This is a genomic window from Phyllobacterium brassicacearum (assembly GCF_003010955.1).
GTDB lineage: Bacteria > Pseudomonadota > Alphaproteobacteria > Rhizobiales > Rhizobiaceae > Phyllobacterium > Phyllobacterium brassicacearum.
On the sequence record NZ_PGGO01000002.1, the window covers coordinates 342,265 to 453,279 of the forward strand.

At 57.2% G+C, this 111,015-nt stretch carries 108 protein-coding genes, 1 tRNA gene, 6 pseudogenes and 1 riboswitch (1 of these 116 only partly in view); of the genes and pseudogenes, 56 read left to right on the forward strand and 59 right to left on the reverse strand.

Annotated elements, in window-relative coordinates; all coding sequences use genetic code 11:
* Positions 1 to 487, reverse strand: the 5' portion of a protein-coding gene (locus CU102_RS04560) for a LysR substrate-binding domain-containing protein (RefSeq protein WP_106709965.1). It extends 431 nt beyond the left edge of the window; only the first 487 of its 918 coding nucleotides appear in the window; the start codon lies at positions 485 to 487; the stop codon falls past the left edge of the window.
* A 177-nt stretch (positions 488 to 664) separates the two neighbouring features.
* On the opposite strand from CU102_RS04560, the gene argH reads away from it, so the two are divergent.
* The 13 genes from argH (at position 665) to CU102_RS04625 (ending at position 16,004) form a co-directional block, all read left to right on the forward strand.
* A complete protein-coding gene (gene argH, locus CU102_RS04565; RefSeq protein ID WP_106709808.1) occupies positions 665 to 2,119 on the forward strand; it encodes an argininosuccinate lyase in 1,455 nt (484 codons plus the stop codon).
* Positions 2,116 to 2,991, forward strand: a complete 876-nt coding sequence (locus CU102_RS04570) for an amino acid ABC transporter permease (RefSeq protein WP_106709809.1) — start codon at positions 2,116 to 2,118, stop codon at positions 2,989 to 2,991. The genes argH and CU102_RS04570 overlap by 4 nt, the downstream gene beginning before the upstream one ends.
* A gap of 11 nt (positions 2,992 to 3,002) precedes the next feature.
* Complete coding sequence (locus tag CU102_RS04575) at positions 3,003 to 3,773, forward strand: amino acid ABC transporter ATP-binding protein (protein WP_106709810.1); 771 nt, start codon at positions 3,003 to 3,005, stop codon at positions 3,771 to 3,773.
* Between the two features lie 65 nt (positions 3,774 to 3,838).
* Positions 3,839 to 4,669: an ABC transporter substrate-binding protein gene (locus CU102_RS04580; RefSeq protein ID WP_106709812.1), complete on the forward strand. Its 831-nt coding sequence runs from the start codon at positions 3,839 to 3,841 to the stop codon at positions 4,667 to 4,669.
* A gap of 76 nt (positions 4,670 to 4,745) precedes the next feature.
* A complete protein-coding gene (locus CU102_RS04585) occupies positions 4,746 to 6,140 on the forward strand; it encodes an MmgE/PrpD family protein (RefSeq protein WP_106709813.1) in 1,395 nt (464 codons plus the stop codon).
* An 11-nt stretch (positions 6,141 to 6,151) separates the two neighbouring features.
* Positions 6,152 to 7,027 (forward strand): polysaccharide deacetylase family protein, encoded by an 876-nt coding sequence (locus CU102_RS04590; RefSeq protein WP_106709815.1) that lies wholly within the window; start codon positions 6,152 to 6,154, stop codon positions 7,025 to 7,027.
* A gap of 292 nt (positions 7,028 to 7,319) precedes the next feature.
* Entirely contained in the window at positions 7,320 to 8,354 is a 1,035-nt protein-coding gene (locus CU102_RS04595; protein ID WP_106709816.1) for a LacI family DNA-binding transcriptional regulator, read from the forward strand.
* Positions 8,355 to 8,369: 15 nt separating this feature from the next.
* The gene (locus tag CU102_RS04600) at positions 8,370 to 9,647 is read left to right on the forward strand and encodes an ABC transporter substrate-binding protein (RefSeq protein ID WP_106709818.1); all 1,278 of its coding nucleotides are present in this window, start codon (positions 8,370 to 8,372) and stop codon (positions 9,645 to 9,647) included.
* A 62-nt stretch (positions 9,648 to 9,709) separates the two neighbouring features.
* Positions 9,710 to 10,564: a carbohydrate ABC transporter permease gene (locus CU102_RS04605; protein WP_106709820.1), complete on the forward strand. Its 855-nt coding sequence runs from the start codon at positions 9,710 to 9,712 to the stop codon at positions 10,562 to 10,564.
* A complete protein-coding gene (locus CU102_RS04610) occupies positions 10,561 to 11,391 on the forward strand; it encodes a carbohydrate ABC transporter permease (RefSeq protein ID WP_106709826.1) in 831 nt (276 codons plus the stop codon). Before CU102_RS04605 ends, CU102_RS04610 begins: the two co-directional genes overlap by 4 nt.
* An 11-nt stretch (positions 11,392 to 11,402) precedes the next feature.
* The gene (locus CU102_RS04615) at positions 11,403 to 12,461 is read left to right on the forward strand and encodes an ABC transporter ATP-binding protein (RefSeq protein ID WP_106709828.1); all 1,059 of its coding nucleotides are present in this window, start codon (positions 11,403 to 11,405) and stop codon (positions 12,459 to 12,461) included.
* Between the two features lie 23 nt (positions 12,462 to 12,484).
* Positions 12,485 to 13,771, forward strand: a complete 1,287-nt coding sequence (locus CU102_RS04620; RefSeq protein ID WP_106709829.1) for an MGH1-like glycoside hydrolase domain-containing protein — start codon at positions 12,485 to 12,487, stop codon at positions 13,769 to 13,771.
* Between the two features lie 376 nt (positions 13,772 to 14,147).
* Positions 14,148 to 16,004, forward strand: coding sequence for a patatin-like phospholipase family protein (locus CU102_RS04625; RefSeq protein ID WP_166648463.1), 1,857 nt, complete (start codon positions 14,148 to 14,150; stop codon positions 16,002 to 16,004).
* A 191-nt stretch (positions 16,005 to 16,195) separates the two neighbouring features.
* On the opposite strand, the gene CU102_RS04630 is transcribed toward CU102_RS04625, so the two are convergent.
* From CU102_RS04630 to fdnG, 9 genes and pseudogenes are all read right to left on the reverse strand, one after another.
* Positions 16,196 to 16,690: a hypothetical protein gene (locus CU102_RS04630; RefSeq protein ID WP_106709833.1), complete on the reverse strand. Its 495-nt coding sequence runs from the start codon at positions 16,688 to 16,690 to the stop codon at positions 16,196 to 16,198.
* Between the two features lie 32 nt (positions 16,691 to 16,722).
* Positions 16,723 to 16,818 (reverse strand) — tRNA-Sec (locus tag CU102_RS04635).
* Between the two features lie 81 nt (positions 16,819 to 16,899).
* Positions 16,900 to 18,777: pseudogene (gene selB, locus CU102_RS04640) on the reverse strand (selenocysteine-specific translation elongation factor); the annotation flags it as partial.
* Positions 18,774 to 19,517, reverse strand: coding sequence for a tetratricopeptide repeat protein (locus tag CU102_RS04645; protein WP_425351520.1), 744 nt, complete (start codon positions 19,515 to 19,517; stop codon positions 18,774 to 18,776). The pseudogene selB and the gene CU102_RS04645, both read right to left, overlap by 4 nt.
* 49 nt (positions 19,518 to 19,566) lie before the next feature.
* Positions 19,567 to 20,991 (reverse strand): L-seryl-tRNA(Sec) selenium transferase, encoded by a 1,425-nt coding sequence (gene selA / locus CU102_RS04650; RefSeq protein ID WP_106709837.1) that lies wholly within the window; start codon positions 20,989 to 20,991, stop codon positions 19,567 to 19,569.
* Between the two features lie 9 nt (positions 20,992 to 21,000).
* Positions 21,001 to 21,918 carry a formate dehydrogenase accessory protein FdhE gene (gene fdhE / locus CU102_RS04655; RefSeq protein ID WP_106709839.1) on the reverse strand — a complete coding sequence of 306 codons (918 nt, stop codon included), beginning with the start codon at positions 21,916 to 21,918 and terminating at the stop codon, positions 21,001 to 21,003.
* Positions 21,919 to 21,979: 61 nt separating this feature from the next.
* The gene (locus CU102_RS04660; protein ID WP_106709840.1) at positions 21,980 to 22,681 is read right to left on the reverse strand and encodes a formate dehydrogenase subunit gamma; all 702 of its coding nucleotides are present in this window, start codon (positions 22,679 to 22,681) and stop codon (positions 21,980 to 21,982) included.
* Positions 22,678 to 23,622 (reverse strand): formate dehydrogenase subunit beta, encoded by a 945-nt coding sequence (gene fdxH / locus CU102_RS04665; protein WP_106709842.1) that lies wholly within the window; start codon positions 23,620 to 23,622, stop codon positions 22,678 to 22,680. The genes CU102_RS04660 and fdxH overlap by 4 nt, the downstream gene beginning before the upstream one ends.
* Before the next feature lie 12 nt (positions 23,623 to 23,634).
* On the reverse strand, positions 23,635 to 26,721 hold the full coding sequence (gene fdnG, locus CU102_RS04670; RefSeq protein ID WP_106709844.1) for a formate dehydrogenase-N subunit alpha: 3,087 nt from the start codon (positions 26,719 to 26,721) through the stop codon (positions 23,635 to 23,637).
* Positions 26,722 to 27,336: 615 nt separating this feature from the next.
* On the opposite strand from fdnG, the gene selD reads away from it, so the two are divergent.
* From selD to CU102_RS29375, 5 genes are all read left to right on the forward strand, one after another.
* A complete protein-coding gene (gene selD / locus CU102_RS04680) occupies positions 27,337 to 28,413 on the forward strand; it encodes a selenide, water dikinase SelD (protein ID WP_106709966.1) in 1,077 nt (358 codons plus the stop codon).
* 381 nt (positions 28,414 to 28,794) lie between these two features.
* The gene (locus tag CU102_RS04690) at positions 28,795 to 29,877 is read left to right on the forward strand and encodes a substrate-binding domain-containing protein (protein ID WP_106709850.1); all 1,083 of its coding nucleotides are present in this window, start codon (positions 28,795 to 28,797) and stop codon (positions 29,875 to 29,877) included.
* An 85-nt stretch (positions 29,878 to 29,962) separates the two neighbouring features.
* Positions 29,963 to 32,218: an ABC transporter permease gene (locus CU102_RS04695; protein ID WP_106709851.1), complete on the forward strand. Its 2,256-nt coding sequence runs from the start codon at positions 29,963 to 29,965 to the stop codon at positions 32,216 to 32,218.
* Complete coding sequence (locus tag CU102_RS04700; protein ID WP_106709852.1) at positions 32,211 to 32,993, forward strand: ATP-binding cassette domain-containing protein; 783 nt, start codon at positions 32,211 to 32,213, stop codon at positions 32,991 to 32,993. Before CU102_RS04695 ends, CU102_RS04700 begins: the two co-directional genes overlap by 8 nt.
* A gap of 257 nt (positions 32,994 to 33,250) precedes the next feature.
* A complete protein-coding gene (locus CU102_RS29375) occupies positions 33,251 to 33,529 on the forward strand; it encodes a hypothetical protein (protein WP_133624574.1) in 279 nt (92 codons plus the stop codon).
* A 93-nt stretch (positions 33,530 to 33,622) separates the two neighbouring features.
* Here the strand turns inward: CU102_RS29375 and CU102_RS04705 are convergent, their stop codons facing one another.
* A complete protein-coding gene (locus CU102_RS04705) occupies positions 33,623 to 34,555 on the reverse strand; it encodes a complex I NDUFA9 subunit family protein (RefSeq protein WP_106709967.1) in 933 nt (310 codons plus the stop codon).
* 354 nt (positions 34,556 to 34,909) lie between these two features.
* On the opposite strand from CU102_RS04705, the gene CU102_RS04710 reads away from it, so the two are divergent.
* Positions 34,910 to 35,311 carry a hypothetical protein gene (locus CU102_RS04710; RefSeq protein ID WP_106709853.1) on the forward strand — a complete coding sequence of 134 codons (402 nt, stop codon included), beginning with the start codon at positions 34,910 to 34,912 and terminating at the stop codon, positions 35,309 to 35,311.
* Here the strand turns inward: CU102_RS04710 and CU102_RS04715 are convergent.
* Positions 35,259 to 35,726 (reverse strand): SRPBCC family protein, encoded by a 468-nt coding sequence (locus tag CU102_RS04715; RefSeq protein WP_106709854.1) that lies wholly within the window; start codon positions 35,724 to 35,726, stop codon positions 35,259 to 35,261. The genes CU102_RS04710 and CU102_RS04715 overlap by 53 nt on opposite strands.
* A 409-nt stretch (positions 35,727 to 36,135) precedes the next feature.
* Between CU102_RS04715 and CU102_RS04720 the strand changes: the two genes are divergently transcribed.
* The 3 genes from CU102_RS04720 to CU102_RS04730 all read left to right on the forward strand — a co-directional run bounded on the left by CU102_RS04720 (position 36,136) and on the right by CU102_RS04730 (position 39,126).
* Entirely contained in the window at positions 36,136 to 36,570 is a 435-nt protein-coding gene (locus tag CU102_RS04720; RefSeq protein WP_106709855.1) for an OsmC family protein, read from the forward strand.
* Positions 36,571 to 36,899: 329 nt separating this feature from the next.
* A complete protein-coding gene (locus CU102_RS04725) occupies positions 36,900 to 38,480 on the forward strand; it encodes a S10 family peptidase (protein ID WP_425351521.1) in 1,581 nt (526 codons plus the stop codon).
* A 310-nt stretch (positions 38,481 to 38,790) separates the two neighbouring features.
* Positions 38,791 to 39,126, forward strand: a complete 336-nt coding sequence (locus tag CU102_RS04730) for a helix-turn-helix domain-containing protein (RefSeq protein WP_106709856.1) — start codon at positions 38,791 to 38,793, stop codon at positions 39,124 to 39,126.
* 6 nt (positions 39,127 to 39,132) lie between these two features.
* On the opposite strand, the gene CU102_RS29695 is transcribed toward CU102_RS04730, so the two are convergent.
* The 4 genes from CU102_RS29695 to CU102_RS04745 all read right to left on the reverse strand — a co-directional run bounded on the left by CU102_RS29695 (position 39,133) and on the right by CU102_RS04745 (position 42,283).
* Positions 39,133 to 40,143: a sensor histidine kinase gene (locus CU102_RS29695; protein WP_166648462.1), complete on the reverse strand. Its 1,011-nt coding sequence runs from the start codon at positions 40,141 to 40,143 to the stop codon at positions 39,133 to 39,135.
* Between the two features lie 244 nt (positions 40,144 to 40,387).
* A complete protein-coding gene (locus CU102_RS29700; RefSeq protein ID WP_166648461.1) occupies positions 40,388 to 40,936 on the reverse strand; it encodes a putative pterin-binding protein in 549 nt (182 codons plus the stop codon).
* The gene (locus CU102_RS04740) at positions 40,923 to 41,633 is read right to left on the reverse strand and encodes an FkbM family methyltransferase (RefSeq protein WP_106709858.1); all 711 of its coding nucleotides are present in this window, start codon (positions 41,631 to 41,633) and stop codon (positions 40,923 to 40,925) included. Before CU102_RS04740 ends, CU102_RS29700 begins: the two co-directional genes overlap by 14 nt.
* Positions 41,633 to 42,283, reverse strand: coding sequence for a response regulator transcription factor (locus tag CU102_RS04745; protein WP_106709859.1), 651 nt, complete (start codon positions 42,281 to 42,283; stop codon positions 41,633 to 41,635). The genes CU102_RS04740 and CU102_RS04745 overlap by 1 nt, the downstream gene beginning before the upstream one ends.
* A gap of 165 nt (positions 42,284 to 42,448) precedes the next feature.
* On the opposite strand from CU102_RS04745, the gene CU102_RS04750 reads away from it, so the two are divergent.
* Positions 42,449 to 42,826, forward strand: a complete 378-nt coding sequence (locus CU102_RS04750) for a hypothetical protein (protein WP_133624572.1) — start codon at positions 42,449 to 42,451, stop codon at positions 42,824 to 42,826.
* 9 nt (positions 42,827 to 42,835) lie between these two features.
* Positions 42,836 to 43,261, forward strand: a complete 426-nt coding sequence (locus CU102_RS04755; RefSeq protein WP_133624570.1) for a hypothetical protein — start codon at positions 42,836 to 42,838, stop codon at positions 43,259 to 43,261.
* A gap of 91 nt (positions 43,262 to 43,352) precedes the next feature.
* On the opposite strand, the gene CU102_RS04760 is transcribed toward CU102_RS04755, so the two are convergent.
* Together CU102_RS04760 and CU102_RS29380 are read right to left on the reverse strand one after the other, a co-directional pair.
* A complete protein-coding gene (locus tag CU102_RS04760) occupies positions 43,353 to 43,838 on the reverse strand; it encodes a 6-pyruvoyl trahydropterin synthase family protein (RefSeq protein ID WP_106709862.1) in 486 nt (161 codons plus the stop codon).
* 498 nt (positions 43,839 to 44,336) lie between these two features.
* On the reverse strand, positions 44,337 to 44,717 hold the full coding sequence (locus CU102_RS29380; protein ID WP_133624568.1) for a hypothetical protein: 381 nt from the start codon (positions 44,715 to 44,717) through the stop codon (positions 44,337 to 44,339).
* Between the two features lie 187 nt (positions 44,718 to 44,904).
* Here CU102_RS29380 and CU102_RS04775 point away from each other — a divergent pair, with 187 nt between their 5' ends.
* The 3 genes from CU102_RS04775 (at position 44,905) to CU102_RS04785 (ending at position 47,205) form a co-directional block, all read left to right on the forward strand.
* The gene (locus CU102_RS04775; RefSeq protein ID WP_106709865.1) at positions 44,905 to 45,162 is read left to right on the forward strand and encodes a helix-turn-helix domain-containing protein; all 258 of its coding nucleotides are present in this window, start codon (positions 44,905 to 44,907) and stop codon (positions 45,160 to 45,162) included.
* Positions 45,162 to 46,442: a type II toxin-antitoxin system HipA family toxin gene (locus CU102_RS04780; RefSeq protein WP_425351515.1), complete on the forward strand. Its 1,281-nt coding sequence runs from the start codon at positions 45,162 to 45,164 to the stop codon at positions 46,440 to 46,442. The genes CU102_RS04775 and CU102_RS04780 overlap by 1 nt, the downstream gene beginning before the upstream one ends.
* 442 nt (positions 46,443 to 46,884) lie before the next feature.
* On the forward strand, positions 46,885 to 47,205 hold the full coding sequence (locus tag CU102_RS04785) for a hypothetical protein (protein WP_106709866.1): 321 nt from the start codon (positions 46,885 to 46,887) through the stop codon (positions 47,203 to 47,205).
* A 291-nt stretch (positions 47,206 to 47,496) separates the two neighbouring features.
* Here the strand turns inward: CU102_RS04785 and CU102_RS04795 are convergent, their stop codons facing one another.
* The 5 genes from CU102_RS04795 to CU102_RS04815 form a co-directional block, all read right to left on the reverse strand.
* A complete protein-coding gene (locus CU102_RS04795; RefSeq protein ID WP_106709867.1) occupies positions 47,497 to 47,685 on the reverse strand; it encodes a hypothetical protein in 189 nt (62 codons plus the stop codon).
* A 71-nt stretch (positions 47,686 to 47,756) separates the two neighbouring features.
* Positions 47,757 to 48,020, reverse strand: coding sequence for a cell division topological specificity factor MinE (minE, locus tag CU102_RS04800; RefSeq protein ID WP_106709868.1), 264 nt, complete (start codon positions 48,018 to 48,020; stop codon positions 47,757 to 47,759).
* Positions 48,017 to 48,832, reverse strand: a complete 816-nt coding sequence (gene minD, locus CU102_RS04805; RefSeq protein ID WP_106709869.1) for a septum site-determining protein MinD — start codon at positions 48,830 to 48,832, stop codon at positions 48,017 to 48,019. The genes minE and minD overlap by 4 nt, the downstream gene beginning before the upstream one ends.
* Positions 48,833 to 48,863: 31 nt before the next feature.
* A complete protein-coding gene (minC, locus tag CU102_RS04810; RefSeq protein WP_106709870.1) occupies positions 48,864 to 49,616 on the reverse strand; it encodes a septum site-determining protein MinC in 753 nt (250 codons plus the stop codon).
* Positions 49,617 to 49,634: 18 nt separating this feature from the next.
* The gene (locus tag CU102_RS04815; RefSeq protein ID WP_166648455.1) at positions 49,635 to 50,024 is read right to left on the reverse strand and encodes a hypothetical protein; all 390 of its coding nucleotides are present in this window, start codon (positions 50,022 to 50,024) and stop codon (positions 49,635 to 49,637) included.
* Between the two features lie 349 nt (positions 50,025 to 50,373).
* Here CU102_RS04815 and CU102_RS04820 point away from each other — a divergent pair, with 349 nt between their 5' ends.
* The 8 genes and pseudogenes from CU102_RS04820 to CU102_RS04855 all read left to right on the forward strand — a co-directional run bounded on the left by CU102_RS04820 (position 50,374) and on the right by CU102_RS04855 (position 59,380).
* Entirely contained in the window at positions 50,374 to 51,114 is a 741-nt protein-coding gene (locus CU102_RS04820; protein WP_106709872.1) for a Tll0287-like domain-containing protein, read from the forward strand.
* Positions 51,111 to 53,822 carry a response regulator gene (locus tag CU102_RS04825; protein ID WP_106709873.1) on the forward strand — a complete coding sequence of 904 codons (2,712 nt, stop codon included), beginning with the start codon at positions 51,111 to 51,113 and terminating at the stop codon, positions 53,820 to 53,822. Before CU102_RS04820 ends, CU102_RS04825 begins: the two co-directional genes overlap by 4 nt.
* Before the next feature lie 14 nt (positions 53,823 to 53,836).
* On the forward strand, positions 53,837 to 54,202 hold the full coding sequence (locus CU102_RS04830) for a response regulator (RefSeq protein ID WP_106709874.1): 366 nt from the start codon (positions 53,837 to 53,839) through the stop codon (positions 54,200 to 54,202).
* A gap of 161 nt (positions 54,203 to 54,363) precedes the next feature.
* Positions 54,364 to 55,761, forward strand: coding sequence for an adenylate/guanylate cyclase domain-containing protein (locus CU102_RS04835; RefSeq protein WP_245425180.1), 1,398 nt, complete (start codon positions 54,364 to 54,366; stop codon positions 55,759 to 55,761).
* Positions 55,762 to 55,871: 110 nt separating this feature from the next.
* Positions 55,872 to 56,552, forward strand: coding sequence for a superoxide dismutase (locus CU102_RS04840; protein ID WP_106709876.1), 681 nt, complete (start codon positions 55,872 to 55,874; stop codon positions 56,550 to 56,552).
* Between the two features lie 220 nt (positions 56,553 to 56,772).
* Complete coding sequence (locus CU102_RS31095) at positions 56,773 to 57,117, forward strand: EAL domain-containing protein (RefSeq protein ID WP_166648460.1); 345 nt, start codon at positions 56,773 to 56,775, stop codon at positions 57,115 to 57,117.
* A gap of 83 nt (positions 57,118 to 57,200) precedes the next feature.
* Positions 57,201 to 58,226, forward strand: a pseudogene (gene ftsZ / locus CU102_RS04850) (cell division protein FtsZ); the annotation flags it as partial.
* A 353-nt stretch (positions 58,227 to 58,579) separates the two neighbouring features.
* Positions 58,580 to 59,380 (forward strand): alpha/beta hydrolase, encoded by an 801-nt coding sequence (locus tag CU102_RS04855; RefSeq protein WP_166648459.1) that lies wholly within the window; start codon positions 58,580 to 58,582, stop codon positions 59,378 to 59,380.
* A 152-nt stretch (positions 59,381 to 59,532) separates the two neighbouring features.
* Positions 59,533 to 59,742: riboswitch (cobalamin riboswitch) on the reverse strand.
* Between the two features lie 390 nt (positions 59,743 to 60,132).
* Here the strand turns inward: CU102_RS04855 and CU102_RS04860 are convergent.
* From CU102_RS04860 to CU102_RS04885, 5 genes are all read right to left on the reverse strand, one after another.
* Positions 60,133 to 60,342, reverse strand: a complete 210-nt coding sequence (locus CU102_RS04860; protein WP_106709878.1) for a cold-shock protein — start codon at positions 60,340 to 60,342, stop codon at positions 60,133 to 60,135.
* Positions 60,343 to 60,720: 378 nt separating this feature from the next.
* The gene (locus CU102_RS04870) at positions 60,721 to 61,107 is read right to left on the reverse strand and encodes an FMN-binding protein (RefSeq protein WP_208113839.1); all 387 of its coding nucleotides are present in this window, start codon (positions 61,105 to 61,107) and stop codon (positions 60,721 to 60,723) included.
* Positions 61,108 to 61,120: 13 nt separating this feature from the next.
* Entirely contained in the window at positions 61,121 to 61,999 is an 879-nt protein-coding gene (locus CU102_RS04875; RefSeq protein WP_106709880.1) for an FAD:protein FMN transferase, read from the reverse strand.
* A 13-nt stretch (positions 62,000 to 62,012) separates the two neighbouring features.
* Positions 62,013 to 63,005, reverse strand: coding sequence for an aldo/keto reductase (locus CU102_RS04880; RefSeq protein WP_106709972.1), 993 nt, complete (start codon positions 63,003 to 63,005; stop codon positions 62,013 to 62,015).
* A gap of 35 nt (positions 63,006 to 63,040) precedes the next feature.
* Positions 63,041 to 64,465 (reverse strand): MFS transporter, encoded by a 1,425-nt coding sequence (locus CU102_RS04885; RefSeq protein ID WP_106709881.1) that lies wholly within the window; start codon positions 64,463 to 64,465, stop codon positions 63,041 to 63,043.
* Positions 64,466 to 64,592: 127 nt separating this feature from the next.
* Here CU102_RS04885 and CU102_RS04890 point away from each other — a divergent pair, with 127 nt between their 5' ends.
* From CU102_RS04890 to CU102_RS04920, 7 genes are all read left to right on the forward strand, one after another.
* Positions 64,593 to 65,486, forward strand: a complete 894-nt coding sequence (locus CU102_RS04890; RefSeq protein WP_106709882.1) for a LysR family transcriptional regulator — start codon at positions 64,593 to 64,595, stop codon at positions 65,484 to 65,486.
* 157 nt (positions 65,487 to 65,643) lie between these two features.
* A complete protein-coding gene (locus tag CU102_RS04895; RefSeq protein WP_106709973.1) occupies positions 65,644 to 66,690 on the forward strand; it encodes an alpha/beta hydrolase in 1,047 nt (348 codons plus the stop codon).
* Between the two features lie 88 nt (positions 66,691 to 66,778).
* Entirely contained in the window at positions 66,779 to 67,855 is a 1,077-nt protein-coding gene (locus CU102_RS04900) for an alpha/beta hydrolase (RefSeq protein WP_106709883.1), read from the forward strand.
* Between the two features lie 23 nt (positions 67,856 to 67,878).
* Positions 67,879 to 68,265, forward strand: coding sequence for a carboxymuconolactone decarboxylase family protein (locus CU102_RS04905; protein WP_245425200.1), 387 nt, complete (start codon positions 67,879 to 67,881; stop codon positions 68,263 to 68,265).
* A gap of 36 nt (positions 68,266 to 68,301) precedes the next feature.
* Entirely contained in the window at positions 68,302 to 68,772 is a 471-nt protein-coding gene (locus CU102_RS04910; RefSeq protein WP_106709885.1) for a (R)-mandelonitrile lyase, read from the forward strand.
* Between the two features lie 53 nt (positions 68,773 to 68,825).
* Positions 68,826 to 69,299 carry a cytochrome P460 family protein gene (locus CU102_RS04915; protein WP_106709886.1) on the forward strand — a complete coding sequence of 158 codons (474 nt, stop codon included), beginning with the start codon at positions 68,826 to 68,828 and terminating at the stop codon, positions 69,297 to 69,299.
* A 58-nt stretch (positions 69,300 to 69,357) separates the two neighbouring features.
* The gene (locus CU102_RS04920) at positions 69,358 to 70,059 is read left to right on the forward strand and encodes a DUF4405 domain-containing protein (protein WP_106709974.1); all 702 of its coding nucleotides are present in this window, start codon (positions 69,358 to 69,360) and stop codon (positions 70,057 to 70,059) included.
* A 592-nt stretch (positions 70,060 to 70,651) separates the two neighbouring features.
* Here CU102_RS04920 and CU102_RS04925 read toward each other — a convergent pair.
* From CU102_RS04925 to CU102_RS05000, 16 genes are all read right to left on the reverse strand, one after another.
* Positions 70,652 to 70,912 carry a DUF982 domain-containing protein gene (locus tag CU102_RS04925; protein ID WP_106709887.1) on the reverse strand — a complete coding sequence of 87 codons (261 nt, stop codon included), beginning with the start codon at positions 70,910 to 70,912 and terminating at the stop codon, positions 70,652 to 70,654.
* A gap of 193 nt (positions 70,913 to 71,105) precedes the next feature.
* Positions 71,106 to 72,152: a glutathione synthetase gene (locus CU102_RS04930; protein ID WP_106709888.1), complete on the reverse strand. Its 1,047-nt coding sequence runs from the start codon at positions 72,150 to 72,152 to the stop codon at positions 71,106 to 71,108.
* Between the two features lie 9 nt (positions 72,153 to 72,161).
* The gene (locus CU102_RS04935) at positions 72,162 to 74,066 is read right to left on the reverse strand and encodes a flavohemoglobin expression-modulating QEGLA motif protein (protein ID WP_106709889.1); all 1,905 of its coding nucleotides are present in this window, start codon (positions 74,064 to 74,066) and stop codon (positions 72,162 to 72,164) included.
* Positions 74,063 to 74,866 (reverse strand): N-formylglutamate amidohydrolase, encoded by an 804-nt coding sequence (locus CU102_RS04940; RefSeq protein ID WP_106709890.1) that lies wholly within the window; start codon positions 74,864 to 74,866, stop codon positions 74,063 to 74,065. Before CU102_RS04940 ends, CU102_RS04935 begins: the two co-directional genes overlap by 4 nt.
* A gap of 361 nt (positions 74,867 to 75,227) precedes the next feature.
* Positions 75,228 to 75,461 carry a c-type cytochrome gene (locus tag CU102_RS04945; RefSeq protein WP_245425184.1) on the reverse strand — a complete coding sequence of 78 codons (234 nt, stop codon included), beginning with the start codon at positions 75,459 to 75,461 and terminating at the stop codon, positions 75,228 to 75,230.
* 74 nt (positions 75,462 to 75,535) lie between these two features.
* Positions 75,536 to 76,525, reverse strand: a complete 990-nt coding sequence (locus CU102_RS04950; protein ID WP_106709891.1) for a GlxA family transcriptional regulator — start codon at positions 76,523 to 76,525, stop codon at positions 75,536 to 75,538.
* Positions 76,526 to 76,528: 3 nt separating this feature from the next.
* The gene (locus CU102_RS04955) at positions 76,529 to 77,329 is read right to left on the reverse strand and encodes a pyrroline-5-carboxylate reductase family protein (protein ID WP_106709892.1); all 801 of its coding nucleotides are present in this window, start codon (positions 77,327 to 77,329) and stop codon (positions 76,529 to 76,531) included.
* 13 nt (positions 77,330 to 77,342) lie between these two features.
* On the reverse strand, positions 77,343 to 78,341 hold the full coding sequence (locus tag CU102_RS04960; RefSeq protein WP_106709975.1) for a 4-hydroxyproline epimerase: 999 nt from the start codon (positions 78,339 to 78,341) through the stop codon (positions 77,343 to 77,345).
* A gap of 14 nt (positions 78,342 to 78,355) precedes the next feature.
* Positions 78,356 to 79,213 carry an ABC transporter permease gene (locus CU102_RS04965; RefSeq protein WP_106709893.1) on the reverse strand — a complete coding sequence of 286 codons (858 nt, stop codon included), beginning with the start codon at positions 79,211 to 79,213 and terminating at the stop codon, positions 78,356 to 78,358.
* Positions 79,210 to 80,058, reverse strand: coding sequence for an ABC transporter permease (locus CU102_RS04970; protein WP_106709894.1), 849 nt, complete (start codon positions 80,056 to 80,058; stop codon positions 79,210 to 79,212). Before CU102_RS04970 ends, CU102_RS04965 begins: the two co-directional genes overlap by 4 nt.
* Positions 80,059 to 80,070: 12 nt before the next feature.
* Positions 80,071 to 81,159, reverse strand: a complete 1,089-nt coding sequence (locus CU102_RS04975; protein WP_106709976.1) for a quaternary amine ABC transporter ATP-binding protein — start codon at positions 81,157 to 81,159, stop codon at positions 80,071 to 80,073.
* Positions 81,160 to 81,245: 86 nt separating this feature from the next.
* Positions 81,246 to 82,097 carry a glycine betaine ABC transporter substrate-binding protein gene (locus CU102_RS04980; RefSeq protein ID WP_166648457.1) on the reverse strand — a complete coding sequence of 284 codons (852 nt, stop codon included), beginning with the start codon at positions 82,095 to 82,097 and terminating at the stop codon, positions 81,246 to 81,248.
* Positions 82,098 to 82,175: 78 nt separating this feature from the next.
* Positions 82,176 to 83,522, reverse strand: coding sequence for an NAD(P)/FAD-dependent oxidoreductase (locus CU102_RS04985; protein WP_106709896.1), 1,347 nt, complete (start codon positions 83,520 to 83,522; stop codon positions 82,176 to 82,178).
* The gene (locus CU102_RS04990) at positions 83,519 to 85,036 is read right to left on the reverse strand and encodes an aldehyde dehydrogenase (RefSeq protein ID WP_106709897.1); all 1,518 of its coding nucleotides are present in this window, start codon (positions 85,034 to 85,036) and stop codon (positions 83,519 to 83,521) included. The genes CU102_RS04985 and CU102_RS04990 overlap by 4 nt, the downstream gene beginning before the upstream one ends.
* Entirely contained in the window at positions 85,029 to 85,940 is a 912-nt protein-coding gene (locus CU102_RS04995) for a dihydrodipicolinate synthase family protein (RefSeq protein ID WP_106709898.1), read from the reverse strand. Before CU102_RS04995 ends, CU102_RS04990 begins: the two co-directional genes overlap by 8 nt.
* On the reverse strand, positions 85,937 to 86,647 hold the full coding sequence (locus tag CU102_RS05000) for a GntR family transcriptional regulator (protein ID WP_106709899.1): 711 nt from the start codon (positions 86,645 to 86,647) through the stop codon (positions 85,937 to 85,939). Before CU102_RS05000 ends, CU102_RS04995 begins: the two co-directional genes overlap by 4 nt.
* Positions 86,648 to 86,830: 183 nt before the next feature.
* On the opposite strand from CU102_RS05000, the pseudogene CU102_RS05005 reads away from it, so the two are divergent.
* From CU102_RS05005 to melA, 4 genes and pseudogenes are all read left to right on the forward strand, one after another.
* Positions 86,831 to 87,125 (forward strand): annotated as a pseudogene (locus CU102_RS05005) (aspartate/glutamate racemase family protein); the annotation flags it as partial.
* 9 nt (positions 87,126 to 87,134) lie between these two features.
* The gene (locus tag CU102_RS29705; protein WP_166648454.1) at positions 87,135 to 87,290 is read left to right on the forward strand and encodes a hypothetical protein; all 156 of its coding nucleotides are present in this window, start codon (positions 87,135 to 87,137) and stop codon (positions 87,288 to 87,290) included.
* Positions 87,287 to 87,421: pseudogene (locus CU102_RS05010) on the forward strand (aldo/keto reductase); the annotation flags it as partial. The gene CU102_RS29705 and the pseudogene CU102_RS05010, both read left to right, overlap by 4 nt.
* A 203-nt stretch (positions 87,422 to 87,624) precedes the next feature.
* Complete coding sequence (gene melA, locus CU102_RS05015) at positions 87,625 to 88,983, forward strand: alpha-glucosidase/alpha-galactosidase (RefSeq protein ID WP_106709900.1); 1,359 nt, start codon at positions 87,625 to 87,627, stop codon at positions 88,981 to 88,983.
* Between the two features lie 108 nt (positions 88,984 to 89,091).
* Here melA and CU102_RS05020 read toward each other — a convergent pair.
* Both CU102_RS05020 and CU102_RS30265 read right to left on the reverse strand, forming a co-directional pair.
* Positions 89,092 to 89,256, reverse strand: a pseudogene (locus tag CU102_RS05020) ((2Fe-2S)-binding protein); the annotation flags it as partial.
* A 49-nt stretch (positions 89,257 to 89,305) separates the two neighbouring features.
* Positions 89,306 to 89,428, reverse strand: a pseudogene (locus tag CU102_RS30265) (MBL fold metallo-hydrolase); the annotation flags it as partial.
* 662 nt (positions 89,429 to 90,090) lie between these two features.
* On the opposite strand from CU102_RS30265, the gene CU102_RS05030 reads away from it, so the two are divergent.
* The 3 genes from CU102_RS05030 to CU102_RS05035 all read left to right on the forward strand — a co-directional run bounded on the left by CU102_RS05030 (position 90,091) and on the right by CU102_RS05035 (position 91,655).
* On the forward strand, positions 90,091 to 90,876 hold the full coding sequence (locus CU102_RS05030) for an SDR family NAD(P)-dependent oxidoreductase (protein ID WP_106709901.1): 786 nt from the start codon (positions 90,091 to 90,093) through the stop codon (positions 90,874 to 90,876).
* A gap of 72 nt (positions 90,877 to 90,948) precedes the next feature.
* Complete coding sequence (locus tag CU102_RS30270; RefSeq protein WP_245425206.1) at positions 90,949 to 91,197, forward strand: FAD-dependent oxidoreductase; 249 nt, start codon at positions 90,949 to 90,951, stop codon at positions 91,195 to 91,197.
* Positions 91,089 to 91,655: an FAD-dependent oxidoreductase gene (locus CU102_RS05035; RefSeq protein WP_245425208.1), complete on the forward strand. Its 567-nt coding sequence runs from the start codon at positions 91,089 to 91,091 to the stop codon at positions 91,653 to 91,655. The genes CU102_RS30270 and CU102_RS05035 overlap by 109 nt, the downstream gene beginning before the upstream one ends.
* Before the next feature lie 85 nt (positions 91,656 to 91,740).
* Here CU102_RS05035 and CU102_RS05040 read toward each other — a convergent pair whose 3' ends face one another.
* Genes CU102_RS05040 through CU102_RS05050 form a run of 3 tightly spaced genes read right to left on the reverse strand, consistent with a single transcriptional unit; the run spans position 91,741 to position 94,140 of the window.
* Complete coding sequence (locus CU102_RS05040; RefSeq protein WP_106709902.1) at positions 91,741 to 92,076, reverse strand: hypothetical protein; 336 nt, start codon at positions 92,074 to 92,076, stop codon at positions 91,741 to 91,743.
* Positions 92,076 to 92,939: a DUF6772 family protein gene (locus CU102_RS05045; RefSeq protein ID WP_106709977.1), complete on the reverse strand. Its 864-nt coding sequence runs from the start codon at positions 92,937 to 92,939 to the stop codon at positions 92,076 to 92,078. Before CU102_RS05045 ends, CU102_RS05040 begins: the two co-directional genes overlap by 1 nt.
* Before the next feature lie 55 nt (positions 92,940 to 92,994).
* Positions 92,995 to 94,140, reverse strand: coding sequence for a mandelate racemase/muconate lactonizing enzyme family protein (locus tag CU102_RS05050; RefSeq protein ID WP_106709903.1), 1,146 nt, complete (start codon positions 94,138 to 94,140; stop codon positions 92,995 to 92,997).
* A gap of 137 nt (positions 94,141 to 94,277) precedes the next feature.
* Here CU102_RS05050 and CU102_RS05055 point away from each other — a divergent pair, with 137 nt between their 5' ends.
* The 6 genes from CU102_RS05055 to CU102_RS05080 all read left to right on the forward strand — a co-directional run bounded on the left by CU102_RS05055 (position 94,278) and on the right by CU102_RS05080 (position 99,929).
* Positions 94,278 to 95,036 carry a FadR/GntR family transcriptional regulator gene (locus CU102_RS05055; RefSeq protein WP_106709978.1) on the forward strand — a complete coding sequence of 253 codons (759 nt, stop codon included), beginning with the start codon at positions 94,278 to 94,280 and terminating at the stop codon, positions 95,034 to 95,036.
* On the forward strand, positions 95,033 to 95,824 hold the full coding sequence (locus CU102_RS05060) for an SDR family NAD(P)-dependent oxidoreductase (RefSeq protein WP_106709904.1): 792 nt from the start codon (positions 95,033 to 95,035) through the stop codon (positions 95,822 to 95,824). Before CU102_RS05055 ends, CU102_RS05060 begins: the two co-directional genes overlap by 4 nt.
* A gap of 78 nt (positions 95,825 to 95,902) precedes the next feature.
* Entirely contained in the window at positions 95,903 to 97,114 is a 1,212-nt protein-coding gene (locus CU102_RS05065) for an ABC transporter substrate-binding protein (protein WP_425351522.1), read from the forward strand.
* A gap of 12 nt (positions 97,115 to 97,126) precedes the next feature.
* Positions 97,127 to 98,053, forward strand: a complete 927-nt coding sequence (locus tag CU102_RS05070; protein WP_106709906.1) for a carbohydrate ABC transporter permease — start codon at positions 97,127 to 97,129, stop codon at positions 98,051 to 98,053.
* Complete coding sequence (locus CU102_RS05075; RefSeq protein WP_106709907.1) at positions 98,050 to 98,892, forward strand: carbohydrate ABC transporter permease; 843 nt, start codon at positions 98,050 to 98,052, stop codon at positions 98,890 to 98,892. The genes CU102_RS05070 and CU102_RS05075 overlap by 4 nt, the downstream gene beginning before the upstream one ends.
* A gap of 11 nt (positions 98,893 to 98,903) precedes the next feature.
* A complete protein-coding gene (locus tag CU102_RS05080; protein ID WP_106709908.1) occupies positions 98,904 to 99,929 on the forward strand; it encodes an ABC transporter ATP-binding protein in 1,026 nt (341 codons plus the stop codon).
* A 251-nt stretch (positions 99,930 to 100,180) separates the two neighbouring features.
* On the opposite strand, the gene CU102_RS05085 is transcribed toward CU102_RS05080, so the two are convergent.
* The 9 genes from CU102_RS05085 to CU102_RS05125 form a co-directional block, all read right to left on the reverse strand.
* Complete coding sequence (locus CU102_RS05085; RefSeq protein WP_106709909.1) at positions 100,181 to 100,963, reverse strand: alpha/beta fold hydrolase; 783 nt, start codon at positions 100,961 to 100,963, stop codon at positions 100,181 to 100,183.
* 4 nt (positions 100,964 to 100,967) lie between these two features.
* Positions 100,968 to 102,311 (reverse strand): MFS transporter, encoded by a 1,344-nt coding sequence (locus tag CU102_RS05090; protein ID WP_106709910.1) that lies wholly within the window; start codon positions 102,309 to 102,311, stop codon positions 100,968 to 100,970.
* A 73-nt stretch (positions 102,312 to 102,384) separates the two neighbouring features.
* The gene (benD, locus tag CU102_RS05095) at positions 102,385 to 103,167 is read right to left on the reverse strand and encodes a benzoate diol dehydrogenase BenD (RefSeq protein ID WP_106709911.1); all 783 of its coding nucleotides are present in this window, start codon (positions 103,165 to 103,167) and stop codon (positions 102,385 to 102,387) included.
* A complete protein-coding gene (benC, locus tag CU102_RS05100) occupies positions 103,164 to 104,180 on the reverse strand; it encodes a benzoate 1,2-dioxygenase electron transfer component BenC (RefSeq protein ID WP_106709912.1) in 1,017 nt (338 codons plus the stop codon). Before benC ends, benD begins: the two co-directional genes overlap by 4 nt.
* 19 nt (positions 104,181 to 104,199) lie before the next feature.
* The gene (gene benB / locus CU102_RS05105; protein WP_106709913.1) at positions 104,200 to 104,691 is read right to left on the reverse strand and encodes a benzoate 1,2-dioxygenase small subunit; all 492 of its coding nucleotides are present in this window, start codon (positions 104,689 to 104,691) and stop codon (positions 104,200 to 104,202) included.
* Between the two features lie 91 nt (positions 104,692 to 104,782).
* The gene (gene benA / locus CU102_RS05110; protein WP_106709914.1) at positions 104,783 to 106,153 is read right to left on the reverse strand and encodes a benzoate 1,2-dioxygenase large subunit; all 1,371 of its coding nucleotides are present in this window, start codon (positions 106,151 to 106,153) and stop codon (positions 104,783 to 104,785) included.
* A gap of 59 nt (positions 106,154 to 106,212) precedes the next feature.
* On the reverse strand, positions 106,213 to 107,139 hold the full coding sequence (catA, locus tag CU102_RS05115) for a catechol 1,2-dioxygenase (RefSeq protein WP_106709915.1): 927 nt from the start codon (positions 107,137 to 107,139) through the stop codon (positions 106,213 to 106,215).
* Positions 107,140 to 107,232: 93 nt separating this feature from the next.
* On the reverse strand, positions 107,233 to 107,523 hold the full coding sequence (gene catC / locus CU102_RS05120; protein ID WP_106709916.1) for a muconolactone Delta-isomerase: 291 nt from the start codon (positions 107,521 to 107,523) through the stop codon (positions 107,233 to 107,235).
* 5 nt (positions 107,524 to 107,528) lie between these two features.
* Positions 107,529 to 108,680 carry a muconate/chloromuconate family cycloisomerase gene (locus tag CU102_RS05125; RefSeq protein ID WP_106709917.1) on the reverse strand — a complete coding sequence of 384 codons (1,152 nt, stop codon included), beginning with the start codon at positions 108,678 to 108,680 and terminating at the stop codon, positions 107,529 to 107,531.
* Between the two features lie 99 nt (positions 108,681 to 108,779).
* Between CU102_RS05125 and CU102_RS05130 the strand changes: the two genes are divergently transcribed.
* Entirely contained in the window at positions 108,780 to 109,709 is a 930-nt protein-coding gene (locus CU102_RS05130) for a LysR family transcriptional regulator (protein WP_106709918.1), read from the forward strand.
* A gap of 188 nt (positions 109,710 to 109,897) precedes the next feature.
* Here the strand turns inward: CU102_RS05130 and CU102_RS05135 are convergent.
* Positions 109,898 to 111,015, reverse strand: a 1,118-nt coding sequence (locus tag CU102_RS05135; RefSeq protein WP_210204788.1) for a 4-hydroxyphenylpyruvate dioxygenase family protein, incomplete at its 5' end; no start/stop codon positions are given.

Sequence of the window (111,015 nt, forward strand, 5' to 3'; positions counted from 1 at the left end):
ACAAATATACCGAATCCTCACCCGTAAGCGGACCGCGGACAAACCGGAAGATGCCGTCAGGCTCCTCCGTCTGTGTGGACGAAACGAAGGTGGTGAACTGTACATCTATCTCGGGATGTTTCTCCGCAAATCCGGCGAAACGAGGCAAAAGCCACCGGTCTCCAAAAATTGGAAGAACCTGCAACCGTAGAACATGCGGGTCTGGTCTCAACCGTGCAACCTGAAGTGATGCATCCTCCATCGCCTTCAGAGCCGTCCTGGCATGCTCGATATAAATAAGTCCAGCCTTTGTCGGAAGCATCCCTCTAGCAGTCCGCTGGAAAGCAGGGCTGCCTATTAGCCCCTCCAGCGCGAGTAATTGCTTGCTGACGGCGCTTTGAGAAAGCGAGGTGCTCTCGGCAGCTGCGCTCGTGGAGCCCCGCTCCGCAATGGCGATCAGAACCTGAAGGGCGGTCGTCGATGGCAGTCTGGGCCGACTTGACGTCATGCGATTATCTGTTCCCTGGCGCACTTTGACCGACGCCTTGGAGTGAATGTATCAAATCACGATTGCGAATTCACCTAGTCGTTTTCGTCATATCGCAAGGAAATAACTTCGCTTGCCGGAAAAAACGGCATGTGGAAACCTGCTCAAGAAATACACAGGACACTTCAGGAGACAGTGATGACTGAGCCGACGAAATTGTGGGGCGGACGTTTCAAGGCTGGGCCGTCCGAAGCGTTATTGACACTCTCCCGCGCTCCACAGTCGTATTTCCGGCTCTATGCTGAAGACCTCGCCGGTTCTCGAGCCCATGCCTCTGAGCTGCGACGCGCTGGCGTGCTCGATGATGCAGAGTTCTCCGCCATCCGCCAGGCGCTCGATGCGATCGAGCGGGATGTCGCGAACAAGCGTGAGGTACCGGTCGACGGTGATGAGGATGTGCACACGTTTCTGGAACGGTTACTGATTGCCCGGCTGGGCACGCTTGGCGGCAAGTTGCGTGCCGGTCGCTCACGCAACGACCAGACGTCGAACAACACACGCCTTTACTTGCGCCGGACAGTTAGAAAGTTGATGGCCGGAGTGATTTCCGTGGAAGAGGCGCTTGTCGATCAGGCATGCCGCCACGTTGACACTGTAATGCCGGGCTTTACGCACCTTCAGCCTGCACAGCCGATCATTCTTGGTCACCACCTCATGGCGCACGCCCAAGCATTGCTCCGCGATATCGAGCGCTTTCGCGATTGGGACCGCCGGTTCGACCGGTCTCCACTCGGTGCCGCCGCCCTTGCCGGCTCCGCAATCGCCCGTCGGCCCGATTTATCGGCAATCGAACTCGGTTATGCCGGTGCATGCGAGAATTCCATAGATGCGGTCGCAAGCCGCGACCATGTTGCCGAATTTCTCTTTATTTGTGGCATGGTCGCGGTCAATCTCTCCCGCCTTGCCGAAGAAATTTGCATCTGGAGCTCAAAACAGTTCAGCTGGGTAACGCTGCACGATTCCTATTCCACCGGTTCTTCGATCATGCCGCAGAAAAAGAACCCGGACATTGCCGAACTGACACGCGGCATGTCCGGCAGCCTCATCGGCAACATTGCGGGCTTTCTGGCCACCATGAAGGGTATGCCGCTCGCCTATAATCGGGACCTTGCTGAAGACAAGCGGGCAATGTTCGAAAGCATCGATATTCTTGATACAGTCCTGCCGGCTTTTGCGGGAATGGTAGCGACGCTTGATTTCGACATAGTCAGGCTGCGTGAAGAAGCACCACGCGGCTTCACCCTCGCAACCGAAGTTGCCGATTGGCTTGTCGGTCAGAACATTCCTTTTGCTGAAGCACATGAAATCACAGGCTCCGTCGTTCAATACTGCGAAGATCGCGGGCATGACCTCGCTGGTTTGACGGCGATCGATCTTGCAGCGATCGACGCAAGGTTAAAGCCGGAAATGCTGACGGCGATCGAACTCGATCGTGCAGTAGCAAGTCGCACCGGCTATGGGGCTACGGCGCCGGTTCGGGTTCGAGAGCAGATCGAACGATTTCGCGCGGCACTCGCCGACAGCCACGCCTTTGCCATGGCCGCTCCTGCCAGCGCCAAAATTTCCCGGCAAACCAATGAGGTCAAGGGATGACAACAGCGACCACAGCCCTTCCAATCGCCGTCGATCAACAATATGAGATCGCGCATCTAAAACTTGTTCCGAAGCGGCATGTCGGACGGATGATTGCGGCCACCGTGGTGCTGGCCCTGCTTGCGGCGCTGGTCCGGGCATTCTCCGTAGGGCAGATCGAGTGGAGTTACGTCTCCCAGTTCCTGTTCTCACCCGCCATATTGGCGGGCCTTTACAATACGCTTGTCATGACTGTAGCTGCCATGACGCTTGGCATCGTCCTGGGCGTGGTTATCGCAATCATGCGGATCTCCGGTAATCCGGTTCTGTCATCCATCGCCATCGGATATGTCTGGGTCTTTCGCGGAGCGCCAGCCCTGCTGCAGCTCATGCTGTGGTTCAACCTGGCGCTCATTTTTCCCACCATGGGCATCCCCGGTCTCTTCGAATTCAGGACCGTAGACATCATGACACCGTTTGTGGCGGCCGTGCTCGGTCTCGGTATCTCGCAGGGGGCTTATACGTCCGAAGTCGTGCGAAGCGGATTGCTGTCAGTCGACAGCGGCCAATATGAGGCAGCCCGTACGATCGGCATGACGCAGATGAAGATGCTGCGCCGCATCGTTCTTCCCCAGGCCATGCGTGTCATGGTGCCACCGATTGGCAACGAAGTGATCGGAATGGTGAAGCTGACCTCGCTTGCCAGCGTCATCCAATATTCGGAAATCCTGCATAATGCCCAGATCATCTACTTCGCCAACACACGTGTGCTTGAACTGCTTTTGGTCGCGAGTTTCTGGTACCTGTTTGTAGTGTCACTCCTTTCTGTCGGCCAACATTACATCGAGCGTTATTTCGGGCGCGGTTCCAAGTCGATCCGTTCAGCGGTGTGAAGGAGCGAGACATGAGCAAGAACATTCTCGTGAAGGCAATCGACGTCACCAAGAACTACGGTCACTTCTGCGCGCTTGACAAGGTCAGTCTGGAGGTCACCCGCGGGGAAGTATGCTGCATCATCGGACCCTCCGGATCGGGCAAAAGCACGCTTCTGCGATGCATCAACCTTCTGGAGCGAATGGATGGCGGGGGCATCTGGGTCAATGACGAACTGGTTGGATATCGCCGCGAAGGCGACAACCTCTATCAGATCAGCGATGTCGAAATTTCACGCCAGCGTAGACGCATCGGCATGGTGTTTCAACGGTTCAACCTCTTCCCCCACATGACCGCACTTGAAAACGTCATCGAAGGTCCGGTGCATGTTCTTGGCGAACAGGTCAAGGACGCCGAGGAACGCGGCAGAACCTTGCTGGAGAGGGTTGGACTGGCGGAAAAGGCCAACCATTACCCCTCCGAGCTCTCCGGCGGGCAGCAGCAGCGCGTCGCGATTGCGCGAGCCATGGGAATGCGCCCCAACCTTATCCTCTTTGACGAACCGACATCGGCACTTGATCCGGAACTGGTCTCGGAAGTGCTTGACGTCATGAAGGATCTCGCCGCCTCCGGCATGACGATGATCGTTGTGACACATGAACTCGGATTCGCACGCAACGTCGCCAACACGGTCGCCTTCATGGAGGCCGGGAAGATGGTGGAATTCGGATTGGCATCGGAAGTTCTCAGCGCTCCGAAGAGTGCCAGAACGGCAGAATTCATCAAGGCCGTTCACAGCTGAACATAGAGCGGCTCCTCAGCGAGCATTGGATTCATTCACAACGATCGATCAAACAAGGGGAAATTATGAAGAAGCATCTCGCAATACTCACGCTCACATGCCTCGCAGCGACCGCCGTCCACGCTCAAGGTTTGCCGGAACGAATAAAGACGGCAGGTAAGGTCACTGTTGCCAATCAGCCGAACTATCCGCCTATGGAATACAAGGATCCGGCCACGAATACGCTCACCGGCGTTGATATTGACCTTGGCCTTGCTCTTGCCAAGCAGCTCGGAACAACGGTCGAATGGGCCGATATCGGTTTCGAGCAGATGATTTCATCTCTTACCACCGGCCGTGTCGATTTGATTCATAGTGGCATGAGCGATCTGCCCAAGCGCCGCGATACACTTGACTTCGTCGACTATATGAAGTCGGGAGCCCAGTTCTACACCTCATTCGCCCGCAAGGACGAATTCAAGACGCTTGCCGATTTCTGCGGCAAGACGATCGGCATGAGCCGGCGCACGTCCTTCCCCGATGAAACCGCCAAGTGGAGCGCCGCCAATTGCGAGGCCGCTGGCAAGCCGGCGATCGTCGTCGTGGGAACCGAAGGTTCCGCGGATGCCCGTGCCCAGCTCAAGCAAGGGCGCCTCGACGCAGCTGTACAAGGTTCAGAAACGCTTCCCTACCTGATGACGTTGGAAAAGGATACGTACGCTGTTATCGGCGAGCCCTTCACTGCCGTCTATCAGGGCATCGCTTTTGCAAAGAAGGACACGGAGTTGCGCGATGCCTATGCCACCGCATTGCAAGCGCTGATGGCATCTGGCGAATACAAGGCAATCTTCGCCAGGTACGGCCTCGAGGGCACGTTGTTGGACGGCATCTACATCAACGGTGAAGCTGTGAAGTAGCGTAAATCATCGCTATCCCGGCGGCCGTGTCGCCGGGATCGTCGCTTCGTTCCTTCCCCGCAAAAAAGATCGTTCCATGTACATTGCCAAGACACACGATACGCCGATCGAACGCCTTGCAGCCTTTGTTGCAGGCCTTCGTTTTGAAGACATTCCAACGGATATCGTTGCCAAGGCGAAAATCCACATCGCGGATACAATGGGAGCGGCACTAGCCGGAGCGCGGTCGACGGAGTTCGGTCTGGCGCGCAAAATTGCGGGTCGAAAAGGCGAAACCCGTCTCTGGGGCACGCAAGCCTTTGCGCCCGCGCGAGACGCGGCGCTGGTCAATGGTGTTGCGGCCCACGCTTTTGAACTCGACGATGCTGGCGGGTGCGATCATTCGGGTGCGGTGGTCATGCCCGCCGTTTTGGCGGCCGTGTCCAGATCGGAACAGGCAGTCAGCGGCCAGCAGCTGATCGCAAGCGTCGTCGCTGGTTACGATGTCGGGCGCCGCATACTCGAAGCTGCTGGCGGATATGACAGCCATAATAGTCTTGGTTGGCATTCTACAGGCACCTGCGGCACGCTGGCCGCAGCGGCTGCCGTGGCGAATCTGCAAGGTCTGCCAGGCCAGGGATGCCTTGATGCCATGACGCTGGCGACAAGTTTTTCTTCGGGGTTGTGGGCGTTCATCCACGATGGCTCCCAAGCCAAGAAAATTCACGCCGGGCGTGCCGCGGAGGGTGGATTGTTGGCCGCCACGCTGGCCGCTGAAGGATTTGCAGGCCCGTCGAGGGTGTTTGATAATGTCTGGGGTGGCTTTTTCCGCTCTTTCAACAAATCATCGGGCGAGCCGGAACAGCTTTCGGCGGCGCTCGGGGAGAGCTGGAAAGTCGACCGGGCCGTGTTGAAGCCATACGCCTCCTGCCGTGGCGCTCACTCGGCCGTCGATGCCCTGGAAGATCTGCTCCACGAAACGGAACGACGGCCTGATGAGATCGTATCCATGCATTTGCAGCTGAGCGAAATGCTGATGGGCATGTGTGGTCACAAAGCCAGCAGTTCCATGGCGGGAACACAGATGAGTCTACCATACGCAATCGCCGCCCGTTGTGTTTTCGGTACTGCCGGACTCGACGCTTATTCCGCTCACCGCCGGTCGGATCCGCGGATCGGGGCTGTCATGCAACAGATGGAGCTTGAAGTCGACCGGGCCATGCAGCCACTCGACGAACCGGTCCTGACGCTGACATTTTCTGACGGATCCCGTGCCTCACGCATGGTCCCGCGTGCGACCGGTTCATCTGAGCGGCCAATGCAGCGCGCGGCAATCGACGACAAGTTCCGCTACCTTGCCGGCATGAGCCTGGAGGACAGTCAGGTGTCAAACCTATTTGATATGCTCGATAAGCTTGAACATCTCAATGATTGCCGCCGGTTCGAGACACTGCTTGCCGGTAACGCCGACAACCGGCCAACCTTCTGCTGAAGGATTCTAGCATGACTTATGATCTTTCTCCGCGCCCTCTGAATCCAGCGTTTGAGGCGCCGCCGATCACATGGCCAAACGGCGCGAAAAGCGCGCTTTTCATTGGCTTTGACGTTGACGCGGAAACCGCGTGGATTGGCAACAATCCGTCGAACATCGACCGCATGGTTACAACGTCGCATGGCGGCTACGACGCACGCGTCGGCATTGCCAAAATACTCGAACTCATGAAGGAATTGGGCCTCAAGGCAACGTTCTTCGTTCCGGGCTGGACCGCGCTGGCACATCCGGCTGCATGTGAACCCATCGTGCAGGCGGGTCATGAGATCGGCCATCATGGCTATCTGCATAAGATGCCAGACCGGGAAAAGCTTGAAGATGCATTTGAGGAAATAGATCGGGGGTTCGAAGCCCTGGAACAGGCTCTGGGCGTCACGCCGATTGGCTATCGCGCGCCGTCGGGCGAAAATTTCCCAGAACTTCTTGCTTACCTGGCGAAGTCGGGCGTCCGTTACTCGAGTTCGTTTCGGGACGACATACTGCCATACCGTCATAGGCTCGCGGACGGCAGGCCCGGACTGGTGGAAATCCCGGTCAATTTTGCTTTCGATGACTGGAACTTCGGCATGTCAAGCAGGACGAGTCCACGCCCGCTGTTCGGACGCGACGCAGTCCTTCCGTTATGGATCGATGAGTTTGAAGCCACGCATGCCTGGGGCGGAATAACAACACTTGTCCTGCACCCGCAAGTCTCAGGGAGGCCAATGCGTTGGCACATCCTGAGGGAATTTCTGCTGCACGTTCAGGCAAAGGGCGACGTCTGGATCGCGACTGGCGCCGAAATTACCGGTCATTTTGAACATCTCGAAGGTGATCAGGATAGGTGAGTGCTACCAGCCAAGCAATTTGTTCGCCAAAAGTAGCCATTTCCCGGTGAAGACAAGAGCAGTCGACATGATGACCGCCTTGAGCGGAATTGAACCGCACCCGACTACCTCGCTCGTCGCGCCGACAATCGCGAGACCGGGTCACGCGAGTTTGGTGAGCCTGAACTCAGATGTGACCAGTAAACGAACATAGCCGCTATGATCAACGAGCGTGCACAGCGTGAGCGGCAGTGTCGCCAGTTGACCTCCAAAACGTTTTGGAGAATTATGCAAGCGCACTCCGGGAGGAAGTATGTCCAACTTGAGACAGCTTGCGCAATCGCTTGGCCTATCAATTACGACCGTTTCACGGGCGCTGGATGGCTATTCCGATGTCTCGGCCAAGACACGCCAGAGGGTTGTGGATGCTGCGGCCCGCGCGGGATATCAACCCAATGCCTCGGCCCGGCGCCTTCGTCGTCGACGTGCGGAACTTGTTGCCGTGACGCTTCCCGCAGCACCCGGTCATATCGGCCCGCCTCACTTTCTCGATATTCTGTCAGCATGTGCCGAACAACTCGCGCTATCAGGCCTCAATCTGGTCATCGCGCCTGTTCCCCGCGGCCAAAGTGAACTGGAAATGTGCCGACGCTTTGTCAGTGGGCAGCGCGTCGACGCAATGCTTCTCGTACGTACCAAACGCCGTGATGAACGAGTCGAACTTCTTCAGTCGTGCGGCATTCCTTTTGTCACGCATGGGCGCACGGAATCGGCGCAACCGCACGCTTTTCTTGATGGGGACGGTTTTTCCGGCTTCCGCGATGCAACCGAGCGTTTCATTGCTGATGGCCATACCCTTATTGGCCATATCGCCGGACCACAGGAATTTTCATTCGCCCATCATCGACGACTGGGTTGGGAAGATGCACTGAACCGATTCAAGCTGACATCCGAACTCATAGTCGAGGGCGACCCCACCGAACACGGCGGATACGCTGCAGCCAAAGCGCTGATGAGCGCAACGATCAAGCCGACGGCAATCCTGTGTGCAACCGATGAAATGGCCGTCGGTGCATTGCGTGCATTGAGGGAGGTTCCAGACGGAAACCTGGTCAGCATTGTTGGTCATGATGATCTGCCTATGAGCGCATTCACTGATCCACCGCTTTCGACCATGCGAATGAATGGTGAGGATATCGGCGTACGCATCGCAACCCTGCTGCTGCGAGCAATCAATGGTGAAGCACCTGAATTGCTGCAGGAGATCCACCCTCTCGAATTTTTGCCACGTGCCAGCCATCACCGATCACAACAACTGGCTGTCAACGACGCCGATACTTACGAATGAAATGGAGGAGATGCAATGAAACGATCCCTGTTCATCGGGCTATTGACAGCCTCGAGCCTTTTCGCGGGTACGTTGGCCCGAGCGGAGACGATTTTTCTCTCAACTCAGCTACGCCCCATCGAAGAAGCGACCGCTGTGCGCAATGTCATCCTTAAGGACCTTCCTGCGCCCGTCGAGTATGTCGTCGAGGAGCCGCCGCAATTTGCCGTGCGCATGGAAGCGGAACGCCAGGCCGGCAAACATACAATCAGCTTGGTTGGCGCACTTCACGGCGAACTGTCACCGATCGCGGCAAAAGACGGCTTTGTTCCGCTCGATGATCTTGCCGAAAAGCTGCAAGGCAAGGGTATGCCCAAGGCGCTTCTCGATCTCGGCAAGCTTGGAAAGGACAAGCAGCAATATATCCCGTGGATGCAGGCAACCTATGTGATGGCCGCCAACAAACAGGCGCTGCAATACCTGCCGCAAGGCGCTGATATCGACAAGCTCACCTACGATCAGCTGATTGAATGGGGTCGCAAGATGCAGGAAGAGACCGGTCAGCCGCGCATTGGTTTCCCTGCCGGGCCAAAGGGGCTGATGGCCCGTTACTTCCAGGGTTACTTTTATCCATCTTTCACCGGCGGTGTCGTGCGTCCCTTCAAGTCGCTGGATGCCGCAAAGGGCTGGGAAAGTTTCAAGCAACTTTGGGCTGTCGTCAATCCGAACTCAACTAATTACAATTTCATGCAGGAACCGCTGTTGGCCGATGAAGTCTGGGTGGCATGGGATCACATTGCGCGGCTGAAGGAAGCAGTTACCGCGCAACCCGATCAGTATGTCATCTTTCCAGCGCCAGCAGGTCCAAAGGGCCGTGGCTACATGCCGGTCGTGGCGGGCCTTGCCATCCCGCAAGGAGCACCTGACGAACCCGGGGCCAAGACCGTAATCGAACATCTGACCAGGCCGGAGACCCAAATTCTCACCGCACAGAATGTCGGTTTCTTCCCGACTGTCGACGCAAAACTTCCTAGCGATATCGACCCTGGAATTGCCATGCTTGCGGCCGGTGTGGATGCCACGCAGCATGCACAGGACGCGGTCATCTCGCTGCTGCCTGTCGGCCTCGGTGACCGCGGCGGCGAATTCAACAAGGTCTATATGGATACATTTCAGCGCGTCGTCATACGTGGCGAGCCGGTTGCTGACGTTTTGAACGAACAAGCGGCCGCTTTGAGCAAACTGATGGGCGATGCGAAAGCGCCTTGCTGGGCACCGGATGCAGCGAGCCAAGGCGCCTGCCCCGTCGAGTAATACGGTCAACAGATTGGTCCCAGGAGTGATCCCGGGACTGACCCGAACTCCGGACGACGCCAATGCAGAACATTAAAAAAACGTGGATACCCTATCTACTGATCGCTCCCTCAGTGATCTTCCTTGCGTTGCTGTTTCTGTTGCCGCTCATCCAGACCATCTGGCTTGCGGTTTCTGAAGGCGGCGCGCCATCGTTGGCTAATCTTCGGACCATGGCGGGGGATCTGAATTTCCGTCTTGCCATCCGCAACACATTCCTGCTGGCGCTTGCCGTCGTCCCAGTTCAGATCGTCATCGCGCTGGCCATGGGATCTATGGTGGCCAAGGTCGACGGTGGCCGTGAGACGATCCTCTGGGTTTGGACCATCCCGCTTGGCATCTCCGATTTGGCAGCTGGCCTCCTCTGGCTGTCGATCCTGCAGAATAGCGGCTATCTTAACAGTCTGCTCTTCAGCTTTGGACTAATTGAACGGCAAGCGAACTGGTTATCCTATCAGACGCCGATCGCCTTGTTCTTCGCCATTGCTGTCGCTGAAATCTGGCGCGGCACTGCCATCGTGATGGTCATTATCGTTGCCGGCCTCAACCAGGTTCCGAAGGAATTTCGCGAGGCTGCCGAAGTGTTCGGTGCCGGACCCTGGACCCGCTTCTTTCGCATCACCTTGCCCTTGATAAAGCCGGCATTGCAATCAGCATTGATCCTGCGCACCGTCCTCGCCTTTGAGGTCTTCGCGGTGGTCTATGCGCTGGGCGGCACCAACATGCCTGTGCTCGTCGGCGAGGCCTATACCTGGCAGAACCAAAATCAGAATTATGGAGTTGCGGCCGCCTATGCGGTGCTGATCATGGTCATCTCTTTGGCAGCAACGCTGGTCTATCTCAAGGCCGTCAGGGTCGATCCGGAGCGCTTGCCATGACTGCTGCACAGCCCTCGAACTTTGGCTCCGCCCGCAAAATGCTGCTGTGGAGCGGTATTGCCGCGCTCTGCGCCTGGGTTCTCGTTCCGATCTATTTGGTGGCGCTTGGTGCTTTTGGTGGCCGCTCCGGCGTCTATCAATGGCCCAAATCCATCCTGCCGACCGGTATTTCCCTTGAACCTTTCCTGCTCTTTTTGAGAACAGAGGGTGTTGCCGGCGCTTTTCTAAATTCGCTGGGGGCCGCCGCCGTGACCGTTGTCCTGTCCGTGCTCATCGGCGCGCCGGCAGGGTATGCGTTGGCGCGTTATGACTTCAGGGGCAAGGACAGCTTCCGGCTGCTCGTACTCCTGACGCGCGCTTTTCCCCTGGCTATCCTGGCTTTGCCGCTAACAGTCTCGTTTATCCGCATCGGACTCTATGACACGGTGATAGGTGTCGGACTGGTCCATACCATTCTGGCATTGCCATTTGCGGCTCTGGTTACGCAGGGTATTTTCATGGGCGTTCCGCGTGAACTGGAAGAGGCGGCCTGGGTATTCGGCTGTTCACGTCCGCAAGCCTTCTTCCGGATTGTCGCCCCGCTGGCTCTTCCCGGCCTTGCGGCAACGGCCGTCTTTGCCTTCGTCATCTCCTGGAACGAGGTTTTCGCGGCCTCCGTGCTGACCGTGCGCAACCGAACGCTGACTGCCTACCTTTTGACTGTTCTCTCCGAAAGCCCGCTGCACTATCGATTTGCCGGTGGTCTCCTCCTGATCCTTCCCTCCGTCATCTTCATATTTGCGGTCCGACGCTACCTGTTCGCGATATGGGGCATTTCCAGCAAATAAGGGGACCAACCATGGCCAATATTGTCATTGACAAAATCAAGAAAACATTCGGTAGCTTCGAGGCCCTGAAGGAAATCTCTCTGGAAGTAGGTGACGGCGAATTCGTCTCACTTCTCGGTCCCTCCGGCTGTGGCAAAACCACATTGCTGCGGATCATCGCCGGGCTGGAAACCGAAACATCCGGGCAAATCCTGATCGGCGGGACACCAGTGAACGGGCTTGCACCGAAGGACCGTGGTCTCGCTATGGTCTTCCAGAACTATGCGGTTTTCCCGCACATGACCGTATTCGAGAACGTCGCCTTCGGACTGCGCATGAAAAAAGCAGATCAGAACCGTGTTAAAAGCCAAGTCGACAAGGCAGCAGCGCTCCTGCATATCGAACCCTACCTGGATCGTTATCCAAACAAGCTCTCTGGCGGTCAGCGGCAAAGGGTTGCAGTCGCGCGTGCCCTGGCCGTAGAGCCTAAAGTACTGCTGATGGATGAACCACTGTCGAACCTCGATGCACTCCTGCGGCTTGAAATGCGAACCGAGCTGAAAGCCGTACTGCAAGCTTCCGGTACCACGACGATCTATGTGACGCACGATCAGACGGAAGCCATGGGCCTCTCCGATCGTATCGCAGTCATGTACGATGGCCGGATCGAACAGATTGGCGCGCCAGTCGATATTTACAGTCATCCCGCCAGCCGCTTTGTGGGCGGTTTCATGGGCAGTCCGCCGATGAACTTCATCCGCCTGCCGGTCACAAACGGCACTGTGAAGCTTGGCAATATGAACCATGCGGTGCCGGCCAGTGTTGAGCGTGAAATCGTACTCGGTCTTCGCGGCGAAAATGTCTCTCTGGCACCGCTTGCCGAAGGGTTGCGCCTGGACGTGCGCGTTGCGGAGCCAATGGGATCACACCTTTTGCTCACGGGGACAATCGCCAACCAGCCTGTCCGGGTTATCCTGCCACCGGGCGAATCCGTCAAGGCAGGCGAAGCTATAGGCTTGAAACTTGCGGCCGATCGGCTGACGTGGCTTTCGCCAGAGACCGGTCTCGCACTCAATCATCCTTCCAGATAACGCTTTCTCCCAACAGGAACGACATGACTGACTTTCTTGAAGACGCCCGCCGGGTTCTGGCCGCCAATGACCGCGGTGGATACACGGTACCTACCGACCGGCTCTACCCCTTCCAGTGGAACTGGGATTCCGCCTTCGTCGCGATGGGGTTTGCCACCTATGACGTACCGCGTGCCTATCGCGAGCTGGAGCGCCTGATCGAAGGTCAATGGGCAGACGGCATGATCCCGCATATCGTCTTCCACGCGCCGAGCGACACTTATTTCCCCGGCGCGGATGTCTGGCGTACCAGTCACGACATTCCAACGTCCGGCATCACCCAACCACCTGTGTTCGGCATGGCTTTGAAAAAAGTGCATGACGCTGCGATCAATTCGGGGCTAGAAGACGCGCGAGGGCGAAGCCTTGTACTCTATGAGGCTGCGTTACGCTGGCATCGCTGGTGGTATGCCGCCCGCGATCCGAACGCTACTGGCCTCGTCGCGTTACTGCACCCCTGGGAAAGCGGCAGTGACAATTCCCCAGCCTGGGACATTGCCCTTGCCCGCGTCCCCACGACAACAGAAACAATCGTCATGCGCAAAGACATTGGCCATGTTCATGCGGCCATGCGTCCGCGGGATGTAGACTACCATCGCTTCATCCATCTTGTTGACGTCTACGCCACCTGCGAATGGAATCCGGCACGGCAATGGTCAGCCGCTCCGTTCAAGGTTGCGGAAGCGCAAACCACATCGATCCTTCTGAAATCGGGTGAAGCGCTTCTCGATCTTGCGCACCAGTTTGGCCGGACATCCGATGCCAAGGAGCTTGAGGCGTTCAATAGGCGGTCGCGTCGCGCCCTGCTCGCACAATGGCGCCCGCACCTGCGCCGGTTTGTTTCTCGCGACCTCATTTCTGGCACCGATATTGATGCGCCAACGCAAGCCTGTTTCTGTCCTCTCCTGGCTCTCGATCTGCAACCAGCAATTCGCGAAGCTGCAATTGAAGAGATGGAATTGTGGTCCGAAGGGCTTACCGTGCTCTTTCCATCGACCCAGCCAAATTATCCGGGGTTTGAGGCAAAACGCTATTGGCGCGGACCGGTCTGGGCGATCGTCAACTGGTTGCTGATCGATGGGTTGCGCCGAAACGGCGCGATCGAGATGGCTGAAAAGTTGCGGCATTCAGCGGTAGAGGCCATCGAAAGGAATGGCTTTGCCGAATATTTCGATCCACTAACAGGCGAGGGCTGCGGCGGTTTGGGTTTTTCGTGGACGGCCGCGTCTTACATTGTTCTTTCGAACAGCGGAGAGTGGCCAACAGTGTGATAGCGCTCGACGGTCTACAGAATCCGTGCGCTGACACAGAGGGGTTCTTCTCTATTCATCGGGCAGGAACCGGCCCTGTTCTGGGCGCTGACCGTGGCGTTCACGCACAAGAGTGGTGCGCGCAGCATGTGACCTTTCCATCCGCATCGTCATGGGCATTGGCGGAACGCAGCGATGGTACGAACACAAGCAGCGCTCATGCGGATCACTGCCTGTGGATTCGCCCTCCAGGCGGCTTTGCCATGCCTTCAGGCTCCCCTCGATACCAACCTCGGTCACAATGCCCCGCGGAATTTGCTGTTTGGCGGATTTTCAGTGCTCCTTATTTGAGTATTCACAGATTACAATCAGACCGGAGCTCCAGGAGGTGGTTCAGATGTCCTCCGTCGATTCTCTCGCGGCGAGATTGCTGTCCGCTACATTGATGTTCGATCAGGCGTCGTTGGCGGCACTTGAGGCTTTGGCAGCCGAATCCGACCGTCGGCTCTTACGACGCGGTGAGGTTTTGGTTCGCGAAGGCGATCCATCTGACAGATTTTTCATCGTGCTGTCCGGTCGTTTCACGGTACACAAAGGAGGTTCGGCTGGCCCGGTCGCCGAGATCGGCCAGGGAGAGCTGGTCGGCGAGGTCGGCTTCTTCGCAGGACTGCCCCGTATGGCCACCGTCTTTGCGGCGCGTGATTCTATCGTCCTCGAAATCCGCGGGGACCACTTCGAGAAGGCGGCTGAGTTCTTGCCTAGCCTGCGACAGGCAGTCACCGTATTTCTGGCGCGCCGGTTTGCCATGCAATCTGCCAGTTCATCTCGTCTCAAGGAAGCTCCCAGGATCCGAACGCTTGCCATCGTTCCAGCCGGCGGAAGTCGCATTTCACCGGTTTTTATCCGGCACCTGCAGCAAGCGTTCGACGCGGGCACGCGCGCGCAGTTTGTCGCCCGTGCAGACATTTACGGGCGTTTTGCCGGCCTTCGGGTCGATGACCAGCCGGTCCTTAACTGGTTGAACGAGCTGGAGGCGGAAGCCGAAATCATCGTCTACGTCGCCGATGAAGAACCTAGTGAATGGACCCGGGTCTGTATTCGTCAGGCGGATGCCGTCCTGTTGACTGCCAGCGCGTCCTGTTCGCCACGCCTGAACTCGTCCGAGGAACTGGCGCTGTCGACCCATCCAACATCTACCGCCCGCCTCGTTCTGATTCACGAGAATCGCTCGGCGGCGGTCTCTGGTACATCGGCATGGCTTGATGAGCGTCCTCACGTTCGCCATCATCATCATGTTGCGCTGGAGGATGGGGCCGACATCCAACGTCTCGTCCGGTTCATTTCGGGCAAGGCACGGGGCTTTGTCGCGGCGGGAGGCGGGTCCCTCGGCAGCGCCCATCTGGGCGTCTACAAGGCTTTCACCGAGGCGGGAGCTTGCTTTGACTGTTTCGGCGGCACGAGCTCCGGAGCGGCGATGGTGGCCGGCTTTGCAAAGGGGTTGGATGCGGAGCAGATCGACAGGGGTACGCACAACATATTCGTCAGGAACCGGGCTTTTCGTCGCCCTACCTTGCCGCATTTCGCCCTTCTGGATCACAAAGTGCTTGATCGCACCCTTCGGGCTGAATACAGCGATGTTCTGATCGAGGATCTTTGGGTTCCATTCTTTGCGCTTTCTACCAATCTGAGCAGCCGTGAGCCTCATGTCCACCGTCGTGGAAAGCTCTGGCAGGCAGTTCGGGCATCCGGCTCGATCCCAGGTGTTCTGCCGCCGTTCTTTACGGCTGAGGGCGATATGCTGGTGGACGGTAGCATTATGAACAATCTACCGTTGGAACAGATGAAGGACCTCAAGATGGGTCCCAATGTCGTTGTGAGCCTTGGGTCGAGTGGTCCGCAGAAACACCACATCGACTATGATCGGATCCCCGGTGCCTCCGAGCTGACCGTCGCCCTACTAAACCCTTTCGGTCGCGCCCGCTTGCCACAAGTCCCCAGCATACTTCAGGTTATCGTCGCAAGCATGCTGGCACATCGGCCGCAGGATATTGCCACCGACGAAGACGATGTATTGGTCAGTCCGCAGATTTCAAACCCGATCGGATTCATGGATTGGAGTCGCCATTCCGAGTTGTTTTCCGATGCCTACGACTGGACGAGCCGATGGATCGAAGAACGTCTCCGCCAGAATGACCCGGGGCTACGAGCAGTTCTCGGCACCTCAGATAGTTATGAGCCTGACCCAAAAACGTAGCATCGCCATGGCAACGACCTGGGCGGTACTTTTTCGACAACCATCGCAGCCGTTCACAACTTCTAACGGACCTCTTCAACACCTGAAATTCGTTTGTATTTGCCTTCATCCCGGCGAGCGCCTGATTCTCAAGCATGTCGACCCCGTTCGCGCAGTTCACCGACTTGCGGCTCAATTTGCCGTTCATATGCTCAGAAATCGACGCGTGGGGTGTCCGGAATGGGATTCTCAAAGAGCATCCAGAACGAAACGCCGTAAGCCTTCTCGTACCAATCCTCAAAGTGACCAAGGGCGGTGCCAATGTCCGGAATGCCGTCCGGCGTTATTTGATCATCGCCGTTCGACCCACGATATAGTGCAACGACCACAGGTGTGAAGTTCATAAGCGTTGCGTCTCGCGTTTCACCGTCAGACGACCAGCCAAGTTTTATCCGCAACAGGGCAAGCGCGCTGGCAACAGCGATTTCCTCACCGTTTCGTTCGCCGACATCACTACCTTCATCCGTTCTCGCCGTGACAGCTTCGACAAGCGAACGCATCAAATTCATCCGGCGAAAGGCGAACGCTCGTTGCCGTTCGAGTAGTGCTATCTGAACCGCGGCCTCCTGCCGGTAAGCGACTTCCAACGATTGCGCTTTGTCGGCTATTTGCTGCAATCCCTCAATGTAATTGGTTGCACTCGTCATCGAGAGTTCCCTGTACCGGATTGGCCAGATGATGGCGGAAGAGAGTGGGAGTCGAACCCACCAAAGACCGTTTCTCGGCCCCTCCCGGATTTGAAGTCCGGACGCCCCACCGGGGACGAATCTCCTCCAGAAGTAACTCTTGTTCTCAAAGTGTCTTCCTTCACATTGGTGAAGAAATCCAGGCGATTCCAGTTGACACGACGAAGATCGCCACGACGCGTAGTAACGCTGTGGCGATCCAGGAAATCAAGGACGTGGATTGCCACCTTGCGGCCATTTTGGACGCGGTCACGAAACTGCGCGGCACTAAACCAGCCATTCTCTGCGGCCGCACTGATCTCGGCGATGATTGTAACCATAGTTGCAATCGTGTCTCGCAGGAAGAAATGGTCGTGCGCCACTTCATGTACCTGGCCGAGCCGGCTAGCCAGCTTCAGCAGCCTCCGCACTTGTGGCTCGGGGACCGCGAGCAACTCGGCGATGTCGCGGACACGCGGCGGACGGAACCGCCCCGCCCCGTCCAGTAACGGCTTGATCTCATCCCAGATCCGCTCGTCGGCCGGAGCCATCGTTACTTCGTGACCGGCCAGGCGGACCCACGCTCCGTCAAGCGCAATCTCTCCTGCACCGACAAGATTTTGCAGCGCCGCGCGAAACGCAGGCAGCGCGAGGCGCGGTTCAAGCTGTGTCCGCAGGCGCTCGATACCGATTCCCAATAGATCCGGATTATCGGCATGGAACGCTTCGAGCCGATCCAGAATATCTTGCCGGAATTTGCCCCATTGCCCGGACGACATCGCCAGAACAAAAGTCTCCAGGGGCAACTGCACCGCACCCAACGCCTCGGTCGATGCCGTGACATCGGCCATCGCCAGAGCCCTGTCGCGGGCAAAGGCGGTGATATCGAGGTGGAATGGCGGCGTTGCGAGCAATGCCTCGATTGCACGTACCGGATCCACAACGGCATGTGCATCGAGCTGCGCCCATCGCTCGGGGGTACGGCGTTTACGTGCCGGGGCGCGCAAATCCAGAAACCGCCCGCCTCCGATAGTGCGCCGGGCGGAGGTATCACGAACGACATAACGATCCCCTACGGCTGCAGCGATCGGCCGGTCCAGCACAAGCTGTATGCGGCTTCGCGTTCCGGGCGCGACCGGTTCGTCGCTCAGCAGCACGATGCGGGCCCCGAGCTCGGCCGATGCATGATGAAGCCGCACGGGAAACCAGTGGCTGATAGGCTTTCGTTCGGACCCAAGTAAGCGCAGCGTCGCATCAATGCGGTTCGTTGGTGCATGCAAGCTTCGCTCAATGATCATGTCACCGCGGTTGATGGCTGCCTTGGTCACGCCATCGCCGGCGAGGTTGAGGGCGCAACGATCACCGGCAGCGCCATTCTCGCTCGGCCGGTTCTGGGTGTGGATCGCGCGGACACGCGCCACAAGGCCTGACGGACTGACGGTCACATGATCATCGACCGACACTGTGCCTGAAAGCACGGTTCCTGTGACAATTGTCCCAGCTCCGTGGATTGTGAACGATCGGTCGACCGCCAACCGGAAACGGCCGATGGTCTGACGTCGGGTAAAGCAACGGGCAGCACCCACAATCGACTCGCGCAACATTGCGATGCCCAGCCCCGAAACAGTCGAAACCGCAACGATCGGCGCATCGCGAAGCGCCGTACCAGCGAGTTCATTTCGCATCGCGGCTTCGACCTCGGCGACTCGGTCTTCCTGCACGAGATCGGCCTTGGTGAGCGCGACAAGGCCACGCTCTACCCCGAGAAGATCAATGATAGCGAGATGCTCACGCGTTTGCGGCATCACACCATCATCGGCGGCGATCACAAGCAGGACGAAATCGATACCGCTGGCACCAGCAAGCATGGTGTGGATGAATTTCTCATGCCCCGGCACGTCGACGAAGCCAATCGTCTCCGCCCCCTCCACGGGCATATACGCAAAGCCGAGATCGATCGAAATGCCGCGAGCCTTTTCCTCCTTCAGCCGATCCGTATCGACGCTGGTCAGCGCCTTGACCAGCGATGTCTTGCCATGATCGATATGCCCTGCGGTGCCGATGATCATGGAAAGCTTGCCTTTAACGGTTCGGGCAACGGCATCGCGGCAAGACGTTCAGCCCGAGCGAGCTGATTGGCATCGAGCGCGGTACGCGCAACCTCGAAGAAAGGCGTAGCCAGACTGCTACCGCCCGCGCGCGCTCTCAACAACCACGCCAACGCCTCGACGGGATCGCGAGGGACACCGTTTCCCAGATGATAGGCAGCGCCGAGCATCGCCTGTCCATCGGCATCGCCGGCATTTGCGCCACGCCGCCACCAGAAAACAGCCTCGACCGGATCACGCGGGACGCCGATCGCGTTGTGATAAAGCATGCCCAGCCGTGTCATCGACGCAGCAGAGCCTTGTTGCGCAGCAGCAAGTGCCCATCGACGCGCCTCCCCAGGGTCCGGTTCTATGATTTCGCCTTCCAGCAGCATCCAGCTCAACATGTCCTGGGCCTCGCGGTCGCCCTGCGCAGCCGCGCTGCGGTAGAACGCCGCCGCCCGATCAGGATCTGGCTCAATCCCTTCGCCCTTGAACAAAAGCGACGCAAGATTGCGCTGCCCGACCGGATCACCGGCTTCCGCCGACAATGTCAGCCAATCGCGGGCAAGATCGGGGTCCCTTGCGACACCCAGGCCTCCGGCAAAGCATGCACCGATATTGTTTTGAGCCCGCGCATTGCCGGCATGCGCCAGGTGTTCCCATAGGGAGAGGGCTGTCGCGTAATCACCTCGCGCCGCGGCCGCCAAGGCAACCGCCATCTCGTCGTCCGGGGACGCGCCGTTTCCTGACAGTTTTCGCGAGAGCCGGCTAAGAAGGTTCATCGTCCGTACCCTCTTTGAACGATGGATCAATGCCCGCAAGATTGGCGGCAAAACCTGCTTCGTCATCAAGGCAGCGCATGTCCAACAGCAGCGATCCTCGCTCTATACGGCCAATGACCGGCATCGGGAGCTGTCTAAGCGCAGCCGCCAGCCCGGCAAGTTTGCCTCCGCCGCCATCGACCGGTGTCAGGGCCAAGCCTGCGCTCGGTATCGTGGAAAGCGGCAACGCACCCGAACCAATCTGGCTCTCGCATGCAACAACGGAGACATTGAACGCACCATTCAGGGCACGCACAAAGACCGGCGCCAACCGTTGTGCTTGCGCGTCGATTTCGTCTCGTGAACGGGTCAGCAGCCGGAGGGTGGGCAGCCGCTCACACAGGCGATCCGGATCGCGATAGAGTTGCAACGTCGCCTCCAGCGCCGCCAGCCGAATCTTGTCGACACGCAGCGCGCGTTTCATCGCGTTCTTGTTGATCACGTCGATGAGTGTTTTGCGACCCACGATGAACCCGGCCTGCGGGCCACCAAGAAGCTTGTCGCCGGAGAAAGTTACCACGTCCGCACCGTCACTGACGGCCTCGCGCACGGTCGGCTCGTGTGCGAGCCCAAAACGGCCGAGGTCCATCAAGGTGCCGGAACCAAGGTCATTGACCAGAGGCACACCCTTCTCGCGAGCTATGCTGGCCAGCTCGCGCGCGCCAACTTCCTTGGTAAAACCCTCGATGCGGTAGTTGGAGGTGTGGACTTTCATCATAAGGCCCGTGTTGGGACCAACGGCGTTGATGTAGTCCTTTGTATGTGTGCGATTTGTGGTGCCTACTTCGACAAGGTTGACACCAGCACGCGCCATGATATCCGGCATGCGGAAGGCTCCGCCGATTTCGATCAACTCACCGCGTGAGACGATGGCTTCCCTGCCCGCTCCAAGACTGTTGAGCACCAGCAGGACAGCTGCGGCATTATTGTTAACGACGGTTGCGTCTTCCCCCCCTGTGAGTTCGCAAACGAGCGCGCGCAGATGATCATCGCGTTCACCGCGCTTGCCGCTTTCAAGATCGAATTCAAGGGCGACGGCTTCGTGCATAGCCTCCGTTGCCGCGTCGATCGCTGCCTGCGCGAGGAGCGCGCGGCCGAGGTTGGTATGCAGCACGGTGCCCGTCAAATTGAACAGGGGCCGGAGCGTCGAGCGGCCACCTGCGTCAAGTCTGGCGAGTGCAGCAACCATGATGACTTCCTGACCAGGAACATTGTGTCCTTTGCGGACCTCGTTGCGCATATCGGCCACAGTGGCCCGTAAGGCTTCAGTGAGGGCCTGCCGTCCGTACCGTTCGATTGCAGCTGTGGCCGATGCAGATTTCAGAAGCTGATCCACCGAAGGAATGCTGCGCAGACTGGCATTGCTATCCATTGCCCTCTCCTAAAATCCGGCGAGTAATGGGGAAAAGCCGCCGCGATGATAAGGCCCTTCACGCATCAGGAGATCGAGGCTGAGACTTGCCACGTCATCGGCAACCGGATCAGCATCCGGCTCCTTGTTCTGATACAGGATCTTCGACCAGTGATGGCACTCATCGCAGGTTTCAGCCTTGATCGCCCCACCCTGCCCGTCGACCTCCTGATAGCCGATCCCCTTGGTCGAGCCACAAAGTACACATTTGACGCGGACATAGTGCCAGAGCGTGCCACACAGGGAACAAGAGCAAAACCGGGCACCGTGCGAACCGGGCCAGCCAACGACCATGGACGATACGGGCATGCCACCGCAGACGGGGCAAACACCATCCGCGACTGGCGCCAATGCGGCCACATCGAGAACCGATGCGAGGCGGGCGAAATGCACCTGAAGCGCTGCCCAAACAAACACATGCTCGGCAATCGCATCTCCCGGCAAAGTGTTGGAGAACACCGTTTCAGCCATCGCAAGGCGTTCCAAAGGCTCGGCTGAGGTCACGCGGGCCAGTGCCTGCGCGGCCGCAACCGGCTTCTCGATTGCGGAAGCAGCGGCAAACAGGCGATCGAAGAGGGTACGGACTGTCCCGTCCGCTGCAACCTGGCTCCTGTCGAGCTGCGGCATCGCGAACTCGCGCGCACGCGCTAGCGTATTGGCGTCCGGGCCGTTCGGGAGAGGCAGACCTGCCTGAATATCGTGCTGGGCTTGCGTAAGATCCGCAAGAAATCTCAGATACGGTGCAAGATTGCTGGTTTCAGCCAACTGGCGCAAACGTGCCGCCCTGACCGAGAAAAGCAAGGAAGGACCGGGAAGGCACGCAAACGGCGGTGATGAAATATTCCCAATCGCCGTTGGATCCGGCACGATCGCGCTTTTGCGACTCATAGCACTCCCTCACGAACCACCCGGGCCACGTGGACCGAGATTTCTCATCTCGCTAACGCCTCTATTCGGCAGGCGTTCTTCCAGATTTGCCTTTTGACGATTTCGCCACCAGCTCACGCAACCATTTGCGGTGATGCCGCCATGCCCAGCCGCCACTCACGGAACCGCGGGTCATCGCCCTTATTGTACCACGCACCCAGATCGCTGCGTAGACATGAATGATCCAGACGCTGATAATCACAATGGCCGCGATCGAGTGCACGAGCACGGCCCACCGCTTCTGTCCAATCGTGGTGAACTCGAAAAAATACTGATCCCAGATCACGATGCCGGTCGTTATCAGCACGATGATCAGAACCGACATAGCCCAGAAAACGAATTTTTGCCCGGCATTGTACTTGCCCACTTCCGGCAAGCGTTCGTCGTGTCCAGTCAACACATCGCGAATGCGTGCGAGCCAGGTACCATCTTCCCGCTTCCAGAGATTGGCTTTCCAGAAGCGGAGAAACAGGCCGAAGAAGCTGAAGAACAACAGCACGCCGATCCACGGATGGATCACACGCGTCAGCGGGCCGCCACCAAAGAGTTCCGTCAGGAAAAACAGAGCTGGGTGGAACAGGGCCAGGCCGGACAGCGCCAGTAGCACAAGGCTTGTTGCCGTAATCCAATGATTGACACGTGCTCCGGGCGTGTAGCGATCGACCGTGACCGGTTTGCCGGCATGGATTTTGTCGCCCTTCCCGACGTCATAGTCCGTGCTCATGGGCGCCGCTCCTCTCCCGTCAGCTTCTCAGCTGCCTCTTCGTCGGCTTCGGAAACACGGTTCGGACCGGAAACCAGATAGTGCATGAAGCCGGTCGCCGCAGCGATACCGATCACGGCGAGCCCGGCGTATTTGGTGACGCCCTTCCAGGCCTCGACGATCGGGCTAATCCTCGGATTGTTCGGCAGATCGGCGTAGATTTCCGGCTTGTCGGCATGGTGCAGCACATACATGACATGCGTGCCTCCAACGCCGGGCGGATCGTAGAGACCTGCATTGGCGAAGCCACGCGATTTCAGATCGGTAATGCGACCCTCCGCATGCTGCTTCATCTCTTCCTTGGTACCGAACACAATCGCTTGCGTCGGGCAAGCCTTGGCACAAGCCGGCCCTTGTCCGACAGCCAGCCGGTCGGAACAGAGTGTGCATTTGTAAGCGGTATGATCGACCTTGGAGATGCGCGGAATATTGAACGGGCATCCCTTGATGCAATAGCCGCAGCCGATACAGTTCTCGTGGACGAAATCGACAATTCCGTTGGAGTACTGGACGATGGCGCCGGGGGCCGGGCACGCCTTGAGGCAGCCTGGATCCTCGCAATGCATGCAACCATCCTTGCGGATGAGCCACTCCAGGTTGTTTGTCTCAGGGTTCTCCCATTCGCTGAAGCGCATCAGAGTGAACATGTCCGGTGTGAGATCATGCGGGTTGTCGTAGACACCGGTGTTGATCCCGATCTCCGGGTGCGTGTCGTTCCACTCGATACAGGCTGACTGGCACGCCTTGCAGCCGATGCATTTGGAGACGTCAATAAGCTTTGCCACCTCCGTCTGACGTTGCGCGGGCGGCGTCACAGTTGACGCCGACCGACGGATCAAATCCTGATCGCCGAATTTCGGGGGCTCAGGCCGGGTGGAGGGATTTGGAACAGGCTGGAACATGGCTGCCGTCTCCTATGCCACCGGCCCGGCAACGGGCTCGATATTGACCAGGAACGCCTTGTACTCAGGCGTCTCGATATTGGCGTCACCGACGAAAGGTGTCAGCGAGTTCGGACCGAAGCCCTTTTTCGCGGCCCCTGTGAAACCCCAATGCAGCGGAATACCCACCACATGTACCGCTTTACCATCGCACATCAGAGGTTTGATGCGCTTGGTCACGACCGCCTTTGCCCTGATCGATCCGCGCTTGGACCAAACGCGCACCCACCCGCCTTTGACAATGCCTTTCTCGCTGGCCAATTCTTCCGATATCTCGACGAAAAACTCTGGCTGCAGGACCGCATTCACCCAGACATGTTTGGTCCAGTAGTGGAAGTGCTCGGTAAGACGATAGGACGTTGCCGCATAAGGGAACTCTTCCGAGGCGGGCTCGGCAAACTGCTCGAAGTCGCCCTTGAATACCCGAGCGGCGGGATTGCCGCGCACATTCGGTGCAACAAGGTTGGTGACAGGCGACTCGAACGGTTCGTAGTGCGCTGGAAATGGTCCGTCGCGCATCATGCCGCGCACGAACAGGCGTGATACGCCCTCAGGGTTCATAATGAATGGGCCGACCTCGGACGGCTTGGCTGTGGGTGCAATATCCGGCACATCATAGCCTGACCATTTCTGCCCGTCCCACTCGATCAACTTGCGGCTTGGGTCCCACGCCTTGCCATTCAGGTCCGCCGAAGCACGGTTGTAGAGAATGCGGCGATTGACTGGCCATGAGAACGCCCATTTGGAATAGGCTCCTGTCTCGTCCGGATCGGACGTGTCGCGCCGGGCCATGTTGTTGCCGTTCTCATTGAAGCAACCCGAGTAGATCCAGCAGCCGCACGAGGTTGAACCATCGTCCCGCAAAGCAGCGAAACTCGGCACGCGCTTGCCGGCTTCAACCACCACCTTCGTGGGGTCAGTCGGGTCGTATAGCGTGGCATAGGCTTTACCGTTAAGTTCCTTGGCCAGTTCTTCCGCAGACGGCTCGGCCGGATCCGCATAGGCCCAGTCGAGATTGACGATCGGATCGGGAAACACTCCGCCCTCCTTGCGGTAGAGCTCCTTCAGCCGGATATGAATCTGCGCCATGATCCAATTATCGGTCTTTGCTTCACCGGGAGGCGTACCTCCTGGCCAATGCCACTGCAGCCAGCGCCCGGAATTGGTGAGCGAGCCCTCGTCTTCGGCAAAGCAGGTCGAGGGTAATTGGATTACCTCCGTCTGAATTTGCGAAGGATCGACATCGTTGAATTCACCGTGATTTTCCCAAAACCGTGCTGTTTCCGTGTCCAGTGGATCCATGGTGACGAGGAACTTGAGCTTCGACAGGGATGCGGTCAGTTTCGTTCTGTTCGGAGCCGCGAGCAGCGGATTGAACCCCTGACACATATATCCAGTCATCTTGCCCTGGTTCATGAGCTCGAACGCCCGCAACACATCGTAACCCGGCACATCGAGCTTCGGCAGCCAGTCATAGGCAAAGTGGTTCTCCGGCGTTGCCGCAGAACCCCACATGGACTTCAAGACGCTGACAAAGAACTTCTTGTAGTTCTGCCAATAGCTCATCTGGTTCGGCCTGAGCGGCTTGAAGGCGCGTGTCGACATGTAGCTGTCGAAGTCCACTTCCTTCTCGGTCGGCAGCGTCAGATAGCCCGGGAGCAGGTTGGACATCAGGCCAACGTCTGTCAGGCCCTGAATGTTGGAGTGCCCTCGCAAAGCATTCATGCCCCCGCCACGCACACCGATATTGCCGAGTATGAGCTGCAGCATAGCCATCGAGCGGATGTTCTGCGAGCCTTTCGAATGCTGTGTCCAGCCAAGAGCGTACATGGATGTCATTGTCTTGATCGGAGAAGAGCATTCCGAGATCATCTCCGCGACCTTCAGGAACTTGTCTCTTGGCGTGCCGCAGATGCGTTCGACCATTTCCGGCGTATAGATGGAAACATGGGTTTTGAGGAGATTCCACACGCAACGCGGGTTTGTCAGCGTGTCGTCGACCTGGGCATAACCATCTTCGCCGATCACATATTCCCAGCTCGATTTGTCATAGTCGCGCTTTGTCTCGTCGTAACCGGAAAACAGGCCGTCCTTGTATTCAAACCCGTCTTTGACGATGTAGGTAGCGTTGGTGAACGCCTTGACGTAGTCCCAATGCACTTTGTCGTTCTGGATGCAATAATTGATCACACCGAGCAGAAATGCGATGTCCGAACCTTGACGAATCGGAGCATATACATCTGCAACCGACGCAGAACGCGTGAAGCGCGGATCAACGACAATCAGCCTTGCGCCACGGTTTGCCTTGGCTTCCGTGACCCATTTGAACCCGCAAGGGTGCGCTTCGGCAGCATTACCTCCCATGATGACAACAAGATCGGTGTTCTTGATGTCGGTCCAGGAGTTCGTCATTGCACCACGGCCAAATGTTGGGCCCAAACTGGACACCGTTGGGCCGTGTCAGACACGCGCCTGGTTATCGAATACCAGCATTCCGGCGCTGCGCACGACTTTATAGGTCGCAAACGCCGTCTCGTTCGTTGTTGCAGAAGCGGCAAGAAAGCCCGTTGTTGTCCAGCGATTTACAGTGACACCGTCATTGTTTTTCTGGACGAAATTGGCGTCGCGATCATCCTTCATCAGCCGGACGATGCGATCGAGCGCATCGTTCCAGGCGATGCGCTCAAACTTGTCGGACCCTGGCTTGCGGATCATCGGATATTTCAGGCGCGTTTCGGCCTTCACGAAATCTAGCAACGCAGCGCCCTTTGGGCAGAGTGTGCCGCGATTTGTCGGATGGTCGGTATCGCCTTCGATATGGGTGATCTCGGCCTTTTCGCCTTTTTTCAAGTCACCCTTCGAGTACATGATGATGCCGCACGCAACGGAGCAGTACGGACAGGTGTTTCGGGTTTCGGTGGTGTTCACCAATTTGAAGGCGCGGATCGCCTCGGCGTGCGCCGCTTCGATCTCGCCGAAGCCAAAGGCTCCAAGTGCCGTACCCGCAACACCCGCGCCAGCCGCTCCAAGAAATTGGCGTCGCGAGAGTTCCATGTTCATAGCATGTTACCTCCCTTTGTGCCGGCCCTGCCATATGTGTGCCGGCAATTTAGATACTTGCTCGGTGATTCAAGATACCAATCACCAAAGTTCCAGTTTAAATGCTACCTGACGGTATCTAATTGTCAAATCAAGAAGTAGCGATCAAATATGAGTGCAATATTCATATTAAGTTGCGGTGAAATTGTAGAATCTAATACCCACGATATTGAATAATTTTATCACTACATCCATGGCTGAATTATATTTTACTTCTCCCTGCATTCGCACTGGCCAACGCCGACCTCGGATGACAAACTTCCGCAACGACAAATTGACGTTTGCAGTTAAGTGGATAAGAATAGAGCGTGACCTTACTTGTTGCTCCCGAGTTTCGGGGCAGTCTTCGCCGACCGTCCAGGTCCGCCCGAAGCGGCGATGCTCCTTGGCTTGTGCCTGTCCAGTCATCACAACATGCGAAATGCCGTGCGGCGAAAGAAGCTTGGCTGTATTCCATTGCGGTTGACGACATCCGATCCGATCTGAAAGACGTACTTATCGATTATGATGAACATCTGAAAAAGGTCCATGCTCTGCCACTCGCAGGCAATGTTCCAAGTCATCAGGAAGTCATTTATGAATGATCGAACCCCACCAGAACCGCTTCGTCTGACGTCACTTGCCCACGGCGGCGGCTGCGGCTGCAAGCTGGCACCTTCGGTCTTGCAGCAATTGCTGGCGGATCAGCCCGCCGCCGGGCAGTATGCCCAGCTTCTTGTCGGAACCGAAACTGGTGATGATGCTGCTGTCTGGCAGCTGGATGACAACGTCTGCGTGATCGCGACAACGGACTTCTTCATGCCGATGGTCGACGACCCCTTCGACTTTGGCCGGATCGCGGCAACCAATGCAATCTCGGACATCTACGCGATGGGCGGAAGGCCGATCATGGCGCTCGCCATTCTTGGCATGCCGATCGACAAGCTCCCAGCAGAAATGGTGCGCGAGATATTGAAAGGCGGAAACGCGATCTGCCTGGAGGCAGGCATCCCGGTTGCAGGCGGTCATTCGATCGATTCACCGGAACCGATCTACGGTCTCGCCGTGATCGGCACCTGCCCCGTGACCAGCCTGCGCCGCAACAGTGGCGCCAAAGCCGGTGACACGTTGATCCTGACCAAGGCCCTTGGTGTCGGAATTTACTCGGCAGCATTCAAAAAAAGCATGCTACCGGCAGACGCATACGCTGAACTCATTGCATCGACAACACTTCTCAATCGCATAGGCGCGGAACTCGCTCAGGATGCCGATGTACATGCCATCACCGACGTTACCGGATTTGGTATCCTCGGTCACGCACTGGAGATGGCTCGCGGGTCGAACCTGCAGATCTCCCTGCGCGCTGGCGATATCGCTCTTTTTTCACTCGCCGTGGAACTGGCACAGAAGGGTTTTGTTACCGGGGCATCCCACCGTAACTGGGCAAGCTATGGCATAGACGTCATCTTGCCCGGCGATTTTCCGGTCTGGCAACGCCACATACTGACGGATCCCCAGACATCCGGAGGACTGTTGGTTTCGTGTCGCGCCGAACGGGCGGCGGACCTGCTCCACAATATCACGGCCGCAGGCTATCCGGCAGCCCGGATCGTGGGTTCAGTGGAAACAGGCAGGCCTGGAGTAAATGTGGCAGATCAGGTAGCCCTCGGCTAGCCTACGTTCAACTATGCGTGGCGAATTCTCCCTTAGGGCCATTATTCATCCATCGCACACGACCGGATCGTCGAGAGCGTAGCGCGCACGGCAGCGCGCATCCGGAGCCTGTAAACGACTGCCGCAGGCGCTACATCATTCCAGGAGGCTGTCGCGGATGCAGCAAAGCGCCCTGAAACGCCATGCGTTTCAGGCACAGAGTGATCGTCGCATCATCAAGCAAATGCACCAAATCGGGCTGATTCGTCGGCAAGGTGAGTACACCATTTACTTGGACCCGATTTGCGCAGAATATCAACCATATGGGGGGAAGCATTCGGACCTCTCTCGATCATCGCGCCCGAACGGCTTTCGACCCTTGGTTGTAAGGGAGGACCAATCATGACGCGAATTTTGTTGCTCGCGGCAAGCGCCGCGGCGTTGTCGCTCGGCGTGTCGCACGCTTTTGCGCAATCTGGTAACGTCGAGAAAGCGGTCGGCGGCTACAATTTCGATGAAGCCGCAAAGGAGGCTGCCAGCACCAAGGATTTCCATTCGGCCGATGGACATTTGACCTTCGCCATTGTGACGCACACCGCTGGTAATGGCTTCTTCGACCCCGTCTATGTCGGGGCAACCGTTGCTGGCAACCTGATCGGCGCCAAGATCCTGCTGCTCGGTTCGGAATCCCCGACCGACGACCCGGCCCGTGAAATTGAGATCCTGAACCAGATTGTGCAGGACCCGACGATCGATGGGTTGATCATGACGACGCCGCAGGCCGGTGCCTATAACGACATCGTCAAGGCGGCTGAAGCGAAGGGCATTCCGGTAGCTACCACCAATTCCTTTGACGGGACGATCCTCAGTCGCAGCGCCATCGGCCATACCGGCCAGGACGCCTCCGCCGCCGCAATTGCCGGTGAGGCGCTTGTCAAATGCCTCGCGGACAAGGGCATTGAAAAGGGCTCGATCGTCCTGCCCTCTTCGACCGCAATGGGCAATATCGAAGTAAATAACCGGGTAACTTCCGCTTTCAACGCAATCGTAAAGGGCCTCAAGGACGCCGGCAAGCTGGAGAACTTCAAGGTCGACGCAGGACCCGAGAACACCGGCATCGACACCAATCCGAATGACCCTGTGAATGGCATCGTTACGTTGTTTGAGTCGCGCGGAGACGTAGTCGGTGCATTCGCTGGCAACAATGTGTTTACGCCGGCACTCGCCAAGGCGGTCGCACAGGCCGGCATGACGGGCAAGATCTGCGCCTATGGCTTCGATCTCGGACCTGCTCAGCAGACCGCACTCAAGAGTGGCGACCTTACAGGCGCGCTCGGTCAGCAGCCATTTCTACAGGGCTTCTGGCCGGTCATGCAGCTTTATCTGCAGATCGACCGCGGCATCGCGGCGGCCAATCTTGACACGCGCGCTCAACTCGTGACCCAGGAGACGGTCGTAAACGTCGGCAAGCGCTTCGAGAACTGATGCACCTCGGAATGTCCCAGATCAACGTGGGAGGCTGCGTGTCCTCCCACAGCATGCTACGACCTGGAAGTCGGATCGAAGAGCAATGGCGCGTGGAGCGATGACAGGCCTCGGCCCCGCACCGTCTCAAATCGCCGGCGGCTGGGAGGCGGGACTTCTTGCACTGCTCTTGCTGCTTTATCTTGGTGGAGCAGTTGTTAATCCCGCATTCTTCGGGTCGACTGAGGCGTTCCATGCCGTGTTACGGGACACGTCGCGCGTTGCCATAATCGCTGTTGGAATGACTTTCGTCATCATCAACAAGGACCTCGATCTCTCGGTCGGCTCGACGTATGGTCTCATCGCCGTCGTTTTTGCAAGGCTCTATGCGCCGAGTTTTCTCGATCTTGACGTGGTTACGTCTGTGGTTGTCTGTATTCTTCTCGGCATTGTGATCGGCCTCACCAACGGCGTCCTCGTCACAAACCTAAAGGTTCCAGCGTTTATCGCCACCCTGACAATTCTGTTCATTGGTCGCGGGTTTGTGCTTGCACTCACGCATGGCCAGTCGATTTACTATCCCGAAAAGGCAAAAGAATATCCGCTGTTTTTCCACCTCGGCGAGACTAACCAGTTCGGCTTCAACAACCAGATCGTGATCTTCGTCGCTGTTGCCGCAATTGGCGCCCTTGTGCTGGCAAAGACGCGCTGGGGTTATGAAACCTTCGCTACCGGTGGCAACGAACAGGCGGCGGTCTACGCCGGCATACCGACGAACTGGGTGCGGATCCGTGCTTATTTGATCTCGTCACTCTGCGCTACGCTGGCTGGTTTGCTATCGGCTACCCAGGACAAGGGCGTCACACCCCTTTATGGCGTCAGTGGTGAGTTGACCGTCATCGCCGCGGTAATCATAGGTGGCGCCTCGATTCTCGGTGGCAGGGGCCGTGTGATCGGATCATGCCTTGGCGCGACGCTGGTCGTCCTGCTCGACAAGGTGTTGCGTGAGGGGTGGCCGATCACGCGCGTCATCAGGATCGGCGACGATGACGTGACGGTCAATGCGATCTACTCCCTCCCTGTTGGCGCGGTGCCGGTCTTCCTCGGGTTAGTGCTGGTCATCGCGGTACTCATTGAGCCTCATCTCATTCGACGCCAGCTTGCGGCGCGTTTCTGGTCATGGCTCCTCGGCAAGCCAGCGCCGCCTGCCTACGAGACCGGCGGAATCGCGCTCGAAGGGGTTCAGACCAAGGGCGCGAGAATGACGGACATAACGGTATCAGAAACACAACTCGGCAGGTTTTTTGGACGACGAGATTCGCTCGCCATCGTTCTGACTGTTTTGCTATGGCTTACGGGTGTGGTTCTCAGACCCGATTATTGGTGGAACCTTTCGAACACCTTTGCCATTTTGCTCAACTATTCCGAACTGGCGTTGATCACCATCGGGCTAACCTATGTTATCGCGGCCGGCGATATCGATCTCTCTGTTGGAGCGGTCCTTGCATTGGCCGGGAGCACCGCCGCCTACTTCCTGAAGGTTCTCGGAGCGGACCCCTTCACTTCGGTCGCGATGGGCTTGCTCGCCGGGATGGCCGCCGGACTTTTCAATGCTGTCGTGACAGTCGGTTTCAAGCTACCGGCATTTATTGTCACGCTTGGCATGTTCTATATCGCGCGCGGCCTTGCCGCCTGGTTCGTTGCCGGCCAGCAGCTCACCGGATGGCCCGAGGGCTATAACCTGCTCGGCCGCAAAGTGAATGACATCCTCCTGCACTTCCAAATCTCGCTGCCACCCGGAATCCTTCGCACGATAGCCGAGGTGGTCAGCGTTCAGACGATCTGGATGTTTTTCATTGCACTTATCGCTGGCATCGTGCTCGCTTATACGCCATTCGGGCAGAAAGTCTTTGCCACCGGCGGCAACATCCGCGCCGCTGCCTATGCCGGCATCAATGTAAGCCGGGTGCGCTTCATCTCCCTCATGTTCGCAGCGTTCTGCGCAACCATGACTGGCATTATCAATGTCGCATATTTTCGTAGCTTCAATCCGGTCGCCGGCCAATATCGCGAACTGGACGCCATTGCCTCCGTCATCATTGGCGGCGGATCGATCTTCGGAGGTTACGGTACCATCATCGGCGCACTTGCCGGCGCCGCCGTGATCACTCTTGTTCGGGCGCTCCTGCAGCTCAACGTCCAAGGCTTCAGCATGCCGCAACACTGGATCAACGTGTTCATCGGCGTCATCCTCATCATAGCGGTGCTGATCGATATCTGGGTGCGCAATGCCAATATTTTCGGGCGCCTGCGAAACCGCATCGCAAAGGGCGCCACAACACCGGAAACCACTCATGGCTGACACGACGCAACCCGAGCCGATCATCGAAATGCGGGGCATCGAAAAAGCCTTCGGCGCCGTGCAGGCGCTCCGCAATGTTGACCTTCAGCTCTATCCTGGCGAGATCCTTGGCCTTGTCGGTGACAACTCGGCCGGCAAATCGACACTTATGAAGATCCTCACGGGCGCATATCAACGCGATGCGGGTGAAATCCTCGTTGCCGGACAATCCGTACACTTCAAGAGCCCACACGAAAGCCGCGACGCCGGTATCGAGATGATCTATCAGGATTTCGCGCTCTGCGGAAACATGGACGTTGGTCAGAACGTCTTCCTCGGCCGCTGGCCGCGCAAAGGCTTCTTTGTCAATTGGCGGAAGATGTATGCGGACGCTGACAAGGTGCTGAAACGGCTTAAGGTCGATGTTAACTCCGTGTATCAAAAGGTCGAAAGCCTGTCGGGTGGCCGCCAGCAATCCGTGGCGATCGCGCGCGCCATCTCGTTCGAGCCCCGTGTTGTGATCCTCGACGAGCCGACCGCCAACCTTTCCGTGATGGCGACCGAGCGCCTGCTCGAAACCATGCTGGAACTGAAAAAGCAGGGTGTTGCCCAGATAATCATCTCGCACCGGCTCGTCGACATTTTCGCAGTGGGCGATCGCGTCATGGTGCTTAAGCGCGGCGAGTATGTCGGCGACCGCTACATCAAAGATACCGACGAGCATGAGGTTCTCGAGATTATCGTTTCCGGTACACGAGAGCATGCGCTTACGGCCGATGCAGCGAGGGAGATCTGACCCTTCCTGGATTGGTTTTCCAACCGCTTTTGTTCACACTCGAGTTTCTCGCGTATCATACGCATATCCCGCTCATTTGAGCGGCGCGCGGCGTCGACTCAATTCCAGCCTGCTCCGCCACAACAATCTTTCGTGTAACAACGTTCCGTTATTCCTCCAGAAATTATCCTCGTCGCGCACATCGCATGTCAAAGTTAATGGCCAAGAGTTGCAATTGGTGACAGATTTCGATCAGCGATCCAGGTAGCGGATGTAGCATGAAGCGCACACGACTTTCGAATTTCCTCCGGCAGCGACGCTTGATCCGAAAACTCGCCCGCCGGTCGGCCCGTCGAAGTGGAACCGAGACATGGATGTATCGTGACCATGTTTGCACCATCGCCATGGATGCAAACAGTGGTCTGTTTGTTGAAGGAATTGCAGGCATCGATCACGGCCCAACCCTTTCCGCCGCAAACGCGGACGAATTACGGATAGCCATCCATGATGCTGTCGATGCCTATTTGATCGCTGGCGAGGCCGATAGGGCAAATTGACCATTAATGGGTGCCATTGCAGCCGGCCCGGCCGCAGCCTTGCCTGGTACACGATAGTTAACACATTAACGGCGATCGTGGCCAGAACCGCGTCTATTTGTTCGCCTGCGCAATCGCACGGATCACCTCATCGATATTGTGCGGTTCGATATCGAGTTCCTTCAGGCCCGGGAGATCGAGGGCTGCCACATTGTCATGACGCATGAGATCGATCTGGTTGCGCGTGAGGGGAACTGCCGGAAGGAATTCCGCCACCCGGGCCAAAACGTTCCAGACCTCAAAGGGGATCGGTAACGGCCGGATCTTTACATCGAGTTGTCGGGCGATGTCCCGGACCAATTCCTCATAGGTGAAGACTCGCGGGCCGCCGAACTCGAAGATAGAGGAACCTCCGGCCCCGTTGCGGTCGATCAGATGGCCGATGGCTTCCGCAACGTCTCCCACATAGACCGGTTGAAGCCGTGTCCCCCCGTTCCCAAACAGCGGATAGACCGGCAGTACGCGTATCAGCCTGACAAGCGTAGTAAGGAAAGTGTCGTCCGGTCCCGTCATGACAGACGGACGGATGATGACGCCTGGAAAGGTGCTCGCCACCGCTTGTTCTCCTCGCCCCCGTGCCCGGATGTAACTCGATTCCGATCGGGGGTCGGAGCCGATCCCCGATATGTGAATAAACTGCTCAACACTGCTATTGCGCGACGCTGCAGCGAGATCCGCCGCTGCCGTCACATGCACACGCTCAAATGTTCGGTTTCCGTGTTCGACATAAAGGCTGACGGCGTTAACAACAGTCTTCGAACCGGCGACGGCCAAGGCCACCGAGGCGGGATCAAGGATATCCGCCCGGACGGCTTCCGGAGCCCTTGTATCCGACGAAAAGCGTGCGGCCACCTGATCCGGGTGCCGGGATACGGCACGGACGGTGAAGTCTTTTTCGAGGAGCCGTCTGACGATCCTGCGGCCCAGAAAGCCGGTTCCGCCGAAGACGGTGACAATACGTTCTGAGATCGAGCGGTCACTATTCATCTGTGTGGCCTCCATTGGGCGGGCATATGCCGTCAGGGATAGTCGGGGCCCAATGATTGGTCGGGCACAAAGTCAGGCGGGATCACCGGAGTGATGCCTGCGTTGCGAGGACAAATCTCATGAAACCGGGTTTCATGACGCCCTCCAATGTCAGATCCTGATTAACTTCCCTAACTGGTGCGAGCCCGGTTTGTTCCAGAGCTCACGACTCGTAGTTTCATGGCGATGGTTCATCGAAATCGCAAAGGTGACCATGGGCGCCGATGCGCTGGAGCAACGACTGTTTGCACAGAGACAAGAACAAAAAATCCTCGTCATGGATTCAATGCCTCGGCTATCAATGCAAAACCTTGATTGAGTCACGGCGAAGCACCACCGGAAACTCCCGTTGACATTCTTCAGCAAGACCGCGACCGCTACGCCGCCCCGGTGGATCCCGACATCGAAATTGTTGGTGTCGATCCGGAGGAATCGCGCGGTATCTTATGCGGTGGACGCAGGCTGCTCGATGCCGGCGTTGCGACCAACTTCGAGAAACGAGAGCTGGCGGCACAAGATGTTACGGCGATCGAAAACGCCGATCTGATCATTTCGACGGGATGCGTCGGCTATGTTACGGAGATTTCGCTGGAACTCCTCGACCCCGACAACGGCACCTGGATGGCGCATTGCAGCGGAGCCGGAAATATCGAAGCGACATTCTTCAGGTATCACCGGCCAGGCGATGCACCAGACCTCGTCGACCGCGCTCCATGACAACTGCATGGTTCCAACTGAAGACAGGCTTCAGGATGAATGAAAGTCTGATCATCCAGGGCTTCGTGACCTTGACGATCCAGTCATAGCGCACATTGCATTTCAAGCCCTTGGGTTGCAACGTCCGTCGGCCGACGCCCTCGAGTTCGCCGTACGCTCTCCCCTCGATGATCGACAGCGGTTCTATCCTGATCGTTTCCATTTCGAAGGCCAGGTCATACGGTAGTGCAGTGGACCACTTCATCCGACGGACGGTACCGATGCCGAACTCGTCGCCTTCGCGCACAATGGTAACCTGCTTTACCGAGGGCCACCAGTCCGGCCAGGTCTCGGGCGTGTTCAGCACCCGCCAAACCTCCTCGACCGAAGCATCGATGGTCCATGTCGTCACAAGATGAAACTCGGCCGATGACATCGCAAATCCCTTCTGGTACGCGAAGGCATGACACCACTGCTTTCGTCTGAAGCGTCATCCTGACCCCGGTTACTCATTTGATCCAGCCTGATGGCAGACAACGTCTCTCCACATCTCTGAAGCGAGCCTTCAACAGCCTACTGGGACAGGCAACTGTGTGCCCATTAATCTATGGTTTCCCATCTCGATAATGGCATCGGCGAATTGGCGAAGCGCAAAACTCCCCCGATACGGTTGCGCGCCTTTGTGGTAACTGAAATTGCGTCTCCACAATTGCCCGCGAACAACAGAGTGCATTTGTGGTGCGAAGCCCTGCCTGTCAGTCGATGCCTTTGTTACGCCAAAAGTGTAGAGATCATCGACGTCTCCTGGTCTATGATCGATGCATTGCCACAATAGGACGGGTTTTATGAGAGCACGGATCAAATGGGTGGAAGATCGGACCTTCATCGGCGAGTCTGGGAGCGGCCACAAGGTCGTACTGGGGACGGCCCCAGGGCCGGAGGGACGAACGCCGGGGCCGAGTCCCATGGAGCTGGTACTGATCGGCACTGGAGGCTGTTCGGCCTTTGATGTTGTCCACATCCTGGAAAAAGGCCGCGAGGCGATCGAGGACTGCGTCGTCGAAATCGACGCAGAACGTGCTGAGCAGGACCCGAAAGTCTTTATCCGCATTCATATGCACTTCATCGTCAAAGGGCGTGGTCTGGCTACGAACAAGGTCGAGCGTGCCATCTCATTGTCGGTCGAAAAATACTGCTCCGCGTCGGCGATGCTGGCCAAGACTGCCACGATCACCCATGACTTTGTGGTTGTCGACACCGCTGCACCGACTGAGTCCTAGTGCCACGAAGATGGGCATTGAACGGGCGATTTCGTCAATGCCGGGTTTGGACACGTATCGTCAAAAGCCGAACAACGGCCACCCTGCGTCTACGTGTTGGCGACCGGCGCGCTGTCTTCACAGAGGACGGCGGCGTTGTCATGTCTGGATGAGTTTGACGGGCGGCCGTTTCGCCCTAGGCTCCGGAGGCACCATCAAGCCGGGACTGGCGAACCGATCACTTGAGGATTAGGCCAGTCGCAGATCAATATGTGTTGAGTTCCCTCTTACGTGCGAAACGCAATACACTCCTCCGTGGTTTCGAGATACCGCCGAAGGAAGAAGAGATTTTGTATTTCCACCGCACCATACTGCTCACCGTCGCCCTTACGCTTCTGGCTATACCGGCCTCGTCGCAAGAAAATGCACGGCCAGACGTTGGCGCAGACAGCCACAATGCAATTACCCGGCAATCTCCGAAACCATCCTCTCCCGAAGATGACGCGGCGTCGGGCATTCTTGGGCATCTTCCAGCAGACTCGGTTACCAACCGCGTGTTAAAGATCAGGACGGGGGAACTTGCCTATACAGCAACGGCCGGCACAATCAGCCTTTTCGGACAAGATGGAACGCTGTCCGCCAAATTGTTCTATACCGCCTATGTCGCACGCGACAGGCAACCTGATCGCCCGCTCACGTTTGCGTTCAATGGCGGACCGGGAGCTGCGTCGGCTTACCTCCACCTTGGGCTCGCCGGGCCACGCATCCTCGTCTTTGGCCCGAACGGCCGGGATGGTACCAATCCGACACTCATCGATAATCCAGATAGCTGGTTGGAGTTTACTGATCTTGTGCTTATCGATCCGGTCGGCACGGGCTGGAGTCGAGCCACGAGCGACAGTGTCGCTTCGGGTTTCTATGGAGTTGACAAGGATGCGCAGAGCATTGCCAAGGCGATCGCGCTTTACGTCACTTACAATGAGCGCGCGGCCTCGCCAAAATACTTGCTTGGCGAGAGCTACGGCGGTTTTCGCGCGGCAAAGGTCGCTTCTGCCCTCAAGGATGGCCAGGGCATGCTCGTCTCGGGAATTATCATGCTGTCGCCGCTTATCGAAGGGCAGCTCTTGTTCGGGGAGAGGCAGTATCCACTTTGGGCCGCCCTTCAACTGCCCTCTCTCGTGGCGGCCGAGTTGGAACGCCGGAACGCCTTCAAACTGAAAGTAATCGAGGACGCGGAACGGTTCGCCATGACCGAATACCTTGTGACGCTTGCCGGGCCTGAACCGTCGGGAAACAAGGCAAAGGCCTTTTACGCACGGATTTCCCAGTTGACCGGCATACCCGAGGCCGTAGTGAGCCGCACGCGTGGCTTTCTCGGCGACGCCTATATCAAGCATTCACGGAGTGACGAATTCGAAGTGGTCAGTCCCTACGATGCATCTTTTGCCGTTGCAGACCCCTATCCTGAATCCGACGCCAATCAAAGCAACGATCCCGTTCTCGACGGATTTACACGCGCCTACGGTGCGGCCTTTGCCAGCTATGCCCGCAATGAACTGGGTTTCAAGACCGAAATGACTTACACGCTGCTCGCGAACGACGTCAATGATCGATGGGAGTGGGGTCGTCGCGGGAAAAACGGCGGCACGCGAACACAGGCAAGCGCGACCAGCGATATTCGCGACCTGCTCTCGCTCATACCGTCATTTCGATTGATGGTGGCGCAGGGATATAGTGATGCGATTACGCCTTACGGAATGAACAAATACGTGATCGACCATTTGCCCTCGACACTCGCGGCCGGCCGGGTCGACCTTAAGCTCTATCGCGGCGGGCATATGTTCTATACGCGACCAAGTTCCCGGCAAGCACTGAGCGCAGATGCAAGAGACTTCTTCGCCGCAAGGTCCGAAAATATCCAAGGGGAATAGTGAAGACGTGGCGTCGTGAGAAACCGTCTATCTCCGGATGATTGCCAGGAGATAGACAACACGTCGACCGCAATAACTGGTTTGCAACGGACGATGCAGCGGCTGAAGCGGATTCCGAATCGGATATAACCGGGGCGAGGTCAAGGCGGTGCCGTCAATCCAGCAATCGCTCCGCAACGGCCGGGCTGGAGAAATTTTGCATCGTTGGGTGCTGCATATAGATTGTAAGCCCGCTATCTCAGTTTTTAACGAGTCATCATTCCGCGACTCATAAGCTGGGGCAACAAGTTCGGAGGAAGAGGAAAAGTAGATGCCAAAGTACAAAGGGCAGCTTGAACAGAGCGTCGAGCTGGCCGTATTTCAGACCCGCTTGGCAACCGCCCTGAATACGTTGCGCAAGCGCAAGCGTTTCAAGATGAAGGATGTGGCGCGCCGGGTCGGCGTTTCGAATACTTACATGACAAAAATCATGCGCGGTCAGGCGAACATTTCCTTGAGCCTACTTTATTGCTTCTGCAGAGAACTTGATGTTCCCGTGACTGATTTGATTGGTACCTGGGCCGACGGCTCGGCAGACGAACCCGAGCGCTCACTGAACGACCATGCGCAAAATGCTCCAGCTGAGAAAACCGCGGCAAGTAGTTGAGTTCGATCACTTAAGAGACTGTGCAACTAGTGCGTACTCTATACGGACAACCGTTCCGGAGTTGGGCTCAGACGTAATTTTCAACCTGCCAGCCATTGTTCTAACGAGTTCAACACAGTTGGTCAGGCCAAGCCCAACATGCACGCCTGCTTTTGTCGAAAAGAACGGTTCCCGAGCTTTGGCGAGGATGGACGACGTCATACCAACACCATTATCGGTCACCGTAAGGACAAGCTGTGCGCGTCGCCAGAACCGGTGCCTGACCTCCGCCTTGATCGTGATCAATGGATCCGGTCTTCTCACCACGGCATTAACGGAATTTCGGACCAGTTCGTCGATAAGCAGATGAAATTGGGATGCCGGGACGACTGTGGCACTGGCTACATCATCAATTTCCATATGCAACTCGGTCGGGCAGCTCTTTTCAATATCTACAAGCAAGTCACCCAGCGTGGCAGTCTTGGACCGTGTCCGTGCATGGCCCATAGTCATCATTCCTTCGTTGATATCATCCAGTTCAGAAATCGTGCTGCGGGCGGCCGAGAGCGCCTCTGGTGATGGAGGACGGTCACTTCCGAGATAACTCAGGAAGAGGCGTAACGCAGCGATGCGCGATCGCGTCATGTGTGCGAAAAGGGACGCAAACGATCGAATGTGATGGTCCTTGCGCCGCGCGAGTGAGTTCTGCTGCAATATGAAAAGCACCGCTATGCTCAATACCAGAATAGCTACGGCAAAGAAGAGCTTGTTCCTGATTGCATTAGCCTCGATGGCAGCAGTGGCGCGCAAGGTCAGGCTGTGTGCGAGGGTAGCGCCGGAAATTCGAAAGACATCTGCTTCAAACTTTGCAACGGATTGCAGGGCTTCGTCCAACTGACCATTCGCCCTGATGTGCGGCAAGAGCGTCTCATCGATCGCCGTCACCGTCCGTTTTAACAAATCAATTTCTGGCGCATCCAGGAATCGGTCAACATATTCCAGTTGCGAAAGCGCCTTCAGATTGAACGAAAGCAACATGACTTCCGCCAACAGGCGGGGTTGCGGTTGCTTCGTTGCCGCGGCGACAAAGAGGTAACCCTTGATCGTCGCGAGTTTTTCACGTGCCTGGGATGCACGGTCCTGAATTTCGAAAGTCTGGCTCATGATCTCGTCGGTCTGAACGCGATAAACATCTGAGCGCAGGAACGACCAGAAGCATAACCCGGCTGCAACGACGAGCACCACGTAAAGGGTGGCCGTGAGGTATCGACCCCAATCCATGTCAGTCGGCCGGGCGAAACTTGATCGCGAACCAGACCCAAATCGAGTTGCGGCCAGGTACATATGATTTTGGAAGCCGGTCGAGAGGCCAAACGATGTAGTACGGACCGCCGTCCTCAAGAGAAAGTGGTTTGAAATCCTTGCCAGGATCGCACGCTCCGCCTGAACGGTCTTTGTCGGTGCAAGCTCGTTCGACAGCCACAATGGGAGCATAGGCCGCGATCTCTTCATTGGTGATTTTGGTGATGTAGTTATCGAAAGCCGTGACTTCGACACTGATGCCAGTGTCGATTCCATGCTTGGCGAGAACATCCTTGAGCGAGGGGCCCCTGTATCTGAATTTCTCACCGGACTTGCTCCAGGGCGTCGCCGTGTCGATCTCGTGTTGTGGAAAGTCCTGCTTGAGTTGTTCGAAGGCATAAGTTGCTAGATTTTCGCCCGCCGCTTTTTCGATATTGATGACAGCAGGATCGTGCCCGGCAGATTGGGCAGCGACGGAGGCGAGTGCCGCTGCGAAAAAGGCGGTCAAGATAAATCTAGGCAGCCGCATGAATGTCCTCCGGTTCGTAGGTCCGTGGATCGGTGTTGCGAGAAAAAAGCACGCACGGACCGCTGGAACCCCGCGGATCGTATGCAAAGCCTTTGTCGGCCATGGCACTTGTGACTTGCCGGACACCTTCCAGACCGTACAAATGATCGTGGAATTCCAGAAACACGCGTTCAACTCCGGGCAGTCTGGCGTGCGTGAGCAGATCAAGCTCTGCTCCTTCGATGTCCATGACGACGAGATCAACGTTGAAGCTCGTGATGAACTCATCGATGTTGGAAGACTTGACCTGGATGGTGTCGATATAGGGTCCTTGATGCTTGAGCAATGACGACATCCATAAATCTTCGCGCACATAAAAGGTGAAGTCACGCGAAGGCCCGGCCGTCAACAATCCATGTTCCAATGCCACGTTGTTCCGGTTGTTGGCTTTGATGACTATTTCGGCCAGGCGGACGGTATGTGGGTTGGCTTCAAAAGCCATTACATGCGCTCCCTCAACGCCCGCCAGCAGTGAGGTAATTACACCAATCCCGCTACCCAGCTCGAGAATGCGGTCATTTGGCCTTACGGCTTTCACTGCCCATCGAGCTTCCTTGGCTTCGTAGGAACCGTCTTGAAGGGCTGACCATATAATGTCGGATACATCGTCGGGGGAAATCGGAACAGAAAGTCCGTGTAGCCTGAGTGTGTTCGGCATTATAGTCCTTTCGGTAGAATACCTGTTTTCAGAAGTTTAGCGCGGGCCCGCTTGTAATATTTCTCTGCGGAATCGGCATCTATGTCGAAGCGATGGCCGAGTTCGTCATATATTTCTCTTCGGCTCTTGCCAGCTGGCCGCTGCCGCATCCAGTTCACTATTTCCTGTTCTCGGGGAGTGAGACCCGAATAGACAAATTCCGGGGGAGATGGTGCCTCGTCAGAAAAGCGGACGCTTTGTCCGTCATTTGCGAAATCATCCAGAACCTCGATCATGGATCCAGGTCGAATAAAGTTCTTGGCAAGGTAGGCAGAAACGCCAAGTTTCTGGAACGCCCGCCATTCTTCGTCTGTATCCGATCCGGTAATCACAAAATGGATCGCATTGGGAGATCGCTCTACAATCATTTGCACAACAGCAATGCGGTCAGCCTGGGACCGCGGGTCGAAACCGGGCAAACCGGGATCAATAATCACTAAATCGAATTGACTAGTTTCCAGCATGTCGATGGCCTGTGAGATGTTGGCTGCGCCTTGCACAAAGCAGGTTGTAAGCGCCGTCTTCAACTCATCTACAAGAATCGTCCGCATGAGATGCTGATCCTCGATAATCAGCACGTTTTGCATTTGTTTGGTCAATAATTCTGCCATTCGCTGCTCATCTAGCCAGATCAAAGCAAACCTGTCGATAGTGCGGATGCAACTTTTGCGTGCCTTAATAGAGAAATGAAGGGACAGCGTTGTCCCTGTTGACCCTAGTCCCTTCGGTGTAGTCTCGTGATCGTTGAATGGAGTTCAACCGAAGAGGGGGTAAGCGTGACCTTGTCAATTGTAACCATGAATGGGGCGCGTGTTGAAGGTACCGAAAGCCGGCTTGGGGTCGTCATTCGACAGCATCGGGTGACAAGACAAAAGATCGATTGGCTATACGGTGCCTGGGAAGACTGTGACGAGTCGAACGAAAAATACGCGAAACTGGAAAGGCGCCTGGCCGCAGCAACGGACGCCGAACTGCGTGCGCGGTCGGAGGTTTTGAGCTTTCCTGTTAACACTCTGGAAGACATGGTCGCGAAGGCTATCCACTTGCGGTCACTTCTTACCGAAGGAGATGATGGATTGGACAAGTACGAACTCGACATTCTCTTACACTCGCTGACGCTCCCGACAAACACACGGTCACGCCGCAAAAAATGAGGCGGCGTCATGCCTGTACCGGATTGGACAATGGTGGATTCTGGAACGCGCAAAGGGGTATTCACTGGCGCCGACGACATTTTCAGCAAAGAGATCGAACCACTTGTTGAACTGTTCGACGAGCTTCAGCAGTGCCTGGACAGTTACCGGAATGCCGATAGTGCTGTCGAAGAACTCGAGCAATGGCAGCGGGCCGAAAGCGCCTATCGTGAAATTATGGCGGTCTGGAAGCTGATCTTCCTGCGGGCACGCGGCGCCGTCAATAACCACTTGTTTTCAATGGGATTGAGCCTCGCGATCCCAGAACACGATGCGTTGCGCAGAGCAGTCCAGGAGAAATGTGTGCCGTCAGCGACAATGGCGGTTACGCTCTTGCAATATGAAGAAGCGCGCAACAAGAGAAAAACGGAATTGGCAAAGCGGACCGACTGGTAGCTGGTTCGACAAAGAGGCGAACAGGTCTGTCCGACGGCCGAGGCGCAATTTGGGAAATTAACGCCTCTGGGCCTGAAGCCAGTTTGACTAATTAAGTCAGCTGATAGCACGCGGAATTTCCCGAATGTTCGCTGATTTCTACGCTTTCCAGCCAAACGCGGTTGTTCGTCTTCTCTTTGACAACGGCCGAAACGTGCTTGTGAATGAACTGGGCGACTGCTTCGCAGCCGACAGCCGGCAACACCCGTAAATCAATGAGCCTGTTCGCAGCAAGACCTTCAAACGTTGCCATATGGGGGTCGTCTTCGGCAACAATCGTAGTGTGATCGAAGTACGAGTGCAGCCAGGCACGCACATCTTTCAGGCCGCCAAAGTCAAAACACCAATTTGTGTCATCGAGGTCATGTGTGGCGAATACGAATTTCACGGCCAATGCATAACCATGAAGGAACTGGCAATGAGAATGGTCTGCACGCCACTGACGGAAACAACACGACAAGCCCTCACTGTGGTCATACTTCTTGACTGACTTGAAGATTGGACGGCTGATAGTTTGATCTGATTTGGGTGAAGGCATTTGGTGTTAGCTTACTCTCTTTGGTGATCACTTTGCGCGAAAATTACGATATCGTCGAAATCGGTATGTAGAGCTTCAAAAACAGCTCGTTTCTCCCCACAGCCAATTTGTACCTGGCGGGCGAAGTCCACACTTCCTTCGGGTGGAACTAAAGCCTCTGGCTGGCTGCTGGTCTCCCTCTTATTCGTGGACGCGGAGCTGAAGCAAGGGCCATGCGCAATGTTGGAGTTGGCGGTGTCGGGACTTTGCCTGCGGGCTTGCCAATCGGTCAAGCGGCCACACCCGTCTGCACGCCGGCGCTGGTCATCCGGAGAGCTCAGCCCTAAATTCCGAGAGACTTAACAAAACCGTCCCTGCAATCATCACTCAATACCGAAAGAACTTTCTCACGGATTTCTTCCAATGCATCAGCACTTACCTCAAAATTTGCATCAAAGAGTTGGCCCGATCTTTCGACGGTTTAGCGCTGCTTCGTATCGCATTTCTTGTTCGCCTTTCTCAATATGGATCAGCGAAGCCAACAGAACGGAGCTCTCTCAAATCGTTAAAATACTTGTCGCGCTGCTTCTTGGGCTTTGCCAAAGGCACGGCGATGATCGTATCCGCATCAGTGCTTGCTAGTAGTTGCCAAATCCATGGAATCCACTGGTTTGCTTCGGAAAGTTGATGCTCCCAGTCAGATGGTAAACTCTCTCGGCGAACTATCGCCTGAGTTTCTGGGTCCATTGCGCGAGCTTCGATGAAAGATCGAGCGTCGATAATCGTTCTTGATATCTGCCGTCCTGAAGCGCTGCGATCAGTTTCGTCGGGAAATGCGCTGCGTCGCTGGAACGGTGTGGAAAGCCAGTCCGGTTTTCGGCTGACGAGTCCAGCAAGCATTTGGGTACTTCTGCTTGAAGGCACAGGGAAAGTGCCTGCAGAACTGGCAACCACCCTCTGACAAGTTTGCATACGCTTTTGCGTATACTCATGGATCAGCCGCGCTCGCGTATATCACAAAATTAGCCGCCTTCGCGTATATTGACCATTCATACGCCTTCACGTATATTTATCTGCGGAGGCTTTCATGTCTGACCACCAGATCGCACGCACCGAAAAGCAACTTGGCGCAATCGTGCGCCGCGCCCGCAAACAGGCCGGACTTACCCAAGGCGCGCTTGGTGAACAAATTCACATGCGCCAAGGCACTGTATCGCGCCTTGAAGCCGGAGAACCTGCCGTACAGCTGCGCACGCTGATGGAAGCACTCTCCGCCCTCAATCTCGAACTGGTTGTCCGCCCGCGCAGCAAGGGCAGCGCTGCCGATATCGAGGCCCTGTTCTGATGGTACGCAAGCGTGCGCATGCCCCGCTTAATGTCTTCCTGAACAGCCGTCATGTCGGCGTACTGCGCCGCGAGTCAACTGGCGCAATCGACTTTCAGTACGGACGAGATTGGCTCGACTGGCGCGGAACACTCCCGGTGTCGCTCTCACTGCCCCTGCGTGAAGACCGCTATATAGGAAGTCCCGTCATCAATGTGTTGGACAACCTGCTCCCAGACAGCAATCCTGTTCGCAAACGGGTAGCGCAGCGGGTCGGCGCGGAGGGTACTGACGCCTTCAGCCTGCTGACCGCCCTCGGCCATGACTGCGTTGGCGCACTGCAATTCTTGCCCGACGGGACTGATCCCGGCGCTGCCGGCGACATCACCGGCAAGCCTGTCAGTGATGACGAGGTCGCCGACATCATCAAGAACCTCGCCGCCGCCCCGCTCGGCATGGGAGAGGATGAAGATTTTCGCATCTCGATTGCAGGCGCCCAGGAAAAAACTGCCCTGTTGCGCATGGAAGGCAAGTGGTTCAAACCGACCGGCACCACCGCCACCACCCACATCCTCAAACCGCAAATCGGCCAACTGCCTAACGGGATCGACCTCTCAAACAGCGTCGAAAACGAGTATTTCTGCCTGAAGCTGCTGGACGCACTAGGCCTCCCCACCGCCAAAGTCGAGATCGCTGATTTCGGGGAACGGCGCACACTGATCGTCGAACGCTTCGACCGCCTCTGGACGAAGGATGGCCGCCTGCTTCGGCTGCCGCAGGAAGATACCTGCCAGTCGCTATCAGTCCCGCCGACAAGAAAATACCAATCCGACGGCGGCCCCGGTATGCGCGGTATTGTCAACTTGCTCAAAGGCAGTGACACTCCCGAAGCCGACATCACAGCCTTTATGCACGCCAACATCATTTTCTGGATGCTCGGCGCGACGGACGGTCACGCGAAGAATTTCAGCATCTACCTCAGCCCGGGCGGACGCTTCCGCATGACCCCGCTTTACGACGTGATGACGGCCCAGCCCAGCCTTGATGCCAACCGGGTCCCGCGCAACAAATTCAAACTCGCGATGTCTGTTGGAACGCAATCCATGACATTGTGCCACGACACTTCATGCAAGCGGCAGGCCTCGCTGGCTTTGGAATCCCGGCTATGCGCGCCATTTTTGAAGACCTCGCAGCGAATACAGAAAAGCATGTCGAAACGGTCATCGCGGCACTGCCGTCCGGATTCCCGGAACAGCTCACAGCGTCAGTACAAACGGCGATCAGTCACCGAACGCGCCTGATAGACGACATGCTTGCCAACGGCGCAGTCGTCTGAGGTTCTACTGTGGTGGCACCACCGGCCCGCCATCTTGAACGACCGGAAAACGCATCCTCCGGCGATCCAAAATTCGGGGGCGGTTCATAACCGCGAAAAATTCCAACTCCCACAGCCGGTAGAATGTCAAAAACCAGCTGTAGCGAACGTCGAATTGGATAAAACCTGGGGGCAAAGTCACCGACAAGAGCGGGCGCGCGGCTGAACCTCAGCGCTATGTGTCTGCTCGATATTGCCACTTCTGGTCGCCTGCTCCTTTGAAATCACCGCGCGATCGGTGTTGTCGCCGCCATGACGATCTCGACCGTGAGCTTCGCTCTGATAGTAGTATCCCCATTCAAATCTGTCTTATTGAAGCCACTCCTTTGTGGATCACTGATATTTGCAACGAATTCTAAGGAATAGTCATGACCCACATTGAATATCGGCTACATGCATTTGATCTTGCCAGCCGTCGGGGATTTGCCGATGGCAATATGTTCGGGCACCTTCTGCGGGAAAAGTGGGGCAAGTTCGCACCCGATAAACGGGCCGTGCTTGTCGAATGTGTCAAGAGGTTCTTGATCCCGGCCATTCCACGACGTCTGAACACAATTGTGTCCGGAACTCACAACCCGATCCGGATAGCCGACAGCGAGACGATCGACGATGTTGAGAACGTCAGCGTCGGCATTCCTGAAAACCTGGTGCTGAAAGTGGCGGCAGAGCTTTCCGCACGGCCAAACTAGGAACGCCTGCTCCAAGAGCGATTGGCTCTGGTCGGTGTCGCCTCATGTCCCTGATTACCAATAACGTCGACGATCCTACTTGGACCGGGGACCGAATGGCTCGCAGCATTCTCCGTCAAGGCACCCAAGAAACCGTTGGGATCGCGCTGTTGCTTCTATACCGAGGCGATTTACGCGGCCCTCAACGGCCAAGGCATTGCGTTGGGCTGCAAACAGCCAACGCGATTACATTCAAGGTCGCGGACGGGATTGCAGCATTTGCCCTGACCGAATCGATGTCTTTTTCGTACATTATCGCTTCTCGGTCTGGCAGAGGCCCACAGCGTTACAGTCGATTCCAATGGCCTCTTCACAAAGAGCCACGTGCTTGGCCAATGCATCGATTGGCAGGAACGCACTGACCGTGCAAATATCGCGCTTTTTATACTTTGGCATTCCCTGAAGTTCTTTCAACCGCTCTAGAAGTGCAACCCGGGTCATACTATTCTCCCTTCGTTCCGATGGCTTGGATTTTGCCCCCCCAATCCCCTTAGCCTGTTTCCGTCAGGCAGTCAGGCAGCCCGAACATCAGCGTTCAGGGGAATTTCAATGTCTACTTCCAGCGTCGAGACTTGATCATCGCTACCCATTTTGACGCGAACTTTTTCTCTGTCGATTTGTATGTGCTTGGCCACGACTGCCAGAATTTCTTCCCGCAATTGAAGGACCAAGTCCGAATGCCCTTGTGACGCACGCTCATGGGCAAGCAGAATCTGCAGACGCTCGCGTGCCTTTGGCGCCGAAGCCTGCTTATTGAAGAAACGGAAAATGCTCATGCTGCCCTCCGCCGGAATATCTTACCTATCAGACTGCGCTTTTCGCTTGGAATCGAGACTGGGACGTTTTCGCCCGCGAGGCGTCGCGCGGCATTCAAATATGCCAAAGCTGGTGCACTATCCTTATCAGCCAAGGTCACAGGAGAGCCAATGTTGGACGCGCGTAGGACGTCTTGACTCTCCGGAATAATGCCGAGCAACGGAATGGATAGAATTTCGAGAACATCTTCGACCTTCAGCATGTCGCCTCGTTCAGCCCGGCTCGCATCGTAGCGCGTTAAGAGAAGATGTTTTTCAATTCTCTCACCCTGTTCAGCTTTAAGCGTTTTGGAGTCTAGGAGGCCAATAATTCGATCTGAATCACGAACCGACGAGACTTCCGGATTCGTAACGACGACTGCCACGTCGGCATGCCGCATCGCTAACGTCGCCCCACGTTCAATTCCTGCCGGGCTGTCGCAAATGATCCAGTCGAACGATTTCTTCAAATCTTCGATGACCTTTTCGACACCCTCAGCTGTGAGATTGTCCTTGTCGCGGGTTTGAGATGCGGGCAATAGGAAAAGAGTATCGAGCCGTTTATCGCGAATGAGAGCCTGTGGTAATTTGGCGTCACCCTGGATGACGTTGACCAGATCAAAGACGACCCGACGTTCTGCGCCCATAACGAGATCGAGGTTTCGTAATCCCACATCGAAATCGATGACAACTGTCTTCTCATTGCGCTGGGCGAGCGCAGCCCCAAGTGCGGCGGTTGACGTTGTTTTACCAACACCCCCTTTGCCCGAGGTAACTACTATCACTTTTCCCATATTCTTTTCCTATCTTACCCGGAGCACTGACCTAACCAAATGTTTCTGCCAATATGGTGTCTCCTTCGAGCCATAGCTGTACGGCTTTCCCTCGAAGCCGAGGCTCCATATCGTCGGCTGTCTTGTAAAGGCCATCAATGGCCAACAGTTCCGCTTCAAGTTTGCGGCAAAAAATGCGTGCCGATGCATTCCCGGCCGATCCCGCCATAGCCCGGCCTCGTAGCGTGCCATAGACGTGGATGGAGCCACCGGCAACTATTTCAGCACCTGAGGCAACAGACCCGATGATCGTTACATCGCCTTCCGGAAAGACCACCGATTGCCCTGATCGCACAGGCTCGTTTATGATGATCGACGGCATCACACGGATCTGCGCTCCGCCCGGAGAATTCGTAGACGACACCGGAGGTTGATTGTTTCCGGTAGATGATTCTTTTACCGCATTTAGCGCTGGAACCTGGAAATCCGTTGCAGATTTCCCGCCCTTCATGACTGGTGGCATACCAGGAGCAAGCAGTGAAGGGCGTGCGCCTTCTATCCCCATGAGCGATACCCCACGCCTGGCAAGCTCGTCGATCAGGAGCGTTAGCTGAGCACGGTCAGTTTGTAGATTCTCAACGTCGAGAACGATCGGCTTACCGAGGAAAAAGCCCGCAGAACGCGATGCAAGGTCGTCCAGTCGCGCCAGCCAACGATCAATCGGTGCTTCGGGCGCAAGCACAAGGGCAAGAAACGAGCGGCCTTTAAGGCGTATTGGTTGAGAATCTGTTAGCACTTTGGTCATCTAGGTTAATTTTTCGTTTCAACGGTATATGCGGCAGATGGTTAACAGATCGTTAATTCTGACTGATTCAGGATAGCTGAGGATCTTGCAATCACGCCCTCGTGCGGTGTGGCCCACGCCGGTTCCAATCTGAACGCTGCGAACGTCCGTAACCCGGTTATGGTTCGGCCTCGCAACTGCAGTATCCGACTGCTGCCTGGGTTCAAATCCATAATCGCCGCTAACATCATGCTTTCCGGAATTGAACTGGTTCACCTGCTGCGCAAGAGACAGGCGAGCTTTGCCTTCAATCAAATCCATCGCGGGCCGGGCAGTTCGACATGTTGGCAGCCTGTCCTGGTCGACAATGCGCTTGAGGGCGAAAGTGAGTTCGGGAAGACGCTGGACTTCGTCGATCACGACGGGCAAGCCAGAGTCTCCGGCCCTATTGGAGAGAGCCTTGAGTTGACTGCAGGGGTCCTCTTCCAATGCAACGCTCCTCAGGATCTGCCGTCTTGTACGGCGAATCTGACAGCTCATCCCGTCTCATGAGCGTATCCCCGGTCGGCCCGGCGGATCGGTCACATTGGCGTAGGCCCGCGCGGCGATAGGGCGGTTGGTTACAACATGGAGCCGATGCCCATTTTGCCAGTCCTGGTAATGCGAAAAGTAGGGCGACCCGGACCGCTCAGGTACCTGACGTTAGTCCGAATAGCGCATTTTTTATTGTGGGTACGTCTGATACAATGCCGCCAAAATCGTAACAACGGGGACTATCATGCATCGCAGACTGAGATGCGGAGTCTTACTGACAGCGCTTGCTTTTTGCTTGTTCGCTGGTGTTGCGGTTGGTGAAAGTAACGACGTCGCGATTGGAGAGCGACTTGCTGCTTTTTTGCGCGCTGGTCGCAGCGTCATCTCCAGTCATCAAGACCTTATCAATGACCCTGCAATTGGAACGAAAAACCTCACCGGCCAACGTGTCGTAGCCGAGGCTCTCGAAACGTTCGGGCGCCAGGGAAGCTCAGCGACCGAAACCTTCAGTCAGTCGGATAAACAGCTTTTTGACGCCCAGATCGAGGCATTGCGCGAGATTGTCGACGAACATCAGAAAAAGATCGACGCCAAGGGCGTTGGATTCAAGGGATTTATTCCTGCCACCTTTGCGCGTTTGGTCAACGAACGCTTTGAGGAAAAAGTAGGGGACCGGGCCAAAATGAAGGTGACTGGCCCAGTGGATCTGGTGCGTAATCGAAAGGCCAGTCCCGACAGTTGGGAGCAGAGTGTCATTGAGCAAAAATTCCTGTCTCCCGGTTGGCCGAAGGGCCAGTCCTTTATTGAAGCAGTCGAAGTGAATGGCCATCCATCATTTCGCATGCTGATTCCCGAATACTATTCCGCGTCATGCCTGATCTGCCACGGTATGCCCAAAGGCGAAGTCGACGTTACTGGCTATCCAAAAGAGGGAGCTGCTGAAGGCGATTTGGCAGGTGCAATCAGCATCACACTGTTCAAATGAGCGCGTTCAACGCCATCCGTACTCGTATCGGCCAGTTGACGGATCGAAAAATCCCGATCCGCCTTGTCTGTCTTTCGGCTGCCTTGCTTGGTGCCTTGCTTGTAAGCGTTGCCTTCATGGCTCACGATCTGCTTGAGAACCAGCGGCGTGTGGAGGAAGCCAACGCCCGCTTTCACATGTTCGACGACGCCGCCAAGGCGCACCGGCATTTTGGTGAAGCACGCTATTGGCTCACGGACCTGTCGGTGAGCCTCCTGACCTTGTCCGAGCGACGGGCCGAGGCGGCTCGCGCCGCATTGGAGGAGGATTTGACGCGTATCAAGGTATTCGCGCCCGATGTTGCCAACACCATCCAGCAGGGTTCGAAGTCTTATTTCGAAAAGGCAATGCAAGCGGTTGATGCCTATACGGATGACAACCGCGTCATCGGCAATACGCTACTGGCTGCTGCCCGAAGCTATAGCGACGAAATCGACGGGGTCCTCATGGCACTTGAAGAGCGACTTGAGATGGAGGCCGACCGAGCGCGCGACGCGGCCGGAACCATGGCACAAAGGACCTATAAGCGGGCTCTGATTGCGGTTGCGCTCATTACGATAGCCGGAGCAATCATGACTGTCCTGGTGCTTCGGTCAATTCTGGTACCGCTCGGCCGTGTCGACAAAGCCATGGTCCAACTGACAGCAGGGCAGGAAAATGTCGAACTGCCGCCGGAAGGCCGTGATGAATTCGGGAGGCTTGCAAAGACGCTGCGACTGCTTCGCGACAGTCAGGCCGAGCGCCGCTCGCTGGAAGCTGCCGCCGAGCGCCAGCGAAACACTGTGCTAACCGCAATCGAGACCATTCCCGACGGTTTCGCATTCTTCGACGCCAAGGACCAGTTGCTCCTGGTCAACCAGCGGTATCTTGAGATCTTCCCGGAGCTTGCGGATCTGATGACCCCTGGCCGGACATTCGAGGAGATCATTCGCGCGCAAGCGGAACGCGGGACCGCAGAGATCGACAGCGGAGGCGTGGAGAATTGGGTGAACGAGGCAATGCGTCGTCACAGAGAACAGCAAGGCATGATAGAACGGCAATTTGCCAATGGGACGTGGCTTCGCATTGCCAAGCGCAAGACCCCCGAAGGGGGTACAGTGGCGGTCTATACGGACATCACCGATTTGAAACTTCGCCAGACGGAACTAGAGGAGGCACGGCGCGGCGCGGAAGTTGCGAGTGAAGAAAAGAGCCGGTTTCTTGCTTCCATGAGTCACGAATTGCGCACGCCCCTCAATGCAATCATCGGCTATAGCGAGATGCTCATTGAAGACGCGAGCGATCTTGACAATCCGGGTTTTGTCGGTGACCTGAACAAGATAATGGGCTCCGGTCGCCACCTGCTGGCTCTGATCAATGACATCCTCGATCTCTCGAAGATCGAAGCTGGCAAGATGGAGCTCTATGTCGAGCGTCTCAGCGTGAAGCAGCTACTTGTTGATGTTGAAAACACCGTTGCCCCGCTAATCGCGAAGAATCGTAACCGGCTGACGGTTACAGCTTCAGTCGAGCCGGATGAAATAGAGACGGACAGGACCAAGCTGCGGCAGAACCTTTTCAATCTCCTCTCAAACGCTGCCAAATTCACCGAAAACGATGAGATCCGCCTGTCAGTTGAGCGTCTTGCCGATGAGAATGGTGACTGGCTCGAGTTTTCTGTCAGTGACAACGGCATTGGAATGACCCGGGAGCAGCAGGCGAAGCTCTTCCAGGCATTTGTACAGGTCGATGCATCGACCACCCGAAATTACGGCGGAACAGGTCTTGGTCTGGCGATCACCCAGCATTTTATCAGGATGATGGGCGGAACCATCGAAGTGGACAGTGAATTGGGTAAGGGATCAACCTTTCGCTTTAAAATTCCAGCCAGCGACGAAACGCAAGCGGCGCAGAATATCTCTCTGCCAGAAGCTGCATCTAGTGTTCGGACTCGCAGAACCGTCCTCGTCATCGACGATGAATCCCGGGCACGCAAGTTCATGTCGGACGTCATCCGTGGTGCAGGCTTTGACGTGGTTGAGGCCGCAGGCGGCGAGCAGGGTATGGCCAGCATGCGCGAAGCTCGTCCCGATGCGATCATTCTGGATGTGATCATGCCCGGGCAGGACGGCTGGTCAGTGTTGCGCGAAATCAAGTCGGATAAGGAGCTTTGCGATATTCCCGTAATCCTTGCTACCGTCGTGTCAGATCGTGAGATGGGGCTTGCCTTCGGCGCTGCGGACCATCTGATCAAGCCAGTTGATCCTGTACAGCTGATCGAAACGTTGAACGCTGTTGCGGGCAACAATCGACACGATGTGCTCGTTGTCGATGACGATCCTGCAACGCGGGAACTTTTCCGTAGGGTGCTGGTTCGCGAAGGCTGGCGTGTTCGGGAGGCCACCGACGGGCGACGCGGTCTCGAACAGCTCGAGGCAGGACGACCAACGGTGATGGTTCTGGATCTCATGATGCCGAACATGGATGGTTTCGATCTGCTCCGGACTATCCAGGAGAGACCGGACCTCGCCGATATTCCCGTTGTCATCGTAACGTCCAAAGACTTGACCCTTGAGGAACTGGATTGGCTTGGCGTGCACGCGAGCGAAATCATCAGAAAAGGAACAAGGGGGCGCGCGGATCTTATTGCAGCGCTGAAGCGACATGTGCCACTCAACGAAGAAGCCTGAGGAGCCGGAAGAGGATGGTCAAAATTCTTCTCGTCGAAGACAATGAGATGAACCGCGATATGCTTTCCCGCCGGCTGGAACGTCGCGGGTACGAGGTGATCATCGCGACCGATGGGCTCGCCGGAGTCGAAACGGCGATGGAAGCAATGCCCGATCTGGTGTTGATGGATATGAGCCTGCCAGTGATCGATGGCTGGGAGGCAACACGGCGGATCAAGGAGAATCCCGCTACGGCCGCGATTCCTATTATTGCCCTCACTGCCCACGCCATGGCTGATGACCGCAAAAAAGCCATCGACGCCGGTTGCGATGATTATGATACCAAGCCGGTTGAATTGCCGGGATTGCTCGACAAAATCATCCGCCTGACCGGAGGATAGTCGTCATGACGCACGTTCCTGACATCGGTCATCGCGCCTATATCGCGAGAATCCTGGAGAAAATCGTTGATCCCGCGCAAGCAATCCTGAGCTATCAGGAACTCGTCATGGAGGAAGTGCGCGACGTTGGCCCTGCCGAGACACTACCGGATCTGGAGACAGTGCTGCATGCCGCCCGTGAATTGAACGCGATGATCGAGCGGCTTCTCAATCGGGAGGCGTCCGACGCCAACGGGATCCCCACCGGACTTGCCATGTTACGGCATGATTTGCGTACGCCAATGAACGCGATAATTGGCTATTCGGAAATGATCCTGGAGGATTTTGCAGACAGTTTGTCGCAACGTATCGCAGATGACATATCGAAGGTTATCAATGAAAGCCGAAAGCTGCTTGAGCAAATTGATGGTGGACTGGATGTTTCCTCTTTTGAACATGATGAAGAGCGGGCAAACCAGACCGATGCAACGATCGCGGCTAACCTGGCACGAACGATAGCGGATGGGCCATCCTCGCGGCCCGAGGAGGCAGGCCGTATCCTTGTCGTTGACGACTCCGCCTCAAACCGGGATCTGCTGGCGAGACGCCTGGGCCGTGAGGGGCATACCGTGGTTACGGCAAACTCTGGCCAAGAGGCACTCCAAATCCTGGAAACCCAGGAATTCGACCTTGCGTTGGCCGACATCCTGATGCCTGACATGAACGGCATTGAACTGCTCGGCCAGCTAAAGTCGGATGCTCGGTTGCGCGAAATTCGTGTCATCATGATTTCGGGCCTGAAGGATCAGGACGCGGTTATCCGTTGCATCGAGGCAGGCGCCGAAGACTATCTGCAAAAACCGATCGATCCAATCCTGTTGCGGGCCCGCATAGCCGCCTGTCTTGAACGCAGTCGCTGGCGCGAACGAGAAAGACGTTATCTGTCTCAAATCGAGTTCGAAAAGAAGCGAGCCGATGAACTGCTGCACGCAATTCTTCCAAAGCAGGTGATAAGGCGTCTGGCTGATGGTGAGGAGGTAATCGCTGACCGCATCGAAACAGCCACAATCGTGTTCGCTGATATTGTCAATTTTACAGAATTGGCGGCACGAACTCCGGCATCTGCTTTGGTGCAAAGGCTTGGGAATCTATTCTCACGTTTCGACGAACTTGCTGATCAATATGGTGTTGAGAAAATCAAGACTATCGGTGACGCTTACATGGCCGCGGCCGGATTACCGGATCCTCGCCCGGATCATGCTATGGCGGCCGTTGCGTTTAGCAGAGCGTTACTGGCCGAAATGGCAAGTAGTATTGGTCCCGAACCTCAGCTCAACCTGCGAATTGGGATAAACACCGGGCCGGTCATCGCAGGTCTAATCGGCAGAAAGCGGTTCGTCTATGATGTATGGGGGCATACAGTTAACGTTGCCAGCCGAATGGAATCCTACGGCATCCCCGGACGAATCCAGGTATCGCAAAGCACGTATGAAGCACTGGGGGCGGGCTTGCTGGATGCTCGTAAAGAAGTCATGGATATTCGAGGGATCGGCAAACACACTACGTACATACTGTCATAACACAGTGGGCAAAGTAGCTACCTTTCATTACAACCACGTACTCTGTCCCAAGACATGGCGGGCCCTGTTCGACCAGTGAATCGATTTTTCTAACGCCAAGGAGTTGAGAGATGATCGTCAATCGCCGTCAGTTGATCGCAGCATCCAGTGTGGCGTTGGCCGGCACCGTTCTTTCACCGGCAATCTCCACGTTTGCTGCCACGGCCTTTATGCAAAAGAAGTTGCCCTACGACGAGGATGCACTTTCACCGGCTATTTCGGCCAGAACGGTAGGGCTGCACTACGGCAAACACCACGCCGGTTATTTTAAGAAACTGAATCAACTGGTCCAGAATACCGAGTACGCCGATCTACCGCTCGACCAAGTCGTAACTCAGTCGAGCGCAAAGAACGACGAGGCAATTTTCAATCAAGCAGCACAAGCCTGGAATCATGATTTCTACTGGGCGCAATTCAAGGGTGGATCCGAGCAACCAACTGGCAGTTTCAAGGAAGCCGTCGAGCGCGACTTCGGCGGGATCGATGGTTTGAAGAAGAAGGTAATAGAGACTGCAGACGCGGTCTTCGGCACCGGGTGGGTCTGGCTTGTCAAGGACAATGAAAAACTCAACGTTCTAGGATTACGGGACGCGGGCACTCCGCTTGCGGTCGCCAAGGTTCCAATTGTCGGAATAGATGTGTGGGAGCACGCCTACTATCTCGACTACGAAAACCGCCGTACAGAACATGTGGGCGCTGTTTTCGATAAGCTTGTTAACTGGCGCTACGCAGGCGAGCAATTCCAGATATGATTCAGGCGATGAGCGCACTAGAGGGGCCGGGCATTTCACTCCTCCAGCGCAAACAAAACGCGCGGCGCGGCGATGCCGCGCAGGTTGTGCTCGCCAATGAGGATCAATAGCTGCGTCGTTTCCGCCGGCTATTCTTCGATGTCGTCGCCATGTCGATCGGATCAAAAATTGATCGTTCCCTCGTCGAGGTGTCGCCGGGTCGACCGACGGTCGCAACGTGGTGCAATCAGTCCTCAGCCTCGCCAGGTCACTTGGGGTGGAGGTCGTAGCTCAAGGTGTCGAGACAAAAGCGGATCTGCAGGTGTTGCGACAGCTCGGTTATGCCGCCATGCAAGGCTACTACTTTGCGAGCCACGCCGGACATCCGATCCAGGTCGCGTGTTCATTGACAGAAGGTGTCGGAGTGCGAAAGCAGGTTCGTCCAGCGACGTTACGTGGCATAGATGAACTTTGGCCATCGGAGGCTCCGTTCTGGCCTCGCGCAAAGGCGCATCATCGATTGCATTGCAATAGCTTGCGTCAACGACCCTTGTCTGATTCATATCCCTTGCTCGGGATGAGCTGATTTGATTCGTTTCGGTACTCCGTCCGGCATCCCATCCCGTGCCAAACTGTGCCAGTTCGCTGCAGGCAAGGAAGGACACCATGATGTCGAGCAACCCGAAGCATCCGGAAATCACCGAAATGAAGCCGAATATCACTGTGGTCGGCGTCGGCGGTGGTGGCGGCAATGCCGTCAACAACATGATCCGCGAGGGCCTTCAGGGAACTGAATTCGTCGTGGCCAATACTGATGCGCAGGCACTGACTATGTCGAAGGCTGCGCGCTTGATTCAGCTCGGGGTAAACCTGACGCAGGGACTCGGCGCTGGGTCGCAGGCGGAAATTGGTCGGGCCGCCGCCGAGGAAAGCATCGATGAGATCATGGACCATCTGTCGAACACGCACATGTGCTTCGTAACCGCCGGCATGGGCGGTGGAACTGGGACAGGGGCCGCTCCGGTGATCGCACGGGCAGCACGCGACGCTGGCATATTGACGGTCGCTGTAGTGACGAAGCCATTCAATTTCGAAGGGACCCGCCGGATGAAATTCGCAGAGGACGGGCTCAAACTGCTGCGCGACAGCGCAGATACACTCATCGTAATCCCAAATCAGAATCTTTTCCGCGTTGCGGATGCGTCTACCACGTTCGCTGATGCTTTCGCAACTGCGGACCGCGTACTCTATTCGGGTGTTGCCTGCATAACAGATCTCATGGTTCGTGAAGGGCTGATCAATCTCGACTTTGCTGACGTTCGGGCGGTGATGCGCGACATGGGCCGCGCCATGATGGGTACAGGGCAGAGTTCAGGAACTGGAAGGGCGATAGCTGCGGCCGAGGCTGCCATAGCCAATCCGTTACTGGATGTGGCTTCAATGAAGGGTGCCAAAGGCGTTCTGGTATCCATTTCGGGTGGCCGGGATATGACGTTGTTCGAAGTTGATGAGGCGGCAACGCGGATCCGCGAGGAAGTTGACGACGAAGCCAACATCATTCTTGGTGCCACGTTCGACAACGCTCTCGAAGGAACGTTCAGGGTCTCGGTGGTTGCTACGGGCATCGATCACACGGATGGAGCGGACTCGGCAGGCTCAATTGCCAATGCCCAGGCAAATATCTCATTCTTGCCACGGCGCAACACGTTGTAGCGACGTACCAGCCAATCGGACTTGGCCCAAGTTCATGGGTTCGCCAACGGCGACCTGTGAGAAAATTGAAAAGAGAGTAAGGCAGGAACGATGCCCTTGTGCAGCAGGTTTCGCGGAGTATCCGCTATCCGCAGCCGTTCCTGCCGGCTGGCTCCGCGGCATCGTGTTTTTCGTCGATGAAGGCGCCGGTTGACCGGTGGCCCTGTTGCCGCTGATATAAGCAGAGATTCAAGGTCGCTGTTCGCACAATGTCATAAGGTGGGCGAGAGCATTGCTATAGGAGGGTCCGTTTTGGGTCATCGACGAGTGACGTACCCGCGGATGTACATGTTGTCGTGAGCGCTGCAAAGCTCCTGCTCATCGTGTCGCTGATAGCGGCCCTCGCCTATGTGTCGCTCGTCGGCCTGATGTATCTTTCGCAGCGCGCACTCCTCTATCCCGGTGCCAGCGCGACGCCTGCTCCAGAGCATGCGAATTGGGGCGAAAACGTAGCCATCAAGACGCCCGACGGGGAGACGCTTCATGGTCTCTATGGCCAGGGCGAACCCAGCAAGCCGGCGGTGCTGTTCTTTCTCGGAAACGCTGACCGGATAAGTAACTACGGCTTCCTCGCTCAGGCACTGGCCGCGCGAGGTATTGGCCTGCTGGCGATTTCCTATCGCGGCTATCCGGGTTCGACCGGTTCGCCGAGCGAGCACGGGCTACTGACCGACGGCATTGCTGCGTTCGACTGGCTGTCGGTACGTTCCGAAAGCGAGATCGTTGTGCTAGGCCAGTCGCTGGGCAGCGGCGTCGCCGTCAGCACGGCCGGGCATAGACCGGCTGCCGCCGTCATCCTTGTGTCCGCCTACCTGTCGGTCCTGTCGCTCGCCCAGATGCACTACCCATTCGTTCCGGTTGCGCTACTTATCAAGGATCCCTACCGCTCAGATCTCAAAATAGCGAAGGTGAGGCAACCGAAGCTGTTCATTCATGGCCGGTTTGACGACATCATCCCGTTGTCTTCTGGCGAGGCGCTATATCGCACCGCTCCCGAACCCAAACAGATACTGATCTACGACGGGTCTGGCCATAATGATATTTGGGACGCCCGTATGGTTGACGACGTGATCCGCTTTATAGAGGCGCTGAAATAAGGCGGCACATCAAGGGCCACACGCTGCCGCGGCATAGTCCTGGCTTCCCCATCGATGGCAGCGATGGTTGGGGCAAGGCATTTGAAGACGCGCCAGCGCACGGCCGCACTTGTGCCATTGCGCGAAAGCGATACACCGGGACACCCCGCCCGTGGACGATACTTATCGCGGCAGGTCTCCTGGCTTACGGGTCATCATCTCTGCTCTGTCTTCCCAGGACATTCGCGTCCCAGTGACATTGTTGAACAGAAACTCATCGCTTACAGTTGCGGGGGCAGCTTCGGCATCGATACGCTCGTCTTCACCGAATTCCCTCTTAGCTCCGGATGCGAATCCGGAGAACCACGATCAAACGACTATGGAGGCAACATACGCCGCGGTCAATACACATAAAGAAATGCTTATATCGCTATGTTTGCGTTATTGCGATTCGTGGGCAGAAATTGGCTTCCGTACCTTAGTGGCAGTTGCTATCTGTTGCCTGTCCCTGTCCCTGGCGCTGGAATCTGGCTACATGGAGCCCCTCCGCATGACGCTTGCCGCTGCGGATCCCCTTCCAGACGAGATAGGGTGTTTGCGCCCTCCCCTGACGACATCGCGATGTGCCAAGGTTGTCGTGCGTCAATCCGCCGATCAAATGGAAAGAGACGTGGGGCATCCAAAGACGCCCCAAGCTGTTCTTCGCAATCACATGGGACGGGGTCCGTTGAAAAGGATTTCTCGCTGCGCACTATTGCAGGCTAATGCACACATCAGAGCGCACTCAACTGATCCGCCGATGTCTTGCCTGATCTCTTGTCCTGCACAAGCTCGTAACTGACCTTCTGACCATCATTGAGGCCGCGCAATCCGGCGCGCTCAACCGCAGAAATATGCACAAACACGTCTGCCCCACCGTCATCGGGCTGGATAAAGCCAAATCCCTTTGTCGAATTGAACCATTTAACTGTGCCTTTGGCCATGTGAACCCTCCCGTCGCAATACCAAGCAACACATCGATAGCGCGATAAGCCGACCTTCACAATAACGTCGTTCAATATCATCAGACGACTCGAAATCGAGTCCCGTTGATAAATGTTCCTTTGGAAATGCCGATGATAAGTGTTTGCCGGATTCTGATCGGTTCCTCAGGTCTACAATCCCCACAATGCGGTAGAGCCTCTTGTGATCTCGCCGCATCGGCTTGCGGGTCAGCAGTCTGGGAATGCGCTGCGGTAACGTTCGCTGCCGCAGCCATTGTTCCCGCCGCCAGCAGCAGGCCCCGACGGTTGAGTTGGAGTGTTTGCTTCGTTGTCACGTCGTTCATTCCTCTTGCTGTGAAATCGAGAGGGCACTGGCCTTCAGCCTTTGCGAGCCGCCTGCCGCTTGATCTGCTCAATGGCGTCATTGAAGCCTTTCGGAGTGCCGCTTGATCCTGCGAGTTTTCCAACCTTCACTTGATCGATGGGCTTTCCGATAACGACCGTCGGAACGGCCGCGGCGAAGCGCCATTGCAGTTCCAGCGATTCAGGAACATACGCATGCGGCGTGATCGTCAAAGCCGTAATGACCCCGTCTGTCAGGGTTGCCTTGACCGTGATAGGCGACGGCTGTCCGCCGTACTCTCCCGTCGCCGTGTAGACGCCATCGGAATACTGGGAGGATTTGCGTCCCTGAGCTTCCGCCGTCGAGGAGACCAGCAACGTCAGGGCCGATGCAAAGATTGCGTTTATGGTTTCGTTGCCCATTTCAGTTCCTTTCTCAGGTGAAGACTTCCCCGTCGAAATTGTCGGAGACTTCCGCCCTGCCGTCCGCGAACATGCGGACGAAGGCGAAGTCGAAATGTGGTCTGAGCCGGGACGCTGGCACAAAAAACAGGGCTGTTGCCAGACCGTCGGCGGCCGCCGTGTCGCCGGCGACGACCCAGGTCGCAAGGACATCGTGGACCGGCGCGCCGGTCCGGCCGTCGAGGACGTGATGGAGGCCGACTCCCCATCTCCGCCGGTTGATTGCCGAGGCGCAGAGTGATGCATTCCGCAGGTGCGCGATGCCGACGACCATCTTCGGATCGAGCGGGTGTTCCAGACCGACATCAAGGGTTTCGTCGCCCCGATGCGTCATGTCACCGCTGGCGTCGATGGTGAATTCTTCGATGCCATCCATCACCAGCAGGCGCGAGGTCAGATCGACGAGATGGCCTTTGCCGATTGCTCCGAGATCAATGACGACAGGCCGCTGCGTGACGATGGCCGAACCGTGACGGACGACGTCACGTGACCACACTGGTCTTCGAACGACATCGGCGACGATAGTCCCTGACGAAGGCACCAGGGAATAATGCTTGTCGTAGCCAAGCAGTTCGAGATCACGGCCGACCAAGGGATCAACCGCGCCGTCTGTGGCTTGGTGAAGACGATCGTAGAGATCAAACATCCGGGCGCCGCTCGATGGAAACTCGAATGTCCCGCCATTCTTGGCTTCCGCGATCCGGGAAATTACAGAGTCTTCCCGGAACCGCGAATAAACAGCATCGAACTGTTCGGCGAAGTCCAGAATGCGTCGCTTCGTTTCAAAGCCAAGCGGGGACGTCGCGTTGATTTCCCAGGACGTGCCAATGGCATCGAAATTGAAGCGGGACATTGCAAAGCTCCGGTTAAAGTCCGGTCATCTTGAGGACTGCTTCGGGAAGCCGCTTACCCTTGACTTCGATCCCGGCGAGCGCCTTGTCGATCTCCAGCAACTCCGCATCCGAAAGCGCGACATCGGTGGAACCAAGGTTTTCCTCAAGGCGGTGCTGCTTGGTGGTACCAGGGATCGGAACGATCCAGGGCTTCTGTGCCAGAAGCCAAGCCAGGGCAATCTGGGCAGGCGTTGAAGCCTTCCGTTCCGCGATCGACTTCAACAGATCGACGAGTGCGAAATTCGCCTTTCTTGCCTCGGGCGTGAAGCGCGGGACCAGATTGCGGAAGTCCGTGGCATCGAACGTCGTGTTCTCGTCGATCTTGCCCGTCAGGAAGCCAGCGCCGAGCGGGCTGAACGGTACGAAACCGATACCGAGTTCTTCAAGCGCTGGAAGCAGTTCCATTTCGGGGCCACGCCAGAACAGTGAATACTCGCTCTGGACGGCGGTAACCTTCTGGACGGCATGAGCCCGGCGAATCGTCTGGACGCCGGCCTCCGAAAGGCCGAAGTGCCTCACCTTGCCAGCGTCGATCAGGTCCTTGACCGCACCCGCGACATCCTCGATCGGAACAGTGGGATCGACACGGTGCTGGTAGAAAAGATCTATGCGGTCGGTCTTCAGCCTCTTGAGGCTGGCCGCTGCCACGGCCTTGATGTGTTCGGGTCTGCTATTGGTGCCGCCGGTGCGCGCTCCTGTTTCGAGATCGATGTCGAAACCGAACTTGGTGGCGATGACCACATCGTCGCGGATCGGTGCGAGAGCTTCACCGACAAGGTCCTCATTGACGAAGGGACCGTAAGCTTCGGCCGTGTCGAACAGCGTGATCCCGCGCGCGTGGGCAAAGCGGATGAGCTTGATCATCTCGCCCTTATCGGCAGCAGGGCCATAGGCGGCGCTCATACCCATGCAGCCAAGGCCGAGTGCCGATAGTTCAAGCCCGCTTCCAAGTATTCGTTTTTTCATGGTCGTTTCTTCGTTCATTGGAGGCATCTGGTGGTTTACGGCGCTTCAGTCGCCGTAACAGGAGAGATTTCGGGGCGCTTCGCGACGATGAAGGCAAGAGCAAGGATCAACGTCAGGCCGATCAGGACTGTTCCGGTTTCCATGGCTATGCCCGCGCGATGAGTGAGGAGTGTGATGCCCGACAACCCTTCCGACCCGAGCGCTGAGACCGACACAAGGATACCGAGACCGAGCGAACTGCCGAGCTGGTGCGCGACGTTGACAACTCCGGAGGCCGCTCCCGCCCGCTCTGATGGCACACGCGCCATCCCGGAGGCCGTAAGAGGGCCCAGCGCTCCACCCTGACCCGCGCCGATCAGCATCATCGGGATCAGGAGAGGCAATAAGGACGATCCTTCGATGGCAAGGCTCAGCCAGCCCATGCCGATCAGGCCTGCGAAGAGGTTGACCGTCAGGACGCGGCCGGAACCGAATTTTCCGATCAAGGCGGGAGCGGACATTGCCACGACGAAATTGACGACGGTTGTGGGCAGGAAGGCGATCCCGGCAGCCGCAGGCGACAGCCCAACCACGCTTTGCAGGAACTGGGCAACGAAGAAGTAGAACCCGACATTGGCACCAAGGAACAGGGCTCGCGCGGCATAGGCTGCGGCTCGTTCCCGGTCGGAGAACAGCGCCAGCGGCATGATCGGCTGGGATGCCCGCGATTCCACCAGAGTAAATACCGCCAGCATGAGCATGCCGAAGCCAACCGAGATACCTGTCAACGGATCATGCCAGCCCTCCGAGGCCGAGCGGATAACGCCGTATACGAGGAAGATCACTCCCAAGGTCGAGGTGAGAGCGCCCATCAGGTCGAGGCGCGCCGAGGCAAGGTCGGTCTCCGTGACGTAGCGTTTGGCGGCAAACATCATTGCGATGCTGATCGGCAGGTTGATGAAAAAGCCCACCCGCCAGGAAAGCCAGTCGGCAAGAAGACCGCCAACCACGAGACCCAGGGCAGCAGAGACCCCGGCGGCCGCAGCATAATAGGAGACCGCACGGGTGCGCTCAGGGCCAGGTTCGAAAGTGGTTTGCAGCAGCGCGAGGGTCGAAGGTGCAAGGATCGCCGAGCCAAGGCCCTGGACGGCGCGTGCCGCGATCATGATCGCCGGGGTCTGCGCCCCGCCGATGACCAGGGAGGCGAGCGAGAAGACCGCCAGCCCGACCAGAAGCATGCGGCGTCTTCCAAAAATGTCGCCCGCACGCGCGCCGAGGAGAAGGCATCCCCCGAATGCGAGCGTGTAGGCAGTGGAGACCCATGACAGTCCTGCGTCGGTGAAACCGAGTTCGGCGTGTATCTTCGGAAGGCCCGTCAGCACGATGGAGATGTCGAGGACGATCATCACGTAGCTGACGAGGATGATTGCGAGGATCACCCTCTTATTCGTCGTATCAAGGGTCTTGAGCGCGTGGGGCATGCCTATTCCAGTTCAGATGCAACGGGGACCTTTGTCGACCACGCTTTTTGCTGACTGGAATCTAGTGTTTGCGGCAGCTTTCGATTAGTGGCTATAATCAGCATGAACCTATAAGCTGGGATAATGAATGCCGCAGGAAAATTTCAACGATCTCGTCGCCTTCGTCGCCGTTGCCCGCGAAGAGAGTTTCACAAGAGCGGCGGTGAAGCTCGGTGTCTCGCAGTCGGCGCTGAGCCAGACGGTGCGCAGCCTTGAAGAAAGGCTCGGCATTAGGCTGCTCACCCGAACGACGCGGCGCGTGTCGCCCACTCCGGCAGGGGAGCGCCTCCTTCAAACAGCAGGCCCGCGGTTTGAGGAAATCCAGGCGGAGCTGTCGGCCTTGAGCGAAATGCGCGACAAGCCCGCTGGTACGATCCGCATCACGGCAGGCGAGCACGCGGCGATCTCAGTCCTTGCCCCGGCACTCGATAAATTCCTTCCCGAAAACCCTGATGTCAACGTCGAGATCACCGTCGATTACGGCCTGACCGATATCGTCGCCGAGCGATACGACGCAGGCGTCCGTCTCGGAGAACAGGTTGCGAAAGACATGATTGCGGTTCGAATAGGGCCGCCAATGCGTATGGCCGTCGTGGGTGCGCCGTCCTATTTTCGTCTTAACCCATGGCCGGAAAAACCGCAGGACCTGACCGTCCATAACTGCATTCAGATACGCATGCCGACCTACGGAAACATCTTCGCCTGGGAATTTGAGAAGGACGGATACGAACTCAAAGTCAGGGTCGACGGACAGCTCGTCTTCAACAACATGGCGATGCGACGCGATGCGGCATTGAGAGGTCTCGGCCTTGCCTACATGCCGGAAGACCAGGTCCAGGACCTGATCGATGACGGCAAACTCGTCCGGGTGCTGGAGGACTGGTGCGAGCCGTTCCCCGGTTATCACCTCTATTACCCGAACCGGCGGCACGCCTCCCCAGCGTTTGCACTTGTGTTGGAAGCTCTTCGTTTTAGGGGTTAACGCGCTCATCAACCGTTTGTGATTAAGAAGCCAGGCTAATGGCCTCAATCGGAAATAGGTGTCTAATGCTCATAAAGAGGTTCGCGTAGGCTTTATCCACTCAACCACGAGAAGGATGAACATGAAGCCTCCGATAAAGACCCTCGCGCTTGCTCTAATGTTTTCGACCCAGCTCATCGCCGGTTCGGCCTTTGCGCAGAACGGATCGAAACCAGAGCCTCTCGTTATCCAGGATCAGGGAAGCTTTGCGGTCGGCGGAAGCGTGGCGACCACCCCGGGAACCTACAACAACAACGCGCCCTCGGCGGAAGGCCAAAGCCTGCATGGGGATCACGCCTACGTCTTCTATCAGGTGCCAGAGAAGCCAAAGCCGCTTCCCATCGTCATGCTGCACGGGGCCTACCAGTCCGCAAGGAGCTGGGAAACGACGCCGGACGGCCGCGAGGGATTTCAGAACCTCTTTCTGCGCCGAGGTTATTCGACCTATCTCGTCGACCAGCCACGCCGTGGTCGCGCAGGCAACAGCACCGTCGCCACGACGATCGAACCGACACCATACGACCAGCTCTTCTTCGACCAGTTCCGCATAGGCAAATGGCCGGACTATTTCGACAACGTCCAGTTCGACCGCGATCCTGAGGCGCTTGACCAGTTCTTCCGCTCGGTCACGCCGAACACGGGACCGTTCGACGCGAATGTCATCGCCACCTCGATGTCAGCGCTGTTCGACAGGATCGGTAACGGCATTCTGTTCACCCATTCCCAGGCCGGCGGCCCAGGGTGGCTAACGGCGATCAAGAACCCGAACGTCAAGGGGATCGTCGCACTCGAGCCCGGCAGCGGATTTATCTTCCCAGAGGGAGAGGTTCCGGCGGACATGCCAAGCGCGGCCGGAACCCTCAAAGGCGAAGCCGTCTCCGCCGCAGACTTTGAGAAACTGACGCGTCTGCCGATCGTGGTCTACTACGGCGACAACTTCCCCACTGAGCCGACCACAGAGCGCGGCCAGGACAACTGGCGTGTGCGGTTGGCGATGGCGAAGCTATGGGTCGACACGGTCAACAAGCATGGCGGCGACGCGACGCTCGTTCACCTCCCGGAGATCGGAATCAAGGGCGGCACGCATTTCCTGATCTCGGACCTGAACAATGTCGAGATCGCCGATCAGGTCTCGAAATTCCTCGCCGACAAGAAGCTCGACTGAACCCCGACGGGCGACATCATTGCGCTGCCCGTGATGAAAGCGACCGAAGTTCCGACATCGGAATATTCCGTCCACCAGGAGTATCGATATGAAAAATACCCCGATCAAAGCCTCGCTGGTGGCTGCGATGATGACCTTCTCCGCCGGCGAGGCAATGTCCGACGATTATAGGAAAAATCCGTTCACCCTTGCATACGCTGGAGCGATCACAGCTAACGAGCCCGGCAAGGTCAACATCCATCCGGTCCAATACAAGCTGAACGACCTTGATATCGCGGCGAACGTCTACACACCCGCCGACTACGATCCCGCCAGGACGTATCCGGCTATCGTGGTGGCGCACCCGAATGGTGGCGTGAAGGAACAGGTCGCTGGCCTGTACGCCCAGCGTTTGGCCGAACAGGGCTATATCACGATCACCGCTGACGCCGCCTATCAGGGCGCGAGCGGCGGTCAGCCCCGCAGCGTCGACGAGCCCGCCAACCGTATCGAAGACATCCATGGCATGGCGGACTTTATTACCCGTTATGCCGGGGTCGACGCAGAGCGCCTCGGACTTCTGGGCATCTGCGGGGGTGGCGGCTACTCCTTGGCGGCTGCAGAGACCGACAAGCGGTTCAAGTCGATCGCGACGTTGAGCATGTTCAATTCCGGACGCGTTCGCCGCAATGGTTACAACGATACCCAGCTCGATACCGTCCAGGCACGGATGAAGCAGGCTTCTCTCGCTCGGGCGCAGGAAGCGGCCGGCGGCGAGGTCCTGTATTCCGGCGACGCCAACCTGACAGACGAGCAGATCGCGGCACTTCCGTTCGACCTCTATCGTCAGGGCTACGAGTATTACTGGAAGACCCACGCGCACCCGAACTCGACCTTCAAATACACCACGAGCAGCCTCGTGGACCTGATGCGGTTCGACGCGACCGACCAGATCGAACTGATCGAACAGCCGCTTCTTATGATCGCGGGGAGCAAGGCTGACAGTCTCTACATGACGGAAGACGCCTTCGCGATGGCCACGGGTACTCGCAACAAAGAGATGTTCAAGATCGAGGGCGCGACCCACATCGAAACCTACTGGGTGCCCGAATACGTAGACGCCGCGATGAACAAGCTGACGCCATTCTACTCGGCAACCCTTACGCGGGAGGCACTGGCCCAATGAATCTGAAACTGTCGATCATCGCCATGGCCATCGTTGTCGCAAGCACGGCTCATTCTCCTCTCTCCGCGCAGGATCAACCATCTTCAAACCTCGAGTCAGCGAAGTCCCGAACCCAGCAATTGATGGGCGATATCGCTCCGAAGCTCGCGGACCTGACTGACGACGTCCTTTACGCCGACATCTGGGAGCGCCCTGAACTCTCCAAGCGGGATCGCAGCCTCGTGACCGTGAGCGCCCTGATAGCGCTGAACAGGCCCGATCAGCTCCGCTCCCATCTGATCCGGGCCCGCGACAACGGGCTGACCGAGGCGGAACTGGTGGAAACGATCACCCACATGGCTTTCTATTCCGGCTGGCCAAGTGCTGTTTCGGCCGTGGCAATCGCCAAGGATGTCTTCGCCGCGAAGTGAAGCAATCGACCCCGCAGGAATTGAAGGAACCATCCCATGAACGCGAAATCCCTGATCCCCATAACCTTGATGATGAGCGCGACGGTCGCATTCGCCGAGCCGGACAGGACGATCACTGTCACACCCGCTGGAACCCACGCCTCGACGGCGGGCCCGCCCGAGAATTTCACCGGGGCGGTCCGTGTCGATTCTCGTTTTCAGACCAGCGCACCCGCCCGTGTCGGCGGGGGAACCGTTACCTTCGAGCCCGGCGCTCGAACGGCCTGGCATGTGCACCCCCTCGGCCAGACCCTTATCGTAACCGCTGGCGTTGGTCTGGTTCAGCACTGGGAAGGCGAGGCGCAGGAGATCAAGCCAGGCGACGTTGTATGGATACCGCCAGGTGTCAAGCATTGGCATGGGGCGGCGGCCCAAACGGGAATGTCGCACATCGCCATCGCCGAATCGCTCGACGGGAAAACGACTGACTGGATGGAACACGTCTCCGATGTGCAGTACGCGCGATAAGCCTGGTTCGGCCGGGTTCATCTCTAAAAATTCACCTCAATCGAGGGCCGCATATGAATAAAATACTTGGTGCCATCTCTGCTTCGGTCTTGGCGGCCTGTGGTGTCCTGCTGGTCGGCTGGCAGGTTCATGCCGAGCCAAACCGAACGACCATGCCCGACATTGACAAGCTCATTCACTACACGACGGTGACGCGTGGCGAGGTAACCGAACACCTGATGACGACACGCGAAGCGATCGAAGCCGTCAAGAAGGGCGAACCGGTTCCGCCTGGCTCGCATGTCGTTCTGGTTGATTATCGCGACGGCGAAGTCTTCCGTTATTTCGTCATGGAGAAGGGCCAGGACTGGGGTGCCGACTACGGCGAGCGCCGCCGGACCGGCGACTGGCAGTTCCAGTGGTTCAAGCCCGACATGACCATCAACATGGACGAAAACACCGCCCGCTGTCAGTCATGCCACACGTCCAGGGCGGATCGGGACTTCCTCTATTCGTTCAACGAAATGCGAAGATTTGACTTCGAATGAAGACCTTCAGAACGACAAAGCAGACCCAGGCCTTGAGCGAGTATGGGGCGGCACTCTAGTGAGCAGCGTGTTCCGCATCCGGCTTCTCCTCGATTTTACTGCGGTCGGCCTGATCATTGCGTGTCTTGCCTATTGGTGGCGCGATAATCTCTCCCACGAGCTGTTCGGCATTGCGCTGTTGGCCCTCGTCATCGTCCATAATGTCTTCAATCGCCGCTGGTACGGCTCGGTATCAAAAGGCAGGCGAGATGCGACAAGGGTGTTCAACATCATAACCATAGCCGGTCTCGCATTGGCCATGGTCGTCATGCTGGTCACCAGTGCCATAATCTCGCGCGATCTCTTCTCGTTCATGGCGCTCGACGGAGGTTTCGCGGTCCGCGAAATCCATATGTTCGCGGGCTACTGGGTCCTCCTCATCATCGCTATACACCTGGGAACCCGGTGGGCAATCGTCATGAACTCCTGCCGAGGCATGTTTGGAATCACCAACAAAAACCTCGCGCGAACCATAGTCGTCAGGTGCGCCGCCGTCGCGATCGCCATATGGGGGATCAGAAGCAGTTTCGAAATGGCTTTCGGCTCCAAGCTGATGCTGACATACTCGCTCGATATGTGGGATTTTAACGAGTCGACGCTGGGGTTCTTCGTCAACTACGCTTCGATCGTAGGCCTGTGCGCCGGTATCACCCATTACGCACTTGAATTAGTGCGCTTGGCCAGGCGAGCTGTCACGCGAGCTTCCGCTCCGTGTCAGTGACCGCTGTTGGCGCATAGTTGCCGTGCCATCAAGGCCGCGATTCCTCGCCATCGAATCCAAGATTTACTGTAAACGTGCGAGCGGCACACCGCTCTGATGTCCGTTGTCAATGCTTTGGACACGGGAAGTCTTCCGTTCTCACGAACGGACGCCGATGATGATCGCGCATGGGTGGAGGCGGAACTCAAGGACGTCGGTGTTTTGCAGTCGAGAAGACCGGATGGACGCTCGACAATCTACGGGCCGAGGGCCTCCCCGCCCATATCCTTGAAGCATCGATTCCGTTAGCCGTCGACAGGGTGAAGAGTATTTCGACTTTGTGCGGCGAACGCGAGGAAATGATCTTGGACGACGGGTCAAGATAGCTGATCTGAAAGACAATATTAAGAAGATCAAATCACAGCGAGCGGATCCGCCAGCACGGGAGAAGCTAGCCAAATACGAAGAGACTTTGATCCGTCTTTCGTAAAATCAATCAATCATTCACAACGGGGAACTGACCTCCTCCGCAATGTAGGACCTCCTCCCAAACAGAGAGTTCCCGTGTCGTCCTTGTCAAAGTCCACGACAACGATCAGATGTACCGGACCCATTATTTCACCACACTTCCGGGGTGGATCACCAGGCCTGATTGTTTGGCGGCCTCGACGAACACGTCACGCGCAACGGTCGCACTGGCCTTGCCCTGCTGTGCCAGCTTGCACATTTTGATTGCCTTCTCCCGATAATGGTCGTTTTCCGGGGGCCATTTGATCGCGAGGAAGTCCAGCGCACCCTGGACGGAATCAATCGTTTGCAAATTGCCGAGTTGGTCGGTTTCAAGGGTGAGCGGTTGAAAGTCGTTTTGATCCATTTCCTTCTAACTCACAGAAGATGCGTAAGTTCCAACATGCAACAAGCATCAGAGTTTAGTCGACAGATCGCTGGCTCTTCCGCACAGAGACCAATAACGAGAAACGCTCCGACTATTTCGCGGATCAATCACCGGGTGATGTTATATGGAATAAACTCAAGCTTCTGCTGCTCTCTAACACGTGCGCAATGCGTTACAGCGCCGCCAATTGTCGGTTGGATAATGAGGCTGGATACGCCTCGCGTATCAAGAGCTTGTTCTCCAGCGCCAAGATCACGGTCTCGGCAAAATCGGTTTGATACATCTCCGACATGCTCGAAAGCCCGCCCGGTGTGAAGACATTGATCTCAAGGATCTTGTCCCCTACGATATCAAGCCCAACAAGGAACATTCCGTCCTGTACCAGTTTTGGTCGCACCATTTCGGCGACTGAAAGAATTTTATCGTCAATCTCCACGATCTCGGCGGTGCCAGCAACATGAATGTTGGAGCGTACTTCACCCTTCGCCGGCACACGGCGAAAAGCAGCATATTTACCATCTCGTTCCAGCGGCTTTCCGTTCATGGCGAACAGGCGAATATCGCCTGCCTTGGCCTCGGGTAGATAGCCTTGGGCGATCAGGTATCCTTCCCCGCTAACCGCTTCGAAAATCTGGTTGAGGTTGGCATCCTTCGGCGAATCGATCTTAAAAACGTTCCTGCCACCGGATCCCGTCAAAGGCTTGACGATCGCCCCCTTCGGCTGTTCTTCGATGAAGGAGCGGATTTCTTCGATGCTCTTGGAAATCAACGTGATCGGTCGCACGGACTTGGGGAAGTCCTGGAAATAAAGCTTGTTTTGAGCGAGCGCGAGGCCCACCGGATCGTTGACGACGAGAACGCCGCGTTCAGATGCAAGGCGGCCAAATACTGCGCCGACATGTGTGGCCCACGGCCGCTCGGCGGCGTCCTGAGCTGGGTCGTTGCGTAGAAAGATTACGTCGAACTCGCGCACATCGATTGTCTTGACCTTGGTCTTGTCGCTCTGCAGATCCTTATGAAAGGTCTCCAATTTCTTGTAAGCGGTGCCGGGAAGTGCCGTGGCGCGTAACATAAGACTGTTATCGGTACGCAGCACGAAATCGCCAGGCGTTAAATAATATATCTCGTGCCCGCGGCTGAGCGCGGAAAGCGCCAACAAAGTGGTCGTGTAACGGGGCGTTTCGCCTTCGATAGAATTGACAAGGAATGCAATGCGCATGGAGTACCCCTAAAGTTGCGAACTTGCGATCATTTCAACGGGCAACAAGCCCGCACGGGCCTTTGCAAGTCTCTCAAGGGCCTGGGGGTCCGAAAGAAAGGCCGGCCTTATTTCCGGCGCTCTAAGCAGGCCGCGGGAATTCAATTCCTCCATAACAACGAAATGCGACGCGGCGATTTTCCCCATCCAGAACGGATCGAGCGCTCCGCCGTTGCGCAGATGGTTGAGCACCTCGAGGAGACCTCGCAGGTAGATCGCGTCTTTCGCGAGCCCTCCTCCGCGGCATAATCTGAGCGTCAAGTTGAAGGCATCGATTTCGCCGAAGCCATAATCGCGAACCAACGTATGGAACATTTCCTGGAACGATGCGCCATCAAGCATTGCCGCACATGCAACAACGCGAGCTGCGATGAGCCGCAGGCGCGCAGTCGTCATGCCGCCGACAAGATATTCAGCGAATACTGCAAGCCCTTCTTGCACACCCTCATATCCCGCGAGCCCTGTCCGGAAAAGCCGCAGTCCTTGTGCCGATCCATTGAAATAGGTCAGTAGATGAACCCCGACTTCATGATTGAGAAGCGCGGTCATCCTCCGCCGCGTCATGTTTGTGCGACGGGAAATCAGAAGCCGGGCACCTGATACCATCAGACCTGCTGGCAGGTCGTCTCGTAGCTCGACCGTCGCCTCAAAACCCGAATACTGCTTTCGATAAATCTCGATCATCGCGCGCGCCGCCTGCTCGATGACGTAGCAGTCGACACTTCCGTCATGGCGGCTGTCGCCTACAATTTCTGTTCTTCGATCTACCGTTTTGATCAGGATGTCTTTAGCCGCATGGAGCAGACCAGGTTCCACGCGGCCATAAAGGACTCGGCTGAACTCCATGAAGCGAGGCGATTCCCGTGCGGAAAGCATTGACAATTGCAAATCAAGCTCCTGCTGCTTTTCGCGATAGAGATTGGAAAGCACAGGATCTTCAAGGCGGTCGAAGGCGATCGAGAAGAGTTTTTTCTTTTCGACATCAACCTGGACTGTGAGTGGCCGGTAGAGGAGTCTTGGCGGGCACTTGAATCCGTTCGCCTTGAAATCCTGCCAGGCAGCCTCGGCATTGATGGGCGTTACCGCGAGCAAAAAATCGAATGTCGTGGCGATGTCATCGACACTGCGATCGGCTCGCTCGACAGCGTCAACAAAGGCCCGCCGTCCAAGCGCACGATGTGTCGGCAGGCTGAAAATCCGCATCGCCTTCAGGAATGCGGCGACCGCCTGCAACCCGGCGTCGAAAGTGTTGGCCACCATCCTCTCGCGCAGCTCGGGATAGACGCTATCGGACCCAGGAACCCGGTAGATAGGTGCAAAACGGATCGTAATGCAGGGAATGCCGGTTAAACGCGCGGCAAGGCGCGCGTGCGGATCATCCACTGCACGAAGTCTATCGAGACGGGGAGAACGGAACTTTGCCTCGACGCTCCCAATCCCCGAGGCAAAACCCGCTAACGCAGCTTGGGTCGCCGTTTCATCGGTGGCGGAAAGGGTGATCTCGAAAGGAGGCAGATAGGGGGCATCATCGCTCAGTAACCTATCCTTCTCGAGTTCCCCAACGTCCAGTACGACGAACGCGCCGAACCTTTTCATCATGGCATCCCCGATCGCTTCAATGATAGGCACGGCGAAATCCAGATCAGAGGCGATGAGATATGACGCGTTGGCGGAGGCAACATCGAACGCCACGTTGTCGCGCCCATCGCTCACAGAGACGCAGAGAAACGGGAGAGCGCGGTCGATGTGAAGGCGCCCGCCGTTTTCCAGGTCACATCTAACTGATTTTCCGACGTCGATTGATGCAAGAGCCTCCTCGATAGCCGATAACTCGACCGCGACCGCTCGTCTGTTGTTCGTTTGCGTCTTACTCATCTCGTCGACCGCAGGCTTTCCTCCAATACGGGTAATGTTGACCGGACCATAGCACGTATCGCAACCAGCGCTCGTCTGTCGGGTAAGCCCGTCCATTCATCCATAAAGAATTTCTTGAACTCGATGGCTATGGCGCATCCAGTCTGGGGGAAGCTCTCATGGATGAACCGCGTCTGCTCGCCTCTGCCTTCAAAAGCGATGTTCTCGCGGACATCCATGCGGTGACCACGAAATTTGAACTTGCTCAATTTTCCCATGAAGGGCTCGATAACATGGGCCCATCGATCCCGGTCCATGGAGTAGGTGCCAATGTTGATTTCGGGCGCCGACTCCGGATCGGAGGGTACGCTGCCTGGCCCATCGCGGCGATGGTTGTAACTATGAATGTCGAGTACGACAAAACATCCATAATACTGCTCAAGCTGACGTAGGGTATGCCTCAGCATTGAGTAATAAGCATCATAAATGCTGAGAGTATCCCTCATCACGTTCGGGCCAGGTTTCTTGTTCCATACGTCGATGCCCCACGCCTGTTCTGGCGAAAGGTAGATCGCTGCATCCCGCGGGCGGTTGAGATCGACTTCGAAGCGCGAGCGATGGAAGACGATGCGATTGGGAACATCGCAACCGGCGAAGTCGGTGAAAGGATCTTCTTCCCGCAATCGATCGCCTTCTGAAATTGCCATCAACGCCGCGATGGCGGGTCGGACCGCGTGACCGTTGTGGATCGCCGTAGCCAACACGGGTGACAAACCTCGATGCACTGTCCACCAATCGGCGGTGCCTACCTCCCGATTCATTCTGCAAAGCCAATATGGAAATTGCTCTCGTGTTTGATCGAACGCTTAAAGGTCGGACGTCTACGGATAAAAATCATTGTCGCTATCGTTCGCTGTCGAGTGCAATTCAAGGAAAACGTCTCATACCCTCACGCGGTTCCATCAAGCCATACCAAGGAATATTGAATGTAAATCGGCTAGGGCGTGTATAAACGACGACCAGTCGATCAACATTTTTACCAACCTCGGGCGTTGATCTGCCGAGCATGTCGTAGATGCGCGCGAAAAGCCGCCGCCCATGCCCTTAGCTCAATAGCCCCTTAGGATCACCAAAGGTGGCTATTGAGCAAACTAGCCGACGTAGGCCCGAGAGATCATCGATTTAGGGCAGCGGGATCGGCTTGTCGCTGAGTGTGCGCAAATAGGCGATCAGGTTGACCCGTTCGGTCTCTTCCGGGACACCAGGCGTCTCCATCTTAACACCCGGCGTGGTGAGCATTGGCCCGAAGAGATATCTGTTCAGGTCCTCGTACGTCCATACACCCTCCCAGCCCAGCAGGCGTCGGAGTAACGCATATTTGCCATAGATGCCTTGTCGCAGCCGACGACGCTCCACAAGTTCTGTCCTATTTTGTTCCCTCCCTTTGGCTCGGCGTTGTGGCAACGGTCACACGCGCGGGTGAAAACCTCTCAGTGCGCCATCGCCCCCCTCAACCGGCCGGGCGGCTGGCCGTAGGTCCTTTTGAATACCTTTCCGAAGCGCCCTGCGCTTTCAAACCCGACCTCGATGGCGATCTCGATCAATGGCGCCTTGCTCTGTAAGAGCAGTGCACGTGCCCGATGCATTCTGAGCGCCATATAGGCTTGGCCGGGCGACATTCCTGTCTTCTCATGGAAAAGGCGCTCCAACTGGCGACGCGAGATGCCGACGGAGTCAGCCAGTTCCTTGAGGCTGATGACGTTCTCGACATGCCGCTCCATGACGATGAGGATGGACTTCAGGCGATCATCGCTGCATTCGATATCGAGCGGCCTGCGTGGCTGAATGTCGAACGCAGTCCTTGCTCTTTCAATCTGCAGCACCTCGAGCGCGTTACGTTCGGCGTCCTTGCTGATTGACTGGCGCACAATCGACGCGGCCATATCAGCGGCACTGCTGCCACCGGCGCACGACCCGCGCGTTCTATCGAGGTGATAGAGCCGATCCGACCGTGCGAGCAGATCGGGAAAGCGTTCCCTGAATGCCTGATAGTGAAGCCAGCTGACGCAGGTCTCATGGTTTTTCATCAGGCCCGCCTCGGCCAGAATGAATGACCCGGTACATACGCCGATCAAAGGCACCTTTTGCGCGTCTGCGCGCTTCAGGAACGCGATGGTATCATAGTCGACCGGACGCTCAACGTTGAGGAGACCTCCAACGACCACGATGTAGTTTAACTGGCCAGGATCAACGAAATCCGACGTCGGTGCCACCTCGACGCCGCAACTCGATTTGATCAGATGCCGCGTACTGCCGAGGACTTGCCAGTCGGCGAGCACCCGGCCGGATCGATCGAGCTCATCACTTGCGAGGCGCAGCGTGTCGACGAACATGGCGAAAGCCGAAAGCGTGAAGGACCGCGCCAGGACGAAGCCGATCTTTAATCGCGGCGTTGCAGACGACGCAGATTTATATGTCATGTGTCAATCCTCCTCGGGCCTGATCGACAGAGCCTGGGCTTTCCGGCATGCGGCATCAAGACCGGCGCCAACGACACTGGCAAATCCCATCTGCCGCATGGCAATGATGCCAGCTGCCGTCGTTCCCTTGTAGTCCACGAACGACTTCACGGCCGCGGCGGGAGACACGCCATGTGCCTCCTGGAGCCTCCCGGCCCCGATAATGACCTGCTCTGCAGCGCGGCGGGCGATTCCGGCGGGTATGCCCCGTTCGATGGCGTCCATCATCATCGCTTCGGCGAGCAGTGCCGGGAACGCCGCACCCGAGCCGGACATCGCCGTGAAGTAGTCAATATGGCTCTCTTCGGCAACTGCATCGACCTCACCGCAAGAGCGGAAGATCGCGCCAACGATTTCGAGGTCGCCTTGCTGCGGGTGCTGCATGAAGTAGGGCGTGTAGGAGAAACCGATTTCGGCGGCAGCGTTCGGCAAGGCTCTCGCCACGCGCACGGTCCCGAAGCGTTCCTTGATGTCCGCAACCGGAACCCCTGCCATCACCGATACAACCAGTTTACCGCCGGCGTCCGCATTAACCGACATCCAATCGTTGGGTCTGACTGACAGGATAATCACGTTAGAACTGTCGACGAGTTCGCCATTGTCGGAGGTCCATGCGCATCCGATGGTGTTTTCCGGCATCCGGCTTCGATAGGAGCAGGTCAAGTCGCGGGGAGCCACTGTCCCGGAGTGGACCAGGGCCTTGGCAATGGCGGAACCGAGCCAGCCAGCACCGCCTATGATGCCCACACGTCCGACATTAGTCATTAGTGTCTCCTGCTCATCTGATCTGGAACCCATGCATCAAGGGATCACGGTCGTCCACGAAGATGGTGTTGTGGCCGATGATCCTCGCCCAACCGCTGACGCTTGGTTTGATCCCTTTGAAGGGACCAACCGCAGTTTCACTTTCCACGCCGCCCTCGAACACCGTGCCTATCAGGCTTTCCTGGCGGAACGTTTCCCCTACCCTCAGTCGGCCCTTGCCATACAGTTGCGCCAACCGCGCGGACGTGCCCGTGCCACCAGGCGAGCGGTCGATCGCTTTGTCGCCGTAAAAGACTGCACCCCGCCCGTCGGCATGCAGATTTTTTGGCACGTCACACCAGAGTGCGTGATGCACACCCCGTATCCTTTCGTCCTCGGGATGGACCGGATCGCAGACCGAAGCGAGTGCGTCACGCAAACTGCGGCTGAGGTCAATGATGTCTCCGCCCGACATGCCGTCGAGACCGGACCATGCTTCCTGCGGCTCGACTACCGCATAGTAGTTTCCGCCGTAAGCGATGTCGACAATGAGACGTCCCGCGCCAGGAACTTCAACCTCGATGTCAGCGGCGTGCAGATAGCTCGCAACATTGAACATGCGGACGGATTCAACGAATTCGCCGGGCTTCTCGTAGGCGATGTCGACCTTCCCGGCGGGTGTCTCGATTGAAAGCCGCCCGGGAACGCGTGGCGTCACAAGCCCCTCCTCGATGGCGGCAGTAACAAGCCCGATGGTTCCCGCTCCGCACATGGGCAGGCAACCGCTGACTTCGATGAAGATGACAGCAAAATCACAGTCCGGGCGGTATGCCGGATAAATGATCGCCCCGGACATAATGTCATGGCCGCGGGGTTCGAACATCAGAGATTGACGGATCCAATCATGATCGCGGATGAAGAGCTCCCGGCGTTCGGCGATCGGCAGATGCGGCAGCAGGGGCCCCCCGCTGGCGACCAGCCTTACCGGGTTTCCACAGGTGTGGGAATCAATGCAGAAGAAACTGCGGCGCATGCTCATTCCTTTCCTCAAGCAGCGGTGCGAGCTGTGGGCCGCCCACGTTGGAGTGCGCCCTTTGAGAGCCTGTCGAGAAGAATGGCGATCGCGACGATAGCCAGGCCCGCCCGCAGGCCAAGTCCCATTTCCATGCGCGTCAGACCGCGTGTGACTTCAGCGCCGAGTCCGCCTGCGCCGACAAGTCCGGCAAGCACGACCATTGCCAGAGACAAGAGTATGCACTGGTTCAATCCCACGAGAAGGGTTGGCATGGCCGACGGGATTTCGATTTTAAGCAGAATAGACTTTGGAGACGCGCCGGTCGCCTGTCCAAGCTCGAGCAAGTCTTTCGGAACCTGGTTGAACGCCAGCGTCGTCAATCGCAGCATCGGCGGGATGCCGTAAACAATTGTCGCAATGATGGCAGGCACGCGGCCGAGGCTGAAGATCATGACGGCGGGGATCAAGTAGACCCAGGGCGGAACGGTCTGCATGATGTCGAGAACTGGCCGGACAGTCGCTTCAAACTTTTTGTGTCGCGAGGCCAGAATACCCAAGGGAAACGCGATGAGGACTGAGATGATAACCGCGACGGTGACGAGGGCCAGCGTCTGCATCGACGCGGTCCAAAAACCTGCTAACCAGCAGAAGAACAAGGAAATCAGTGTGATCACCGCGACACGGATACTGATGAAGGCCGCAGTGAGAATTACGACCACCGGGATAAACGCATAAGGCGGCATGAACAGCAAGGCCACCTCCACGCCGCCCAACACGGCTTCTATCAGTCTTGCAAGGCCATCAAAGAATGGGTGGAAATTGGTGTTGAGCCAATCGACGGTTGGAGCCAGGTACTTACCGGGTGACAGCTGGAATGACTCAGGATTCATCGGTCTGTCTCCTTCGCACGGTCGACTGCGCTTTGCGTAAGCCGATCGAGAATCATGGTGAGTACGACAATGGCAATCGCGGCGTTGATCGAAGTGGCGATATCCAGCGTTCTGATGGAGCCATAGATTGTCTCGCCGAGGCCACCTGAGCCAACGATACCCGCGATGACGACCATGCCGAAGGCCATCATGAGGCTTTGATTGATGCCCGCCATCACGCTGGGGACCGCGAAGGGAAGTCTGATCTTCGTAAACATCTGCCAAGGCGTCAGACCAGTTGCCTGGCCCAGTTCGATGAACTCACGCGGTGTCATTCGGATGCCGAGTGACGTCAACCTGATGGCCGGCGGCATGGCAACAATAAAGGTCGCGACAAGCGCCGTAGCAGGTCCATAGCCGAGGAGCGCGATTGCCGGCAGGAGATAGATATAAGGGGGCAGCGTCTGGATGAGGTCGAGTACAGGCTCGAGGACACGGTCAAGAGCCATTGAAAATCCGGCAACGACACCAATTGGTATCCCTACGAGCAGGGCCAGCACGGTCGCGGTCATCACCAGGGCAAGCGTGCTCATTGTCTCCGCCCATAATCCCATGAACGCACACAAGATAAGGGCGAGACCTGCCAGTCCACCAAACCAGATGTTGACCAGGCGAGATCCGAGCGCTGCGGCGATGATCGCGATCACATAAAACGGGGCAAGCTGGAGCAGCCAAAGGATGCCGTCATAGGTACCCTCGAGAACCGCGCGGATGAAGTCGAACAGTCCTTCACCGTTGTCGCTGATCCAGCTCAGCGTAACGTCTGTCCATTCATCGAATGTATCGGTAATGACTGAGATATCCATGTCATTCCTCCTCTACCTGTCATCTACTGCGGCAGCTGACGTTCCGGCAACACCACGAAGCAGCCCACGTGTGGTCACCACGCCGATGATCGCGCCGTTTTCAACCACAGCGACGGCGTCGCGATCCGACTGCATCGTAAGATCTATAAGCGCTGCGATGTCAGCCTCCGGCGATGTCTGCAACAGGGAGTCCAGGTTGGCGTCAGGGTGCAAACGCTTGTATTCGGCGACCGGCTGCATCACCGAATGCGCCCTGACCAGATGGATTTTTGAAATGCCCGCCACAAAATCGGCGACGTAATCGTCCACGGGCTTGGTGACGATTTCTTCGGCGGTACCCACCTGGACGATCACGCCGTCCTTCATGATCGCGATCCGGTCACCGATACGGATGGCTTCTTCGAGGTCATGCGTGATGAATACGGCTGATTTTCCGAGAGACTTCGTCAACTGCCGGAACTCATCCTGGAGCTGTCGGCGAATGAGCGGATCAAGCGCGCTGAACGGTTCGTCCATGAGGATGATTTCAGGATCTGCCGCAAGGGCTCGGGCCAGACCGACGCGCTGCTGCATGCCGCCGGACAACTCGTCCGGGTAACGCGTTGTCCAGTCGCCAAGGCCGACCTTTTCGAGCGCAGCACGCGCGATCTGATTCCGCTCGTCCTTTGCGATGCCTCGGACTTCAAGGCCGAAGGCAGCGTTCTCGAGGACGGTCCGGTGCGGGAGAAGTGCGACACTCTGGAACACCATGCCGATATTTCGCGCCCGCATGTCGCGGAGTTCGCCAGCATTGAGGGATGCAATGTCTTTGCCCTTCACCGTAATCTTACCGAAGCTTGGCTCGATCAGCCTGTTCAGCAAACGGATAAGGGTCGATTTACCGCTGCCCGAAAGGCCCATGATGCAGAAGATCTCACCGCGGCGGACCTGGAGGTTCGCGCCGGAGACCCCGACCACGCAGTTAAACTCATTGAGAACCTGTGACTTGGACAGCCCCCGCTCGGAAACCGCCTTGGCCGCGGCCGACGAGCGAGCACCGAAAATCTTCCAGACAGACTGGCAGTCCACTAGCACTTCATTGGCATCGTTGATGGTGTTCATCGCGTTCCCCGCAAGCCAGCCCTCGGCTGGTCTAACTATTGCCGACTGCGGGCCGCCCGATTCGTGACGACCCGCATTTTTCAAAGTCACTCGCTCTTGATATTTTCCCAGCGCTTCAAAAGGTCGGCATGTTTATCGGTCCAGTCCTTCACAGCCTCGTCCATCGTCTTGCCTTCGTTAACAGCGCTGTTGATCGCGGTTATGTCGGCGAGTGGGACGTACACACTGGCGAGTATCTCGCGGGCATGCGGATTCTCTGCTGAGAAACCCTTCTGCCCGATCCAATAGTAGCTCTGGGGTGGAGGGAACACTGCCTTGGGATCCTTGAGGAACTTCACATCGTATTTCTGCATCATCCAGGATGGCTCCCAGATGGTGACGGCAATCCATTCCTTGCGGTCGACGGCCGACTTCAGGGCCGCTGTCATCGCCGCAGTGCTGCCTTCAACGAGCTGGAGCTTGAGGTCATATTCCTTGACAGAATTGCTAGTGTCGCGCATCAGACCCGAACCCGGTTCGATGCCCACGATCTTGCCGCCCAACTTGTCGGCATTTTCATTCAGCTGGTCCATGGAGTCGATCGTCACATATTTCGGCACGGCGACGCCCTGGAACAGACCGTGAGAGACCGGAGAGATTTTCTCGAGACGCTTCTTGTTCTTGTCCCAGTAATCTTGTGCAACGTAATCGGTCTGCGAGGCGAGGACTTGAATGTCGCCCTTGGTGAGCGCGGCATAGGCGATGCCCCACTCGGAGAACGGCACAACCTTCACGGTGTAGCCGGAGTCCTCCAACACCTTTTTGGTAATCCCGGTGATGGGTGTGAGGTCCTCCCAGGACATCGTTCCTACAGTAATTGTTTTCTCCTCTGCATGGGCGGACATCATGGTCATAGTGACCATCGCCGCGGCGCAAAGCGCTTTCCACAAAGTCTTCATTTTTGATCTCCTACTTTTTGTTCCCATTCTCGTTGAAGACCTGCGTTCAGCGCAGTCTTCATATTGCGCGGCAAGGGTTCATCCCTCGCGGCCAGCACGCAATTCCTGCAAACGGATCACAGCGTTGACGCCGAGCCGCGCCAGCGGCTCGGGCGGAAGCCGCGCCGGCTTCGGCTGATCCGAAAATTTTTTCAGCATGTCAGAGCGGGTGTCGGTCGCCAGATCGACTGCCATCATGCCCGCAAGCGTGCTTTTCACAGTCCCGAGGCCATTCTCGCAGCACGCAGAAAAAAGACCTTCTTCGACCTCGCCGAAGGCGGGCACGTGGTTCAAGCTCAAGCAAAGCCGTCCGGCCCAGCTATACTCAAACGGTATCCCTGCAAGGCTTGGAAACCGGGCATCGAAAGAGTATCTGTGCGCGTCGGCCATTTTCGCCATGCGCCGATCCGTCACCGTGATCGTCGTATCGCAGGTGTATTTCGTGCGGATCACGATACGCGACTTTCCGCCGGAGGTAATCTTGCGCACCGTTGCGCCCATTGCATCGGCTGGAAGCAGCGCCCATCTGTCTCGCCCAGACACCCTGCGGCCGAAATCATCGGCGGGGAACGGAGCGGTCATCGACGCGTAGGCGAAGATGTGCATCAGCCGCCCACTGAAGTATCCAAAATCGTCAATGTGGCCGTTGACAGCGACGATCACCTTCGGGGCGCTGACCGTTCCCCGTGGAGTAGCGGCTCTCCAGTTTCCATTTTCGCGCTGCAACGAGGTGACTGGCGCATTCTCGAAGATATCGACCTGCGGGGCCAGACCACCCGCTAGCCCACGGATGTAGTCGGCCGGCTGGATCATGACCGCACCCGGCGTATAAAGTCCGCCGAGATAGTAGTTTGTTCCCGCAATGTCGCGCATTTCTGCGGCATCGAGGAAAGAATGCTTCTCGCCGGCGTTCCTCAAGGATTGGCCAAACGCCAAATTCAGCTTCATGCCACGCGCAGTTGCCGCGGCATTGATTTTTCCTGACGGGTCGAACGTCTCGCGCGACATTCCGTATTCAGCCGCCGCCTCGGAGGCGAACGCTATGGCCAATCGGTTTTGGGCCATTTCGAGCCTCGTCGCGTCGGTACCGCCGCTCGAATATTCGCCAGATGCAAGGTTGTGCGGGACATCGATCATATAGCCGGAATTGCGTCCCGACGTCCCTTTACCCACTTCACTTGCATCAAGAACGACGATCCTGTCGCTCGGTCGAAGCTGGAGCAGACGGCGCGCGGCGGAAAGTCCAGCGAACCCCGCACCGATGATCAGCCAGTCGGCCGTCACGTTGCCTTCGAGGCTCCGGACGGGAAACGAACGCTTACTGATCGCCTCCCAGCCCGAGATGCCGTTTTCCGCCGGCAGACGTTTGACAGCCTTCGTGGTCATCTCACCGTCTCGTCCACGGACCGGTCGGACACATCGATCCAGATCGTCTTCAACTCGCAGTAGTTGTCGTGTGCGAAGACCGACTTGTCGCGTCCGCCAAAGCCGGATTCCTTGTAACCGCCGAATGGCGTCGTGGCATCGCCTTCGCCGAAGCAGTTGACGGTCACGAGGCCTGCCCGGATTTCCCGCGACAGCTTGATGGCCTTGCGCAGGCTTGCCGTGTAGACAGACGCCGTCAGGCCGTAGTTGGTGTCGTTGGCGAGTGCCACAGCTTCGGCAAGAGAATTGAACGTCGTGACCGAAAGGATGGGGCCGAAAATCTCCTCCTGAAACAGGCGACTTGCCGGCGTAACGCCGTCGACGACGGTCGGCTCGATATAGATGCCCTTTTGCGTTTCGCCGCCATGGGCGACGGAGAGCTTTTCGCTCTTCACGCTGTCGAGAAACGAGCTCACCTTGTCGAAGTGATTTTTGCTGACGAGCGTGCCGATGCGGTTTTCCGGATCAAGCGGGTCGCCCGTCTTCCATTCGCGCATGTAGGCCCCGATCCGCTCGAGCAGCTCGTCCTTGACGCTGGCATGCACGATGAGCCGCGACGTGGCCGAGCAGTTCTCGCCCATATTCCAGAACGCGCCGTTGACGATCTGTTCGGCGACGAGGTCGAGGTCTTCGGCATCATCGAGAACGACGGCCGGGTTCTTGCCGCCGCATTCGAGAACCACGCGCTTGAGATTGGAGTCGGCTGCGTAGCGCAGAAACCGGCGACCAGTCGGCGTCGATCCGGTGAAAGCCACCATGTCGACGTCCATATGCATGCCGATAGGTTCGCCAACTTCCTTGCCCCCGCCCGGCACGACATTGAAGACGCCCGCCGGGATACCCGCCTCATGGGCAAGTTCCGCGACACGAAGCGTGGTCGGGGTTGTCTCCTGAGCGGGTTTCACGATCACCGAGCATCCTGCGGCAAGAGCCGGACCGATTTTCCAGGCCAGCATCAACAGCGGAAAGTTCCACGGCAGGACGCAGCCCACCACGCCCACGGGTTCGCGCACGACCATGGTCAGCGCGTTCGAGCCCACGGGTGCGGTATTGTCATAGAGCTTGTCGATGAGTTCGGCATGCCAGCGGAGGGTATGAATCGTATCCGGGACGTCGACAGTCTGGCACTCGCGGACGGGTTTCCCGCTGTCGAGACTTTCCATGACCGCGAGTTCATGACGATGCCGCTCCAGAAGCTTGGCGAAGTTGATCAGAACGGCCTTGCGCTCTGCGGGCGACTGGAGATGCCAGCGACCGTCGTCGAAAGCTTGCCTCGCCTTGCCAACGGCAAAATCGACGTCACTGGCGTCGCACGCCGCGATCTCGGCAAGCGTCTCGCCGGTCGCGGGATTGGTGGTCCTGAATCTCTTGCCTGAGTTTGCCGGACGGAAGGCTCCGTCAATGAAAGCATTGGTGGGAAACTGGATGTTTGCGGCGATCGCCTTGTATTCGGCGGCAGTCAAAGGTTCATGCATGGTTGGCTCCCGACGTAATATGGGTGACCGTGCGCTTCAGGTTGGCGACGACAGTCTGGAGGGCTCGCTTTTGTTCGGAATTGAGAGGACGCAGCGGCGCACGAACGGGACCAGTTTCGAGCCCGATCAGTTCGCATCCATATTTGATCGACTGAACGAACTTTCCGCATTCGAGAAAGTCCATAAGCGGTAGCATGGCCGTCATGATCGCACGGCCTTTATCAAAGTTCTTTTCGAGCACGCAGGCTTCGTAAAGGGCGACATGTTCGCGCGGCAGGAAGTTCGAACCGGCGCAAACCCAGCTCCTGGCACCCCATGCGAAGAATTCCAGTGCCTGGTCGTCCCAACCGCAGGAAAGCGCGATATGGGGGAACTTGCGGGCGAGCAGATGGAGATTGGCCGTGTCGCCGGAACTCTCCTTGATGGCCACGACGTTCCTGGACTTGCCCACCCGGGAGAAGTATTCGTCTCCCATCGTAACGCCCATGCGGGCAGGATAGTTGTAAAGCATGATGGGCAGGTTGGCCGCGCGGTCGACCGTCAATGCGTGAACGGCATTCTCGCGCTCAGTCGGCAAGGCATATGGCGGGGATGAAACGAGAATCGCGTCTGCGCCAACCTCCTTTGCCGCCTTGGCGTATTCGACCGAATCTTCTGTTCTGGTTGCCCCCGTTCCGATGACGAGCGGCAGCCGCGTACCGATCACGTCCCTGGCGTAGGCTGCAAGGTCGAAGCGCTCCTGGGCGCTTTGAGAATAGTACTCACCTGTCGATCCGCCTACGATGATGCCGTGCACCCCGGCTTCGATGAGCGATTCGAGGACTGCCGCGAAGGCGCCATGGTCAATCTGCCCATCCTGGCCGAGCGGCGTGATCGCCGGGGTATAGATACCTTCGAATTTCACGACACTTTCTCCATGGATGTGGCGGGCGCTTCAACGAGCGCATCCGCCTTCATTCCCTCCGGCGCGATGAACATCTCCATGTTTTCGCGCGACAGTTCCCAATGCTCGAATACCAGATCGACGACGGTGTCCTCGTCATGCGCGTTGATTGCGGCGATGAAGCCATCGTGATGTTCCACAGCGAGTTGCAGTCGCTGGCGCATGTCATCGTTCCGAGGTCGGAAAAACGTGTGACCGATACGCGCATGGTCGATCAGCAGGCGGCCAAGGCTTGGCTGCAGATAGGCGTTGCCCGACATTTCTCCGATTATCTCGTGAAAGCGGTTGTTCTCCAGGACCATCGAGAGGACGTCCCCGGAGACACTCGCGCCGCGGAACCGTTCCTGGGTGTCCTTGAGGTCGGCGAGCTGCTTTGGTTTAAAGTTCTGCACCGCAAGACGGCCGATAGCGGCGTATATCATTGGAGCAACGAGGAAGAAATTCCTGAGCGTTTGATGGTTCATGGGGATCACGCGGGCGCCGCGGTTTTCGCGAATATCGATGTAACCCTCACCCTGGAGACGACGGAAAATCTCGCGCACCGGCGTCCGGGAAAGCCCGTAGCGCTCACTCAGACTCACCTCGTCGAGGTCTTGGTCCGGGTCGAGTTCCATCGTCAGAATCTGCCGCTTGAGATCGTCGTAAAGGCTGTTCTTGCCGCGTTTCACCTAAACCTCCTGCCGAATTCCCGTCGAACAGGCCATTTGATCCGGTTCGATGCCGCAAAATGCGCACGGCATCGGGCCGGAGTCAACAAGATTGTATTTTTTCAGTACACAAATAAAATACTTTCAGAATACAATGGGAACGAGTGGAAACTCCAGAGAGCCAATTTGAGCGAACTGACAATCCATCTCGAAGGTGCAGGCGTTCCGTTGGATGCGGGAACGGAGAATGGCAAGGAATTCTTCCGCGTGCTTATCAAGGCGGAAAAGACGATCTGAATATCGACCTCGCCCGCGACGATGTCGTCGACGCGTCCCGAACGCTAATCGCGAACAATCCCGACGTCGGCGCCATTGTGCTCGAATGCACAAACATGCCGCCGTATGCAGCCGGCATCCAGGAAGCTACCCAAATGTCGGTTTACGACATCCATTCGATGATTACATGGTTCATGCTGGGCTTCGCCCTCGGAAGTTTTAAGGGTAATGCATGCAGAAAATCCTCGCGCCGTCCGAGATGGGACTGCGCGAGGATTTATTGACCTTGGTCAATCGCCTGCTGCCGAATTTGACTCAAGCTCATTTTGGACGTGAGCGCCTCGATGCGGATCTCGACCAGGGAAGGCGGTGTCTTCACTTTGTTTGAAATATGTGCTTGCCCAACCTTTCCCTGTCATTCCCCTGATCGGGCCGCGCACGCTGGGCGAACTCGAAGACAGTTTGTCGGCTCTGGATATCAAACTAACACAAAACCAGGTGAAATGGCTGGAAGGCTGAGCGACAGTGTGGCAAGCGGGTAACCTTTGCAGTTCCACTTTAGCGGCTGTTTGACAATGGCTAGAGGGGCCTGAATAACGAGAAATAATTGCGTCGTCAAAGCCGGTCATAATTGCGACCTCCTTAACAACGTCCCCTTCCAACACAGGACCGCCTACACCGAAACGGCTCGTCCAAGCCGCATAATCCTCCCGGAGACTGCCATGCCAAGACAACAACCCAAAATTACCTTCATCGGAGCCGGATCGACTGTCTTCATGAAAAACATCATCGGCGATGTGTTGCAGCGCCCCGCTTTGTCCGGAGCAACGATCGCGCTAATGGACATTAACTCCCAACGCCTTGCGGAAAGCGAAATAGTGGCAGGCAAGCTTGCAGGGACGCTTGGCGCCAAGGCGACCATCGAAACCTATTCCGACCAGCGCCGGGCGCTCCAGGATGCCGACTTCGTCGTTGTTGCGTTCCAGATCGGCGGCTACGAGCCTTGTACGGTCACTGATTTCGAGGTCCCAAAGAGATACGGCCTGCGCCAGACCATTGCTGACACGCTCGGTGTCGGTGGCATAATGCGCGGCCTGCGTACCGTGCCACACTTATGGAAAATCTGCGAGGATATGCTCGCCATCTGCCCTCGGGCCATTCTACTGCAATATGTGAATCCGATGGCGATCAATACCTGGGCGATTGCGGAAAAATACCCATCTATCCGACAAATTGGCCTGTGCCACTCGGTTCAAGGGACTGTCGGCGAGCTTGCCCGCGATCTCGACATTCCTGTTGATGAGATTCGCTATCGCGCCGCTGGCATCAACCATATGGCGTTCTACCTGCAATTCGAGCACCGGCAGCGCGATGGCAGCTATCGTGATCTCTATCCTGATCTCGTGCGCGGCTATCACGAAGGGCGGTTGCCGAAGCCTAGCGACTGGAATCCACGCTGCCCCAACAAGGTGCGCTACGAAATGCTGACAAGGCTCGGCTACTTTGTCACCGAAAGCTCCGAACACTTCGCCGAATACACGCCGTATTTCATCAAGGAAGGCCGCGATGACCTCATCGAGAAATTTGGGGTTCCGCTAGACGAATATCCCAAGCGCTGCATCGACCAGATCGAGCGATGGAAGAGCCAGGCCGAAGCGTATGCCAATGCCGTCACGATCGAAGTGAGTAAAAGCCACGAATATGCGTCGTCGATCATGCACTCAGTGTGGTCCGGCGAACCCTCCGTAATTTATGGCAACGTGCGGAACAATGGCTGCATCAGCTCGCTGCCCTCGGACTGCGCGGTGGAAGTGCCTTGCCTTGTTGATGCATCGGGCATACAGCCGACTTATATCGGAGCGCTGCCACCGCAACTGTCCGCGCTCATCCGCACCAACGTCAATGTGCAGGAACTTACCGTCCAGGCTCTTGTCACCGAAAACCGCCAGCACATTTATCATGCAGCAATGATGGACCCTCATACTGCAGCGGAGCTCGATCTCGACCAGATATGGTCACTTGTCGATGACCTCCTTGCGGCACACCACGATTGGCTGCCAACCTGGGCAACGGTAAGATGATGCCCGAGAGCGTATGTGCGGGTCGCAGACGATCTCTTTCAATCGGCCGGCGGCGGCCGAGTCAGGGTTGCGAGGGCCGCGCGCAGCCGTTGTAGGATGCCGCGCGCTGCCGAGCGCCTCGTCCATGATGCGGCGGATGGTGCGCGCGCAGCGGCCGCACTGGGCGCTGCAGCCGAGACAGCCATAGACCTGGCTGAGCGAACGCGGCGCCTCCACCTCGACGGCGGAGCGGACATCCTGATCGCTCAACACATTGCACGAACAGACGATCATGGCGCGATGGTTCTCTTCTAGGTTAATTCGGCCCGACCGTAACAAGCGGTCAGTAGTCCCAGACGGCCGGAACCCAACGAAAGACGTCGCCGTCGACCGCCACATGGCAGACGCACGGGAACGGCAGGTGACTGGCCACCAGCGGTTCGCGGGTCGCCGCCACGTCGCGGACTCTATGCTGAAGCGTGTTGGCGGTCGATCGGATCAAGGGAGAGGGAAGGCTATACCTGAGGACAGGGCACCTATGCTCTCAGTGGACCGCAGCGAAGATTTGGTGGTGAAGAGGCTGCTATGAAGGAGCAGACGCTTTCGCCCGTCGAACGGTGCCCCGCGCTCAGCGTTGACTCGAAGCCTCTCGGCGTCCTCGATAATCCGCGACACTCTCGAGGTGCTCCTTCGAGCAGGAAAGATGTCAGGAGGAGCTGCTATTCAACGGCGTCGACCGCCTTACCCACGGCCGTATGGGCCACCTCCGCCGCCGGTCCCCGGGTGGGAAGGCACGCGCCGCCGAGCTCGGAATTAGCTTGCGCCGTTCGCAAACCTGTCACGGCAGACCGCCAGGCGGTTTAGCATAGCAGGTTTGTGCCAGACCGGCCGACAACCGCCTGTCAACCATTCGTCCAGAGGGTGTTCTCAGTCATCAGGGGCGTCCCCATAGGGCAGCGGTCACCCCTCGTCTCTAGCCGGCTGGGTTCTGCGACCATGGTGCGTCGAGGATAGCCCCGCCAGGTATCACTCGTTCTGAAACAGTGATTTTGTCGACCGACTTTACAACTACTCTACTTAGCAGCTAAGTTATCAAGAGACGTTATTTGCTGCCAGGCTGGAGATATCATGATCGACACTTATGCCACTTTCGCCAATGACTGCTTTGCTGACAGAACTGTCTTGATTACCGGCGCCGCGAGTGGAATGGGATTGGAGACAGCCAGGGCCTTCGCATCGAAAGGCGCCGAGGTGGTGATGTGTGACTGCGACGAGGACGGCTTGCAGCACCATAGCGCAGAAATACGCAAGACCGGTGCCAATATTCATGCCGTCACCGTCGATGTCAGCGACGAGTCCAGCATCAAACGAGCCTTCGACTATTGTGACGAAAATCTCTCGCGCCTCGACAATGTGGTGACGTGTGCCGCTATCATTACTGCAAAACGGCTGTTCGATCAGGACTGGGCGCATTGGCAGCGTGTGCATGCTGTCAACTTGTTCGGAACCTTCTTTACGGTACAGGCCGCTGCAAAGCGCATGCTGGTCAATCCGTTCGGTGGCAACATCGTCTGCATCGCTTCTGACGCGGGAGTTCATGGTGGCGGCGGGCTGATCGCGGACACCGCCTATGCAGCATCGAAGGCGGGCACCCTTTCGCTGGTTAAATCCGTTGCGCGAGAACTGGCTGGCAAGAATGTTCGGATCAATGCGCTCAACCCCGGCCCAACCGACTCCCCCATGCATTCGCATATTGATCAGTCACTGAAGGAACGCATTGCTGCCAATCTGCCGATACGCCGGATGGGTCGTCCGGACGACATGGCTGCGGCGATCCTGTTTCTGTGTTCAGATGCCGCCAGCTTCGTTTATGGAGCGGCGCTCGACGCCGACGGCGGGTCTATGTTCCGCTAAATCCGGGAGAGATCCAATGTTGCAGACCAACCGGAGGTTTTCCTATGCGGCGGAACTTCCCGAACTTGCGAAGTGGATGTACTGGTCATCGGCGGCAGACCATCCGGCATCTCCGCTGCGATTGCCGCGGCTCGCATGGGTGTCCGCGTAATGATGATCGAACGCTACGGGTTTCTCGGCGGGAACCTCACCGCCGGGCTGACAGCGACGGGCTGGCCCAACCGCAGACTTTATTCTTTCGCGTTCAGAACGTCGACGATGCAGCCGTCGAGGATTACGTCCGGTCTCATCCCGACGATTATCGACCATATGCATCCATAGTTGCCGCCGCGACCGCCGAGGGACGATTTCCCGCACCTCGCCGCGGCATCGGCCTCTACAAGTCCATGGAGCCAGGCGTCTGGCGTATAAATACCGGCCGGGTGCTCCGCCGCAATGGGGCGGAGGCCACCGAGCCATCACAAGCAGAAATAGAGGGGCGCGAGCAGACCGTGGCGCTCCTGAATTTCTTCCGGTGCGAATTGCCCGGTTTCCAGAACGCCGAACTCCGGGATACGGCTACACAGATCGGCGTGCGTGAAACGCGGCGGATCGATGGAGACTATGAACTCACACTGGATGATCTTCGTTCCGGCCGATCGTTTCCGGATGTCGTGGCCCTGTGCGGTTACCCGCTCGATATACATGATCCAGCAGGATCGGGTGGCGGCACCGGTGGCGACGCTCCACCGACCGCGAATATCTATCAGATACCCTACACCAAGACATATCGACTATGACGACCTGCGCCGCGAACTTCTGGCACAGGGCGCGTTTCTCGGTTAAGCACCGCAATCGGTATCGGCACCTGCGCCGCGATCTTCTTCAAGCCTTAAGGTGGAGGGTCACCAGTACGGTGCACTCGGCACCGTCGTCGAAACGGGCTTTTACCCTGAGCCAACCGCCAAATCCCGACAGGCGTGCGACTGCAATAGCATCGCGTTCCGAGGGCATCCGGAATTCCGTTCCTTCTCCCACCCAATGCATGCCGTCAGGTGATATTTCCACCCAAGCCATCGGGATTGATCCGACAGGCTGCTTGATTGCCCTGACGAAGAATACCGCTTCCCGCGCCCAGCCGGCCTCATAAGGCTCGCTGGCGGCGTCACCGCTCCAGCGTTCGTTGCGAGCAAGCACGGCCGTGACATTCTCTGGCAGCATCAATAATCTCCCGATATGCAGATCGAATCGACATAGAGGAAGGCGCGATTCGCCACATCGGTTTCGGCAAAGAGGCAGAAATTCAGCATGCACCAGAGGTTCTTCATCGCCGGGATACGGATCGAGTCGAAATCCGAAAGATCGAAGATGCGATCATTGCACTGGAGTCTCGACGCTGTCATCGATTCCAGATCGAAATCGAAACGCAGGTAAGTCCAGTTCACCTTGGTCGGGATTTCGTTATAACACAGCCGCTGATCGCCACCCGGCAAATCCAACCAGCCCTCGGGTGCCAGATGGTAGTGGCTGACCGTCTTGTCGTCGTTGCCGACAGAACTGAATGTCGTCGTCTCGCGTTTGTACTGCCATTTCTGAAGATGCTTTCCATCGACAGCATTCAGGAAGCGCAGATGCGGCATCACCCGCTCACCTTCGTCTTTGTCGCCGCATTGCAGATCTAACAGAAAGCCGACAGAACGAACGTCCAACTCGGACAATTTCAACTCTTTTGCTTCCGGCTTGAAGGTGAAGTAGAGCTCGAATCTGATGGGCCCGCGCTTGCGAAACGTATGACGTTTGATGGCGACATTCTGCGCGCCTGGCCTGGCCCGGGTGGCAATTTTCAGCGCATACGATGAGTCCATACCTCCATGCGAGCCGGCATCCCAATGTCCGAGGGTAGAAAGCATCGCGCTTGAATGTTGCGCGTATCCAGGCAGCATGGAGTCAAGATCGTTCTCATAGTTGCCAATGAGCTGTGACCACCCGCAATGGCCGCGCGAGAAATCGTCATATGACAAAATCCGCGGTAAAGGGTCGAAGCGGCTAAGTGATGGGTCGGCGCGCAACAATGCCAGGCGCATAGCCTCGGCGAGCGTGGCTGGGGAAATGTCGATTGACGTCATTGTGTGGCGGACCTCATTGGGCTCGAAGCCTCCTTACAGCATTCCAGTCGATTTCAATGCCGAGTCCAGGTTTACCAGGCACATCGAGTGTGCCGTCCTTCTGGCGCAGGCAACCTGGCGGCAGATCGGCAAGTTCTCTTTTGAAGGGACTAAGGTCGCATTCGCATTCCATGACGCGAAAATTAGGAAGGGCCGAAGCCAGGTGAACGCTCGCGGTCTCGCAGATGATCCCGGACATGCCGATGTGCGGCGCGTAGCTGACTTCATGGATGGCGGCATATTCGGCAATTCGCCGTGTCTCGGATATACCTCCCGCGCGCGCGACGTCGGGCTGAACAACAGAGAGTGTCCTATTGGAGATCAGCCGTTGCGCCTGGTGGGTGGTGAAGTTGCTCTCTCCTGCCGCCAGCGGTACGTTGCAGCGCTGGCGGAGTTCTTCATAGCCCTGCTCGTTTTCGGGCGCGAGTGGCTCCTCGAACCAGAAGTAGCCGTTGGCGTAAAGGGCATGGCCGACTTCCACCGCCTCATCCAGATTGTAAGCCCAGTTCGCGTCCACGCAAAGTTCGATATTGTCGCCAACCTGCTTGCGCAAACGCTCTATGCGCACACACGCTTCCCTCACGGGGTTCGATATTTTCACTTTGATGCGTTGAAATCCCTCATCGATATAGCGTTCGAGCTCCCTGTCGGCTTCGTCATCGCCAACCCAGTTCACCGCAGCGGCATAGACGTCGATGATATCTCGGCCCATCCCTCCAAGCAGTTTTGCGACCGGTTGGCCCGCGGCCTTTCCGACTATGTCCCACAGCGCGATATCCACCCCGGCGATCGCCTCCACCAGCATTCCGCCTGCCCGCCCCGACAATGACCGACGCATGGAGTGCCACAAGGCACCAATATTGCGCGCATCCTGTCCAACGAGCCTTGGCTTCAGCGATGTTTCGATCAACTCCACATATGCCTTGGGTGAAAATCGGGCCAGTGTCTCGCCGACACCCACCAGGCCCACGTCCGTCCGTATCTCTACGAGAACAATGGAGACCTGGCTGTATACACCCCACGACGTGACCGTCGGCCTGGGCAGAGTCTGAGTGAGCGGATGGGCGATCACGTCGACTATGCGTATCATACCGGGGACGATAGCGTTTGCGGCTTCCATTGGTTGATTGCTGCTCCCATTTGCCGATGAGAGTATCGGCTGATGGGTTCTAACGCGTATTGAATTACTTGGCAACTGATAAACTTAGTTGCTAAGTTGTGAGCCGCTGTGCTAACTTGATCCATGCGAGGATGAAAATGACAGCCAACCCAACGAAGAAACCGATTTTTACAGCCAGGCCCGCCAGTCCATCCAGATTGGCTGATGGCGTCTCCGATGCGATTGCCGCAGCACTCTTTGACGGCCGCATATCTCCCGGTGAGCCCTTGCCGCCGGAGGGCGAGATTGCCAAAGAGTTTGGCGTATCGAAACCTATTGCGCGAGAGGCTCTGCGCCAACTGACCACAGCCGGACTGATATTTACGCAGCAGGGAAAAGTAGCCCGGGCCAAGGCACTCAGCGGCGAACCCATGGAACGCATTTATGGTTATGCGGTTCGCTCCAGCCTCAAACGCCTGCAGGAGGCAAATGAGATGCGCCGGGTCATAGAATCCGGAATTGCCCGGCTGGCCGCCGAGCGGCGTGATCCGAGCGGTCTGGAGGTAATGAAGCAAGCGATCGCAGATATGCGTGCTTCATTACACGAACCGGCTGCATTTACCGAAGCCGATATTCTCTTCCACCTCGGCCTCGCATTGACGACGGGAAATGTCATGATCCGTGTTCAGATGGAAGGCCTGCGCTCGGTGCAGCGCGAGGTCTCAGAGTTGTTTTCGCGTCGTGCAAACCGCACCGACGCGGATTGGCGCGCTACGATCGATCGTCATCAGCAAGTCTATGAAGCGATCGTCACTGGCAACGCAGCTCTCGCCGAAGAGAAGATCAAGGCCCACTTTGACGCTGCGGATATCGCATCGCTGGAGGTCGCTGACAAACTTGCGGACAAAGAGGCATGAGGCCCGAGCGCTTTTCGCTGGCGGGTAGGCGGGCCTTGATAACCGGGGCAAGCTCGGGCATTGGTCGGGCCGTGGCTCTCGGCCTTTCTGAACATGGTGCAACCGTTGTGCTGCATCACTTTGGTGATGCCGCAGGTGCTGCCGCCACAGCTCAGGCGATTGGCGGAGATACGGCCGTGCTTGAGGCCGATTTCACCGACACTCCTGCTATTTCCGTGTTTGTTGACAACATACTGTCGAACCACGGCCCGATCGACATTCTGATTGCCAATGCGGCAATCGAACGGCGTCTCGCCTGGCATGATGCGACGCTGGCCCATATCAACGCGCATGTTTCGGCAAACTTTTCGACCTTCCTCTTGTTGGCGCAAAAGTTGGTTCCGCCGATGGCCGAGCGCGGATGGGGGCGCGTTGTTGCCACGGGCAGCGTTATGTCGACCCGCCCTCGCGCCGAGACACTCGTCTATGCTTCACTCAAGGCAGCGCAGTTGACAGCGGTTCGGGCACTTGCGCGCGAAGTCGGCGCGCAAGGTGTGACCATTAATGTCGTTTCACCCGGCGCGATTGAGACCGAAGCCACAGCACGTCGATACGAGGATCCGCCGTTTCGCCGCGCAGTCACGGCGAAGATACCGGCCGGTCGCCAGGGCCGCCCCGACGATGTCGTCGGTGCCTTCATTTTCTTATGCAGCGACGCCGCAAATTACGTAACGGGCGCCGAGATTCCCGTCGATGGAGGCTGGACGATCGGCGATGCGCCGGGCGTTCTGCCCGGAGATGTCGCATGAGGGTCAGAGCATAGTCTGCGATCAACAATGGGAGGAAGAACAATGAATGTCGTAAAGACGAGAGTTGCAGTATCAGCCATGGTTTTCTGCTTGATGTCGGCACCCACTCTGGCCGAGGACCTTCGGGTGACGGTATGGACAGGAAACGACGCCCATCTGAAGATGCTGAACGGCATTGCAGAGAGTTTCAAAGAGAACCATCCGGACGTTATCGTCAAGTTCGAGACCGTACCCGTGAGCGACTACACTCAGAAGCTGACCTTCCAGGTAGCAGGAGGCAATCCGCCGGATATTGCGTGGATGATGGAAGATGCGGCCCCCGCTTTCGAGAATGCAGGCCTTCTGATGGACATCGGTCCAACAGTAAAGGCTGCCCAAGGGTACGATTTCGATGATTTCTCCCAGCCCGCGATGGCGCTCTGGCAAAAAGGCGAGACGGTCTACGGCATTCCGTTCTCTACATCACCCTTCATGATCTACTATAATAAGGACATGTTCGATAAGGCCGGTCTCGAAGACCCCCTTGCACTTGCCGCAAAAGGCGAATGGACCCTCGATAAATTCCAGGAAACGGCCAAAAAGCTGGCCGAGGCCAATCCCGGAAAGTGGGGATTCGAGTTCAAGGACGGCGAAGGCTATGCCTCGCGAATGACGCATGCATTGTTACCTTCGATACGGGCCTATGGCGGCGATATCTGGACAAATGGCCAATGCGGGTTCGACAAGCCGGAAGCCATAGCCGCGGTAAAACAGCTGCATGACATGGTGTTCAAGGATAAATCAATCGTACCGCCTGGAGAGCAAGGCGACTATTTCTCCGGAAATTCGGCCATGACCGACAATCAGATATCGCGTGCATCGAAGATGCCGGAGGCTGGGTTCAATTGGGGTATAGCGCCCCTGCCCACCGGCCCTGGCGGAGAGTCACCTGTGATTGGGCAAGCCGGGCTTGTGGTTTTCGAACAGGGCAAACACAAGGAGCTTGCGGCACAATTCGTTGCCCACATGACCGATAAGGAAAATGTTGCGACGATGGCCCAGTTCTTTCCCCCCGCACGCAAAAGCGTGCTGGACAGCGAGGCATTCATCAACGGCAACAAATTGGTGCCCGCCGAACAGATGAAGAATGTGAGCTCAGCAATTACCAAGGGCCGTGTTCATCCCGCGCACGAAAAAGCACCGCAGATACTCGCTGCGATGGCTCCACGTGTCGACGCGCTGTGGAAGCCGGACGCGAATGTCGAAGACGCCCTGAAGGGCGTATGCGCAGCCATCCAGCCTTTGCTTTAGGTAGATTGGACCATGGCAGCTGTCACCCACACGAACGAGCCCGGCGCCAATCGCGCGCCGTGGCTGACATTGAAATATCGGGAGATGCTGGAGGCATGGCTTTTCATCAGCCCGACATTCATCGGTTTCCTCGTCTTTTTTCTCGGCCCCCTAGTCGCGATCTTCTATTATTCGATGACAGAGTGGAACCTGCTAAGTCAGCAGGCAGCGTTCGTCGGTCTGCACAATTTCAACGACGCCTTGCTGGTCAATCCGGATTTCTGGCACGTCGTTCGGAATTCAGTGATTTTTGCGGTAGGTCTCGTGCCATTCAACATGGCTCTGGCACTGACACTTGCCCTGGCGCTGTCGCGCCCCTTCTTCGGCGTCGTGTTTTTTCGCACTGTATTTTTCGCGCCGGTCGTTACCTCGGCGATCGCCTGGGCTATCGTCTGGAAATTCCTGCTACAGGGCGAAGGCGGTGTCATAAACCAGATGCTGGCATTGGTCGGGATCGATGGCCCGAACTGGCTCCGTGATCCCAATTGGGCAATGGCCGCAGTGATCGTCACGCGCGTCATAAAAATGGTCGGACTAAACATGATCCTGTACATTGCTGCGCTGCAGGCAATACCGCGAGACTACGAGGAGGCAGCGCGCCTCGAAGGGGCGTCGCGCTGGCAGATATTTCGCATGATCATATGGCCGCTGCTGGCGCCGACCACATTGATCATCATGGTCCTCACCACGATTGGCTCGTTCAAGGTTTTCGATCATATCTACCAGATGACCGGCGGCGGTCCTGAAAACGGAACTCTCGTACTCGCCTTCTATATCTATCAACAGGGGTTCAAATTCTTCAATGTCGGATATGCCTCTGCGCTGGCCATAATCATGTTCGTGATTGTCATGGCGCTAACGCTTGTGCAGGTGATGCTGCGTCGCAAGGAGATGGAATGACCCAGCGCCAGATCAACGTAATCTATCGCAGTTGCTGGACGATTGCGCTTCTGATCGCCGCGATACCCTTCATATTTCCGTTTGTATGGATGGTATCGGCAGGTTTCAAAAGCACCACAGAGATATTCGGCACTCCGACCCTGATACCGCGCGAATGGCGATTCCAAAACTTTGTCGATGTCTTCACATACCAACCATTTGCTCGCCAATATTTCAACTCGCTCTACATTGCGGTTGCCGTCACAGCCCTTACTCTCGTCATCTCGTCGCTTGCAGGGTATGCCCTGGCGCGGATGCGCTTTGCCGGCGCCGGGCTGCTGATGCTATTCTTCGTTTCAGCGCTAATGGTGCCCGAGGAAGTGACTATAATCCCGAACTTCTTCCTCATACGGTCCATGGGTCTGGTTGATACACATTGGCCGCTTATCCTGCTCCCGACGTTTGGTCCACATGGTGTCATGGCGACTTTTCTGATGCGCCAGTATTTCCTCGCATTGCCAAAGGAACTGGAGGAGGCAGGGAAAATGGACGGGCTGTCGCGCTTCGGCGTCTGGTGGCGGATCGCGCTGCCAATGTCTCGCCCCGCGCTCGCTGCGGTAGCGATCATCACTTTCCTGTTCTCGTGGAATCTGTTCCTGGAGCCGTTGATCTTCCTCAGTTCGCTCGAGATGTTCACGCTGCCATTGGCGCTTTCCAATTTCAACGACAGTTACGGGCTACCCCTGTGGAATTTGCAACTGGCCGCAACCAGCCTCGCTGTTGTACCGATCCTCATTGTTTATCTTATCGCGCAACGGCAAATCATTGAGAGTTTTGCGCTCTCTGGCGTGAAGGGTTGAAAGGACCTGCGATGACCAACCTCCTCCTCAAAAATATCGAAAAGCGGTTCGGAAAAACCGAGGTTATCCGTGGTGTGGATCTGGTGATAGAACATGGTGAGTTCGTTGTGTTCGTTGGCCCGTCGGGTTGCGGAAAATCAACGCTCTTGCGCATGATATCGGGGCTTGAGGACATTTCGGGCGGCGAACTCTATATCGGCAACCGCTTGATGAATGAGATCCAGGCCGCCAAGCGCGGCGTGGCGATGGTCTTTCAATCCTATGCACTCTACCCGCATCTGAGCGTTCGCGACAATATGGGCTTCGGATTGAAGGTCCGTAAAGTGTCTGAAGAAGAGCGTATCCGCCGTGTAGCCGCCGCCGCAGCTACTCTGAAACTCGAGGCGCTGCTTGACAGATTTCCACGTGAACTTTCCGGTGGCCAGCGTCAGCGAGTCGCGATCGGCCGCGCCATTGTCGGCAATCCGGCCGTGTTCCTTTTTGATGAGCCGCTATCCAATCTTGACGCCGAATTGCGCGTCCATATGCGTTCAGAGATCGCGGCATTGCACAAGCGCCTGTCAACAACGATGATCTACGTCACGCATGATCAGATCGAAGCAATGACCTTGGCTGACAAGATCGTCGTCCTGCGAGACGGACGGATCGAACAGGTGGGTTCGCCGCGCGAATTATATGAGAACCCGGCCAATCAGTTTGTTGCGCAGTTCATAGGTAGTCCCAGGATGAACATCCTGCCGGCCGCCAATGCGGCAATGCTTGCTCCAAACTCGACCACGCCCGTTACCGCGAAAAGCGTCGGAATTCGCCCGGAACACATCGCCATCGTGTCGTCCTCGGAAAGTGCCTTGCGGGGCAAGGTCGCTCTCTGCGAGTATACGGGCGCGGTTACCCTGATGCATGTTCAGCTACCCAATGAACAGACGTGCCTCGTCGTGCATGACAAAAATGAAGTGCCGCCGCCGGGCAGCGAGCTTGGCCTGATCGCGGAACCAGCCAACCTGCATTTCTTCGATCAGAAAGGACAAGCGGCCTGAGGAGAAGAGGGCGAACCGTGCGTACAAAAGCCAGCCACAGGAAGCGGATCGCCCAAAAACCAGTTGTGAGAGTCCTGGCGAGGCGCCATTTCGAGTGCCCTCAGGATAGGTGGCATCCAGGGAGACAAGTGCCTGACAAAGTTCAGCGTCTCTTTCAGAGCTCGCTTCAACAGCACCATTGTGCATCTTCCAATCGCCAGCGGACGGGCGATTGGACAGTGTTGCAGTTTTTCAGGCAGGCACTCCATGTCCTAAGATAATTGACGCTGGAGAAATGTTTTGATCACACCAGTTAACTCGTTCGAGCGTTCAAATGTCGGTATGTGGGACGCTCCCATTATCACACTGAGTTCCGACCCGGCGATGGCTCCGGCAAGGTGCTGTGCCGCGGCAATCGGGGTTGCGACATCCTGGTCGCCCACCGCGATCAACACCGGTACCCTCAGTGATGGGGTCATCGACGCGAGGTCCGCGGCAGCAATCGCCTCGGCCGCGCCGGCGTAGCCTTCGGAGGCCGTATTGACCACCATTGACCTGAGCCGGTGGGTTTCAGGAGTATCGGCGGCTGCGGGCGTTACCCAACGGGCGACAACCGCATCGGCGATCGCTGTCGTGCCGGAGGCGCGGACTGTCGCGGCGCGATCCCGCCATAAGCCAGGCGGAGGAATCGACATGGCGGTGTCGCAGAGCACCAATGATGAGACACGGCTGGGCGCAACGGCGGCAAGAGCCTGGCCGACCATACCCCCAATCGAGAGACCGGCCACATGTGCCTGCATGATCCCTAAACGATTCATGGCACACAGCGCGTCTTCGGCCAGACCCTTGATGCTGTAGGGCCCAGCAGTAACCCCGGTCAGACCGTGGCCGCGCAGATCCGGGCGGACTACACGGAAATTCCTTGAAAGCACGGCCGCCTGTGGGTCCCAGACTCCGTGATCGGTACCGAGTGAATGGAGCATCAAGAGCACGGGGGCATCCTGCGGACCATCTGTCCGCAGGTGCATTGTGAGATCATCGAGGTCGAGAAACATGCCCTCACTCTGCCGTTGGGATGGGAGAAGGCACGATAGCGCTGGCGGGCTGGTATCCCTTGGCGAACACGGCCGCAGCCGCCATGAAGGCTGGAACGGCAGCCACCGCAAAGACCGTCGAAAGGTCCCAGCCGAGTGAAAGGAGAACGCCCCCAATCATCGAACCCAGTATCGATCCGGTGCGGCCAACGGCATTAGCCCAACTCACGCCTGTCGCCCGGCTTTCGGTTGGATAGTAGCCCGCAGCAAGCGCATTGATACCGACTTGTGCGCCCGCGACGCCAAAGCCCGCACCAAAAATGGCGAATACCAGGAGCCAGGGCATGGCAACAGCGTTCCCAAGCAGCACGACAAAGAGGCCCGCTGCAACATAGGCTCCGGCGAGTACTTTGTGAGGTTCAAAGATATCCATCAGACGCCCGATCAGGATTGCACCGATGGTGCCCCCGGTCGCGAGTGTCGCACCCATGAGCGAAGCTTTGGCCATGGAGAAGCCAGCAGATGTAATCAGGAGAGGTAACCAGCTCGACAGCAGGTAGAAGACGAGCAGGCTCATGAAAAAGGTCACCCAGATCAGGAGTGTGCCAACGCCGAGCCCGCGCGTGAACAATTGTCCAGCAGGCGATCCGGCAGGACGGGCCGGAACAGCGAAAACTGCTCCCTCAATGTCGGCTGCCGGAACGAGCCGCTTCAATGCGAAGGCAATGCGGCTCGGCTCGGCGCGCCGACCCGCGAGATAACGCGCCGATTCGGGCAGGAGTGCAAAAAGGACAAGTGAAAGCAGCAGCGGCAGCGCGCCGCCGAGGATGAGGAGGCCTTGCCAGCCCCAGGACGCCACGATATGCGCGGCGGCAACTCCTGCAGCGGCCGAACCGATGGTAAAGCCGCAGAACATCAGCGTGACAAGCGTGGCACGCCGGGGCTGTGGGCTGATTTCAGCGGTCAGTGTAATGGCCGCTGGCATTGCACCGCCAAGGCCGAGGCCAGTAATGAAGCGCATGACCGTCAGCATCTGGATATCCGTCGCGAACGATGAGGCGTAGGTGGCGAGACCAAAAAAGACAGTGGTGAAGAGAAGGACCGGCTTTCGGCCAATCCGGTCGGCGAGTGGTCCGAAAATGAAGGCCCCGGCCATCAGGCCAAACAGACCTGCAGCGAAAAGCGGAGCGAGGTCAACGGGTGCAACACCCCACTCGGACTTCAGTACGGGTGCGATGAAACCGATCGCGGCCGTGTCGAAGCCGTCGATCGCAACGACCAGAAAGCACAGCACAATGACAATCTTCTGGTAGCTCGACAGAGGGTTGGTATCAATCACCTCCTGAACATCGATAATCTTCTTCTGCATGGTGTTCTCCTCCGGTTTGTTTCTCCGCTGCCTGGCTTCTCGTCCTTAGCAACGGGACTGTGGTTGAATGTATTCAGCCGGTATCCCCACCCCCGACTGGCAGAATGGTCCCTGTGAGGTAGGATGCTTCGTCGGATGCCATGAACAGGATGACGTTTGCCTGCTCTTCAAGCGTGCCGTAGCGTTTCATCAGACTCGATTCCGTCGTCTGCCGGACGACCTCGCTCACCCAGCGCCGGTCGTCTTCCGTCTGGTTCTCGGTGTTGCGTGGTATCTGGCGCGGCGGCGCTTCCGTGCCGCCCGACGCAACTGCATTGACGCGAATTCCGCGTTCGGCGTTCTCCATTGCCAAAGCAATGGTGAGGGCATTAACCGCCCCCTTCGCCGCCGAATAGGGCACGCGATTTATCCCGCGTGTGGCGATCGACGAGACATTGACGATGACTCCCGATCGGGCCTCAATCATAGAGGGCAGTACTGCACGACAGCACCACATGGTCGGAAACAGCGAGCGGCGGATTTCCGCCTCGATCTGCCTGTCGTCGAAATGCTCGAAGGGCCGCATCCAGATGGCTCCGCCAACATTATTGACGAGTATGTCGATCCGTCCCAACCGTCTTATTGCCGTTGCTATAGCCTCCTTCGCGCCCTCCCAATGCTCCAGATCAGCCAGAATGGCAGTCGCAAAGCCGCCTAAGGCCCCGATCTCTGCTGCCACCTTTTCGACGAGATCGGAGCGATCGACCAGCGCAAGACGCGCGCCATCCGCGGCAGCTCGCATAGCCACTTCGCGGCCGATACCCTGGGCCGCGCCGGTCACGACCATCATCTTGTTTCGAAAGGGCTCCGGCTTCATTGGACGGCTTCCGAGGCGTTGAACTTCTCGTAATGGAAGGATGCTGGTTTGACGCCAATCGTCTCGAAGTGCCTGCGTACTGCTTCAACCATCGGCGGCGGGCCGCACAGATAGACATCGCTGTCGCCATCGTGTAGGTCTTCCGGCCCGAAATGGTCGGTTACGAAGCCCTTGCGGCTGGCATTGCTCGCCGCATCGGCAACGCAAACGTCAAATGAGAACTCGGGAATGACCTCCGCGAACTCCTGCAGCTTAACCACCTCCACCAGGTCTTCGTCGCGGGTAACGCCATAGAGAAGGTGGATTGGGTGCGACGACCCTCCCCATTCCTTGAGGTGATCGAGCATGGCGAGAAACGGTGCGAGCCCGGTCCCACCCGCAAGGAACAGCGCAGGGCGTTGGAGCTCGCGCAGATAGAAGGCACCAGAGGGTCCCTGCATCGATAGACGGTCCCCGGGCGAAGCACGGTGCGAGAGATAGGTGGACATCAGTCCGCCCGGAATATTGCGGACGAGGAAGTCGATACGGCCGCCGTTCACACGCGACGAGAAGGAATAGGCCCGGCTACACGCCGTGTCAGGAACGGAGACCTGCATATACTGACCCGGCAGGAAAGTGAGGCTGTCGGGGTCGTCAAGCTCCAGGGTGAAGCCGATCGTCGTGTCGGACAGGTGGCGGACTTCAGACAGGCAGGCGCCAAACGAGGACGGACCGCTTTTGCATAGCGTGGATGTAGCGGGAACGCTGACGACGCAATCGCTCTCTGGTCGCATCTGACAGGTCAGGACATAACCCTGCAACGCCTCGTCTTCCGTCAAGGCGTCGTCGATATAGGAATCCATGCTGTAAAGTCCGGATTCGCAATAGCACTTGCATGTGCCGCAAACACCGTCGCGACAATCCATGGGAATGTTCAGCCGCGCGCGATAAGCGGCGTCAACCAGGAGTTCATTCGGGCCGCATTCGATGAAACGGGTGACTCCGTCTTCGAAATTAAGGGCAACCTTGGGCATTGTCGGGCCTCCTTCGACTTCAGACGTGGTAGATGTCGATGACGTGATGGATGTAGTCGTTGACGAGAACGATCCTCTTTTTGGCGATCTTCATGTCGTCGCCCGCAACTTCGAGCGTATAGAAACTCGTGCCGTAATGAGTGTCTGTCGCCTTGTAGCGGTAGTTCTGGGTCATCCAGTTAAATCGGATCTCGGCGGCGTTTTCCGTCTGGGACAAGATCTCCACGTTGGAGATGTGATGGACTGTGCGGGGTTCGGGCAGGCTGGTGGCGCTCGATCGATCCGTACGGATGCGGAAAATCCGATCCTCCAAACCCTGTTTGCTGGCGTAGTACATCAGCGAGATTTCCGACTGCGGATCCTCCGTCAGCTTGTCGTCATCATCCCAGGCAGGCATCCAGAATTCGACGTGCTGTGCATAGAGCGCAAGCCAGTTATCCCAGTCGCGGTCGTCGAGATAACGGGCCTCGCGATAGAGAAACCCCTCGACCTTCTGCCGTGAAATAGTCATGACCTCTCCTTCGGCGGATAGCTCCTCAACCCGCTCAACGTAAATTCGACAAATGCAAGATGAGGCGGACTACACGAACCCGCCCATGCCCTCAGCGCGACGGATCGTGTCCGATCGCCTTTTCCAAGGCTTCCCTCCAGTAGCTGTGCTGAATAACAAACAGACCTTCATCTTCGGTCTTTGCACCTGACATTAAAGGCCTCAAACCGATAGCGGCGGCGCCCTCATCAGCGCCCTGGATCCAGTGCGCCGCCCCGCGGCTGAGATCGTTCCAGGCGGCGTGCCGCGCCTGATAGCCGATCTGGCAGGAGCGGAACTCCTCGAGATCATCCGGCGTGGCCATGCCGCTGGCGTTGAAGAAATCTTCGTACTGCCGGATGCGGCGAGCGCGTGCTTCAGCGCTTTCACCCTTTGGGGCAATGCAGTAAATCGTGACTTCGGTTTTATCTACCGCGATCGGTCGATACATCCGGATCTGCGAAGAGAATTGATCCATCAGATAAACGTTTGGATAGAGACAGAGATTGCGGGAGCGGTCGATCATCCAGTCGGCCCAGGACTGCCCGAAACGCTCCGTCAACTCATCACGCTTTTCCGAGAGTGGCCGGTCTTCAGGATTGCTCCAGCGCGTCCAAAGCAACAAGTGACCATGCTCGAAGGAATAAAAACCGCCGCCCTGTTTGGCCCACGACCCCGCATCCATTGCGCGTGTCACATCCTGACCAGCAGCTGCAGCGATCGCGTCCTTTCGGTGGTTGGTTGTAGCGGCATAGTTCCAGTGAACAGACGAAACATGATAGCCATCGGCGCCATTCTCAGTCTGCAGCTTCCAATTCCCGTCATAGATGTAGCTCGAACTGCCGCGCAGGACTTCAAGACCATCCGGAGACTGGTCGACGATCATGTCGATGATCTTCCGCGCCTCGCCGAGATGGGCTTCAAGCGGCAGAACATCGGCATTGAGGCTGCCGAACAGGAAGCCGCGGTAGTTCTCGAAACGGGCGACTTTGGTGAGGTCGTGCGAACCGTTCTTGTTGAACTGCTCGGGATATCCGGCTCCATTCGGATCCTTGGCCTTCAGGAGCCTTCCGGTGTTCGAGAAGGACCAGCCGTGGAACGGGCAGGTGTAGGTCGACTTGTTGCCCCGCTTGTGCCGGCAGATCATGGCTCCGCGATGCGAACAGGCATTAATAAAACAATGCAGGGTGCCCGATTTGTCGCGGGAGATGACGATGGGCTGGCGGCCGATATAGCCGGTAAGGTAATCGTTTGGGTTTGGGATCTGGCTCTCATGTGCAAGATAGACCCAATTGCCCTCCCAGATATGTTTCATCTCGAGTTCAAACAGCTCGGTATCGGTGAAAATATCGCGACGACAACGATAGACGCCACTTTGCGCGTCCTCAATGACAGCATTGTCGAGCCTTTCCTCAATACGACCGTCCGCGATGACGTCCAGCATGTCTCATCCTCCTCGGTTTTCAACGGCAGGCGCCACCTCCATGGCGCCTCCTTATGATCTCAGGCTGCAGCCCGTTCGCGCTCAACGATCGTGTCAGCAACACCTTCAATGGCGGGCGTCAGAACGAAATCGAAGTCGATAGAGGCGTAGGGCTTCTGTACCTGGTTCTCCGCCATCAGCGTCGGATCGCTTACGCGCTTCACTGCCGGAATGAGATCCTCCCGGGTACCGAATGCGAAATCCTCGAACAGGTAGGGATCACCCTCGATATTAATCTGGGTCGTCAGGTGCCTGTATGCCGGCGCCTCCACGAAGAAGTGGATGTGCGCTGGACGGTGGCCATGACGGCCCATCGCGAAAAGAAGCTGTTCGGTCGAGCCACCAGGAGGCGTCGAATAACCGCTTGGCATGATGGTGCGGAAACGATACCGGCCGTCGGTATCGGTCTCGACTCTGCGGCGCAAATTGTATGGAGCCTGCTGCGGGTCGAAATGCGAATAGTTTCCAAGCGTATTTGCGTGCCAAACATCGACGATGGCGCCTGCTACCGGCTTGCCATTCTGGTCACGCACATGCCCCTGCATGAAGAGCACCTCGCCTTCATCCGATCCATCGTCGAGCCGTGCCGTGCCTTTGCAAAGCGGGGCTCCGGCAATATAGAGAGGGCCTTCAATCGTGCGCGCTGTACCACCAGCAAGTCCGGCACGACGCTCGGCCTCGTCGAGCCTCAAATCGAGGAAGTGTTCAAGGCCAATGCCCGGAGCCATGAGGCCAAGTTCGTTGTTCCGCCCGGCCGCGCCGAGATAGGCGACGGCCCCCCAGACTTCATTCATGCTGATGTCGAGATCGTCTATTGCCTGGAAAAGGTCGCCGAGAAGGCGATTCATGATCTCCTTTAGGCGGCGATCACCACCTTCCGTATCGAGGCCGCTGGCCCGCCTCGCCAGATCTTCAATGACGTGCTTTTCGATAATTCCATTTGCCATAACTTCCTCCTTCGTCTCGTAAGTCTTGAACGTTGACCATTCCGGGATGGTCGTGTTGCGGCACCCCCCTCCAAGCTGGCGCCGGCATCAATATCAGCTGCCGTCTTCTGCAATGGCTGACGGATGGCTGCAGAGCGCCCTCACCTCGACCTGCATGAACGGGAACAGGGGCAGCGTTGAAAGGATGTCGTGCAGTTCGCCCGGATCCTTCACATCGAAAATGCTCACATTGGCGTACTGTCCAGCGACACGCCAAAGATGCCGCCACTTGCCTGACGCCTGCAGTTCCTGCGCCCGTGCTTTTTCAGTTGCTTTCAAGACATCCGCCTCTGCTTTCGGCAGGCCATGCGGTAGATTGACGGTCATTTCCACGTGAAAAAGCATGTTGGTTACCCCGCGACACGTAGATTGACGGCTGGCTTTCCATCCCGCCGGAATCGATTGACCATGGCTTCATTCAGTGCGACGCCGAGCCCGGGTCCCGTAGGTAGCTGAAGTTCGAAGTCGCGATATATGAGCGGTTCTGCGAGGATTTCCTCGATCAGCAGCAGAGGTCCGAAGAGCTCTGTGCCCCATTGCAGATCCTTGACGCCGGCGAAAAGCTGTGCGGCCGCCATCGTACCGATTGGCCCCTCCAGCATGGTTCCGCCATAGATGCTAATCCCCGCAGCTTCTGCGATTGCGATGACCTTCGACGCAGCGAAGAGGCCGCCAGCCTGTTCGATCTTGATTGAGAAGACATCGGCCGCTCGCGCCGACGCCGCTTCGAGCGCACTCTCTGGCCCAACCAGAACCTCATCTGCCATCATGGCAACCGACGATCTACGGGTGAGCCGGGCTAGCGATGAAATACCGGCGACGGGTTGTTCGATCAGCACGCAACCAGCATCGGCAAGAGCAGCAATCGCCGTCGTGGCTTCGCGCTCGCGCCAAGCCATATTGACGTCGACTCGCACGGTTGCGATCTCTGGCAAGGCATTCCTGATCTTGGCAACGTGACGGATGTCGTCGGCGACCGGCTTGCTGCCGATCTTCAGTTTGAAATGCTTGTGGCGTCTCAAGTCCAGCATCTGCTGTGCTTCGGCGATGTCCTTTGCCGTGTCACCGGAGGCCAGCGTCCAGGCGATCGGCAAGCTGTCGCGGCGGCGTCCTCCGAGCAGCTCGGATAGCGAAAGGTTGAGGCGACGGGCATGAGCGTCCAGCAAGGCCGTCTCGACGGCGCATTTGGCAAAGTTGTTGCCCTTTACCGACTTGGCAACCAGATCCATGGCCGATTGTATGCGCGTGGCATCCGCGCCGATCAGAAGCGGTGCGATATATTGGTCGATCGTCAGTTTCATGCCTTCCGGGCTTTCAGGACCGTAAGCAAGTCCGCCAATCGTGGTGCCTTCGCCGAAACCATCAAAACCATCCGAGCACCGCACATGGACGATCGTCAGACTCTGCCTGTTCATTGTGACCATCGACAGCTTGTGAGGCCGGATGGTAGGCAAATCGAGTATAATCGTCTCGATGGCGAGGACTCGTATGTCAGCAGTCACGGCATTTCACTCCCAGTCTTTGCAAGGAAAACTAGCGTTCAGCCGGCTACTAGTCCAAAACTATAAAAGTCAATTTTCATACCGTAGAGGTATAGTACGATGGAAATGCGCCAGTTCCGCTATTTCGTGGCCGTTGCGCGCGAACGAAATTTTTCACGCGCCGCGGAGTTACTCCACATTGCGCAACCGCCGCTCAGTCGGCAAATGCAGCAGCTCGAGGACGAGCTTGGCGTCCTGCTGATCGATCGCTCCAGCCGGCCGCTGTCCCTCACCGAGGCGGGCCGGTTCTTTTACGACCAGGCGGTCCAAATGCTTGCAAAGGCGGACCACATCCGGGAGCAGACGCGACGTATTGGTCACTCGAAGCGTGAAGTCTTCATCATCGGATGCGTTGCCTCGACGCTCTATGGCGGCATACCAGATCTTGTCCGCCGCATGCGGCAACGATGGCCGAACCTCGATATCGAGATTCGCGAAATGATGTCGACCGAACAGGTGGTCGCTTTGAAGGAGGGCCGGATCGATCTTGGCTTCGGCCGGGTTCGCTTCAATGACACCGAGGTCGAGCGGCTGACCTTGCGCGAAGAGCGATTGTTTCTAGCCTTGCCAAAGAGTCATCCAAAGGCCGTGCCAGGTGAGCTGGTTCAGTTGCGTGACGTCGCCGGGGAAACACTGATCGTCTATCCATCCAAACCGAGGCCAAGCTTTGCCGACGAGGTTCTGAACCTTCTCGCCGAGCACAATGTCAGTCCGGGAAATGTTGAGGAGGTCCGCGAGATTCAAACGGCGCTGGGGCTCGTGGCGGCGGCAATGGGCGTTTCGATCATCCCCGCAGCATCCCAGCGGCAACGCCCGGACGACGTTTGTTACCGGATGATCGCCGACGAGAAAGCAACCTCGCCCATCATCATGAGCTATCGGCAGAAAGACGCAAACCACAGGATTTCCGAAATCAAGACTCTTATCGCCGAGATGTACGCCGACAATCCGTCATGGCTACAGCTTTCTGAGCTGCGCCTCGCAAAATAGTATCGATTCCGTGGTGACGTGCGAGCTTTCCAGGCAGATACCGAGAACATCCGGGTAGCGGGCAGCAATAAACCAATTGCGCCATTAGATCGCAAGGTTTGGTGACCAATCCAAGTGAGAATCCGGTCGCTTCGACACCGAGCATCCTGTTCGCCGAATGCCGCGCTCAAGGATGAGCTCATTGGACTTCAGGTTGTGTCGTGAGGATCATTCCACATCGCTTGGCGTTCCGCCGGTAGTAAGTGCTTTCTCTGGGCTGCGATGCGGAAGATGGCGTTGGGGGCACCATAACCCTTGTAGCCCTTGCGCTCGACGATCTCGAAGAAGAAGCCTTCGCCGTAGTTCGGGCTGTAGAGCTGAAAGTATTCGCCGTTGTCATCGCGATCGTAAAGGATATTGGCATCCTTCAGGCTGTCCGAAAAATCAGGATCCAGACCGAACCGGGCTTCAATGTCGTCATAGTAGTTCGGCGAGATTTGCAAGGGCACGAAGCCGTTGGCCTGCAGCGCCTCGGCTGTCGCAAAGATATTGTCGGTCCTGAAGGCGAGGTGCTGGATGCTCGATCCGAATTTCTCGGCCAGGAAATGACCGGCAAGGGTGCGCCGGTTCTCGGCGCCATTCATGGTGATGCGCAGCGCGCCGGTGTCGTTTTCGACCACCTGGCTGCGCACGATGCCGGCTGGATCGATGATATCGACCATCGGCGTCTTCCTCGTCTTCAGGATGGAAGTGTAGAAGAGCAGCCAGGTCAGCATCTCATCGAAGTTCATGGTCTGGGCCACGTGGTCGAACTGCAGCAGACCGGCATCCTCGCCCGCAGCTTCGTCTGCAACAGGGTCGAACTCGATCGACCAGATGTTCTTGAGCTCCGACTTGTCGTCGACAAAGTACAGAACCCCGCCGCCGACGCCGCGAATGGCCGGCATGCCGAGCTCTGAAGGGCCAACGGCCTGCTCGAACGGTTCGGCGCCAAGCGCCCGGGCGCGGGCAACCGTGGCATGCGCATCCGCCACCTTGAGCCCGAGTGCGTAGGCCGACGTGCCGTGGACGGCATAGGACGAGTGGGCAAAGCCCTCCCGTTCGGTGTTGATCACCAGGTTGATGCCACCCTGGCTGTAGCGCGCCACCTGCTTGGTCTTGTGCTTGCCGGTCTGGCGGAAACCCAGCGTGTGCAAGAGGGATGCAAGCTCTCTGGCCTCTTCTTCATTGGCGGCAAACTCCACGAATTCGACGCCGGTGACCTCGATGGGCGCCGGCATCGGCGGAATCGTCATGACGATGTCCGGTTCGCTGCGCTTCACCTGGT

Excerpts from the sequence above, each read along its gene's own strand:
- CU102_RS04985 (WP_106709896.1), bottom strand. The coding sequence starts at position 83,522 with ATGACCACGAAGGCTGTCAAACGTCTGCCGGCGGAAAACGGCATCTCG.
- CU102_RS04590 (WP_106709815.1), top strand. The coding sequence starts at position 6,152 with ATGACTTATGATCTTTCTCCGCGCCCTCTGAATCCAGCGTTTGAGGCG.
- CU102_RS04900 (WP_106709883.1), top strand. The coding sequence starts at position 66,779 with ATGAAAAATACCCCGATCAAAGCCTCGCTGGTGGCTGCGATGATGACC.
- CU102_RS04905 (WP_245425200.1), top strand. The coding sequence starts at position 67,879 with ATGGCCATCGTTGTCGCAAGCACGGCTCATTCTCCTCTCTCCGCGCAG.
- CU102_RS04570 (WP_106709809.1), top strand. The coding sequence starts at position 2,116 with ATGACAACAGCGACCACAGCCCTTCCAATCGCCGTCGATCAACAATAT.
- benB (WP_106709913.1), bottom strand. The coding sequence starts at position 104,691 with ATGACTATTTCACGGCAGAAGGTCGAGGGGTTTCTCTATCGCGAGGCC.
- CU102_RS04925 (WP_106709887.1), bottom strand. The coding sequence starts at position 70,912 with ATGGATCAAAACGACTTTCAACCGCTCACCCTTGAAACCGACCAACTC.
- CU102_RS04930 (WP_106709888.1), bottom strand. The coding sequence starts at position 72,152 with ATGCGCATTGCATTCCTTGTCAATTCTATCGAAGGCGAAACGCCCCGT.
- CU102_RS04935 (WP_106709889.1), bottom strand. The coding sequence starts at position 74,066 with ATGAGTAAGACGCAAACGAACAACAGACGAGCGGTCGCGGTCGAGTTA.
- CU102_RS04600 (WP_106709818.1), top strand. The coding sequence starts at position 8,370 with ATGAAACGATCCCTGTTCATCGGGCTATTGACAGCCTCGAGCCTTTTC.
- CU102_RS05065 (WP_425351522.1), top strand. The coding sequence starts at position 95,903 with ATGGTTTTCTGCTTGATGTCGGCACCCACTCTGGCCGAGGACCTTCGG.
- CU102_RS29375 (WP_133624574.1), top strand. The coding sequence starts at position 33,251 with ATGAAGCGCACACGACTTTCGAATTTCCTCCGGCAGCGACGCTTGATC.
- CU102_RS04690 (WP_106709850.1), top strand. The coding sequence starts at position 28,795 with ATGACGCGAATTTTGTTGCTCGCGGCAAGCGCCGCGGCGTTGTCGCTC.
- minC (WP_106709870.1), bottom strand. The coding sequence starts at position 49,616 with ATGACCAAAGTGCTAACAGATTCTCAACCAATACGCCTTAAAGGCCGC.
- CU102_RS04970 (WP_106709894.1), bottom strand. The coding sequence starts at position 80,058 with ATGGATATCTCAGTCATTACCGATACATTCGATGAATGGACAGACGTT.
- argH (WP_106709808.1), top strand. The coding sequence starts at position 665 with ATGACTGAGCCGACGAAATTGTGGGGCGGACGTTTCAAGGCTGGGCCG.
- CU102_RS05075 (WP_106709907.1), top strand. The coding sequence starts at position 98,050 with ATGACCCAGCGCCAGATCAACGTAATCTATCGCAGTTGCTGGACGATT.
- CU102_RS04755 (WP_133624570.1), top strand. The coding sequence starts at position 42,836 with ATGCCTGTACCGGATTGGACAATGGTGGATTCTGGAACGCGCAAAGGG.
- CU102_RS04645 (WP_425351520.1), bottom strand. The coding sequence starts at position 19,517 with ATGGCGGTTGCCTTGGCGGCCGCGGCGCGAGGTGATTACGCGACAGCC.
- CU102_RS04700 (WP_106709852.1), top strand. The coding sequence starts at position 32,211 with ATGGCTGACACGACGCAACCCGAGCCGATCATCGAAATGCGGGGCATC.
- CU102_RS04830 (WP_106709874.1), top strand. The coding sequence starts at position 53,837 with ATGGTCAAAATTCTTCTCGTCGAAGACAATGAGATGAACCGCGATATG.
- CU102_RS04730 (WP_106709856.1), top strand. The coding sequence starts at position 38,791 with ATGCCAAAGTACAAAGGGCAGCTTGAACAGAGCGTCGAGCTGGCCGTA.
- CU102_RS04860 (WP_106709878.1), bottom strand. The coding sequence starts at position 60,342 with ATGGCCAAAGGCACAGTTAAATGGTTCAATTCGACAAAGGGATTTGGC.
- CU102_RS04740 (WP_106709858.1), bottom strand. The coding sequence starts at position 41,633 with ATGCCGAACACACTCAGGCTACACGGACTTTCTGTTCCGATTTCCCCC.
- catA (WP_106709915.1), bottom strand. The coding sequence starts at position 107,139 with ATGGCAAATGGAATTATCGAAAAGCACGTCATTGAAGATCTGGCGAGG.
- CU102_RS04705 (WP_106709967.1), bottom strand. The coding sequence starts at position 34,555 with ATGAATAGTGACCGCTCGATCTCAGAACGTATTGTCACCGTCTTCGGC.
- CU102_RS04950 (WP_106709891.1), bottom strand. The coding sequence starts at position 76,525 with ATGACATATAAATCTGCGTCGTCTGCAACGCCGCGATTAAAGATCGGC.
- CU102_RS04715 (WP_106709854.1), bottom strand. The coding sequence starts at position 35,726 with ATGTCATCGGCCGAGTTTCATCTTGTGACGACATGGACCATCGATGCT.
- CU102_RS04595 (WP_106709816.1), top strand. The coding sequence starts at position 7,320 with ATGTCCAACTTGAGACAGCTTGCGCAATCGCTTGGCCTATCAATTACG.
- CU102_RS05090 (WP_106709910.1), bottom strand. The coding sequence starts at position 102,311 with ATGCAGAAGAAGATTATCGATGTTCAGGAGGTGATTGATACCAACCCT.
- benD (WP_106709911.1), bottom strand. The coding sequence starts at position 103,167 with ATGAAGCCGGAGCCCTTTCGAAACAAGATGATGGTCGTGACCGGCGCG.
- CU102_RS04880 (WP_106709972.1), bottom strand. The coding sequence starts at position 63,005 with ATGAAAAAACGAATACTTGGAAGCGGGCTTGAACTATCGGCACTCGGC.
- CU102_RS29380 (WP_133624568.1), bottom strand. The coding sequence starts at position 44,717 with ATGCTTGCTGGACTCGTCAGCCGAAAACCGGACTGGCTTTCCACACCG.
- CU102_RS04980 (WP_166648457.1), bottom strand. The coding sequence starts at position 82,097 with ATGAAGACTTTGTGGAAAGCGCTTTGCGCCGCGGCGATGGTCACTATG.
- catC (WP_106709916.1), bottom strand. The coding sequence starts at position 107,523 with ATGCTTTTTCACGTGGAAATGACCGTCAATCTACCGCATGGCCTGCCG.
- CU102_RS04915 (WP_106709886.1), top strand. The coding sequence starts at position 68,826 with ATGAATAAAATACTTGGTGCCATCTCTGCTTCGGTCTTGGCGGCCTGT.
- CU102_RS04820 (WP_106709872.1), top strand. The coding sequence starts at position 50,374 with ATGCATCGCAGACTGAGATGCGGAGTCTTACTGACAGCGCTTGCTTTT.
- fdxH (WP_106709842.1), bottom strand. The coding sequence starts at position 23,622 with ATGTTCCAGCCTGTTCCAAATCCCTCCACCCGGCCTGAGCCCCCGAAA.
- CU102_RS04885 (WP_106709881.1), bottom strand. The coding sequence starts at position 64,465 with ATGCCCCACGCGCTCAAGACCCTTGATACGACGAATAAGAGGGTGATC.
- CU102_RS04585 (WP_106709813.1), top strand. The coding sequence starts at position 4,746 with ATGTACATTGCCAAGACACACGATACGCCGATCGAACGCCTTGCAGCC.
- CU102_RS04605 (WP_106709820.1), top strand. The coding sequence starts at position 9,710 with ATGCAGAACATTAAAAAAACGTGGATACCCTATCTACTGATCGCTCCC.
- selD (WP_106709966.1), top strand. The coding sequence starts at position 27,337 with ATGAATGATCGAACCCCACCAGAACCGCTTCGTCTGACGTCACTTGCC.
- CU102_RS04575 (WP_106709810.1), top strand. The coding sequence starts at position 3,003 with ATGAGCAAGAACATTCTCGTGAAGGCAATCGACGTCACCAAGAACTAC.
- CU102_RS04580 (WP_106709812.1), top strand. The coding sequence starts at position 3,839 with ATGAAGAAGCATCTCGCAATACTCACGCTCACATGCCTCGCAGCGACC.
- CU102_RS05045 (WP_106709977.1), bottom strand. The coding sequence starts at position 92,939 with ATGCGCCTGGCATTGTTGCGCGCCGACCCATCACTTAGCCGCTTCGAC.
- CU102_RS29700 (WP_166648461.1), bottom strand. The coding sequence starts at position 40,936 with ATGCGGCTGCCTAGATTTATCTTGACCGCCTTTTTCGCAGCGGCACTC.
- CU102_RS05085 (WP_106709909.1), bottom strand. The coding sequence starts at position 100,963 with ATGTTTCTCGACCTCGATGATCTCACAATGCACCTGCGGACAGATGGT.
- CU102_RS29705 (WP_166648454.1), top strand. The coding sequence starts at position 87,135 with ATGCAGAAAATCCTCGCGCCGTCCGAGATGGGACTGCGCGAGGATTTA.
- CU102_RS04630 (WP_106709833.1), bottom strand. The coding sequence starts at position 16,690 with ATGACGAGTGCAACCAATTACATTGAGGGATTGCAGCAAATAGCCGAC.
- CU102_RS05060 (WP_106709904.1), top strand. The coding sequence starts at position 95,033 with ATGAGGCCCGAGCGCTTTTCGCTGGCGGGTAGGCGGGCCTTGATAACC.
- melA (WP_106709900.1), top strand. The coding sequence starts at position 87,625 with ATGCCAAGACAACAACCCAAAATTACCTTCATCGGAGCCGGATCGACT.
- CU102_RS05080 (WP_106709908.1), top strand. The coding sequence starts at position 98,904 with ATGACCAACCTCCTCCTCAAAAATATCGAAAAGCGGTTCGGAAAAACC.
- CU102_RS04940 (WP_106709890.1), bottom strand. The coding sequence starts at position 74,866 with ATGAATCGGGAGGTAGGCACCGCCGATTGGTGGACAGTGCATCGAGGT.
- CU102_RS04745 (WP_106709859.1), bottom strand. The coding sequence starts at position 42,283 with ATGGCAGAATTATTGACCAAACAAATGCAAAACGTGCTGATTATCGAG.
- CU102_RS04695 (WP_106709851.1), top strand. The coding sequence starts at position 29,963 with ATGGCGCGTGGAGCGATGACAGGCCTCGGCCCCGCACCGTCTCAAATC.
- CU102_RS04840 (WP_106709876.1), top strand. The coding sequence starts at position 55,872 with ATGATCGTCAATCGCCGTCAGTTGATCGCAGCATCCAGTGTGGCGTTG.
- CU102_RS04780 (WP_425351515.1), top strand. The coding sequence starts at position 45,162 with ATGGTACGCAAGCGTGCGCATGCCCCGCTTAATGTCTTCCTGAACAGC.
- CU102_RS04610 (WP_106709826.1), top strand. The coding sequence starts at position 10,561 with ATGACTGCTGCACAGCCCTCGAACTTTGGCTCCGCCCGCAAAATGCTG.
- CU102_RS04875 (WP_106709880.1), bottom strand. The coding sequence starts at position 61,999 with ATGTCCCGCTTCAATTTCGATGCCATTGGCACGTCCTGGGAAATCAAC.
- CU102_RS04785 (WP_106709866.1), top strand. The coding sequence starts at position 46,885 with ATGACCCACATTGAATATCGGCTACATGCATTTGATCTTGCCAGCCGT.
- CU102_RS04965 (WP_106709893.1), bottom strand. The coding sequence starts at position 79,213 with ATGAATCCTGAGTCATTCCAGCTGTCACCCGGTAAGTACCTGGCTCCA.
- CU102_RS04870 (WP_208113839.1), bottom strand. The coding sequence starts at position 61,107 with ATGGGCAACGAAACCATAAACGCAATCTTTGCATCGGCCCTGACGTTG.
- minD (WP_106709869.1), bottom strand. The coding sequence starts at position 48,832 with ATGGGAAAAGTGATAGTAGTTACCTCGGGCAAAGGGGGTGTTGGTAAA.
- CU102_RS04615 (WP_106709828.1), top strand. The coding sequence starts at position 11,403 with ATGGCCAATATTGTCATTGACAAAATCAAGAAAACATTCGGTAGCTTC.
- benC (WP_106709912.1), bottom strand. The coding sequence starts at position 104,180 with ATGCCCAAGGTTGCCCTTAATTTCGAAGACGGAGTCACCCGTTTCATC.
- benA (WP_106709914.1), bottom strand. The coding sequence starts at position 106,153 with ATGCTGGACGTCATCGCGGACGGTCGTATTGAGGAAAGGCTCGACAAT.
- CU102_RS05055 (WP_106709978.1), top strand. The coding sequence starts at position 94,278 with ATGACAGCCAACCCAACGAAGAAACCGATTTTTACAGCCAGGCCCGCC.
- fdhE (WP_106709839.1), bottom strand. The coding sequence starts at position 21,918 with ATGAGTCGCAAAAGCGCGATCGTGCCGGATCCAACGGCGATTGGGAAT.
- CU102_RS04890 (WP_106709882.1), top strand. The coding sequence starts at position 64,593 with ATGCCGCAGGAAAATTTCAACGATCTCGTCGCCTTCGTCGCCGTTGCC.
- CU102_RS04960 (WP_106709975.1), bottom strand. The coding sequence starts at position 78,341 with ATGCGCCGCAGTTTCTTCTGCATTGATTCCCACACCTGTGGAAACCCG.
- CU102_RS04720 (WP_106709855.1), top strand. The coding sequence starts at position 36,136 with ATGAGAGCACGGATCAAATGGGTGGAAGATCGGACCTTCATCGGCGAG.
- CU102_RS04990 (WP_106709897.1), bottom strand. The coding sequence starts at position 85,036 with ATGCATGAACCTTTGACTGCCGCCGAATACAAGGCGATCGCCGCAAAC.
- minE (WP_106709868.1), bottom strand. The coding sequence starts at position 48,020 with ATGAGCATTTTCCGTTTCTTCAATAAGCAGGCTTCGGCGCCAAAGGCA.
- CU102_RS05050 (WP_106709903.1), bottom strand. The coding sequence starts at position 94,140 with ATGGAAGCCGCAAACGCTATCGTCCCCGGTATGATACGCATAGTCGAC.
- CU102_RS04620 (WP_106709829.1), top strand. The coding sequence starts at position 12,485 with ATGACTGACTTTCTTGAAGACGCCCGCCGGGTTCTGGCCGCCAATGAC.
- CU102_RS04760 (WP_106709862.1), bottom strand. The coding sequence starts at position 43,838 with ATGCCTTCACCCAAATCAGATCAAACTATCAGCCGTCCAATCTTCAAG.
- CU102_RS04910 (WP_106709885.1), top strand. The coding sequence starts at position 68,302 with ATGAACGCGAAATCCCTGATCCCCATAACCTTGATGATGAGCGCGACG.
- CU102_RS04775 (WP_106709865.1), top strand. The coding sequence starts at position 44,905 with ATGTCTGACCACCAGATCGCACGCACCGAAAAGCAACTTGGCGCAATC.
- CU102_RS05070 (WP_106709906.1), top strand. The coding sequence starts at position 97,127 with ATGGCAGCTGTCACCCACACGAACGAGCCCGGCGCCAATCGCGCGCCG.
- CU102_RS05040 (WP_106709902.1), bottom strand. The coding sequence starts at position 92,076 with ATGCTGCCAGAGAATGTCACGGCCGTGCTTGCTCGCAACGAACGCTGG.
- selA (WP_106709837.1), bottom strand. The coding sequence starts at position 20,991 with ATGGATAGCAATGCCAGTCTGCGCAGCATTCCTTCGGTGGATCAGCTT.
- CU102_RS04975 (WP_106709976.1), bottom strand. The coding sequence starts at position 81,159 with ATGAACACCATCAACGATGCCAATGAAGTGCTAGTGGACTGCCAGTCT.
- CU102_RS04955 (WP_106709892.1), bottom strand. The coding sequence starts at position 77,329 with ATGACTAATGTCGGACGTGTGGGCATCATAGGCGGTGCTGGCTGGCTC.
- CU102_RS29695 (WP_166648462.1), bottom strand. The coding sequence starts at position 40,143 with ATGTTGCTTTCGTTCAATCTGAAGGCGCTTTCGCAACTGGAATATGTT.
- CU102_RS04895 (WP_106709973.1), top strand. The coding sequence starts at position 65,644 with ATGTTTTCGACCCAGCTCATCGCCGGTTCGGCCTTTGCGCAGAACGGA.
- CU102_RS04825 (WP_106709873.1), top strand. The coding sequence starts at position 51,111 with ATGAGCGCGTTCAACGCCATCCGTACTCGTATCGGCCAGTTGACGGAT.
- CU102_RS04660 (WP_106709840.1), bottom strand. The coding sequence starts at position 22,681 with ATGAGCACGGACTATGACGTCGGGAAGGGCGACAAAATCCATGCCGGC.
- CU102_RS04795 (WP_106709867.1), bottom strand. The coding sequence starts at position 47,685 with ATGACCCGGGTTGCACTTCTAGAGCGGTTGAAAGAACTTCAGGGAATG.
- CU102_RS05030 (WP_106709901.1), top strand. The coding sequence starts at position 90,091 with ATGATCGACACTTATGCCACTTTCGCCAATGACTGCTTTGCTGACAGA.
- CU102_RS04625 (WP_166648463.1), top strand. The coding sequence starts at position 14,148 with ATGTCCTCCGTCGATTCTCTCGCGGCGAGATTGCTGTCCGCTACATTG.
- CU102_RS05130 (WP_106709918.1), top strand. The coding sequence starts at position 108,780 with ATGGAAATGCGCCAGTTCCGCTATTTCGTGGCCGTTGCGCGCGAACGA.